We start from the raw sequence: 115,343 nt of genomic DNA, 5'->3' as shown, positions 1-115,343 counted from the left end.
AATGCCGCTTCCCATGACCATGGCTCCCCCGAATAGCCAAAAAAACTTGGATTTGCCGTTCGCGTCCGAAATTTTGGACGTAATATTCAAAGCCGAGTATGAAGCAAGTATAGCGATCGCAATTGAAAGCCCAACAATATACAAGTTATAATTGCCGTCCATCTGAGCTGTGCACACTCCTTTTGTGAGTAATCCTTAGGTCCTATGAAATTCATACGTTACCCGAGAGACAAACGTTTCTATTAATTCAAGGATGGCTTTCCCTGCATACCCAAAGTGATAATTCTTATGGTTACGGCCCGCCCGGTCCTGAGTCTTCTACCTATTATATCTTTAGTAACTATTCAATTTCTCGACAAGCTCCGTTTTGGCCGAAACTTTCGGAACCTGCATGAGTCCAAAGGACTATATATTCCACAATATCCCTGCCTTTCCTTCTAACCGATTTAAAATAATGGAACGCAGAACGGACATTTCGGCCGGAAGGATATCGTGAAAAACAAAAAAACTGCCGACTCATTCCCTCAGGTCGGCAGCTTTTATCATGTCTTCATGGAGCACTTACCTTCGTTTCTCCATTCATATACTTCTCGCCCCACTCACAGATTTGATCCAGGATGGGCTGCAGTGAAACGCCCAATTCGCTCAGCTCGTACACGACCTTCGGCGGAACTTGATTAAAGACCGTTCGCGTAATAATCCCATCCTCCTCCAGCTCCCGAAGGGTCTGGGTTAACATCTTCTGCGTAATATCCGGCATCTCTTTCTTAATTTCACTCGTACGCTTGGGCCCATAACTAAGGTGGCACAACACAACGATCTTCCACTTGCCGCCGATCACCTCCATGGTGGCTTCGGACGGAATATGGTATTGCCGGTCACGATTCATAAGATCCTCTCACCTCCCGGACGAAAAATTCATGCGACTATGAAGGGCACTTTTGGGTGCTAATAGCACCTTAAGGTACCTATAGAACAAATAAGTGCGTACTTCCTTCCAGCCATTATATGATACATAATCCCCTTATACCAGTACTGTAAGAAAACAAAGCACATTCAACACATTATAGAAGAAAGCGAAGGTGATTCATGATGAAAGTACTGACCGTTGTCACTCATCCCAGAGTGAACTCCTTTACATTTGCTGTCACGGAGCGATTTGTGCAGGGGCTTCAAGATGCCGGACATGAGACGGAGGTTCTGGATCTTCACCGCATCGGTTTCGATCCGGTTCTGTGGGAGGCGGACGAACCCGATTGGTCTGATGCTGGCAAGGTTTTTTCCGCTGAGGTTGAAAACGAGATCGCGCGAATGAAACAGCATGACGCGCTGGCCTATATTTTCCCGGTATGGTGGTACGGGGTTCCGGCTATGCTGAAGGGGTATATCGACCGTGTCTGGAATCACGGCTTCGCGTATGGCGGCGGTTCCAAGCTCCATCACAAGAAGGCGTTATGGATCGCATTGGCAGGCGCGTCGGAGGACCATTTTGCCAAGCGGAGCTATGATACAATGCTGTCCCATTCCCTCAACGTCGGCATGGCCAACTATTCCGGAATCGAAGATTCCCGAGTGGAATTCTTCTATGATACGTTAGAGGGCAGACCGGAGCACATGGAGAGCCTGCTGGAGCGGGCATACCAGTTGGGGCTGCATTATGCGGGTTCGGGAGTACATGTGAAGTAAAGATCCCATAGTGGAGCTAGAGCTTTGTTCATACAATAAAAATAAATCGGCCTCGCTCTTGAGGCCGATTTTTATTTACCGCAGCTTCGAATCGTTCGCTCTCACGTCATTGGTACGTCAATAAGGAACGGCGGAATCCAGGTTGGCCTTAACCGTTGGTCATTACTTGCTCGTAACATCCATTGCCCCAACCAAAATTTGAAACATTTTAGTCATTTTTACCGTACATATAATTAATGTAAAAATAACGGAACAGGAGGAGTGCCGTCGATGATGCCCCAAGGAATGTCTTTTGGCGGAGGTTTTGATTTTATGTTTACGCTGGTTCCCATTCTGATCGGGATTGTATTCGTGATTGTGATCGTGGGCTTCATCTCCAACGGTGCCCGCTATGTTAAGAATGCCAAATCCCCGCGTACTTCCGAGTTTGCCCGGGTGGTCTCCAAACGGATGGATGTCCGCCATCATACCAATCACCACAACAGCGATAACGGAATGATGCACGCCAATCATTCATCCCGTACGTATTATTACATCACCCTCGAATTTGATAATGGAGAACGAAACGAGTATCTTGACGTCAAGAATCTGTACGGTCTTGTCGTGGAGGGAGATACGGGCTATGCCGCCATCCAGGGCGACTGGATCGTCGCGTTTGAGCGGAATATGCAGCCGCAGTCGTAACGGGACGCGGTCACAGTAAAAATGAAGACGCATCGTATATTCGCCCGGTCCCTAAAGAACAGAAGAGCCTTAGTCCGCGATCAAACCCGAACTAAGGTTCTTCTTGTTGAATCGACTTGAAATGTTAATATTTCATCTGATCCATTACGCATTGCTGCTCGTTTCGATAGGCTCATTCACTTCGATCAGTTCAACGACGGCCTCGCTTTTCAGCGTATTGCCGATCGTGCATGCACGCTCTACGACGGATTTCAGCTTCTCCTTGTAGGCAGGCTCCAGCGTTGGCGGCAGCGAGACAAGGACGTTGAAATGCGAGAACTTATTGCTTTTATCCTCTGCTTTTACTGATGACACTTCGATATGAATGGAAGACTTATCATATTCCACGCCGTCGTAAGCCATTATTTTTTGAATCGAGATGGATACGCACAGCGCCAGGGACGCTTCCAGCAGCTCTCTCGGAGACAAGCCGCCCTCCAAATTCGGCCCGTGGTTTCCTGCAATCTGAAACCCCGCCTCATTGAATATCCGATCCTGGCCTTCTACGATTTGCAACGTTGTCATGGTCCTTCTCTCCTTTGGGTTGGGGTTGGCGAACTTATCTGTTCTAGTCAACAAGATGACAGGCGACCTTATGGCCCAGCCGCACTTCTCTTACAGCCGGTATGTCTGTTCTGCATACATCGGTTGCATAGGGACAGCGCGTGTGGAAAACACAGCCGCTCGGCGGCGATATCGGGGACGGGATTTCCCCCCGCAACACGATCCGTTCCTTTAATCGGCTGCGGTTGAAATCGGGTACGGCCGAGAACAGCGCCTTCGTATAGGGATGCAGCGGCTCATGGAACAAATCGTCCGTCAAAGCCTCTTCCATTATTTTTCCGAGATACATAATGCCGATCCGATCCGAAATATACCGAACCACGCTGATATCATGCGTTATAAATAATAGCGTTAGTTTCATTTCGCGCTGCAGGCGCTTGAGCATGTTCAGAATTTGCGACTGGATGGACACGTCCAGGGCGGAGACCGGCTCGTCGCACACGATGATTTTCGGATTCATGATCAGCGCGCGCGCCAAGCCCAGCCGCTGGCGTTGACCGCCCGAGAATTCATGGGGAAAGCGAAAGGCATGCTCCGGCTGCAAGCCGACGGTTTTCAGGATTTGGAACACGGTTTCCTGACGCTCCGCCTTGTCCCCCATTTTATGAATGATCAAGGGCTCCTCCAGCATCCGGCCGATTCGTTTCCTCGGATTGAGCGAAGAGAACGGATCTTGAAAAACAAGCTGCACATCCTTGCGGAAATTCCGCATTTCCTCCCTCGTCATGGCCGACAATTCCCGATCCCGATACAGAACCTGCCCTTGGCTCGCCGGCGTTAATCCGAGGATGGTACGTCCCGTGGTGCTTTTCCCGGAGCCTGATTCGCCGACCAGACCGTAGGTTTCTCCCTCGTTCAATTGCAGGGAAACGTCCGAGACCGCGTTGACGTATGCTTTGGCGCCCCCTAATTTGCCGAATGATCCATACACCGGAAACTGCTTGTGAAGGGAGCTTACCTTTAAAATCGAATGATCAGCTGCTTGTTCCAACGGCTGTCTCCCTCCCTTCCGGCTTGTTTAGGGCCTCATAATGCCAGCACTTCACTCGATGGTCCGTTTGGGCCGTTTGCATCGGGGGCTCGGAGGTACGGCACAGCTCGTCGGCATAAGGACACCGCGTTGAGAAGCCGCAGCCCTGCGGAATATCCGTCAGGGACGGCACCGTTCCCTCAATGACGTAAAGCTCATCTTCCCTGTCCCCTTCCAGCTTGGGGATGGATTGGATCAGCCCCTGGGTATAAGGATGCAGCGGCGTTTGGAACAGCTGTTCCGTGGGAGCTTCCTCCACGATCTGCCCCAAGTACATCACCTTCACGCCCGTGCAAATTTCCGAGACCACGCCCAGATCATGCGTAATGAACAGCACGCCCATGCCCATTTTGCGGTTCAAGTCGGCGATCAATTCCAAAATCTGCGCCTGAATCGTCACATCGAGCGCGGTTGTCGGCTCATCCGCGATCAACAGGTTCGGCTCGCAGGAGAGCGCCATGGCAATCATCGCCCGCTGCTGCATCCCCCCCGACAGCTGATGGGGATATTCGTTAACCCTGATTTCGGGCGAAGGAATGCCCGTCATCCGCAAAATTTCGATGGCTTGCTGATGGGCTTCCTTCTTGGACTTCTTCTGATGAAGGCGTATGGCTTCTCCGATTTGATTTCCAATCGTATAGACAGGGCTCAGGGAGGTTAGCGGGTCCTGAAATATCATGGATATTTGATCTCCCCGGATCGCCCGTAATTTGGAATGCGGGAGGGACAGCAGGTTCTGATTCTCGAATATGACCTCTCCCTCGTACTCGATCGCATCCGTATGATCCAGCAATCTCATGATGGATTGGGACATCACGCTTTTTCCGCTGCCGGACTCTCCGACGATACCGATGATGTCACCAGTATTCATGGAAAAGCTGACCCCGTTCACCGCTGTCACTTTTCCGCGCTCGGTATGAAAATGCGTTTTAAGATTTTTCACTTCCAATAGAGGCTCTTTATTCATGGAAACACCTCCAGCCTTATATTCATCGCTTTCTAAACTTTTGCTTCACGCGAGGGTCCAGCAAATCGCGCAGCCCGTCTCCCAGCAAATTCAAGCTGAGGACGGACAGAACGAGCGTGGCCCCGGGAAATACGACCATCCACCATGCCTTGTAAATAACAAGCTTGCTTGCCTGCAAAATGTTCCCCCAGCTGGCTTCGGGCGCAGGAATGCCCGCACCGAGAAAGCTTAAAGCCGCCTCCGAGATAATCGCTTCGGCAAATACGAATGTCGCCTGTACCAATAGAGGAGACAGTACATTCGGCACGATGTGCTGCCATATAATGCGCGTGGAGCTGGCCCCCTGGACATGCATCGCCTCGATGTAGGTTTGCTCGCGCACCACCAGTGCTGCCGAGCGGACGACTCGGGCAATATTCGGCGTGAACACGATCGTCAGCGCAATGATAACGTTCAAAGCGGATGCGCCGAGCGCGGCCATTAAGGCAATGGCAAGCAAGATTCCCGGAATCGCAATCAACCCGTCGCAAATGCGCATGAGAATATGGTCCAACGTCTTGTAATACGTCGCATAGACGCCGATCACGAGTCCCAGAGCGGAGGACAGCAGCGCAACCGCCAGTCCGACGCTAATCGATACCCTGGCCCCGTAGAGAAGCCGGGTTAACAAATCCCGTCCGAATTCGTCGGTACCCAGCCAATGCTCGGTCCCGGGCGGCGTTAAACGGTCCACAACCTTCATGTCGTACGGACCGTAGTTCGTGAAGAGCGGTCCGATCAGCGCCAGAATCACCAATACAACAAAGATGGTCGCTCCGATCAAAAGCCCGTAGTTGGACTTCAGGCGGCGATATCCTAAGGCTCGCTGTTCTTTTTTCAGCTTTTTGCTGACTTGAGCGACATATTCCTTTTCCTGAACTGTAGCCATCCCGTTACACCTCTTTTATTTGCGATCCAATCGAACGCGCGGATCCACCGCGCCGTATAGCAAGTCGATGATCAAGTTGATGGTGACGTACATCAGCGTGACGACGAGCACCACCCCTTGGATCACCGCAAAGTCCCTTCTGGCAATGGAATTCAAGATCAATTGACCCAGACCGGGAATGTTAAATATGGCCTCCACGACCACCGCTCCCGTCACCAACGTGCCGAAGGTTTGTCCAATGACGGTCAGAATGGGCAGAAACGCGCTCCGAAACGCATGTTTGAACAGCACCTTCATTTCATGCAGGCCTTTTGATCGGGCTGTCTTGATGAAATTCAAATTCAGCACTTCCAGCATGGACGAACGGGTCATCCGCGTAATCAGGGCCGCCTGTATGGTTCCAAGGGAAATGCCGGGAAGAATCAGATATTTCATATGTTCCCATAGCCCGCTGCTCAGCGGTTCATATCCAGCGACCGGCAGCCACTGCAGCTTGACGCCCACGAACAGCATAAGGAACAATCCCAGCAAGAAACTGGGCAAGGCCATGCCCAGCAAGGATATCCCCATCAACGTATAATCGGCGATGGATCCTCGCTTGTAAGCGGCGATAATCCCGAAGGGAATCGCGAGCAGGATCGCGATGACCTGTGCCAGAATGGCCAGCGATAGCGTGGGGGTAATATGCTCCGCAATGGCTTCGCTGACCGGCTGTTTCATGAAGATCGAATCCCCCAGGTCCCCCTTGAACAGGTTGGCCACCCAGCTCGTATATTGTTCGAGTATCGGACGGTCCAGTCCAAGGTCCTGATTCAGCTGCTGTATTTCCTCCTCCGACGCCTCCATGCCCAAGATGGCCGCCGCCGGATTCCCCGGCGTTATGTGGATGATCAGAAAAATAGCGATGGTGACGACGGCCAGTACGGGAATCAGCGACAAAAGTCTTTTCGTAATATAAGCCAGCACGGCAAATCCCTCATTTGTACATGGTCTATGAATCCAATTTCAAAAAAGGAAGGTGTTATCGAAGTTACTCCGGTAACTTGTAACACCCTCCTTACATGCTTACTTCGCTACTTTGGCATTCCAAACCACCGGTGCTTCGAACAGCTCGAACCCTTCAAGCTTCTTCGTTGTGGCGACGACGCCATTATAATGGCCGATCACGGTGGAGGAAGCAAATTCGTACAGGAAGCCCTGCAGCTTCTCCCATTCCTGCTTGGCGGCTTCCGGCGTGGCTGCGCCGCGAATATCGATCAGCGCCTGCTTGACGGTTTCGTTGTCGAGTCCGGCCCAATCCGGATTAACGGCCAGCAGCTGCGGCGGGGTAAGCTGATAGCCCGTGCTGGCAACAAAGATGTCCCACTTGGAACGGTCGTTCTTCGTTTCCAGGAACGTCGGGAAATCGAAGTTCTCCACTTTTACGTTCATGCCGATCTGACGAAGCTGCTCCTGAATGACCAACGTGGCCGTGTACATCTCGTTATAATCCTTGGTCGTCAGCAGCGTGATTTCTTCGCCGTTATACCCGGCTTCTTGCAGCAGCTGCTTGGCCTTCTCGGGATTGGACTGGTTGTAATACTCCGCACCGGCTTCGGTCGACCATTGGACTTGATTCGTATTCAGGTAACCCGGCGCTAAAGAGTACAAATCCGGTTTGGCAAAGCTCGCCAACATGATCTCCTCATTATTGAACGCGGCGAGAATGGCCTGGCGAATCTTCACGTCCTTTAACAATCCCTCGCTGGTATTGAAAAATGCCGTCAGGGCACCGCCAGGGAACGAGAGCAGGTTGATGTTGTTGTCGGCAGCCAGCTCATCATAGCTTTCGATCGGAATGCTGTCCGCCACATCGTACTGGCCGGTCTTCACGCCTGCAATGCGCGTGGAGTGGTCCGTCACGAAATGGAAGTACAGGTCTTTGGCGGGAGCTTCTTTTCGCCCGTCAAATCCGCTTGGCTCCGCATCCGACACCTGCTGATAATCGTCGTTTCGCACCAAATGGATGTACTGATCCTGCTTCCATTCCTGGAATTTATAAGGTCCTGTACCGATGTACTCCTTGATTCCGTCAGCCGGCGCTGCATCCACGATCTCTTTCGGCATGATCGAAGGGAACTGCGCTTGCGATGCAATAAGAATCAACACGTCCGACGTAGGCGTCTCTACGGTCAGCTTCACGGTATACGTGTCGACGGCTTCGAATTTGGCATTCGTCAGCAGCACCTTCGCCCGGGACGAAGTCACCAGCCAGCGGTTCATCGAGGCTACAACATCCTCGGACGTCATCTCTTTCCCGTTGTGGAACTTCACGCCTTGGCGAAGGGCGAACGTATACGTTAAACCATCCTCGCTTCGTTCGACCGACTCTGCCAGAGCCGGTACGGGCTCATAGTTTGCATTCAGCGTGTAGAGCTGCTCGAAGATATTGCCGGCCGTATCGAGCGCAACCGCCGATACCGTCAAGGCCGTATCCAACGTTGGCGGCTGAGCCGTAAGCGCGATGTTCAGCTCGTCTTTGTACTCTTGCTGTTCGGCTTGCTTCTCGCTTCCTTTGTCTTCAGCTGCGCCCTCTGCCGCCGGATCGGAGCCGTTGCCGCATGCCGCGATCAACAGCATCAGCACGATCGACGATAAGAGTAAACCTAACTTTCTGGCTTTCATTGTAATCCCCCCATGTAGTAGACATATGCATATAAAATGTATGCATCATGCTCTGTCAAAAACTCGTAAAACGAACGCACCCCTAAAATCTAAGTTATCTGGTAGGTTTAATAAGCTATGCACATACTAATAGATTCGCTATGCGCTGTCAATGCAATAATTGATCGCACTAGAATTAATTTCCTATTGGCGAAAATTAATAGATCTGAGTTGCAAGGACTTCGTTCCTCCCCATAGCCTTAACCGTCGCAGCCAGCCTTCCCCCGAAATATAAAAAAGCCTTGGTCCGTCTTTCGAACCAAGGCTCTTTATTAAAGTGGCAGATCGCTTTGCAAAATCTTTTCCCTGCGCCCTTTCATATACCACTGTCCCCAGGGATGAAGTTTATCGAAATTTCCGCGGCAGGCATGGAACAGCTTCATATACCGCCCCATTTCTCTCAGCTTCATGAAATAGGGGATCTCCCGAAGCCACTCCTCCTCCAGGCGATGCTCCACACGGTATCCTTCCAGGAAAGGGATCAGGAACTTACCGCTGTCCGGATCGGCCCCTTCGGTCAAACCCGAGAAGAAGGCGGCGACCGCTATATCATCCACGAACCATGAATAACGGCTCGCATCGAAATCAATCAGGCACAACGCATCCCCCTGGACAAAAAAATTGCCGTAATGAAAATCGGCATGAATCAATCCGTAAGTCTCCCTAGAAACAGGGAGCTTCGATATATACTGGCACAAGGCTTGATAACGAGAGGCAATCCCCTTTTCGGATGGCGGAAAATCGAGATGTCGAACCTTCTCTGCCTCATACGACCAATCCGGCCGGCTTGTGGAGGGGTCCTGATGGATATACGCTTGGGTGATACGATGCATGCCCCCCATGAATCGGCCCATTCGCCTGTATAAATCCTCGCCGGCTTCGTTCTCCCCAACCGGACGCCCCTTGGCTTCCTCGTAACAGACCGCCGTATATTCACGGTCCTCCATCCGGATTCGCTCCGCAAGGTTCCCGGCTGCCGAATGGAGCGGCCTCGAAACGCAAACGCCCTTACTCCCAAGATACTCCACCCACTGCACCTCGCCGGCAATCTTCGCATAGGGTTTGTGGGACTCGTCGGTCAAGCGCACATACACGATCTTCTCGTCCCTTCGATAAGAACGGACAAGGCTGTGTTCGGAAAAATGCGTCTGGAGTCTATTCCGCTCCAAGAGTCCGAACCTGCTTGCAGCCGCGGCCATAAGCTCGCTCCGACGTTCCAATTGCAGCGCCTCCCTTCAAGCCGGATGATATTGATATCAATGATGAATGATTTCTGCAAATTTATAAGCGGCTCCTGCATGCAAAGCCCGGTCCTCATGAATATTCCATTGAAATAACACCATCTAACAGCGGTCCTTGTGCGGGCCGCTTTTTCAGCCGATGTATACGCTCTTGTTGTCGTCAAAAGGGCGGGAGGATATAATACGGGTAAAATAAAATCGTTTTGCAAGAAAGAGGGCCTTATTATGAATCCCCAAACCCGAAACGCCCGAACCCAAATCATCATCGAAGCAGCCGAGCGCGTATTTACACATAAAGGCATTGAAAAAGCCACCATGCAGGATGTAGCCACCGAGGCTGCCATGGGCGTAGCTACCGTTTTTCGTTTTTTTCCCCGCAAAGAGAAACTCGTCGTTGCCGTTGCCACGAAAATGCTGGAGACCGTTCTCGAGACCTTCCGCTCCATCGCGGAACAGCCGGTTTCCTGTATGGAGAAGCTGGAGCTGCTGTTCGACCACTTCATTTCCCTGCTGGAGCAACAGACCAGCTCGAACGTGAAGCTGCTCGAGAACTTCGAGAGCTATGCGGCTCAGTTTACAGAGCCTCTTGAGGACATCGAGCTGTTTAACGCCGTCTACCGGGATATATCCCAGGTATTCTCGACCATCGTGGAGCAGGGCATCGAGGATGGATCGGTTCAAGCCGATCTTCCGATTGCCGAGACGCTGACCACCATCGTGAATACGTTCGGCATTTTTGCCAGAAAGCTGTCCCTCCAGAAAAACATTCTGGTGGTCGAGCCGGACCTCGCACCGGAGAAGCAGCTGGCGATTCTCAAGCACATTCTGCTTAATTATTTGCGGGCATAAGGGAGTTGGAGCCAAGTAAAAAGAGTGCGCAGCATCACGACTGCTCACTCTTTTCTTGTTGGTATCCCTGGCTTCTCCTACAGGCCCAGCTTCTGCCCCCGCTCCAGGCGCTGGATCTGCTGCTCGCCCGTGACCGCCAGCTCGCTGAACTGATGGATCGTCTCGCGCATCCGCGGGAGAGCCTCCTGCTTGTAAGTGCTGATGGAATCAAGCGCTGACAGCACATCCGTGAACGCTTGCTTCAAGGTATCAACGGAAATACTCGTTTCCAGCGATTGCTTATGAATCGCCGCACCTTGATCCTTCAGCATTTTGGAGGTGGCGCTGATCAGGTTGTTGGTGGTTTCGTTCAGCAGCTCGATTTTCTTCAAGACAATCTTCTGGTTGTACAGGGCACTTGCCACCGTGACCGATATTTTCAGCGCCGTTACCGTTACGTTTCTCGCCCGATCCACACCACGGATTAACTCCTTGTTGTTCCGAATGACGACTTCAATCGCCATAATTCCCTGCTGGTTTACGACCAGCATCTGCTGCAGGTCCATCACGCGCTGGCGCAGCGGGAACAGCACCTCTTCGGTAATAAACCGGATTTTATCCTCCGACTCCTGCCGTATTTTGGCCGCCTCGACCTGGGATTCGATCTCTGCATCCATGAGCATGCCCAGCTGAATTTCCTTTTGCAGCTTTTTGGTGAGCTCGCGGAGGGTTTGCTGTTCAATCTCCAGCGTGGTGTTGTCGTTCTTTAATACGGTTTTTCCTTTATCCAGAGAAATGATGATGTCCGAGATGACGGCATCCGCCTTTTGGAACTTGGCAAAATATCGGCGCAGCGGGTTAAACACCATGCCCAGCAGCCCGCTCTTCGCAAAATCCACAACGCTCGGATCCAGATCCTTCAGCTGCAGCTGCAGCTCCGTTAACCCTTTGGCCACTTGACCGCCTTCGTCCCCGGTTTTCGATAATCTCCCCACCTGAACCTGCAGGAGCGCGTTCTTCTCCGAGGAGGATCTCATCGTGCTGATGCCAAAGCTTTCAATGGATTGCAGCACCTGTCTTCGCTTCTCGAGCGATTCAATATCCAGCTCCATGATGGCCTGCACATTGTTAGCCGCCAGCTCCTTCAGCTGCGTGACTTCTTCCGGCTCAGGCTTCACCTGCTCCTCGATCGCCGTCTTGATCTCTTCGGGACGAATGACTTCCATCGTAAATGACAATATAACCCCTCCTACAAGTTTCTGATAAACCAGATTCACATCGTTATGAAAAATTGCTACATCTGCACATTCAGCAGCTGGCCGATTTTGTATACGACATCATCGGTATCGGCGTTGATGCTGGCAGCTTCATTGATGCTGGAAATGCTTTGGAGCGCCTGAATGTCGGCATTATAGCCAATCGTATACACCGGGATTTTGAAGGCTTGGATCAGTCCGCGGATATCGTCTAGGGAATGCCCGACGTTCGTCTCCCCGTCACTCAGCACAAAAATCAGGGGTTTCACGTCTGGATTTGCCGCCATCTCGTCCTGCAGCATCTTCATCGCCACGACGATGCCGTCAAAGGTTGCGGTATTCCCGCTGGCCTCTAGGCTGTTGATCGCACCGACAAACATCGACTGCTGATTCAAATCGTACTTGCCGATCGGAAGGTTGATCGTAACGTCCGTGGAATACGATACGAAACCGATGCTGTTGTCCCGGCCCAGATATTTCTGTCCCGTCAACAGCGATTCCTTGAGACGGTTTAACGGCTCGCCGTCCATGCTCCCCGATACGTCCGCCACGAACACGGCCGCTACCGGCTTGTTGCCGTCCTTCTTCTCCTTCCACAGCTTCTGGGCGGACGGCAGCAGGCTGCTGTCAACGACCTCGAGCTCGGATTGGTAATCATTAAGACCGTTGAACCCTTTTTTGTCGGCCATCTGCTGGTATTTGTCCTGCTCAACAAATTCCGCGAATTTCTTGATGATGTCCAGCTTCTCCTTCGGCAATTTCCCGAGCGCGTACAAAGGGCTGTCATGCCTTACCCCAAACGGGGTAAAGACGTAACCGCTTTTCATATCCGCCGCGTTGACAAAGGTCTGATACTCCAGGACAAAGGCATCCAGCATGCCGGACTTCGCCGCATCGCGCATCTGGATCGTGGTGGAAGCCGTGAAAGGAACGTTCGCTTGGAATTTCTCGAAGCCCTGTACCGCCTTCTCACCCAGTATGTCGTTGCTGTCGAACGTTTCAAGGGCCGTGATCAGGAAGTTGAGGCCCGTGGAGCTGGCAAAAGGATCCGTGTACCCCATCGCCAATTCATTATTCGCTATCGCATCCGTCAGCGTCTTGACGTTCAAGGAGCCGTACTTCTCCACCAGCTCGTCGTATTTGGCTTTCCGGGTGACGACGCCGGTGACGTTCCCCGTCAGGCGCTTGGATACCAGCTCGGCTTTGACGCCGTATTCCTTGACCATCTCCCCCCACAGCTCATTGGAAGGCGTAAAAGCGTCCGGCACGTACTTCCCGGATGTTATGTAATCGGTTGCGGTTCCCGAAGCGATATTGCGGATCTTCACGGATACCGGCTTGCCGTTCACTACCGGCTTGGATTTGTTGAATTCCTCTGCCACTTCGTTCAGCCATCCGTCAATGCCCGGTCCCGCCTTCTCCGGCGAGGAGAAAATCTCCACGTACAAGTCCGTCGTATTCTCGACCGAGATCGGGAACTTCGATATATCGGGCAGGGAATCCGCGACGGCCACCGGGTCGAGATCGACTTGGCCTTTGATGGGATCGGCTGTCGTGACAGTAATATCCTTGTAGATTTTGTTGATCTTTTTAGCCGCGCCTTCCGAATCGACCTCGGCTTGGCTTTTGCCCAGATTGGAGGTCAATGTGATCCCCGCGTACACTAGAACAAACACGACCACTGCAATGGCCACTAATACGACAAAGGCACTCCCCTTGCTTCGCATAATCATCTCCCTCTCTTATTGCTTGTATAATTTGGTTTGCTTGATTAACGCATCGATTTCCTTCATGCACGGCATATCCTCCACATCCCGGTAATCGGTGCTGCCGAGCAAAGAGATCTCCAGCAGCAGCTGATCAAGCTTGAGCATGATTTCCTCGTTCGCCTCCAGATAACCGGTCACGTAAGCCAAGTACTCTTGGTATAACGCCGTTTTTTTCTGCGCCACCTTGCTGGACAGCTGGGAGGCTTTCGGCTGATCCGCCATGCGGGCGAAATCGGATGCGGCGAAGACGCCAAGCTTGTTCAGTATCCCTCGGATATTGAGGTAGAACAGCTTCTCGACTTCATCGATGACACCCATGAATTTCCTGTAACTGAGCTCCGTTGGCTGAAAACGCTGACCCAGAACGCCCAGCAGCGCGTTTCTCTTCTTCTCGATTCGCTCCAATTGATCCAGGGCAAGAGCGATATCATCCTTCAGCACTTTTACGTTGCGGTAATGGTGGAGCGCCTCTATGTAATCCTCGCGGGTCTGAATCGTTTGGATCGGTTTTGCAGCCGGAGACTTGAACAACAAAACATAACTTCCATAAAAGAGTGCAAGAATACTGACGACCCATACGGTGATGACCAGTGCAGACTGGAAAGCGTTATCGCCGCCGACTTGAAAGCCGAGCAGCCCGGGCGAAACCAGGACAATATTCACGATCGCGATAACCGCCATTAGCAGGAACAGCTTCGCGGACTTCGAGCCATTCAAGAATTAACACCTCCCCTGCTCCTATAGAGCGATGACTGATTCGACCTATCTTATAAAACATCCGTAAAAACATAGGCAATTGAAGGATATAACACATACTACGTCTCAATTCGAAGTTAGATGCATTTTCCTCTCCAGGCAGCCCTGCCGATATGTAATCCATTCATTTCTTTATCGGATTTTCACTTGGATAACATGATGCGGGCATGACCGTCCCGTGTTTAAGAAAGCCATGGCGAATACGCAGAGAACCGCGGCAAAACAAAGGGGCCAAGCCGAGGCGAGCAAGTTCATAGAGGTAGGGTTACTATATCAAAATTACATAAATAATCCAATGGTTCTGCGACAAAAGACACAAAAAAAGTCCTTCAGGGCGTGCCTGAACGACTTCTAATAGGGATGGCCTGCCGACGGGACTATATACCTTCAAGCTTTGCCTCTGGGCAGCTTATCCGCATATCGGGTCCGCAACTCGCCCAAGTAATCCAGCTTGCCGAGCACCTTCTCTTTATTCAGCATGCCCATGCTCAGAATGAGCTGCTCGATCAGCAGCAATGGCGTCACCATGGAATGAAATTCGCCCATATCCCCCCGACTGACAAAAAAGGAGATCTGCGCCGGCGTTCCATACCGGAACTCCTCCCGGTCCGTGATCATGATCGCCGCATTCTGCACGCGGCTTACGCAGTCCAGGATGACCTCCGTTTCCGGGAGCATCCGAGTAAAGCTGAAGATCAGCACAACATCTTCTCTCTCCACATGCGCGAGCGATTCCAGCAGTTCATGACCGCTGCCGGCCATGATTCGCACCGACATGCCAAACCGGGATAAACGGTACGACAATAATTCGCCCAGCGAGAGGGACGGACCAGGCGCATGCACATACACGCGTCTTGCCGAGGCCATTAGACGGGCTGCCTCCTCCAGCTCGTCCGGGCGGTTCTTCTCCATCGTGTCTTGCAGATGATGCTTCGCCTGTTCCAGCATTTTCGCGGGCAGACTGGACGCGTCCAGCCGGGATATCGTTTTTTCCAGCTTTACGGCAGGCGTCGTGTCCGAGGATTCCCGCAGCTTCAGCTTGAACGCCTTGGCATTCTCGTGCCCGACGGCACGCCAAAACCGGGAAACGGTCGCGATGCTGGTGCCAAGCCTGTCGGCGATTTCCTGCTCGGTCATGAACAGCATCTCCTCGGGATTACGTTCGATAAAATCGGCGATTTTGAGCTGGCTCGGCGACAGCCCGGATGTATCGGGAAACAGATTCTTCAATGATGCTGCACTCCTTCTGCAATGAAATCATCGTAATTGGGCGTGAGTTCATCATACGCCGTGATTGTTATGTAAATTTTATTTCATGATTATATTTTTGTAAAAAACATTACAATACGTTGACATAATACTCCGTTCATTTTAATAATCGCCTCCTATACTGATAGCAAATCCCATTTCCAAGGAGGCTTCTCTCTAATGGCAAGCAATTCACGGGTCTATACCCTGACCTCTTCGCAGAAAATGATGATTCTCGTGCTGTCCATGTCGCTGTACGGCCTGTCCAACATGTTCACCGAGCTCATTCCCGCGTTTCGCCTGGGTCCGATCGAGCTTTCGGTCGAATATTTCGCGTTCATTCCCCTAACCCTCTGCATGCTGTTCCATCCTTTTTATGCTGCTGTAGGGGCTGCGCTCGGCGAAGTCATCTTCGGTGAACTGATGCTCGGGCAATTCGGCGGCCTCGGAGAGCTGGAGAAGTTTCTTACCTTCTCCTTCGCCATGTACGTCGCCGGCCGCTTGGTCAAAAATCCCCTCAGCCGCGCTCAGGTCGGCATCGCCGCCATGTCGGGCGTCATCATCCACCAGCTGTGCAGCTCTCTGGTTGATATCGGCAAGGTCTGGATCGGCGTCGAGGAATTCGAAGCCGTGCCGGGGCTTGCACAAAGCGTGGTCCTTGTCGAAGGCATCGGTTTCCTGAACGATGTGCTGTTCTCCGGCATTCTGTTCGCTCTTCTGCCTACATTATATCTGGTTCCAAGGTTGTATGGAAAAATCGAGCCGCTGCTCGGCATCAAACCCCGCCAGAAGCTTACCCAATACGAAGCCGCCGGCATCGTCTCGCCCAAGCTGGTCCTGGCCGGAATCGTTTTGGCGCTGATTGCCTTCGGGGCGGAATCCCTTTCGGAAACGGACTGGAACCTCGGGGAGTGGGACAGCGGATTTGCAGACCGGTTCGGCGTCGGCGCGATCTGGATCAGCATTGCTGCAGCCGCCATCGTTGCTATTGCGGTACTGACGTTCATGCGGGCCAGAAAAAACCGTGGCCTTCAAGAAGAGGAAATGCCGGAGAACCCGCCTTATGCCTAAGCCGTCCGTTCAAGACAACCCGGCCATCCGAATCGCAGGCGTCACCTTTGCCTATCCCGGTTCGGAGCAGCCTGTGCTGAAGGAAGCTTCCCTGCATATTCGCCGCGGCAGCTTTACGGCCATCATCGGAGGAAACGGCTGCGGCAAATCCACGCTTTGCAAGCTGTTCAACGGATTGATTCCCCACTATTATTCAGGCGATTTCACGGGTACCGTCGAAATCTGCGGGGCTTCCGCCGAGAATCGGACGGTCTCCGAGCTGTCGCGCATGGTGGGGTATGTCTATCAGGATTTTGATAACCAGCTAGTCCGCCCCACCGTCATGGATGAAGCCCATTTCGCTCCGCTCAATTACGGGCTCTCGGACTACCGGGCCATGGGCGCCAGGGCACTCGATATGTGCGGATTAACCCATCTGAAGGACCGCTATATTTGGGAGCTGAGCGGCGGGCAGAAGCATCTGCTCGCCTTGGCGGGAGCCCTCTCGCTGGAACCGGACATTCTCGTTGTGGATGAACCGGTATCCCAGCTCGATCCCCAGCACGCCAAGCAAGTATATGATGTGCTGCGCCAGTTAAATCAGGTCCATGGAAAGACCATTATCGTGATTGAGCATCATGCGGAGTTTATTGCGGACTACTGCGAGGAAGTATGCCTGATGGAGCAGGGGAAGGTACTGTGGCAGCGCCCGGTCATCGAAGCGCTGAACAGCCTTGAAGATCTGGAGCGGCTTGGCATCCAGCCGCCCCAGGTGACCAAAGCAGCGGTACAGCTGTCTGCGATTTTGCTGAATGGCGGTTTGGCTCCCGGCCGTCCGCAGGATGGACACTCGATAACGGTCGGCTCAGACTCTTATTCTATGGGGTTGTCCGGATATCAGCTGAAGCAGCCTTACCCTATTACGGCCGAAGAAGCAGAAGTCTATTTTGCAGAGCTTCTGCACAGCCACGCGGATAGCCCAGCGCTGCTTGATCATCCACCAACCGACGCTAGAGCAGACGATGCTTCCCCCGCTGACACCACCGTGAAAAACCCGGAATCCGACCAGCGCCGCATCCTGCAGGGCGATGAATCAGAACGGCAAGGGGAGCATGGTTCACTGGTGGAGTTCCACCATGCCGTACTTCGCTACCGAACGATTCACAAAACGGAGCACGAGGTTCTTCGAGGCATTGATCTTCGCCTGTATGAAGGCGAACGCATCGCACTTGTCGGCAACAACGGCGCGGGCAAATCGTCGCTTCTAAAGCTGATCGCCGGCATCGCCAAGCCTTCCGGCGGCTCCGTCACGATGATGGGCAGAAATACCAAGGATTTATCGCTGGAGCAAATATCCGCTGGCGTCGCTTACGTCTTCCAGAACCCCGAGGATATGTTCATTGAAGATAATGTGCATCAAGAGGTGGCCTACGGCTTGAAGAGCCGCCGTCACCCGGAAGCGGAGGATCGGGTTCAGCGCATGCTGACTCATTTCCGGCTTCAGCCTCTCCAGGAACGGGATGCCCGCCTCCTCAGCGGCGGTCAGCAGCGCCGCGTATCCCTGGCCATAGGGGCCGCTATGATGCCCCGGCTGATTCTGCTGGATGAGCCGACGGCCAATCTGGACATGTCTACTCGTGAAGAGCTTCTGGATACGCTGCAGGAGCTGGAGGACCATGTCCGTACCGTTGTCATCGCCACCCATGATATGCAGCTGGTTCACGAATGGGCGACCAGAGTGATCATCTTGAATCAAGGCGTTGTGGCCGGCGACGGCACCGTCTCCGAGATTTTTGCCGATTCGGAGCTTATTTCCCGGGCCGGGCTCGCACCGACCCAGATGATGGATTTATCTATAAGGCTGGGCGTCATGCCCCCGACCAGCTCGCCGGACGAATTTGCCCGGTATATGTACGGCATTCTGAGCGGAAAGGAGATTCACCGTCATGCAGGTAGTCCGCAACTGGTTTAACAAGATTTCGATTGAACGGATTCAGCTCGAGTTGATGAATACCGCCTACGGGAGCGGTCATGCCGCCCTTTCCCGGCTCGATCCCCGATGCATGCTGATCTGGTACCTGTTATTTGCCATAGCGCCCTGGTTTATTTCCAGCATGACCGTGCTGGCCGGATTGTTTCTCATGATGGTGGTCACCACCATTCTGTCCCGGGTTACGCCGTTTATTATCGTCGTACTATGCCTGGGCCTGATCGGCCAGGTCGGCTGGCTGTTTGTGGTATCCCTCTTTTTCGGCGGGGACGTCAGCTCGGCGCTTCCGCTGCTGAAACTCACCTTAAAGCTGTCGGTTGTATCGCTTGCAAGCATTACGGTGTTCTCCGGCATGGATCCCGAGAAAATCAGCGACGGCCTGCTTGCGCTCGGCATGCCTGCCGCCTTCTCGTTCAGCTTGTCGTACGGCTATCGGATACTCCCCGTATTGTTCGAAGAATTTCGCCATGTGCTGCTTTCTTACCGGCTTCGGGGAAAAGCGCCGGAACATCCCGGCTTTCTCTACTGGCGGCTCGCGGCTTATTACATGAAACTGCTGATGCTATCCTTTTTCCCTTTGATGCTGGCGACCGCCAAACGTTCCCGCACGACGGTAGAAGCGCTGGAGACCCGCGGTTTCTCCTACGGCATGAAGAATCCGGCTGCCAAGAAGCTGAAGCTGTCCCACCTGACCCTGTCGGCGCGGGATGTGGTGTTCCTGACCGGAACGGCAGCATATACCGCATTATTGTTCTGGTTCGGCTGACCTTAAAATTACTGACATCGACAAGGAGTGTTCGAATATGAAAATTGATCTCCATACCCACGCCAAATTGTCCAAAGCGTCCGATTTCTCTAAACATTATTATGAGGAGATGATCCGGGAGGCGCTGGACAACGGACTTGATGCACTCGCTTTGACCGAGCATTTTAACACGCGCCATTTTGACGAGGTGTACCGGCAGCTTGACAGCATGTTCCCCTATAACGGCGAATACTACGATGCAGGCGGATTAAAGATCTTTCCTGGGATGGAAGTGGACATCCGGGAAACCGGCCACATTCTGCTGATCGGCCGGAAGGAGTTCATTCTGGAAACCCGCCGTCGCCTGGACGGGTATACGGAGAAGGGCGCCTTCATCCCTTTCGATGATCTGATGGACTTGGCCGAAGCCTTCCCGCTGCTCAAGATCGGAGCCCATCCGTTCCGGGAGAGCACGCCGCTCCACCATCTCACGCGCAGCCAGTTGAGCCGCCTGGACGCCTTTGATCTCAATGCCAAGGATATGTACCAATACGGCAGCGAAGCCAATCAAGATCAGGTTCAACGTTTCGCCGCCGATCTCGGCAAACCTGTTACGGCGGGTAGCGATACGCATCAATGCCTCCAATTCGGAAGCGTCTATAACGAGCTGCATATGCCTTGCGAATCCGCTGCCGAGCTCAAGGATGCCATTATGCAAGGCGCTTACCAGCTTCATGTCTCGGACAGCCTGCCGATTAAGGTCAAAGCATCCGTCATGCTGAAAAAGCTCATGAAGGAGATCATCCGGCTCCAGTCCCCCTCAGCCGTCATCTAGCTAGTGAAACGTGAACTACGCCAAAGTTCAATAGCCCCCTCTATGTATCATTTACATTCATGTACGAAAAAGAAGCCTGGTCATGTATCCATGTCCAGGCTCCTTGCGTTTCCGAAAGATTGTTACATTGCGACTCGATCCCATGTCATTCCCGTCAGAACCGGCTCTCTAACCCCATTCCAGCGTTGCACGAATCGGCGGGATGGGCGGAATTACTGCAGTCGATCCAACAGATTCAGCATGGCTTGCGCGCTTTCCGCACGGGTGGTCTTGGCTTGAGGCGTAAACATGCCATTGGCATGCCCCTTCATCAAGCCAAGGGCCAAGGCTTCATTCACCTCTTGGAGTGCCCATGAAGAAATTTGCTGCTGATCTTTCAGGTCCGGTGCCTCCTCTAAAGAGGAAGCGTCTCCCTTGGTCTGGTAAGCACGATAAAGCATCACAGCCAGCTCCTCGCGGGTGATGGCCGCGTTCGGTGCGAACGTGTCCTTGCCTCTGCCGTTCACCAGCCCGTGCTGGTAAGCCGCCGCAACCGCCGAAGCATACCATGTTTCGCCGTCCACATCCGTGAAGGCCGTGTCTTGCGTGCTTTCAAGGCCCAGGGCACGAACGAGCATCGCTGCGAACTGCGCGCGTGTCAGCGGCTGTTGCGGACTGAATTTCGTATCGCCGGTGCCATTCACAATATGCTTGGCTGCCAGCTCTTTTACCGCTTGCTCCGCCCAATGGCCGGCAAGGTCGGCAAACGATTTGTCGTATTCCAGCACGGCATAGTAGCTCAATTGACTGACTTCAGCCGTCAGCTGCCCGTTTACCGGCTTTCCGCCGGCATATTTCAATGGTCCCCGTTCCGAAATGCGATAGATGCCGGCCAGCTCGCCGTGAATGGCGCTGTCGACAGGAAAAGCAATCGTTACAGGCGCTATGAAATGCTCCAGCTTATATGCCTTGCCGTCTTTCGTACGGACGTTAAGATCTAATTCGTACATCTTGCTGCCCTGCTTCAGTTTAGCCTTCCCGGCAGCAGCTGCTTTGGCTACGAGAGAGGCGGCTGTCTGCGATCCAACCTCCTTCAGCTTAAACGAAATGACCGCATCCTTAGCCTGCTCGGCCGGTACGAGCTGGCGCAGCGCTTTGAGCAGCGCGGACGGAAGCTGTACCATCACGCCGTCCTGCTTCAGCTCCAGCGGCTTCGCCCCCAGAATATCCCCTGCCGTCAGCGGCAGGAGAACTTCGATATCCTCGGCACCGAGCTGAATCGTCACTTTCTCTTGCCCGCCGCGCAGCGATTCTTCGTTAACGATCCGCTGACCCTGATTTGGCTTCGTTCCCGGATCGGTAGACGGATTGCCGCCTGCTCCTCCGCTTCCGTTTCCACTGCCGGAGTTGCTGCCGTTGCCGCCGCCTTCAGTTGGCACTGCAGCCAGAATGACGGTACCGCCATCCGACATGGCAGGGAGCGTTAGCGTCACTTTCTGATCGGCCGTTACGTTATACACGCTGCCGCCGTACAAGTCCTTCGCCTTGCTGCCCGCCTTAAACGGCACAGGCAGGACGACTTCTTTCGGTTCGTTCTTCACGTGAATCGCGGTAACGATATGCTCTCCGTTATACTGCTTGTCGAATGCGAGATAACCATCCGCATTCGAAGCCGCGATGGATGTGCGCGTTCCTTTTGAAAACACTTTCGAGTTTGCCGCTCGAATGTTCAAGAGCTTCTGGTAATGCGTGAGCAGCTTCTTCTCGCCCTCCAGCTGGTCCCATGGCATATCGCCGCGGTTCTCGCTAAATTCGCCTTTGCCCATATCCCCGGCATTCTTGCCGGAGCGCCCAAGCTCTTCGCCATAATAGATGACCGGCTGGCCTTTGGATGTAATTTGCAGCGCTGCGGCCGCCATCAGCTTTGCCTTGTCGCCATCCACGTAGTGGGACAGGAAGCCATCCTCGTCATGACTGCTTAGGAATTGCCCCATCATTCGGGTGTTATCCAGCTTCGATTCGCGGTCAGCCAGGTAGGCCTCAACCGATTCCACGCTGCCGTTCACGAATTCCTTGGCCTTTCCTTTGAAGCCGAAGTCCAGCAAGCTGTCCATCTGGCCGCTCTGAAGCGTTCCGCCATCGCTGTCAACCGTGGCTCCGAAATATTCGCCAATCATTTTGAAGCTCGGATCGAGATGGGTCAGCGCATTTTTGAACGCCTTCCATGTCGTTTCATCCACGTGCTTCACCGTATCCAAGCGGAAGTAGTCGATCGTGTCTCCGCGGTCGGTTTTGGCACGCTCCAGCCAGCTTGCCTGCCAATCGATGATCTGCTGGCGAACAACCGGATTCTCCGTTATGAAATCAGGCAGCCCCGCTAATTCGCCTTTGATCGGATCGGTATCGGCAGACAGACCGTCTGTACGAAGCATATCTTTAAACCGGTCCTTATCTTCCTGCGTGATACCGGGCGCACTGTCTCCCGGCTTCAGGCCATATCCCGTATGGTTGACTACGACGTCCACCATAATTTTGATGCCCCGGTCATGCGCCTTATCGATCAGCTCCTTAAAGGTATCCAGATCGCCCAGATGCTCATCGATCTTCGTAAAATCTTTGGCCCAATAGCCGTGATACGCATATTGCTTGCCGCCGAAGCCTGCACCCTGATTGAAATCGATGTTATCCACAATCGGCGTGATCCACAGCGTATTTACGCCCAGATCCTCGATGTAATCGAGTTTATCGATCAGTCCTCTGAAATCCCCGCCATGGTAGGCTTCCGGGTGATCCTTGTCAACATTCGCATTGTTGGAAGCATCCCCATCCATGAAACGGTCGGTCAGCACAAAATAAATGCGCGCCTCGTCCCAATCGAAATCGAGTTTGCCGCCTGCGATTCTTGGCTTCACCGTTACCGCGGCTTCGCCGGTATGCCTATTGCCGTATTGGTCGACTAGCGTGATTCCTACTTTCTTGCTGCCGGCCGTGACCGTATCCTTTACGGCAATGCTGTGCTCCAGCAGCTCTGTATCAACCTTCGCTCGGGCCGGTCCTCCCAGCTCCGTCAGGTCGACGAACGCTTCCTTGTAAGCAACGGGCTCCGAAGAGGTTACATTCAATTTTAGCACCGCATTTTCATCATAAGAGATGGAACCAGGGGTTACCTTCGCCCTGATGGTCACGGTCGGATCGCGGTAAACCACCTGCGACTTTCCGTTCACCGTGTTTTTCGGATCGGTGACTTCCTTCGTGGTTCCGTTATGATTGACGATGAACGTGTATTCGTACGTTCCGGGAGCAACGCCCTTAAGCGTATAACTGAACCATTCCTTGTCAGGAACGTAGACCATCGTTTCCGGCTTCCCGTTAATCTTCACTTTCACGTCAGAGATGCTATCCATCCGGCCGTCCCTGAACAATTGATCGTCCCGATAATGGAACGTAATGTTACCGTCTTCAAGCGTCGGCCCCGTAATGCTCGGCAAAATCTCCAGCTCATGCACCATGCTGGTCACATTCACTTTCGTGAAGGCCTCTCCTGGCTGAAGCGGAATGATCCGGTCATCCGGGATATCCTGCTTGGCCGTATCCCAATTCGTTCCTTTGCGCAGAACGAAACCGACGCCTGTTGTTTCGGGTGCCACCTCAATCTGTACGGTAGCCGCGCCATTCTCTATCTTTTCAAACTTAATCTCACCGTTCGTTACCCCCGTATTCCAAACCCACAAATTCCAATCCGCATAATCCTGATCCGGCCGAATGTAGTTAAGCTGCACATACCGTTTATTGTCCACTACATCGGCTGTAACGGTTACGGTAATCTCTTTCTGGAACCCCCGATAGGAAACGGTTATGACCGCCGTTCCTTCCGCGACTCCCTTCACCACGCCTGCGGCCGTTACCGAAGCCACCTGCGGGTTGCTGGATGCATAGGTTGCTTGTTTCGTTACGGCTCGCTTGCTGCCGTCCTCGTATTCAGCGTATACCGCGGTTTGATGCGTCTTACCGGTCTGCAGAGAGTAACTATCTTGATCTGCCGATATCGCGCGGAGTACGGCTGCCGCGGCGTCCGTCTTGATCACAACGGCCGTCAGAGGCTCAAGCGTGATCGAGCCGGAGGTTAACGTGAAGCCGGACTTCGCTTTGACGCCTGTCGTGCCGGCTTCATCGTTGTCGACCACCACCGTGCCGGAGCTCAGATCTTCGCTTAGCGTAAGCGTTCTCGACTGATTATCCGCATTAACGAACACATAATAATGGCCGGTTCCGTCCGTCGCTTTATTCTTATAAGCAATGACCAGATCCTGCGCCTTTACTTCGGGAATCTGCAGCAGCGTTACGTTCGAATTCACCATCGACTGATCGCCGAGGCGGAAAGCGTCGGACGATTTTCTTAACTCGATCAGTCCGGTCGTATATTCCCGCGTCTTGTTATTCTCCGGATATTTGGCTTCATCCGTCGCTTTCTCCCAATCGAACATGTTGATGGCGTCGGAGGAGTCGTAGGAATCATGGATGAAATAACCGAAGCGGTTTCCTGCCTCGTCCTCTAATTCATGGTATTTCTGCTCGGGAACCCCTGGGCCCAGCCATTGCTTGGTCCGCCCGTACTCCTGTCCTGCATGGAGGAACGCCGTTCCTTGCGAGGTCAAGGTGAGCAGGTTGCCCAGGCGAATGCGCTTATGGATCTCCAGATCATTCGCTGCAATCGACGGGTCCTTTTTGATGGACTGCGCAATAATGTCGTACAGCGGCAGATTGTCATGTGCTTCAATGTATTGAACCATGTCACCCGGATCGTCTTCCTTCGTGTTGCTCGGCTGCGCCTTGATATTGTTGAAAATGGTTTGGATGTCGCGCGCGCCGCCTGTAATGAATCGAGGCTCGCCTTCATTGCCGAAGCCGGACTTCAGCTCGTTGCGGAACTCATCGGAGAAAACGCCGACGTCGTCCGTTTTATCCATCCAATTCTGGTCCGCACCCTTGCCTGCCAGGGAGGGATCCGACAGATGGCCGCCGAACGTGACCCAGCCCTCGCCGATAAACAGCGCTTTCGGGTTGATGGCTGCAGCGGCATCATAAGCGTTCTGCACGGCTTCATAGGTGGCGTCGCCCATCATGTCCCAGCGCATGCCGTCGATTTTGTATTCGTCGAACCAGTATTTCACGGAGTCCACCATCAGCTTCTCGGCCATCTTGTGGTTGGTCGCCAGATTGTTGCCGAAGCCGCCGATGAAATTACCGTTGGCATCCTGGAATGCATAATAGTTCGGCACGATATCATTCAAGAAATCTGCCTTGGCCATATGGGTGTAGACCACGTCCAATACGACGCCCATGTCCGCCTCGTGAATGGCGTTGATCATCGCCTTCAATTCTTTGATGCGAAGCTCGGGATCCGTTGGATCCTCGGAGTAAGCACCGTCAGGGGAGAAATAGCTGTGCGGGTCATATCCCCAGTTGTACTCGTTGTCTTTGGCCGAATAATCCAGCTCCCTGTTCTTCATGGCCGCTTCGTCGCCGTAATACCAAGCCATCACGGGCAGCAGCTGAACATGGGTGACGCCCAGGGACTTGATGTATTCGAGCTTCTCTTTGAACGCGTCGTAGGATCCCCAAGTCGCGTTATGCAGGTCATTCTCAATCGTCGGATCCGACGTGAAATCACGGACGTGAATTTCCCAGATGATGGCGTCTTCCCGCTGCTCGTAGCCCGGAATGTCCGCAAAATCCAAGCCGGCGGGATCCGTTTGACTCAAATCGACGATCGCGGCTTTGCCGACGGTATCGCCGTCCGGTCCAACTTCGCCCTTGGTGTTCACTCTGAATTGCGCCATGGATTTGGCATAAGGATCCAGGACGGTTTTCGTCACGCCGTTGTTGGTCACTTCGTATTGATAAAAATATCCTCTAAAATCTTGGATGCCGAGGTCTCCCGGCTTCAACCGAACCGACCATACCCCTTTATCACCCTTTTGGAGAGCGGCATTGCCGATAAACTGCGTGGCATCATTCTTGCTGTACACCTTTGCGGTGACTTCGGTCGCCGTCGGTGCCCACAGCTTTAGCTCGGCTCCTCCAGCCTGATAAGTCGCCCCGAGGTCATCGCCGTCGTAAGCGTACATCTCATCCAGCATTCTCCAGCCGGTGGAGGCGGATACGGTTTTTCCGGCGTAGGTTACGCTTAGCGGTAATTGATCCAGCTGAAATGATGCCGATACTTCGATGGTCGTGTTTCCGGTAATCTTCACGTTTTGAATGGCAGCCGGATGGCCGTCCTTATTCTTAATCAGCAGCTCATTCTTCAGCGTATCCGCTTCCAAACCATCGGTCATGGTAAATCCGAGCTGGAGCTTTCCCGGAGCCAATACTTCAGCCGAGACCAACCCGGTAGGCACTTCCCCATATGGGGATGTGTAGACGGTGTTGTCGCCTTCTTGAATGAACAGATGCTGGTATCGATCCACCAGAGAGAAGCCTTTGTCGCCTCCATCTTTGCCGGCGTCTCCTTTGGCCGGATCCAGCACGAGGAAGTTAATCTTCTGGGCTCCCGGCTTCATTGGAATGTCCACATAAGCGCCATATCGGTCGGTTTGGCCTGAAGGGAACATGGTAGCCCCCGTCGGCCAGTCTTTCGAAGGCGCAGCGACATCGTCTCCCCATAACCATAAACCGTACGGATCATAGTTCTGATCCTGCCGTTGATAGTGGATACGCACGGTATCCGCCGGCAGGTCAACAGGCTCAAAGCTGTATACCGTATCGGAGCCTTCCTTGAGCCATACTTCGTTCATGTCCGGCGAGGCTAGGGTGAATTTCTTGTCGCCGCCGTCTTTATTGCCGCTGATGCGATCGACAACGACGATGCCGACTTTTTGCGCGCCGTCCTTGAGCGGAATGTCGACGAAGGCCCCGTAGGCGTCCTGCTGCCCGCCAGGGAATGGCGTTGCGCCTGCCGGCCAATTGGCGGACGGAGATGCGACGTCATCGAATATCCACAGTCCGATGCTGCCGTAATTCGCGTCAGCCCGGCTGTAATGGACGCGCAGATGGTTAGCCGGCACCGGCGTTCCCGGATCGGCGGGTACCGTGAAATGAGCGGCAACGCCGTGATTGGCCGCGTCGTAGCTGAACGTAACCTTCACGTCCTGCGGCAGCTGAAGCGCCTCCCGATTAGCGGGGTGAACCGGACTTGCCGCATCGCTGCCCAAAGCGATTTGGTACTCATGATCCCCTTCGTACACGTCGGCCGTCACCGTGTATACATGGTCATAATCGGAATCCTGCATGATTAATCTCGCATCCGCAGGCGACCAGTCGGCCGCTTCGCCGATGCCCGATTGGAAGCTGCCGATCACTCGGGGAAGCTTATCCGCCTCGATCGGAGCGTAGTATGTAGAATCCGCGATCCGGTGAGTCCCATGGTTGTAATAAAAGGTAACCTGGGAATCTTGAGCGAGCGTTATGAGGATGTTGCCATCCTTGTTTGCTCCGCTCGGATTGGAATAATGGGCGGAGCCGTAATTCTCGTCCCACTTGCCGTCGATCGCGATCTTGTATTCGTACGATCCCGCGGGCAAGCTGCCGGTGAACCTGTATTCTCCGTTCCCCATATCGTTCATGGTTGTCGCGGCGGCAGTCGGATCCCAATCCCCGCTATGGCCTAATTCGGATTGCAGAGTCCCCACCAGCGTAACCTGGCTTGGCGCGCTATTGGCATCGGCCGTGGATGGCGGAATGCCGAGCATGGAGAAAATCAGCGAAACAATCATGATGATGGACCACATTCGTTTGCTTGAAACCGTCATTCTCATGAAACAAATAGCCTCCTTCTGTTCTTGGATTAGGTACAGCTGGTACGATGTTGATGCCAATCACTGCGCAAACGCTTGCATAAACAGGTTTGAGCTTCCATCAAGTAAAGTACGACAATTACTGACAAGAGTTAGAGAATATGTTCGAAATATAGAATGAAACAAAAATAGATGAAAGCGATTACAATGGAAACGTTTGCATCATTTATTGTAGTATTGAGGCTCCTTCTCGTCAACCACATTTTGACCTGTTTTCATCATGAATTTTGCGACTCAAGCGGATTTTCTCCAGCAGCATCTAGCTCTAACAAATAAAGGGAATCCGTCGTCCAGATGACGGATTCCCCTACTAAGTTTTACATGTATGGTATGGCCGTTGCCTGTAAATAGGGCTTGGAATTGCTGAAGCTGGTCGGCCGCAAGCACAACGCTGCCTACTAATAGCGAACCGTTAACTCATAACGTCCGGACAGCAGCTCAAGTTCAAGCATGCTATGGTCCAGTCCGCAGCGGACGATGCCGTCCGGCATGCAGCGTGAAGCTGATCCTCCCCATATCTCTACACCATCGATCAGGAGACCGGTAATGGGGCGGGAGTTCGTTGATGCCAATGCAACGGTAGCTCTCATTGTGCAGGGAAGCTCAAGCCGTATCCGAATGCCGGCTTCGCTGACCCGCTCCCAGCGTACGGCGATCTTGCCTCTTACGGTGGAAACGGAAGCCTCGGCAAAGTCCAGATCCGGCGCGAAAAAGGGGCGAATTCGTGCCGTCGCGAATCCGGGAGCTCCGCTCTGAATCCCGCAGACATACTCCTGCAGCAAGCGGGCGGGATAACCGTTCCATGCATGGCAATGGGACTCGATATCATCCCAGCCTTCCCACATGGTCTCGGCTCCTTGTGCAATCATGCAGCCCCACCCCGGGTAATCCGGTTTACTCAGCAAATGGTAGGCCTGATCCTGCAATCCCTCCTCGAACAAAAGACGGAGCAGCGGGAGCGACAAGACCGTCTTGCTCTCCCACGGTTTGCCTGCCACGGCCTTCAATGCAGCCTCCCGGTCTTTTTGCGGCAGGAGCCCCGCATATAATGCCAACGCATTAACGCCTTGGTGGATGGCAGTCGATCCCGAGCTGTCATGCAGCAGCTTGCCGGAGCCATCGTACAGCTCATTCAGGACGCTGACTTGCAGCTTCTGCGCATAGGCAGCATACGCTGCACTGTCATCTGCCCGGTTCAGCAAGGCAGCGGCTTCGGACAGAATGCGCAACGCCTGCCATGCCTTGATCTGCTGCACGGTCAGATGTTCGCCTTCATGCTCAACCGTCGGGTAGGGCCAATCGCTAATATGCCATCCGCGGCCGACCGGAATCAGGCCTGTTGCCGGCGATATCAACGATAGATAACCCTCGATCATGGCCCGGAGCGGTTCATAATATCGCGAGAGCAGCTCCGTATCTCCGCTAAACTGGTAAAGCTTCCACAGCAAGGTCGCATAATGCAGGTCCCATTCCGGGATTTGTATGAAAAAGTCTGGATGCTCGTAGTTCGACGGGAACACAAAAGGGAAGGAGCCGTCTTCCAATTGGCCGTCCGCAAAGTCCTGCAGCGTCTTATCCAATACCGGATAGGCATCGAAGTTATAGAGCAGCGTCTCGGCTTGGAGATCGGTATCCGCGAGATACTGCGCCTGTTCCCGATGCGGGCAATCGACCACCTGGCCCAGCACATTGTTGCGCTGCGTCTGCAGGCAAACGTCGTACAGCTTGTTTAAGAAGTCAGACGAACACCGAAAACGCCCCGTCCGTGCCATGGCCGTACCCGCTGAGCAAATTCGCAGCTGGCCTTCCTCAATCGGTTGCGGATAGCCGGTAACCTCCACATAACGAAAGGCTTTAAAGCTGAAATCCGGCTGCCAATATTCGATCCCTCCGCGTCCATGCATCGTATACAGGTCGTAATAATGATGCGAGGTCTCGTTGCACACTTGATGAACGACCCGCCCGTCGCCATCGAGCGTTTCGGCGTACCGCAGCCGTACCGTGACGCCTGCCATACCGGGCAAGGCCAACTGCGGCCAGCCCGATATGATTTTGCCAGCGTCGAATACCTGAATGAGCCCCTCTTCCCCGTTTACGAACGACGGCGCCGCTGCCACGGATGGAATGATCGACTCCAGCTCTTCCGCCTCGGGGAGCTGCTGCCAATGGAGTGACCATTGCTGTGCGGATGGATGAGCAAGAACAACCGAACTACAGTGTTCCTCTCCAACATCGGGCTGCAGCCAGTTCGGTTCCAGAAGAGCCGCGTCATAGTCCTCTATGGCCGATAAGCGGCGGTTCTGCTGATAAGGAGACCCTATGCGATGCGGAATCTGCCTTAAGGCCTGCCATGTCAGATCCGATACAACCAGCTGCTCCGTCCCGTCCTCATGCTCCACGTGCAGCTGGAGCAGCATTCCCGGGACGCCGTTCACATAGTTCTGGCCGCTTCCGCCCAAATAATGAGCGGCAACGCCGATGCAGTTGGAACCGGTCGACAAGAGGGAGGCCACATCATAAGCCAAATAATATTTGCGGTGAGGCACCCCCGTCGGTGCGGGTGAACCATAGCCTCCAACCCGTTGTCCGTTAACGAACAATTGGAATACATGATGGGCGGATACGAATATTTTGGCCCGGGTAGCGGCTCCCCGGAGATCAAAGGATTTGCGGAAATAGGCAAAATCATTAAGCTTCATCTCCTCGGACCGCCATATCCATTCAGCACTCCAATCGCCGGGAAACAAGCCCGTATCCCAATATGCCGGTACGCTTTCGCTTTCCTTTCCTTGACGGTCCCAGACCGTAACCCGCCACCAGTAACGCGTATTGCTCTGCAGCGGACCATCATACAGGAGGCTTAAGCTTTGGCCACTCCGCCTGCCGCTGTCCCACACCAAAACTTCGTCCCTGTTAGAGAGCCCCTCCGCGGAAAGGGACACCCACACCCTCACCCTGTAAGCCGCGCACGCCTCTCCGCGCCGATCGCTCTCTAGCAGCCAGGAAAAACGGGGAGAAGACACATCCAGCCCCAATGGATTCTCCAGACCATGCACAAGCGTTTTTTGTATCGTAAGCACGTTGCTTCTCCCCTTCCAGACTGTCTATCGGGCGTTAGAATCCATCCATCATGGATTCGATTGATCATGCGGCACGTTCACCTGGGTCACCGCCGCGGTTTCATTGCCGGCTTGATCCGTGACCGTATACGTGATCGTGTAGATCCTGCCGGAGCCTGCACCCGATCTTGCCGCGCGCAAGCTGAACGAGGTATCCGTCGTGCCCAGCTCCGCACCCTGAATATCCTCCGCTTGCAGCTCCTCATTACTTGTAATGGAGGTCAGCACGACGGAACCGATATCCGAGCCCGAATCGCTGGCTTCGACGGAAGCCGTGACCTGGACCAGCCTCTGGTTAGGCGGCCACAACTTGACCGGGTCCGCCGTTACGGTCGCCACGGGCGCGGTCTGGTCGATCTTCAAGGTCAACGACTTGATGGAACCCGGTTCCCCGGCTGGACTCATCGTCCGATAGTCCAGCTCATGAATCCCATCCGTATCCATGATCATTTCGGAACCGTACGTCTGCCATTCTCCGTCATTCACGCGAAACTGAATGCCGTAGCCGTCCGGCAAGCCATTCGCTGCCCCGAGCTTGACGGTTACCGGGCTTCGGTACCAGCCGTCGTTGCCATCCGGCTGCTCCGGCGTCAAAGCGGCGGTAAGCTCTGCCGCCTCCATGCCGTCGGCCAAACCGATGCCGTCGACATGGAAATATCCTCCTTGCCAATGCACCCGGCTTGCCGGCACAAGCCCGATTTTAATTTTGGTGATCCGGTCCTTATAGGCCCAATCCCCTAAGTCAACCGCCAGGTTGCTCCACTGCTTCGGCGGAACATTCCCCTCTGCTTCCAGCACATGCTGATCGCTGTACACCTTTACCCGAACGGTATAGGATTCGGACGCAGGTCCGTTCGAAGGATTGATGCCAAAGAACAGGTAGGGTTTGCCCTCGGCATTCAGCGGCTCGTCGAACCGCTTGGCGATGCCTTTGCTGTCGCCCAGCTGCTCTCTGGTCATCACCGTGGCCTTGAGCGTTTGACTGCCGGTCCAGGTGACAGAAGCATCGGTTTCGACGCCGGATACATACTCCGCATGGGTCCAGCCCTCATCGCCGTTCTCAAAATCAAACAGCATTTCCGCACCCTCCAGCTGCTCCGGAGGAAGGACAGCCGCTGGCGCCGTATCCGGTATCTCCCGCCGAGCAAGCATGCCGGCATCGAAGGATGGCGCGATATCCTGCCAGTCGGCGATGCCAATGATCGGCTTCGCGAACTCCGTCACCTCCAGCGAACGTTCCGTATCGATATACTTAAAGACATCATACACCAGCTTGTGCTCCGCAGGGATGCTGGCGCCCCTGCTCGTATCCGGATCATGCGTCCACAATCCGAGATTCAAGCCGTACTCTTCGGCATGGTCCACATGCCGGTGCAGAATGAAGGAGTCGATGCCGTCCAGGAAGTCCGTAATGTAATAGGCATACGCATAGGCTGCCGCCTGCAGCTGCTGGCCTTCCGGCGAATTGTCGCCGCTGTGGAAGCCCTGCTCCGACAGGATAATCCGGCGCGCCTCATCGCCGTACATGAACTTCGGCTGCTTCATGTAATCAACGAGGACGTGCAGGTTTTTAAACGTGATTTTCGGCGTATCAAACTGCTCGAGGGACTGCGGCGCAACCCAAGCTCTCGGATCGAACAGATTTTCCGGATAAGGATGATAAGCGATATGCCATGGAATATCTCCCTCTGCGTCGATCTCCGCCTGAAGCGTATCGATGATCGATCGGCCGTCGAACGAGCCGATCTGCGTGGACGGCAGCTGCTGATCCCAGTTATGCGTCAGCGAAATATACACTCTGGCGTTGCTGTAAAAGCTTTTTACGACGGTATTCGTTATTCTCACGGTCCGGGCATAGTCCTGAACGAATTCCCTGACCGTTTTATCGTTGCCCATATTGTACCAGGTCTCCCCGGCGTCCACCTCATTGCCAACGATGTAATTGACCGCTCTGCCGTATTTCTCGTCCTCGCGGGAGTAGCGCTCCGCCAGGAAAGCGGTGATGGCTTTATAATACTTCGTTCCTAGCTCATCCGTCGTGTTAAATGCATAGACGATGCCTTCCGTGGCATCCGGATGGAGCAAATACCGGTTAGGCGTGGTATCGTCCATTCCCCCCTTATACATGAGGAGGATCAGGGATACCGTCACTCCGTTATCGGACAAACTCTTGATGGAATTATCCCGCTCCTCGATCCAATCCTTCTTGAAGTAGAAGGTCTCCCCTTCGTAGGAATATTCGAACGTATTGGCCGGATTGACGGTCCCGTTCATGTAGAGCGCGTTATTGTAATCCACGTTCAGCGCGGCATGGCTGATGCCGAGGTCCTCCGCATCGCCGACCATCTGCACCTGCAGCCCCTTCTTGCTCTTCGCCACTGGGAACGGATACGTATTCGGCGCAAGTATCTCGGGATTGCTCACGTATTTGGCGCGGTCCACGAGCTCCAGCGATCCGTCCGGAAGCCTGGCCGCGACCGCAAATTTGGATTGCAGGCGGGTACGTCCCTCTTCTCCTGCCAGGTCCAGCTCAAACATAAATTGTCCTTGAATCCCCTGTTCGGCAATCGGCTCTCGATTCGCCAGATCCCTTTCGGATTCATAGGGCTGCAGCTCAAATAATTGGAGCTCTCCGCCTTCATAAAGCTCCGCTTCCCCGGGCTTTAATGCGCCCTCGATCACGATCCGATCCCGGGAGGCCGCGATCTCATGCCTCGTAAGCTCCCCGGGGAAAACCTCGATCGGTGCCAGCTGTTTGAACCGGATCTGATCGATGCCGACTTCTCCCGTGCTTGCCCCTCCGTCGCTCAAGAACGTCAACCGGAACTGCTTTAGACTGCCGCTCCACTCCGGATGCAGCGACAGATTAAATTCCTGTTCAACGGACTGGCTGTTATTCGCTTCGATGTCGAACACCTCCGACTTCGTGTCGTCCCAATCGGGGCTTTCCTCCGTAATCCATTCGACCTTCACTTTGTTGAATGGCGACTCGTTCCTCCATTTGACGCTCAATGTATTGTAATGATCGATATCCTGGATGATCACCGGAGATTGCAATACGGGAGCGGCACCAGCCAGTGTCAATCGGAGCTCACCGCCGGCTGCGTCTACCTCGGCGCCTTGGGCGGTAAACCCTTCCGTTTCCCCGTCCGCGTTAAAATCCATGCCGATGGCGTTCGATCCGCTGAGATAATCGATCTGGTAATTGCCGCCCCAGAATTCGTATCCCGGATCGCCCGGCTTCAGTCCGCCGTGATCGAAGTTGAGCATGAACGCGAATTCGATCTTGGTGACGTGGTCCCGCAAGGCCCAGTCCTTAACGGACACCGCCACTTTGCTCCAGCTGTTCGGATTGATTTGGGCAATGCTCTCATAGGAATCTTCGCCGCTGAACAGGGTAACCTTGATCAGATAGTCCTCCGTCTGCCACCCGTAGCAATTGGCCGCAAACGTCAGATAGTTCACGCCCGACAAGTCGAGCGGCTGATCGAAATCCCTGGATACCGTTCTCCATTCATAAGCCTTGACTTCATCCGACCATACCTCGAGCACATGGCTCCCCTCATATGGAGAATTCGGACCGTTGGCATAACGGTCGGCGTAGGTGACTTTCTCCGCCCCCGCTCCGCTGGTCCATTTTCCCGGCTGGTTTACCGCATCGGGCTCGTTAAAATCGTCAATGACAATCGAAGGCGTGTAACCCGTCACGTTCAGCACATGGGGAGATGCCTTTAAATCCGGATCATACGTGCCCGCAAACACGATCCCGGCGGGATACGCTTGCAGGGTGAGCGCCAGCAGGACTGAATACAGCAGCAGCCTTTTAAACCCCTTCAACTTCATTACGCTTGTTCCTCCTCAAAATGGATTCTGTTGATACGATTACCGCAGTTCGACGCCATTCACCCCCTTTCCAAACCCCTATTCGCTCGTCTCCAAGCCGATCGCCTTAATCTCTGATTCTAAGCACAAGCTCCGCCCCGTCGATCGCTTTCACGGTAATTCCCTCCGGAATCGTGAGCTCGTATTTCAGTTTCCCTCCCTTCTCTCTCTTCCAGCTTGCTTCCATCATGCCAAAGCGCGTCGGTACAGCGCCTTCCGCCCAATCGAGATCACCGGCATGCGGGGCAAGATATACCTCCTGCTCGCCGAGTCTGCTTAAATCAAGGCCCAACACGGATTGCGTCAAAATATAACTCGGCGATGCGCCCCAGCCGTGGCTAAAGCTCACGGGAATATGATCAACTAAATAAGTTGGCGTATTGCCTTGATAAGCGCTCGGCACGGTACAGGCTGGCGTTGATGGATCATACGTCTCCCACCAGGTGGTCGCTCCCCGGTCCAGCATGCCGCCCCAATAGCTTCTAATGATCTCCAAAGCGCTGTCTACGCGTCCTTTGCTCATCAACGTCTCCAGAACCACATGATAGAAAAAAGCGCCTTTTAACGGCGGCAGCTTTCCGCCGTCGTACCATTCGTCGAGGAAGCGGTCCTCTTCCGCCGGGTCCATCAGGCCGGACCATATCGCCGCAAAGTTGGTCTGAGCCGTGATCTGCTTCGATAATCCGTCCGGTCCGATGCAATCCGCAAATACGATCTCGCCAGGGGGCCGCATCTGCTCCCTTATGGCAGCGCGAAGCCGGACCGCCTGGTCTTTCCACTGCCCTGCCAGCTCGCCGCGCCCAATCGCTTGCGCCAGCTCCGCCGCCAACCCGAGCGCCTTGTGATAGAAGCAGGAGACGGCCGTCACCCGGTCGCGCCGGTCGATGTAATCGGCCCAATCGATAAAGCACCACCAGCCAGGCCGGTCGGCGCCGGCAAACAGGCCATCCCGATCCTCCTGCAGCGCGAACCACGCCATCAACCGTGTGATGGCCGGCCAGATTTCTTCCAGGAAATCGTGGTCCTTCGTATACAGCCAGTGGGCATGCACGCCGAACAACCAATGCGCGCAGAAATCGGGCAGCAGGAACGAGTTTCGTTCCGGGCCGGTACCGGGTATGGAGCCGTCGTCATTCTGAATCCGCGCCCCTTGCAGGAAACATTTGCGCAGCAGCCGATCATCGCCGAACGCGTGGTAGATGACTTTGCCCATGACCACGGCATCGGCTACCCAGAGCGCCTTCTCGCGCAGCGGGCAATCCTCCAGATGGTCCTGGCTGTTCACCAGCGTCGTATACGCCCCGACCTCCCAGATCCGGTTCAGACGATCATCGCTGCAGCGAAAAAAGCCGGATTCGTCAAACGGATAATGGACGGATTCGACGCCGAAGCGCGATATCGTCAGCGCGGCCGGCGTCGCCTGTGCCGTAACCTGAAGGAAACGGAAAGCCCGGCGGCCAAAGGGCTTCAGCCGATTTCGCCCTTTGCGCAGGATGAAGGTATCGTACAATTGCAGCTCCAGCGATTCTCCGTACGACAGCTGGATCACGCCGCCCGCGGGTGCGTCCAGCTCCAGCTCGGGATACCCCACGATTTCGCTAGCAAAATCATATACAACACCCGGCAGCGAGCCGGGCATGCTGGCATCAAGCGTCCAGCCTGTTGTACCTGCTGCTAACCCGCCTGGATCTCTTTCTGTTTCCGCTGAGTCGTCTTGCAAGCCAATCGCTTCATGACGCGGAGAGGTATGCTCCAGCGAACCGAACGCTTCCGAGCTGCCCCCACGATTCCGAAGCATGCCGGACTCCCCCAGGCTGACGCCGAAATTGGCGTCAGTTCGCACGATCGCTGCCGGACTGACCCACTCCCTGTGCAGCGGAGGAATCTCCCGCGGAAGCAGTCGCGGCCATGGCGAATCCGGATCCAATGCTTTGGCGATAACCACCGCCCCGCTCCAGGAGGAATCGTCATAAGCGGATTCCGCCCATCCGTCCTCCTGCTCCGCGAGATAAATTTCGCGGAATCCGTTCCATTGATGCTGGCGCGACACCTGGGCCATCCATCTTGGCGATCGCCGGACCTTCCATTCCGCATCCGTGGCGGCCACGCAGAACACTCCGTTTCCGTGCTCGATATCAAGCTCGGCAATCAAGCCCCCCTGCCCTTGCATCTGGCCTGTCACGATATCGGTCGAACCGAAATTGTAGGCGACGATGGCCAGCACATTCCTACCCACCGACAACAGCGGGGTCACATCGATCTCGTCGTAATACTTCCACTGCTGATCGGCAGGTGAGGGGCCCCTCCCGACCACGGCCCCATTGACATAGAGCAAGTACTCCTGGTTGGCCGACACGTACAATCGGCCCGCCATCGGCGCTTCCTGCAAGTCAAAGCTCCTTCTCGCTTCCAGATATACGTTGGCCGAATCGGGCGGTAAATCCCCCCATATCCAGTTCGCTTGCCAGTGCTCTTTCATCATGCGCTCCCTGCCAGCTCAGCTTCTCCAATGCGAGCTGATTTGATCATGCGCCCATCCTCCAGCTTCCATTCCACCTTAATCAAACCCTTGGGACTTGGAATCACGCCCCGTGCAGCCGTTAGCCCCCCGATGGCATGAGGCTCGAAAGCGATGCGGGCATAACCGGGCTCAAGCGCGCGAATCCCAAGGACATACCTAGCAATCCAGACCACCGGCGTGCTCGACCAGCTGTGGCACAGGCTCATCCGGTAGGAATCATACGCGGTATACGTGGTCAAGTCATGATGGATATCGCTGCTCGGCGTCAGCCTGATCCCCTCCCAGAAGGTGGTTGCTCCCGCATCCAGCATCGTTCCCCAGACCGTAGCGATAACATCCCACGCCCGTTCGTGCATGCCGTACTCCGAGTAGCATTCCGCCAGCCAGTAGGCGGACAATGGCGTGAGCGGGTCCCTCAGCCGATAGTCGAGGAGAAATCTGCGTGCGCTATCTTCTTCCACATACCCGCTCTTAATGCCGATGACCGAGGTGAGCAGCGCGTACGATGGTCCAATGAACTGCTCCTCCTTAAGCTCTGCCTGCGGTTCATCCCAATGGAGCCGGAGCTCCGGCATGTAATCCGCCAGCTGTTTCATTTGACTCTTCGTCATGCCGTAAATCGCGTTCAGGCACGCCCACGATTCAGACGTCCCCATGGGCGACCATTCGATGAAGGAGTGTTCCTCTCTGGCATCCGGCATAAAAATCCCGCTGGACGGTTCCGCATTCGCCTTCACCCAAGCGATATGCCGCTGCAGATCCTCCCGGATTTCCCATACGAAATCGCGGTCTCCCGTCTCGAAGAAGTAATCCCATATGCTGCTGAGCCACCACAGCGTATAGGAAGGGAGATTGTTCATCCAATAGCCGTAAGGGGTCCGCCCCAGCTCCCGGAGCGACCGCTTCAATACCGAATAATCATCCCAGAGCGAGTATTCGGTTTTGGCGGCCAGGTAAATATCGTAAGCCCAATTGAGGCGGTCCCGCTTGATGCCGTCCCACAATCCGATTTGATGGCAGACCCGGCTGGTATGCACCGACACGTCATAGATTCGCTGCAGAAGGTCGTGATCCGTCTGCAATTGTCCCGCCTGATTAAGCTCAGCACCGGCTGCCTCCAACCGGAGCTCGATATGGAATTCCCCTCCATCGTCATCGCTTACGTAAATTTGCACGTACCGCATGCCCTGGGGATTCGTTGCCGACAGGCTTCCCGGCGGAATCGCCAACCACTCCGTCATGCATCCGTCATAATGCCGCAGCTCCTGCAAGGATTCAGCGCCATTCCACAGCAAACCGATCTCGGAATCGCCGTGGTTGCTCACCTGCATCCGCACATTGAGCTCATGGGGCAATTCCAGCAGCAGCTCCGGCATCCGGCTCAAATCCAGTTCTTTCTGCTGTGTCCTACGTTCCTTCCATTCCCCCTGCTTCAGAAGATGATAAAAAATATGCCGTTCATTTCGGGACTCCACTTCGCCTAGGACGATTCGCCCACCGGCCGTTCCTTTCATCTGAATTACACCATCTATGCCGCTGACCGCTTCCACTCCGGCTGCGGACATGACTCTTATGCCTTGAACAGGCTCGACCGCGATATCGCCGTATCCTCCGGCAATAAACCAAGGAGGCGCATGATCCAGGTCTCCAAAAGGCTCCTCGCCCCAAACGCATACCACCTCCGCCGGGCCGTCCCCGGTCTCCCAGGTATCATCCGTTGCCAGCCATAAGCCTTCGCTTCCGCTCAAGTAGGCGATGCATCCCACCGAACGGTCATGCAGATGCATATTGATGGGATGCATCGGCATCGGCTCCGTATTTCGGAGCTCGATTCGGATTGTATAGGCTCCAGGCTCCAAACCGCCGGGGAGCCCCTCTACCGGATAAAATGCGGATGTGTGCCTGGCATGCTCCGGGAAATGGCCGATCACGGCATCGTTCAGCCTGATCTCGGCTTCTCCCGTACAGGCGATTCTCATCTCAAGCTGCTCAACCGCGGCATGCAGAACAAAGGATTTTTCCAGTACGACATGCCGCCGGCCCTCACGTTCCCGATGCCAGATCCAGCTGGGTATCTTCTCCGCTTGTCTGTGTATATTCATCCATCTCTCTCCATTTGGTCCGTCGTTTTATATTTTTAAAGCCCCTTGCGTAACGCCCTGGATGTAATACTTCATCCCGAAGCTGAACAGCAGCACCAGCGGAATCGCCGATATGATGTACGCCGCGAATTCCACGCCCATGTTGGAGATGCCGAACTGGTTCGTGAATTGCGTAAGCCCGACGCCAATCATCTGGATGCTGTTCGATTTAATGGTCAAAAGCGGCCAGATGTAATCGTTATAGATCCCGACGGACTGCATGATCATCAAGGTCATGAGAACGGGAACGGACAGAGGCAGCACCATTCTCGTGAACACCACGAACTCTCCCGCACCGTCGATTTTGGCGGCATCAAACAGCTCGTTGGAAATGCCCGCCATGAAGCTCCTGCACAAAAACGTGCCGAAAATCTGGCCACCCGCGGCCGCGCTGATAATGATGACCCAAGGCGTATTCACCAGCCCCAGATTCGCATACAGCACGTAAGAAGGGATCAGCGTCATGACGCCCGGTATCATCATGATGGCCAGCATCAGCATGAAGAGCACCTCCTTGCCGAGAAAGTCCTTCTTGGCAAAGGTATAGCCCGCAACGGCGGACAGGGCCACGACCAGCGTGCCGCCCACCGCCGCATAGAGCACCGTATTCAAGGTATACCGCCAGATCGCCGCGAAGGCTTCCGCATAATTCGCGGTCTGCGCCGGGATCGGCATCGTCCAGATGCCTCCCAGAATCTGCGCGTTATTTTTGAAGGATGAAATCAAGGTGAAGGCGATGGGGGCGAGGGTCAACGCAACAAAAACGATAAGCAGCACATAGAGCGCCGACTGCCGAACGAGTCTTGCTTTTGCATTCATGCCGTTCCCCTCCTAATCCGTATTGGTTTTGATGAATTTCATATTGATGACCGTAATCACCATAATGATGGCAAACATGCTGACGCCAAGCGCCGACGCATATCCCAGGTCATTGAATTTCGTTGCGGCAAAATACATCTGCAGCGCCGGCACATAGGTCGAGTCGGCAGGCCCCCCGCCGGTCACGATCAGGATGGAGCCGAAGTCCTGAATGATGCCGATCAGCGCGAGCACGATCAGCAGCTTGAATTGCCCTGCCAGCAGCGGCAGGTGAATCGCCCGGATAATGCGAAAAGATTTGGCGCCGTCGATTCTCGCCGCTTCGATCACTTCTTCCGGAATGGCGATCAGCCCCGAGTACATCACCAGCAGCTGCAGGATGCCGACGAACGGGAAGCCCATCATAATGATGGCCCACAGCGCCGTATTCGGGTCTCCCAGCCAAGGATGGCTTAGCGAGCCGAGTCCGATCATGCGCAGCAGCTGGTTCACAAGGCCGATGTTCGGATCGTACATGTCCTGCCAGACCAGCAGCATGCCAACGGATGGAATGACCATGGAAATGACGAAAAACGTACGGAATACATACTGGGACCTTTTGCTTCTCAGATGATAGATCAGCTCCGCCACGATCAGCGGCGGAATGAGAGCCTTGAACAATCCGGTGACGATGAGGATGAGCAGATTGCCCACGCCTTTGGTGACGTACGGATCATTCGCCATTCGCCTGAAATTGTCCAGCCCGATAAACTCGCTTCTTGCCCCGGGATTCCAGTCGTACAAAGAATGAATCAAGCCGGAGAACGCCGGGATATACAGGAATATAATAATGAGCGTAAAGCTGGGGAGCAGCATAGCATACGCCAGTTTGCTCTTCCACAACCGGTGAAGAATGTAAGGCTTTTTGCGCCGTAACCAGAAAAATAACAGTGCCGTCAACAGAACGAATACGATCACGGCCGCTACCTGTACCACGGTTTTGACCATCGCTGCCTGTTTGCCTTGCTCCAGCACGGCCCCGACTTCATATTGGAAGACGGCTCCTTTGTCCGAGCCTGCGAAGAGCCGCGTACCGTCTTTGCTGAACCGGATTTGCTGGCCGGCTCCGGCCTCCTTCGTGCTCCACAACAATTCGCCGCCTTGATTGGCCACGTAATAATTGCCCGAGTAGTCCGCTACCCCGATAAACTCCCCGTCATGGGTGACATGCACGGAGGTCACTTTATCCTTGGTCAACAATTCGCCAAGCCTGCTGCCCTCCGCCGAATAGAGGACCGCTTTATTGCTGGACGTTCCGACCACCATCGTTCCGTTATCCGCAACGGAAGCATGAAGAATGTCGCCCTCCAGCGGCGTCTGGAATTGCAGCTCGCCGGCAGGATTGAACAAATAGGCATACTGGTTCGCAGCTCCGGCTGCCAGCCATTGCCCGTTCGGGGATACCGCGGCGCTCTTCACCGCGATGCCGATCGAAATTTCACGCAGCGTCTGTCCTTGTTCGTCCAGAACATGCACCAAACTTTCGTTATGCAGCGTCACGATAGCCAGCTTGCCGTCGGGCGTTGCCGACAGATTCTTGATCATTTTCTTAAAATCCCGCTTCCACAGCTCCTTGCCGTCAGCACTCAGCATATAAAGATGCCGGTCATCGGAAGTGACGAGCATGCGGCCGTCATTCAGGAGGGCGACACCGGTCACGACGTTGTTCGCCATGAATTCGAATCGCTGGGTGCCGTCGCGCTGAAGAAGAATGGCACTCGCATTCTGCGTACCGACCGCCACCAGCTCGCCGTCTTCCGATATGGACAAACCTTTGATCGTAAGGCCCTGCTCCATCGTCCAGATCGGCTCAGAGGCATGGATCGGCTGGGCATATAGAAATAGCAGCAGCGAAGCCAGCAGGCAGGAATATATTGTTCTCATCACCTTCGTGTTCACACTCCCTTCCATGCCAAGTGAACCCGCAGAACTCCACCGATGAAGGCGAAGTCCTGCGCCTTACAGCCATTTACAGCCTTCTAATGCTACTGTCTGACAGGCGGCTGACGCTCCGGATTCTCGATATCGGAGAGTTCTTTTTTGCGTTCCTTGAGCATGGCTTCGAATTTGGCGTCAATATCCGCCTGGTACTGCTTCAGCAGCTGATCCACATCGATTTCATCGTTGAAGTATTTGGAGATCAGGCCGATATAGCTCTGCACGGACGGCTGATAGTCATGGAGACCGCGGGCCAACACGTTGCCCGGGCTGTTCAGCCCTTCCGTATTCCCGATCGCGTCAAACGATTCGAACGTCTTCTTCATTTCTTCCGGCAGCTCGATGTCGTTAAGCAGCGGCGCGCCGTTCAAGGAGGCGTCTTTGGAATTCTGGATGGCTTCCAGGTACACTTTATATCCTTCCGGGCTGGTCAAATACATCATGAAATCCACGTTCAGGGCGGTTTGCTCCGCATTCTTCTTCACGAAGCCGTAGAAGCCGGTGTAAATGTGAATCGTTCTCGCCGGAGCCTGGACCAGCTCCCCTTCCATGGAAGGCATGTTGAAGAATCCGAAGTCGAAGGATTTCACGCCGCCGCTCTCTCCCGTTTTTTCCGCATCGGCAAAATCCTTGGGAAGCTGCCAGTAGGAGGACGGAAGCGCGACCATGGTTGCGGCCTTGCCTGTCAGGAAGAGCTTGTAGGCCTGCTCCTCGGACATGCCCATAAAACCGTCCGGAGCGTAACCGAACAAGGTTTTCAGATTTGTCATGACTTCGCGCCACGCCGGATTGCCCTCGACTTTATACGGGCCGACTTTGTTTTTGATCGCCTGGTACATCCGCAGCTCGTTCGTCGATACTTTGGAACGGGAATCGTTGTACGGGTCGCTCAGGTCGAACTTCCAGTTATCGTCGATGTTTGGCATGTACGTATAATCTTCCGGCTTTGATTTGATCAGCTCCACGTAATCGCGGAAGTACTGGTCCGGATAAATGCGCATGAGCCAGCCCGCCTGACCGCTCCACAGGGAGAGCGCGTTGCCGCCGATCGTGAACGGGATATAACCCGCCGCCTTCAGTTTGTCGTAGGTCGCGATGAGTTCATCGAACGTTTTAGGGGTATCGGTAATTCCCGCTTTCTCGAACATCTCTTTGTTGTACATCCAGAGGATTTGAACCGATTCAAAGTTAAGCGCTTGCAAAGTTTGCAGGTTAGGGTCATCCAGATTGACGCCCATGCCGTCCAGGTTGAAGCTTTCCTTCCAGATCTTTCCGGTGTAGGGGTTCTCCGTCTCCAGCCAAGGCTTGAAGTCCACGAATTTCTGGTCTTCGTTCAGGTCGCTGTTTTCATTCGTGTTCACAAAATCGGCCTCCGGCTCTCCGGCGGCAAACTGAGCCTGCAGCCATTCGCGGTAGCCCTCGGCCGGCTTGATATCCACGACGACCTTAACGCCCGGATGCTTAGCCATGTAAGCGTCGGCTACCTTGCCCCAAACCTCGGCTGAGGCACCGCGCAAGGATATTTGGATCGTGCCGCTTTTAGGTTTTTCCGTATCTTCTCCGGCTGGTTCGGCTGGTGTTTTGGTATCCGTTGGGGTAGGCTGTTCGGATGGCGACGGGCTGGCGGTATTGGGTCCGCTGCTGGTACAACCCGCTGCGATGATGATCATTAGTGAGGAAATCAAAATGAGGCTTACGATTTTTCTGAAATGGATCATGACGTTCACTCCCCTAAGCGTTTAATGAATTCGCTTACATTTATGTGAAGTCTTAGATGTCTAAATTGGACCCGCATCACTCCCTTCAAGGTTAACAGGGTGCAAAAACGTTTTTGCACCCTTCAAAAAAAAGAATCGTCCAACGAAAATATCCGTTTTCAGGTCGATTCTCTTTCAATGACGGTACACGGCAAAACGATCGTCTGAATATCGTCAAAACGAATTTCGCCGTCAATCAGCTGCATTAACAGCTTCGCTGCTTCCAGACCCATCTGCCGCATCGGCAGCTCAATCGATGTAATGGATGGCCGGGCCAACTGGGAGACAGCCGTGTTATCGAATCCGATCACCGCCAGGTCCTCCGGCACCTTGTAACCCAGCTCCTGAGCCTTCTCGACGACGCGGGAAGCGACCACGTCGCGTCCGGCGATGATGGCGGTAGGACGCTCGACTCGGTTCAACAGCTTCTCCGTTTCCGTATACCCGCTGTCTTCTTCGAAGGAACCGATCTCAACCAACCGCTCGTCGAACCCGTCGCCTAATTCCTCCATGGCCTGGCGGTAGCCGTTATACCGGTCCAGCGAGGCATCCACTTCCAGCGAGCATGGGGTGATGAGCGCAATCCGGCGATGACCCTTGCCGATCAGATATTTAACGGCTTCATAGGCGCCTTGCTCATTATCCGCATTGACGCTGTGACACACCCCGGGCATCGTCGGCCTCCCGAGCAGGACAAAAGGAAACCGGTTCTTGATCAGCTCCCCATACGGCTGGTTAATGGCCGCCCCCATCAGGATCAGTCCATCCGCCGATTGCTTGCGGTAGACGTCCAGCAGGTGATCCGCCAATTTATTCGTACTCGGCTTCTGAAAGGACAGCAGCAAATCGTAATTGTTGTCTCCCGTCGCCTCCCCAAGCCCCTTGACGACGTCGAGGAGAATGGTATTCTCCAAACCGTCCACCGTATCCTCGACCACCAGGCCGATGTTGTTCGTCTTCTTCGTGACCAATCCGCGCGCGGACTGGTTCGGCCGGTAATTCAGCTTCTCGATTGCATCGAATATCCGCTTCTTGGTCGCTTCCGCTACATGCGCGGAGCCATTGACCGCAAACGACACGGTACAAACTGCTACGCCTGCCTCACGGGCGACGTCTTTTATGGTTGCTGCCATCATGATCATCCTTATCCAAAATTATAGGAAAACATTTGATTAGATTATAAACGCGCGGTTGCAAACAATATTTGCAGAGTACAAACCACTTATGTAAACGCTATCAGATCTTAGCCGATTACGGCGCTATCGCGTTGAAGAAAGAATCATCGAATGACGCAATGATTGATGTACTCATGATACAAAACGTTTTTGCAAAAACGATTTGTATATAAAATACACCGGGTTATCGGCAGTGTCAATCCTGTTTTTTTGTTCTTTTTTTATCTATTTCGTAAATGAATAGCTCGTTCACGAACCGCTGTACGTTTGAAATAGGTCGTGATAACTCCTCTAACTTTGCAAACAAAGGATTGATTTCCAGCGGCGATTCCCATAACATTAAACATTATAATGATATAATGTTTAATGCTCGCAAAATCATGGATGCAGGGGGATTTCATATGAAATTTCGTTTCGAGGGCGCTGTTACGGATGTCATGCCAGGCATTGAGCTGCTGCTGGATGGGCTTGGCGTCGAGCTTGGGGAAAACGGCATTCCCGTTGAGGCAGCCTTGTCCGATGGCGATCTGGAGGTCGGCAGGGACCGGGACCACGCCTATATTCGTTACGGACGAAAACATCAATTTTTCCGGGGACTCGGCTTGCTGGTTCAACATAGCCGCCAAAGCGATTCGTTCCACCTTCTCGAACGCCAGCAATTTGACCAGATCGGCCCGATGTTCGACCTGTCCCGCAACGCCGTGCTGACCGTGGACAGCTTCAAGCTCATGCTGAATAAAATGGCCCTGATGGGCATGAACAGCGTGATGCTGTACATGGAGGACACCTACCAGATCGAAGGCGAGCCGTATTTCGGTTATATGCGCGGTCGCTACACGCAGGCGGAGCTGAAAGAGATGGACGATTATGCCGATCAATTCGGCATCGAGGCTTTCCCAAGCATCCAAACCTTAGCGCACCTGGAGGAGTTTCTGAAGTGGGAGCCCATCAAGCATTACCGCGATACGAAGGGGGCCCTGCTCGTCGGCAGCGAGCAGACCGATTCCCTGATCGAACGGATGATCGAGGCCGCCAGCGTTCCGTTCCGCAGCAACAAGATTCACATCGGAATGGACGAAGCGGAGGAGCTCGGACGGGGTAAATATTTGGATCACAACGGTTATGTGAGCCGTTTCGACATTATGATCGCCCATCTGGACAAAGTCCTGGCTGCCGTCCGCAAGCGCGGTCTAAAGCCGATGATGTGGAGCGACATGTTCCTGAAGCTCGCTGCCGGCGGAGGCGGCGATGCGGCGTATTACGACAAGGACACCTCGATTCCGGAGGATATGGCCCGCCGCATCCCGAAGGATGTGGATATGGTGTACTGGGACTACACCCACATGGAGCCGGCGGACTATGAGAAGCTGATCGCCAATCACCGCCCGCTGGGCTGCAACCTCGTGTTTGCCGGAGCCGTCTGGATCTTTAACACATTCGGCGTCAACTACGGGTTGTCCCTGAACGCTTCGAATGTTGCGCTTCAAGTGTGCAAGCAGGAAGGAATCCGCGAGGTATACGCCACGATGTGGGGCGACGACGGCAACGAAGGAAATCCGTTCGCAGCGCTGCTCGGTCTGCAGCTTTATGCCGAGCATGCCTACTCGGAACAGGAGCCTTCTTCGGCTCAGTTGGCGGAACGGGTGAAATTCTGTACGGGCATCGACATGGAGGCGTTCCTCCTGCTGAAGGATCTGGACGAGATTCCCGGCCAGGAGCCGAACAACGCCAAGCAGAGCAACCCGTCGAAATTTTTGCTGTACCAGGATGTGCTCCTCGGGATGTTCGACAAACAGATCGAAGGCCTGGACCTCTCGAACCACTATGCCGAGCTGGAGCAAAACCTGCGCGCGAAGCGCGATAGCGGCGCCGAGCTGGACTATCTGTTCGAGATGCCGGAGAAGCTAAGCGCCGTCCTCAAACGCAAGAGCGAAATCGGCATTCTGCTGAAGCAAGCCTATGATGCCAAGGACGTCGATACCTTAAGGCATATGGCCAAAAACGTGCTCCCTGCCATCTCCAAAGCCGTGCAAGAGCTCCGCATAGGACACCGTACGCAGTGGCATCGGATGTTCAAGCCCTTTGGCTGGGAGGTCATCGACATCCGCTATGGCGGCGTCATCACCCGCCTGGACACCGCATCGTTCCGCATTCTGGAATACGTGGAGGGACGGACGGAACGGATCGAGGAGCTGGAGCAGGAACGGCTGGTGTTCAGCACGACCAACCGCGACAACCACAAGGGCGTCGGCTGGTGCAGCCATTATTACCGCATGGCTTCGCCGAACGTGTTCTACCATGTGCTGAATCCTTTTTAAGGGTTCCGGCTGTCCTTTATCAGCTCATACCAATCACAAAAGCATAATAAAAAGCCCCGGTTTGCCGGGGCTTTTTTTGCATTTATCGCTGAGGCTTAGATGGTATGCTCTATTCACGCTCAGGAGCCGTGACGCTGCACTTCCTTATACCAGTCTCGCACATCCCGGCTAAGCCGTTCCACGATCTCGGGGTAACGGTCCGCCAGGTTGGAGCGCTCCCCGGGATCCCTGGACAGATCGGACAGATGAACCTGATCCGGAACCACGCGGTCAAAATCGAGCTTCCCGTTCAGCACCAGTTTCCAATCCCCTTCCCGGACAGCCAGCTGGCCTTGATACTCCCAGAACAATTGCTTATGCGGCGACGGCATGCGCATCTGCAGCATCTCCTTCAGGCTGCTTCCGTCCAGCGCAACGCCTTGAAGCGGTCCTGCCGCCGGATCGACGCCGGCCAGATCCAAAAAGGTCGGTGCGATGTCCATCATAGCCACCACTTCATCTCTCACTTGCCCGCCTTCCCATCCGTTCGGCCAGCTCAATATGGCAGGCTCGCGGATTCCGCCTTCGAACAGGCTTGCTTTATGCCCCCGGAAGATCCCCGCGCTTCCCCCGTAATACACATCCTCCGTCCCATCCAGCCAGTTGCGGCTCTCGGAGGACGGTCCGTTATCGCTGGAGAAGAAAATGACCGTATCCTCGTAACACCCGGCTTCCTTCAGCGCCTTTACGATCTCCCCGACGCCGTCGTCCACCGCGGCAATCATGGCGGCCATGACCTGCCGATCCCAAGGCAAATGCGCAAACCGGTCCATGTATTCCTGCGGGGCATGCATCGGATAGTGCGGCGCATTGTACGACGCAAACAAGAAGAACGGAGCCTCCTGCTCCCGCGACCGCTGAATGAAATCAACGGATCGTTCCGTGATCAGCTCGGTCATGTACCGGCCGTTCTCCCAAACCTCCGTTTCGTTTTCCCATAGGTCATGCAGGGGGTTGACGCCATGGGCTTGGCCCCAATAAAAAATGTGCGAGTAAAAATCGACGCAGCCTGCCTTGAATCCGAAAAACTCATCAAATCCATGCGCATTCGGGCTGGTTTCCTCGGACAAGCCCAAATGCCATTTTCCAAACAGCGCCGTCCTGTACCCGGCAGGCTTGAGCGCCTTGGCCAACGTCACCTCGTCGGCAGGCAGTCCATGCGAACCGCGCTTCGCCCCAAGAATCTCGCCGACTCCAGCTCGGGCCGGGTACTTGCCCGTCAATAAAGAGGCTCGTGACGGGGAGCAGACCGGGGAATTCGAATACCAATTCGTAAAACGAATGCCTTCATCAGCCAACCCGTCCAGGTGCGGGGTTTTCACGGTGTCCGAACCGTAGCATCCAAGATCTCCATACCCTAAGTCATCGCAATAAATCACGATAAAATTCGGTTGTTTCATATCTCCATTCACCTCTACTATGCTCGACTTGTTCCTCATCATCGTACCTTTTGGCGGACGAATACGGAATGCTCCATCCTTGCAATCGTTATACAATATGTTGCATCATAGCAGTAACAAAAGAATTGACCGCTATTGTCGGAAGGAGGACACATGAGTTTAACAGTGAATCAGCGGCCATCCCGAGAAGAATACTTTAACAACCCGGCTCACTTTGAGACACAACTGGGATTATGGATATTCAAATCCGGATCCCACCCCTTTTTCACCGAGAAAGTCGGTCCCCGGTCCGTCGAATTTTACAGTATACATTTCGTTGCCAGCGGCAAGGTGCGGTTCGGATGGGACGGCAGCAGCGTCTCCCTCTCGGAAGGCGACCTCTTCTGCCTCTTCCCCGGCTCGGTCTATACGTATGTCAAGGACTGCGACGAGCCGTCTACCATGATCACCTGGACGGCCTATATGGGCGAGTTGATGCCGTCCATATTGAACCATGTCGATTTATGTCCGGAACGGCCCTATCGACGAAATGCCTTCAGGGACGATGCCTTGGCTGTCATCAAGGACATTCAGCGATTGCTCCGGCAGCCCCAGCAGGACCATAGCCTCCAGCTGATGTCGCTGGGATTCCAGCTGATCCACAGCATCGATCCCAACCGGGACCAGCACCTCCCCGCTGCTTCGGCTGCTTCGGACTGGCTCGAGTCCGTCCCCGGATATATGGGGCTTCATTGCACGGAGAACCTGTCCGTGGAGGAGCTTGCCGCCTGGGCCGGCGTGCATCGCAGTCACTTCACCCGCGCGTTTACCCGCCGATACGGCATCTCTCCGTCCCGCTACATGCAGCAGTTGATCATGGAGAAAGCGACCCGCCTGTTATCCGCCGAGGGAACCAGCATCACGCAGACCGCTTTATCCCTGGGCTATTCGGATTTGTTTACGTTCTCCCGCGCCTTTACCCGGTATTTCGGAATGACGCCGAGCGCATTCGTGAAAGCGAACCTCCCATCATCGAGAACAAGCGAATAACAAGGAACCGCCATACGATAAACGATAAAGGGATCGCCGTTATCGACCCTACAGCAACGAAAAGAGGCCATCCGATGAGGGATAGCCTCTAGTCTTTTTACATTACCTATTTTTCCGTGGCTACAAACGGCAGGACAACTACTCCTCCATCAGCTCCCACAGCGTGGTGAATGCCTCACCTTCCAATTGAAAGAACACAGGCGCATTGGCATATCGCACATATTGGCCGCCTTTGAACAGTCTTAACTGGACTTCCGTCCCGTCCTGCAGCTGGATATACAGAAATTTCTGTTCGCTAGGCCCGGTCTCGTAGATCCCTTGCTCAAACAGAGGCTCGGCCGCTATCGGCTTCGCTTCATATAAAGCGTCAACGAAGGCTTGCACCTCCGCATCGGCGGAAAGCTCGCGCAGCTTGTTCTCGCCCATGTTCCAACTGTCGAAATCCTGCCATTTGACCGAAATCATGTTCCCCATCAGATTCAGCTTGCCGATGATATCCTCGCCCTTGGCCACCGTAATCCCGTTCAAATGCTCATACAATTCGGCGTAGACTTCCCCGTCGTGCTCCATGTAGGACATGATTCTAAAATCGGCGTCATATCCCTTAACCGTGAATATATCCATTTCGCCGATCGTCGAAGCAAGCTCCGTGTAGTCATCGGAGGAGCTCCATTCCGTAATCCCCGACTTCGACCGTCCGAGCTTGTCGCCCCGCAGCTGCTTGGCGATTTCCGGCGTGATTTGCGTACCGGTTTGGGTGTAGATATTGCCCTGGTATACAACCAAACCGATCATATCGGCTTTGACGTTGCTCTCGCCCGGAAGCTCAATTTTCGGAATGGTTACCGGATCGTGGCCAACCTTCGCGGTCGGCGGGGTATTCGCCCCAGTCCCTTGTTGAACCACCGGGATATCGCTGACCGCTGGCTCGTTCTCAAGATTCAATACCAGCGAAGTCACTACCACCAGCCCCAGCATAATGGCCGCGGTGACGCCGGCGACCCCCATTCGGCTCATTCTTGTCGTTTGACGCTGATTTTGTTTCATTCCTTTCATGATCCGCTCCTCCAATCCTTTATCAGGTTCTATTCGATCAATCAATGATTTGTAGTCATTCCGATTCATCAATCGTCCTCTCCTTCCAAGTCCATGCGCAGCAGCTTCCTGCCGCGCTGAAGACGCATCTTGACCGCAGACTCGTTAATCTGCAAAATCCCGGCGATTTCCTTAACGGAATAATCCTCGTAATAAAACAGATGGATGACCGACTTATACTTGAACGGCAAACTCATGACGTTATCCATCAACGTCCGTTCCGACGGTTCGACAAAATAATCGTTCATATGCTCCATCTTGGTTACCCGCTTGCGCCACAGGCTCCCTTGCATGTTCTTGCAGTGGTTCGTAATCACCCGAATGAGCCAAGCTTTCTTATGCTCCTGATCCCTGAAGTCAGGCGCTTTATATATCAATTTAATGAACGTCTCCTGAATGGCTTCTTCGACATCCTGTTTGTTCCCAAGGTACACCATCGCTATTTTAAAAAGCATATCGCCATATAATTCATAGGTTTCCGTAATATCTCCGCCCGGCCGGAGCGAATCGATCTGCATCGCCTTTAGACCTCCTTTTACCCTTAACACAGTTATGGACGCAGATCGGTCACATTTTGTTTTTAAGTTTTTCGGATTAAAAAAAGAGGGGGTCCCGATAGATAGGACTATCTCCTTTTTCTGTTAGGAGACACTCCGTGTACGAGAATCGTTCCTCCCATCGCTGTTGTCCCCAAATTTCTTGGAATGATTGTAACCAAGGGAGAAATTCGGGGACAAAGAATATGCTTTCGATGCGAGCTTTCCGTTGGAAAGCTTTCAGGCGACCGCTGGCGCTTGTCCGAAATCGTTTCGTCCCCTCCGCTACCATGAGAAAAACTTCATTTCGACATATGAAGAGAACCGCTTCTTTCGTAAATGGGTGTGCGACCCATTTACGAAAGAAGCGGTGCAAGGATCGCATCCTTAGCACCGCCATTTCTATTTTCCACTTTGTTGATCAAAGGAGTGTTCTTTAGCAGTTTTGCTGTTGGACGCCCCCTTCCCGTTTATAACCAAGAGGCTAACCCAAAATGCATCCAGCCGCTAAAGAACCTGTTTATTTTACGTACGTCAAATCCTGCATCAAACGATGGAGCACAGCGGCGCTTTCGCCGCGGGTGGCATTCGATTTAGGATTGAAGCGCTGCTTCGGATCTCCATTCAGAATATCAAGTGCCGCCAATTCATACACCGCCACCTGAGACCAAGCACCGATCGAGGACGCATCGGCAAAATGAGCTTTTGCCGCGTCGACGGGGTTGTATCCGGCATACTCCAGCGCGTTGTAGGCCATCGCGGCCATCTCTTCGCGCGTGATCGTCCGATTCGGCTTAAAGGTGCCGTCCGTGTAGCCGTTAATGATATCGGCATCGACTGCTGCCTGGATCGCTCCCGCGTACCAGTCGGATGAAGCAACGTCCTGGAAGCTGCCTGACGCAGCGTCTGCAGAAAGTCCCAGTGCCCGGACGACAAGCGCTGCGAACTCGGCCCGAGTGACTGGAGCGTTCGGAACAAAGGTCTGCTCCGTGCGCCCGGTTACGATCATTTTGGCCGCAAGCGATTCAACCTCACCCTTCGACCAATGCGACGCGATGTCCTGGAACGTTACCGGGTTCTGCAACACCAGGTATGTGCTGTTGGTTCGGCTATAGATATCGATACGTTGGCCGTTTACCTTAAATGGTACTGGCGTGTATTCGCCGTTTCCATCCACTCGGACAACCGCGATGTCCGTCAACGCATGCGATTTGTCGACATTCAGGGACCGCTTCACATACGTTTGGAACGAATCCAGCGTGATAGTCTTGCCATTGTCGGACTTAACCGTCACGGTGTAGCTCACGGCTTGCAGCGCATGATATCCTTTGGAGGCCGCTGATTTAAGGGCATCCTCATCGATAGCAAGCTGAATGACCAATTGAAGGCTGTTCATGTCCGAGCCGGCTTGGGCCGCCAGCGCTTGAAGATCGATCTCCTTCTTCGGAAGCTCATAGCTTCCGTAAGGCGTCGCTACCACCAGCACCTTCGCGCTTGTTTGATCAAGCCACGCTCGCAGCGCTTCATTCTCGATGGTAACGGATGAAGAAGAGATGGGCTGCGTGCTTGTTACCTCTACGGTAACTTTTCCGCCAACAGGCTGTTTCAGGGCTTCCTTCATGGCCGCTCCGGTCACGCTGCCTGCCGCTGCGCCGTTCTCCACCATAACCGGAACCTTGACCTTGCCCGGTTCTGCCGGCGTCGTGGTGCCAGGGTTCGATGGGTTTACGGGAGGCGTCGTCGGTCCTGGAGTTCCAGGCGTGCCCGGATTCCCAGGGTTGCCCGGCCCAGGCTCTCCAGGTCCTCCAGGAAGCGGCGCTCCCTTCAAGTCCGTAATCCGTCCTTCGACGTAGGAGGTCTTGGTCGTGATGGTGCCTACCTTTTTCACATAGTTCGAGAATACCTCATAGTCAGGCTTATAAAGCAGGTTCACGCGCCCTTCCAGATAGGCCTTCTCGAGCGAAGCATAGAAATCGCCGCCCTTAGCGGTAAATGCGTTCGTCGCTACTTCATACGATTTATTCATGTCGATCGGCTCATATCCGTTCTTGCCTTTCACCTCGATGCGCAGGACGCGCGATCCAACCGGCTTGGTCGAATCATAATAGAACTTCATGCCCGCGATATGCGGGAAGCGCCCGTCCTGAGCAGGGGTTTTAGAGACCCCGTTCTCCATGGCTTCTTTGATCTCGGCGCCCGTTAGCGTGATCGTGACGAGATCATTGTTAAACGGAAGCACCGTCATGACGTCACCCATCGTGATTTTGCCTGCTTCAATGGATTCGCGGATGCCGCCGCCGTTCTGCAGGGCGATGACCGCATTCGTGCCGGCGGCTTGCGCCGCATCCAGCATGCCATCGGCAATCAGATTGCCGAGATTCGTTTCCTTCGTGCGGACATCGGCGCGGACGCCGTTCAGCTTCACTTCTGTCGTGCCCACCTCCGTTTGTTTCAATGCCTCCACGCCCGGCTTATATTTGGTGTTCAGAATTTGCAAGGCTTCGGGATCCGGCTGAATGACATACTGCTCATTGCTATCTTTCTCGTCAACGGAAATGAGGCTGCTGTTCCACTCCTGCAGAACCCCCTCGTCGTCAAATACGACCTCCAACTGACCTAAGAATTGACCTTTTTCACCTGTCTGCACAATCAGCTTCGGTTCGCTGTCCGAACGGTCCACGACCGCCTGATCCAGCTTGGTATGACTGTGACCGCCCACGATGATGTCGATGCCCTCGACCTCCTTCGCAAGGTTGACATCCACGTCATAACCGAGGTGCGACAGTACGACGATTTTGTTGATACCTTCATTCTTCAGCATCGCTACGGTGTCTTTTGCCTTTTGCACCGCATTCTCAAAGGTTACGTCTCCAGGCGAAGCGATGTTCGCCGTGTCTTCGGTTGTCAGTCCGATGAGGCCAACCTGCTCCCCGTCTACCTCCATGATGATGGCCGGGTAGATGGTTGCATCCTTGGCATCCCGGGTCACTTCATTCTTGAATTTCTGGGTCAATAAAGCATCGGCCGAAAAATTCACGTTCGAAGACACAAATGGGAATTCCGCATGCTCGATGAAATCGTTCAGCACCTCGGATCCTTTATCGAACTCATGGTTACCGAAGGTCATGGCATCATATTGAACCAAATTCATGAACTCCAGATCGGCAAGTCCCAAATATTGATTAAAATACAGCGTGCCTGAGAATACGTCTCCCGCATCCACGAGCAGAGGATTGACCGCATTCGCTTTGGCTTCCTTGATTGCCGTAACCCGGCGCGCAATATTATCCGGCGAGCTTACGGTGTCCAGATTGGCATGCGTGTCATTGGTATGCAAAATCGTCAGCGGGAAGCCGTTCGCGGCTTCTTCCTTCAGGTCGATCTGGGCGACGACGGGATCATGATCCGATACGCGGCCCTTGGAGGCCGGGAAATCGGCGTTCAGATGCACGATATCGACTTGCGTAGAACGGGTCAGGTTCTTGCTGACCAGAATATGATCCAGCACCTGCGAGTTTCCGTCATACGTGTACGTGTACTGCTCCTTGAGCGGAAGCGTCTCGATCAGGTTGTCTAATTCGTTGCCCTTCAAAATGTTTGTCGTCTCGGTAAATTGGAAATCATTCAAATCCCCCAGCACGACGACGTTCGCGTCAGGATTAGCAGACACCACGTCTTTCACGAATCCGTTCACGACCGCTGCGATCTGATGGCGCTGGGTTTCGCTGGAGAGAACCGGCGGCTGGGTGTTGCCGAATGGTCCTTGGTCTCCGGATTTCGAGTTAAAATGATTCGCGATGACAATCACTTTTTCCCCTTGGAATTCGAACTGCGCAGCCAGAGGCTTGCGCGATGCATTGAATGCCGCATTCTGCGGATCGATCCGCCCCGGATTCAGGGTTAACTGATCCGTCGCCGCATCATACGCCACGGATTCCGTCGGGGATCCCTTCTTGCCCTGAACGCTGTCCGTTAACTGGACGCGATCCGCGTTGTAGAGGAACCCGACCCGAATGTTGGCTCCCGGCGCTCCCCCGTCGTTATTATTCACCGGCTCAATGTCGGTAAAGCTATAGGTTGGTCCGCCGGCTGCCTTGATGGCGTTAATCAAGGTCTGGTAGCTTTGATCGGCCGCGGTGGTTCCGTTGTTCTGCTCTCCGTTATTATCCTGTACTTCGACAAGACCGATAATATCCGGAGACTTGATGTTGTTAACGATCGATTCCGCCAGCTTGTTGATTTTGGCGGAGCTTACGCCCGGGTAGAAATTTTCAATATTATACGTCGCTACTCTGAGCTGTTCGGCATTCACGTCAATAGTAGATACCTCTTGCTTAAAAGAGCTGCTGTCGATTGGAGGCAGGCTGTCTTTGGCAGGGATCACCTTGAAGTTCCCGCCGTTATACCCAATCACGCCGATCACATCATCGGCAAACGTATCGCCCGTGCTCACTTCTTGACCCGGATTGCCGTAAGCAATCAAGAGACGCTGCGGGTTGAAATTACCGTTCTCTTTTAGAACCAGCCCGCCCGCTGGCGTTATGACATCGGCGACATCATTTTCGACCCGGGTCGCAATGTTGTAGGTGCCGCCGCTTGTCCAATACGGACTAATGATCGTTGGCTGCGGAAGTCTGACCAACATGCCCTCCAGCGACTCGTAGAAGTCGATGGCGTCTTCGTCCGGATCGAACGTTGTCATGCCGTCGTTATCGATAATGGCAGCCGGAATCGGGCGTCCGCCTTTCCCTAAGGTAACCGGTTCAGGCAGCTGTTGAGCCTGATCCAGCTTCTTGAACGATTGCATCTCGATTTGGGTCGATGTCAGGTTGCTGGAGCTTCCCTCGTTATACTCGGCCACTTTACCGATTACGCTCACCAAATCTCCGATTTGAGGCCGGTTTGGATCCGTGGAATACACAAAAATGGCGTCCGAGGTATCCGGATTGGAATCCGGCTTCGGATCCTGGATGTAGAATCCCTTGATATTGCCGTTAGAGAACGTATAACCGTACTGGGTTACAACGCCTTCAATATCGGTTACCGTCTGTCCAGTATACGGCGAAGCATGGTCCTCGCCTTGGATATCCGCGATGCGCGGCTGCTGAGTGGCCTTGTAAGCAAATTCGTATACCTTGCTCACATCCGCACCTGAGACAACAATTGCCTTGATGGTCGTATCACGGTCAATCTGTATCGGTGCGCTGTACAGCGTGCTTGCTGTCGTCGGTACCGATCCATCGAGCGTATAATAGATGCTTGCCCCTTGCGTAGGGCTGGACAGCGTTACCGTTCCCCCGGTAATAATCGGTCCGGCACCGGGACTTGCGATTACGGAGAACATCTCTTCGATTAAGGCATCCTCGCCTAAAGGGATCAGTTCATAGACGTTTCCGAACTGCTTCACCACGCCCGTGATGCGGCTGAAGGTCTTCACCGTCTTCAGCTTGGACAAGCCCGAATAAATGATGAATTCATGCCCGCCTTGCTCGGCTGTGTATTCTCCAGGTCTATTCTCGGACTTGATGGTGACATCATTCAGGGAGACTAGTCTTGCCTCATAATTCTCCCCTGCAGCTGCAGATAGATCAGCTCCGGTAATTGGGAGAGCCTGCGGAACTCCGACCTGGTTCCCCGTTACGTCGTGCGGCAGCAAGGCGTGCGGTTTGATCTCCTGAAGATTGTTGTAAATCTCCATTACGCCGGCCACGCTCACCCGATCGCCAACACTGGCATTAAGCGGGTAATCATAGAGCACGATACCTGCCGTGTCATCTTGAATGTAGGTTTCTCTGCCTTCGATATGCGTAATGATGCCTTCCGTCCATACATGCTCGCCTTTTGCCTTGCTGCGGGCATCAGCGACGGACGATTGCCTTAAAATATCATATTGGAACGAGGAGACCGGCCCATCCGGCTGGCCATCCTGGGCTGCATAGGCATCCACCCGCGTAGGCTCGTTAAGGATGATCGGGCCGTTGACGATCTGGAAGCCGGACCCGTTTCCGCCGGACAAATACACATCCGCATAAACGGAAGCGCCTACCGTAGGCGGATTCAGCGTAATCTCCGTTCCGGCTGGCCAAGCATTAGGCTCCGGATTGGCCGTTACCGCTCCCAGGCCCGAGCCGGGCGTGACTGGCGTAGCTGGACTCGAGCTGTTTCGAGGATCCGGCGTCGTAACCGCAAAATCCGCTGCATTGTTATCCGTGTCTCGGCCGCGATCATTTTGACCAAAGGTCAATTCCTTGCGAATCGCAGCCGTGCTGTTGGAGAGAGCTGCGGTTGGGCTCTTTTCAGATAGCGTTGCATTTCCATAGCCAATAAGATCGATGCGGTCGCCAGCGGCGTTCACCAGATCCACCTTGCCGTTGGAGCCGCCCATACTCAATTTTCCTTGAACGTCAGGTGTCGGCAAAAATGATCCTATGGTGCCGCCACTCTGTTGGATTAATAAGTACGAATAAGGCTTTATGATACCGCTTAAAGAGGTTGTGTTACTCGAACTGAAATCACCTGCTGCGCTTGCATAACGCACCTTCCAGCCTGTCAGGTCGACCGGGCTGCTGGTCGGATTGAACAATTCGATAAAATCATGCGTATAAACGGCCCCGCTATTCCCGCCGCCACCGTACACCTGGCTAATCACAACCTGGTCATGCCGGGGAGAAGCCTCTGCCACCTTCACAGGGCTGAACGGAACGATGATACTCAGAAGCATCACGAAAACCAAAAGCATGCTTAACGGCCTTTGGCACCTATGTAATCGAATGCGCATTCAGGTGTTCACTCCTCTATTCTATTAAATTTTCTTACCTTATTTACTATATATACCAGATATGTTTTGGGAGTTCTAATCTAAAGTATGCTAGATGTAAAAAAACCTCCGATAGACCTAAACCCAAAGCTGGATAGGCATATCAGAGGTTCTATTTGTCTTACATCGACTTGCGCAAAGCGTTACCGTTTACCTGAATCGAACGGCTCCCCTACCGCTTTCGGCGCATTCGAGGATTTGGAGAAAATCACAAGCGCGATCAGCGTGACGATATAAGGGAAAATCTTGAGAATGACCGGCGGGATCACCGCCAAGGACGGAATGACCTGCGATACGTTGGCTACCGTCGTGGCAAATCCGAAGAACAAGGTCGCCAACAGGATGCCGAGCGGCTTCCATTGTCCGAAAATGAGGGATGCCAGAGCCAGGAACCCGAGTCCCGCAACGTTCCCCGTAAATTCGCCGGAATACGTCAACAGAATGACAGCCCCACCGAGTCCGGAAAAGGCACCAGAGATCATGACGCCGACATACCGCATGGACTGCACCTTAATACCGGCTGCTTCAGCCGCATGCGGATGCTCACCGCAGGAGCGGAGGCGCAGACCGAAGGGTGTTCTGTATAGCGCCAGTGCACTGAGCAATAACACTAACAGAACGAGCCAAGTCGTTGCATAGGTTTTGGTGAAGAATAAATCCCCAATAATCGGTATTTTAGACAGCACAGGCACATCGAACGGCGCAAAACCATTCGTGATGCTGATCTTGCCGCTGCCCGTAATGTTACGGGCAAGGAAAATCGTCAGGGCGCCCGCGATCATATTAATCGCCGTACCGCTTATGATCTGATTGGCACTGAGGTTAATGCTGGCAAAGGCATGCAGTAGCGAGAATAGCGCGCTCGCTGCCGCCGCCGCCAGCAGGCCGACCCATAGTACCCATGAATGGCCAGGCCATTGGGCCTGCATTTTGAAAATGACAAAGGCGCCGATGAAAGAACCGACAATCATTAACCCGTCAAGGCCGATATTGACGACCCCGCTTCGTTCACTGAACAGCGCGCCCAGGGCGGTAATCAAAAGCGGGATCGTGTAAGCGATGGCATACGGAAAAATCTGTTCAATCGTTGTCCACATATGTCCTTACTCCCCCTGCTTTTTATTTGCCGCGCGACGCAGCTTGAATTTACGGTACAAACGCTCGATCAAGATGCTGGTTGCCGCAAAATAGATAATGATGGCGATAATCGAATCGGCGATTTCCGGCGGAATCTCCGTCATGGCATTCATAAACCCTCTGCCCGAGTAGAGAATCCCGAAGAACAGGGCCGACACCAAAACACCGATAGGTGCGTTGATTCCAAGCAGGGCTACGGCAATGCCGTCAAATCCCTGGCTCGGCAGAATGCCGATCTGCATGCTGGAGGCATTCCCCGCATACTGTGCAACACCCGCGAGGCCCGCGAGGCCGCCGGAGATGAACATGGACAGCACGATGCTGCGTTTAACAGCGATCCCCGCATATTCGGAAGCGTGCCGGTTGAATCCGACCGCTTTCAATTCATATCCGAGCGTTGTTTTGTTAATAAGGAAAGCGACGACCAGAACGGCGATCACCGCGATAAAAAAGCCCAGATTGACATAAGAACCTTGGAACATATCGGTGAGCCACTGCTGATGCAGCATGGCTTCGGGCGGAAGCTGGCGCGATTCCGTCTCCAGGCTCGCCCCTTTGAAGTAACCCGGAATGACATAATAAACGGTCCAGTAGGCCGTCCAGTTCATCATGATCGTGGATACGACCTCATGCACGTTATATTTGGCCTTCAAGAAACCGGGAACCACCGCCCATAGTGCGCCGCCGATGAAACCGACCAGCACCATGACCAACAGGAGCAGAGCCCGCGGCAGATCCAGCGAAAGGCCGACAGCCGTTGCACAGAAACCACCGAACAGCATTTGGCCCGCAGCACCGATATTGAACAGCCCGGTACGGAAGGCAAAAGCCACGGACAAGCCGGTCAAAATAAGCGGAGTCGCCGTCGCCAGCGTATTTCCGATCCGCTCCGGATTTTTAAGCCCGCCTTGGAGGAGATACTTATATCCTTCTATCGGATTATGCCCGGTCAGCGCCATAAGCAATGCCCCCGCGATGAGTCCGAACAGGACGGCAAGCAACGATTTTACGCTGTTATTCATGTGGCGCCTCCTCTTTTTGATACCCGGCCATCATCAGTCCGAGCTCTCTTTCGTTCGTTTCGGAGGTTTTAACGATACCTACCAGTTCACCGTTATTGATAACGGCAATGCGGTCCGACAAGTTCAGCACTTCATCAAGCTCCAGGGAAACCAGCAGAACGGCTTTCCCCTTGTCCCGCTGTTCGATCAGACGACGGTGAATATATTCAATCGAGCCTACGTCAAGGCCCCGGGTCGGCTGAACGGCAATAAGCAGATCCGGATCGCGCTCTACCTCGCGGCCGATGATTGCTTTTTGCTGGTTACCGCCGGACATCGAACGCACGATCGACCGGCCGCCCGTTCCGGAACGCACATCAAAGCTCTGAATGATATGCTCCGCATGCTTGCGGATCGCTGCCGGCTGCAGCAGCCCGTTCCTGGAATACGGTGGGCGGTTATACACCTCAAGGATCAGATTCTCTTCAATCGTATAATCCAACACGAGGCCCCTCTTCTGGCGGTCCTCCGGAATGTGGCCGATTCCGCTCTCGTTCCGCTGACGGACGGATAGTCCGTTAAGCGTCTTACCATTCAGGCTCACCGTCCCGCTCTCCGCTTGACGCAAGCCGGTAATGGCTTCCACCAGTTCCGTTTGGCCGTTGCCGTCGACGCCTGCAATGCCCACGATCTCGCCGGCATGCAGATCCAGACTGAAGCCTTTGAGCGCATCGACTTTTTTACTGTTCTTCACGGTAAGCGACTGGATCTGAAGAACGGTCTTGCCCGGACGGCTCTCCTGTTTGTCCACTTTAAAGGAAACGCTGCGGCCTACCATCATTTCGGCCATCGCTTCGCGGCTCGTATCGGCCACGTCAACGGTGCCGATCGTTTTCCCCCGGCGGATGACGGTACAGCGGTCCGCAACCGCTTTAATTTCTTTCAATTTATGCGTGATCAGAATGATCGATTTGCCTTCATTGACCAGGTTCTTCATAATGCCCTGCAAATCTTCGATTTCCTGAGGGGTCAGCACCGCCGTGGGCTCGTCAAATATGAGCACTTCCGCATCGCGGTACAGCATTTTGAGAATTTCCACGCGCTGCTGCATCCCTACCGAGATATCCTCAATTTTGGCATAGGGGTCAACGTTGAGACCGTATCGTTTGGACAGCTCCTCGACCCGCTTGGCTGCGGATCTCACGTCTAACCCAAAGTAATACTTTCGCGTCTCGCTGCCGAGAATAATATTCTCGGTTACGGTAAACGGCTCCACCAATTTGAAATGCTGATGCACCATCCCGATTCCGAGTTTGTTCGCGACGTTCGGATTCGAAATCCTCACGTCCTTGCCGTTGACTTTGATCACGCCACGGTCAGGCTGGTACATGCCAAACAGGATGCTCATCAGGGTCGACTTGCCCGCGCCGTTCTCGCCGAGCAGCGCGTGAATCTCGCCTTTCTTCAGTTGAATCGTGATATCGTCGTTGGCCACGATTCCCGGAAATTCCTTGCGGATGCCCACCATCTCGACAACATAGTCCATGGTTTTGGGTCCTCTCCTTCTTTTTTGTTGGATATCTTCCTGTTCATCATTAACCGATAAAAAAACGCGGATCGACTCACTTCCAAACAGCCAGAACGCAGTTCCATAGAGATTATTCTATATTCAATTTCAGGATGCAATCGCTTGCGCCGGTGATACGGTCTGATACCTAAAATAGCCCCACAAAGTGGAGCCTATGCTTCGATGCTTGTTCCAGATACTTTGCAGGGCCCCAAAACATATAAATGCGATTACAGAATTGCTTACGCTTCGCTGAAATAACTTATAAATTCTGATACCTTAAAAAAAGACGGAGGGAATCCGTCTTTTTTCATGCGGTATCGCTGCTTTTCAAGTAAGCCTATCCACGCTCCATAGTAACCTTGGTGTCTTGAATTATTTAATCAATTCGCCTTGCTCTGCGGCTACTTTAATTTCGCCGGCTTTGATCTTGCCAAACACTTCATCTACTTGCTTCAGAACGTCCTCGCTCAAGTTCGGGTTATTCTCAGGAAGTCCGACGCCGTCATTTGTGGCATCCAGCGTAAGCGTTTGTCCGCCCGGGAATTTGCCTTCGGTTTCGGCTTTGATCATATCGTAAGCCGCATGGTCGATTTTCTTGACAGCGGAAGTCAGGACAACGGACTTGTCGCCTTCGTATACGCCGTCTTGGTATTGGTCAACGTCGACGCCGACGATCCAAACCTCGGATCCGTTCTGCACGCGAGTCTTCGCCTCGTTAATCGCGCCGACGCCAACGCCGCCAGCAGCCGCGAAGATCACGTTTACGCCGCGGTCATACATCTGGGCCGCCAATTGGCTGCCTGCCGCAACGTCGTCAAAAGATCCTTGGTATACCACGTTTTCTTTGTTGATGACGAGTTTCGTGCCAAGATTCTCATTAGCATAAGCTACACCCTGTTGGAAGCCCCAGTTGAACTTCTGTACAGGCGGAATTTCCATGCCGCCGATAAAGCCTGCTTGACCATCCTTCACATGAAGCGCTGTTGCAACGCCAGCCAGGAAGCCGGACTCTTGCTCAGCGAAGAAGATGGATACGGTATTTTCTTTAACGACCGGTGTTGCGCCTTCTTCTCCAGATTGAGGCGTTCCGTCGATAATTACGAATTTAGCGTCTTTATACTTGTCCTGTGCCTTGAACACGGCTGTTTCGAATTTGAAGCCTGGCGTTACGATAAATTTAAATCCGGCATCGTACAGGTTACCGATCTCTTTCGAATAGTCGGCTTCTGTGGTTCCGGCCGGCTTCAGGTATTTATACTCCATTTTGAAGTCCTCGTTCGCCTTCACGATACCTTCGTATGTGCCTTGGTTAAACGACTTGTCATCGATCGTTCCCGCGTCCGTAACCATCCCTACCTTGAAGTTTGCCTTAGGTGCGTCGCCGCCTGCGCCGCCGCTTGGCTCTGACGCCGGTTTGTCGCCGCAGCCTGCCAGCATCGTGACAGATAACGCCAAACTGATTAAAGATATGACCCCTTTTTTCATTAAGGATAACCCTCCTAGGTATATATGCCCGAATACTAGATTCGCGCTATTTACAATATATTAATAAAAGTGACCCTTTTCAACATAAATTTGGGTGAATCTGTCAAACTGCATCTGTGCCGCGGTGAAACGTTTAAGACATGTTTTATTCCAATTCTAGTAGAGATAGGAAGACGTAATTTTCGTATCGTTGATTTAACGGTTTTTATAGATAACACGGGGGTTACAGGCGGTGTGATACGAAGCGTGGGCAAGGGTTCAGACCCTTTGATTTGGTAAAAAATAATTGCGCTTTACGAAAAGAAAGCACCTTGGCCAAGGTGCTTATAAACATGCTGTTCATTCGATGAATGGCTGTGAATGATTATTCACTTGCGGCGGATTTTCATCATGCGGTTATATGTAATGAATGCGGCAATAATCATCGCGATAAAACCTAAATCGCTCGCCGACTTCGGCGACATGCCAAACACGCCCGCCAAACTCGTGACCAAGTTATTCGTAAGCAGCGCCACCGCAATCAGCATGACCGGACGCCACACGCTATACCTTTTCATCCTCGCAACACCCCCAGGCCAGATTCACAGCTTTATAAGAACCCCAGATGACTAAAATTGCTTAATCTATTAGATGCATTATACCATGAATAAGTATGCGTTTACATTAATCTCGATTTCAGGCAGTATGAATTTTTCAGTAGCCCGCAATTACTTCATTATATGAGTCGTGTTCATAAACATCGGGATGCATCAGATATTTATCATACGATCATCAAGACCGATTCGAAAGCAAAAGCCATAGGTCACAGCGTGGAAATCACGCTGCGTCCATGGCTTTTTTACGAAACATAAATTAATTATCATGCATTATGCCGTGACAAAATTTATCAAGGTATGCCCTCATCCTAAATCAAAATCATAGAAATCAGGCCGCATGCCATCGGAATCTGAGCTCGCGCTGGAATAACTCATCAGTCCTTTTTATTGTACTCGAATGAAATCTTAACAGGAGCCGGCATTCCCTCCATAGACAGATAGGCCTCGCAGGTTCCCTTTAAATTCCCGGTAAGCTTGATCGTGAATTGGAAACTTCCCGTTTCCGTACTGGTCGTCTGGCCTTCGTACCGAACTTTCCCTTTCGAATCGAGTATTTTCAAATTCACTTGGGACTGACTGCCGTTCACGACCAGACCGTCGATCGTCAATTTCTTCGCAGCGGCATCCACCACGGCTCTTGCGCTGTCGATTGTAGTGCCACCCCCCGCATGGCCGTCAATGCCAAGAACTTCGATTTCATCAAGGAAGACCCAGACGTTGACCGGGAATTCGACTTTGACATAGCGGGCGTATACTTTATCGGCTCCCGCTTTCCCCGGCACGCCGTCTGTTATTCCGCTCCAACCCACGAACTCGGCCGAGGCAGCATCCTGTGCCGGTGGCGGAGAAACGGTCGCCAGCGTGCTCCAGGATTGGCCGTCAGATGAAACGGAAAAAGTGACGTTCGGAGGAAAATAGATGCCAGGTCCTTTATCCTGAAGAAAATGGGCTCTGATTGCCCCGATCGATTTGTTGCCACCCAAATCAAATGTGATGGTGCGGCTTCGTTCGTCAGGGTAGTCGCTTCCCGCATGGGCCTGCCACTGCTCGGTGCGGTAATCCGTCCCGCCGAATCGGCCGTCCGTAAGTTCGTTCCCGGAATCGGGATAGTTGCTGTTAGGCTGCTGTGAAATTGTATAGCTTTGGCCAAGAACCAGATTGCTGAGTCCCCCTCCGTCAGACCAGGTATGAATGAGAACTTGGGCGTAGGAATCAAGCACCGTTGCGGCCGGGACCGAAATCAACCCTTGCGCTTGGACGGCCGGGTCGTGAATGTGCGCGAGAAAATCCTGCATATACGTCACGGCTTCCTTCGGCTTGTTATCGTCCAAAAGAAGCTTGATGGTCTGCAATCGATACGTCAAATCATTACCAAAAGCCGGCTTGATTTCGTTCGATGCGACATAACGCTGTACAACCTCCGCCATCGTCTCCGGCGCCGGGCTGCTATCGATGGCGTACGTTCCGTTCAAATACTGGTACAGCCAGTCATACATTAAACGCAAACTTGGATCCTTGCTTACCCCTAAGTTGTATACTGCATTATTGCCTTGATAGTGAGCTCTGAAGCCATTTTGCATCAGACCGGATCTGACGCCGCTGTCCAAGTATTCGACAAAACGCTGACGAAGTACGGGATCTGTCAGCATTCCGTCATCAAATTCAACTTCGTTCCCCATTCCGTATCGCTTTGCAGTATCCGTAGCATCATCCAGACGGTCGGAATCCATTCCGCCAAAGAAATAGTTAGGCTGAAGCGCCGCGGCATCGAACCCTACGTCTTTCCACATAAACATTTTGTAAGCATAGGAGTGTGGAATCCAGAAAACCTTCATGTTCATGGCATGCACTTTATCCGACACCATGCGAGCTATGTCCGGTCCCGATTCGGATATGTCGATTTGTTCCGGCATCCAGTACATGCCGACAAGCTCAAGATTCGAGTAGTTGGCAGCCTGCCATCTTTGCCGGGTCTGGTCCAGCCACCACTGCACCGCTTTTCCTCTGTTTTCAGACGCTTTTTCTTTGCCTACGACGGAGTCGTTGAAATTTAAGGAACCGCTACCGTCAATGTCGCCAAAATTGGTTAAGGATTCCCCTGGATTCGGAATCATTAACACAACCTTGACTTGATGATCGGGCTGTTTCAGCTTGGCCCCAACTTCCTTGGCAGCCTCATTCAACTGCTGCATATCGCCCGTGGCTGCAAAGGTTTTATCCAAATACCATTTCCAATCGTCCAGGTTCGTTTGTCCCTGACCGAAATCACGGCCGGCAGGCGAAGCAATCCCGAGATATAGAACGCCGTCATAAAGCCAATCGACCGGCTCGCCGTCTTTATTTACATAACTGATATTAGGGATAATCCGTTCCTTTTTCCAATCACCCAAACCATTCGCATATTGTCCGTTATACAGCAAATTCAGATTCCGGATCCCGGCCGTAGCTTCCCCCGGCTCCAAAAAACGAGGCTGCTCGGCAGGAACCTTTACCGCCCCTTCAATCTTGCCGTCCATACCCATAATTTCGATTTCATCAATGTATTCCCACTGTGTAGGATGCATATAAAAGGTCACCTTCACATAACGGGCATAAGCCAGCTTGCCATCCGTATTCCCGCCTTTGATTCCATCCCGGCTGCCATCCCATTCAAAGGTCTCCTGTCTGGGCGGTCCTTCTCCCCACAGAAGCTGCGTAGCGTTATGGGAAAGCAGCCCCCAATTTTCCTTATCGTCGGAGACATACATCGATACCGACAGCGGCACGAGAATCGAATTCGTAGGAAAATCTTGAAAGAAATTAGCCGTGATCTTTCCAATTGACTTCTCCTCACCGAGATCGAACACAACTTCGCGAGCCTTTCCGCGCAGATGTCCTACCCATCCCGGGTCGTTCATATCCAATGCGCCGTATTTTCCGTCCGTAAGCTTGTATCCGTCATCGGGATGCGAAGCTTCCGGAGCTTCAGACCATTCATACGGAAGGCCTGCCGCGAGATTGCGGAATTGCGTCTCCTGCACTGCCAAAGATGCTGCCGCTTGATTTTCACCTTTTGCTTGTGGTGCCTGTTCCGCTGCCTGTTCACCAGCATCCGTCAGTAGATCTAGTTCGACCTGTGGATGACCTGTATCCTTTCCTGCTTCCATCTGGTCTGCACCTGCCGCCTGCAGGACGGTCACATCCGGAACAAGCGATTTCGCCTGAACCGCAGAGAGCGGAGTCAGTAGTAATACCGCTGCCATTAATCCGGATAACCATTTTTTATTGAAATTCATCAAGGCCAGCTCCTTTTCTTTATTCTCGAGTACAGAAATATCAAAAACTTTAAACCCTTATTTCTGTTCCGGGTGAACGCTAGATTGTAATCCCCCCTTTCACGAAATCCGCCATAAGCAAGCAGCAAAGCGTATAAGATCGGCTTCCTCCGGAAGAGGAAGCCGTCACCGCCGCATCCAGTGCCGCCACCGGCACGAAGTTTCCAGTGGGCAACGGCAGTAGTACAGCGCAGCCAAACACTCCGCACTTCGGGCGATTCATAGGCATGGATAAGCAAACTTCGGTTTATCAGTGTTCAGGTGATTCTGGTCTACTTCGCCTTTGCCGCCAGGAACTCATCAATCTGCTTTTGCAGTTCCTGCTGAATTTTTTTGAGGGCGGGGCCGGCTTCCGCTTCAAATTTTTTCAATGTCTCGTCCGGATCGATAACCCCGTTGAACAGCGCCGTGTAGTATTGCCCATCGACTGTATTGTACTGGCTGACCTCGTTTTGCACCGGGGTACTGTCAAATTCGAAGCCGGCCAAAATATCGGTCGTGAACATGTCGGCATCCTTAAGCACAGCGTTCAACTCCTCATTCTCGCCCTTCACATCACTCCGCTCATCGACGGGATTCCACAGCCAAACATAGCCGAAAGCAGAGTAGCCGGATGTATCCAGGGTTTTCATTTTGTCGTCGCCTACCGCTTCCCAATGCTTCCCTTCGATTCCGTAAGAAAGCAGGTCGTAGTTTTCCTTCTCATTCGCCCAGTTCAGGAACATAATCGCCCGCTCCTTATTCTTGCTTACCTTCGGAACGGCCAGAAAGTTCCACTGTTTGAAGTCGGTGATGTTCGCACCCTTCTCCGGATTAAAGAAGGTGACCGTCTCCAGCTCGCTGTCCGGCACATTGTTCTTTAACGTGTTCTTGAGGGAATCGCCGATGCCGAACGCGCCGTTTGTGACGATTGCCACTTTGCCTGCCGAGATCGGCTGATGAAAATCTTTTGTCGTCAAAATGTCCTTAAAAATCAGACCGTCAGTAAACCATTTGCGCGTGTTCGCCAGCCACGTTCCGATCGGCTCCCGATCCTCCAGCAAATTGTAAACTTTGCCGTCATTGTTCTTGTAATAGAGCATCAGGCTGTTGCCCAGGGCGTGGGTAGGTCTAACATGGGTTTCGTAATCGTTCAGCGCATGGTGAGCGACAAATGAATAAGTGCCGGAGCCTGCGGTCATCGGGATGATGCCTTTCTCCTGCTCTTTCACCTTGTAGGCGAAAGCGATCAAATCTTCATAGGTTTTAATCGGCGGTACGCCGAGCTTCTCGCGAATATCTTTGCGCACCATGTAGGAATTGCCGGACATGTAGCTGACGCCGAGCGGAACGGCCATAATTTTGCCGCCGTATTTGTTGTAGTCCCACATTTGCTGCGGCCGTTTCTCGAGCACCGTTTGGCCGTACTGGGCCAACAGGTCGTCCAATGGCTCATAGAATCCGTTTGCAATCATCTGATTGATGTGCAGCCATGGCGCATCGAAGATGAGATCGATGTTTTCACCGGAAGCAAGCGTTACCTGTGTCTTTTGCGCCAGATCGGACCAAGGTACGAAGACGACGTCGAGTTTGACGTTGATCGTATCCTTCATTCGCTTTTCTGCTTCGGCGATGACCAAATCCATATCCGACGGCCGATCACCGGGAATCATGATTTTCAGGGTCACCTCTTCAAGTTTGGCGTCACCGCCGGCGCTGTCTCCGGTTTGACCCGACGGTCCGGGCGTCTTCCCTTCCCCTTCGTTCTTGCCCGAACAACCTGCAATCGCGACAAGCGCGATCAATAACACAAGCGCGATGGACAATAATCTTTTCATGGTTCCTTCCCCCTGAATCAATAATAGAGAAAACAGACGGATGAGCCGGTTCATAAACAACAGCGGTTGAAAGCTCGAACCGGTCAAACGCCTTCACGTTTGCCGCTCTACCCTTTTACCGAACCAAGCGTCAAACCTTTAATAAAGAAGCGCTGTATGAACGGATAGACGAACACGATCGGGCCGATGGTAACGCAGACGATCGCCAGCTGCATGCCATAGGTCGGCACGACGACGTTGTACTGCGTCTGGCTCCCGCTTACATAAGCCATAACATTCAAATTGGACATAAGCTGGCGGATCATCATCTGCAACGGCAGCATTTTGTGATTGTCGATAAACAGCAATGACAAGTACCAGTCGTTCCAATATTGCAGCGCGTAAAACAGGCTCACCGTGGCGATAACAGGCAGCGAAATCGGCCAGATGATGCGAAAGAAAATATAGAGATCATTGGCGCCGTCCACAGTCGCAGCTTCATTCAATTCATACGGCAGCGTCCGGTAGTAAGAGACAAGAATGAAGGCATAGAACGGATTAAGCAGATAGGGCAAAATGAGTGCCCACACCGAGTCTTTCAGCTGCAGCCAGTTGGCGATCAGCATGTAAAAGCCGACCAGTCCTGCGCCGAACAGCATCGTCAGGAAGGTTAGAAACGATAAAATATGGCGGTACTTCACTTTCCGGTGGCTCAGCGTGTACGCATAGGCGGCTGTCAAGAGTACGCCCAATGCCGTGCCGGCGATCGTCACGATCATCGTAATGCCGTAGCTTAGAAACACCTGCTTGCCGGAAAGCAAAAATTTGTACGCATGGAGGCTGAATTTGCTCGGCAGCAACTGGTACCCCGCCGTCTGCAGAAGCGATTCATCGGCGAACGAGTTGATGAACACAATCCAGAACGGAATGAAGCAAAACAGCGCAAAAGCACCCAGCACTCCGTACATCAAAACAAGAAACAACCGTTCTCTCACTTCGATCACACCTTAACTGGTTGGGACTGAAGCAAAGGGCCGGTTCGGAGCTGGAGAAACGCAAGTGGTCGCCTTTGTTCCCGAATCGTATCCGCTTAACGAGCTTATACGATCATAACGATTCGGGGACAACAGCGATCGGAAGCCCGAATCCGGCCTCATGCCAACTCGCCCAACCTTCCTTTTAGAATAGTCTTGAATCCGCGTCCACCTTGCGCGCGATCGCATTGAAGATCAGAATCGTGACAAGCCCCATGCAGGACTGGTACACGACAACGGCAGCGGACATGCTGAAATTCCCCAGCTGCCTCAGCGCACGAAACGCATACGTATCGATGACATCTGTCGTCGGAAAGAGTATGCCGTTATCTCCGATGATCGCGTAAATCATGCCGAAATCGCCGTAGAAAATACGGCCTATGCCAAGCAGCGCCAATATCATCACGGTCGGCCGCATCAACGGCAGCGTTATGTAGAGCATCTGCTGCATCCGGCTCGCGCCTTCTATTCGGGCGCTCTCGTAATATTCCGAGGAGATGCCCGTAATGACGGCCAAAAAAATAATGGAATTATAGCCGGCAATCTTCCAGGCGCTAATGACGGTTAAAATATACGGCCATACGCCAGGCGTCAAATACCAGTCCACTCCTTCGTAGCCAAGGGCGGCAAGCGCGCGGTTAATGAGCCCCTCGGATGTGCTGAATAGCGTCAACGTCATCATGCTGACGACAAGCCAAGAAATGAAATACGGTAAAAAAATAAACGATTGCGTGATTCGCTTGAACAGCCTGTTACGGATTTCGTTCAGAAAAATAGCCAGCACGACCGCGCTGCCGAGGCCGGTTACGAGAAACAGTACATTCAGGAAAACGGTATTCAGCGTCACCCGCAGCCAGTCTTTCCCATTGAAGAAAAACTCGAAGTTTTTAAATCCGACCCATTCGCTCCCCCATATTCCATCGGATAGCCGGTAATCCTGGAAGGCGAGCAGATGCCCGGCCATGGGCATATAAGCAAATACGACCAGAAACGCAATGCCGGGCAGCGCCAGCAAGTACAAATACCGGTTCCGCGACAGCTCGCGCACAAACGACCCGCCGAACCTTCTACGTCGCTCCAAAGAGCGTCCCTCCTTTCTTGTGCGGCTTGCAGAATTTGAACGGAGCCATCGTAGCATTCACGGCTGCTGCTTGCCTAGTTCTCATTGGCCGGATTCGGTTCTCGCGCGGCCGATTCGCGAGCGTTCGGCCGGTTGTTATTGGTCTGGCCGGTTCTCGATCGCCCGCTGGCCTTTCTAATTCGCAGAGTTCCCGACTATCTGCCGCGTCCGCTCCATCCGCTCGTCCGCCTTGCTGTCGCGGTATTGACTCGGCGTCATGCCGGTCGCTTTTTTAAATGCGGTGAAAAAGTGGCTTTTGGTCTGAAAACCGGACTGCTCTGCAATTTCGGTGATCTGCATGCTGGTCTGCTCCAGCAGCTCCTTAACCTTCCCGAGCCGCTCGTTCAAGATGAAATTCGATAGAGGCATGCCATAATGTTCGTGAAACAGCTGCCGGACGTATTTGGCCGACAAAGCGATATGGTCAGCGATATCGTCTACCGACAGCATCGGGTCATGGGTATGGTAGCGGACGTACTCGATGATTTCCCCAATCAGCTTTTCCTTGCGATTGAATCCCTTTTGGTCGCTAAGCTGCCGGATCATCCGCCCGGTCTCTTCCTTCAGCCATTCGCGAACCTCGGTAAGCGTGGCGAACTGCCTCAAGTGGCGCTCAATCCCTTCAACACTCTGGATAGACATCACTTTGCTGAACGACTTGACGATCGCAAACAGAAGCAGCTTCAGTTGGAATTGGCACTCGGTATATTTCATCGTCTGCAGGCGCGTGAACACCTCATCCAGCATGGCCAGCACCTTCTCCTCTTTGCCGCTTCGAATCGTCTGGATCAAGCTCTCATGCACAGCGGAGTCGATCGGCGCCTGTAAATCGGCATATCGTTCAAAGTCTTGTTCGACGTAGATTTTGTCATCACCGCTGACAAACTTGAATAATGTCAGTTCGTTCATGTCGTCGTATACTTTCCGCAAATCGTCATGTACGCGCCGCGCCTCGCTTTCTGCGATCGTCACGTCCAGCTTTACGTAACGGCTGACTTGACGGCTAAACTCCTTGAGCTCTTGGGTCAACTCGGGATCAGGGAGGGAACTGGCCGTGCCAACCAGCACGACCAGATGGTCGGTCCCAAAATCGACCACCTCGATCGGCCGTTCTGATGTGCCAAGCAGCTCCTCTGCGATATTGCCGATTGCATACTTGAGCAGCTTGCGAGAGAAGAAATCATACCGCTCGGATATCTCGTAATAGGAATCGATCTTGATAACAGCCAACCGAAGCCACTCATAGTCAAGCAGGCACGATTCGCGGACAATCGCCGCTCTGGCGCCGTCGGTCAGCCTGCCCTGCAGCAGCCATTGCCGCAAATATTCGGTCTTGATCAGCGGATAATGATCGCGAAGCATAACGACGCCCTGCTCGATGACGCCGTAATCGTTCTCCCCCTTCACGCCCAGCTTCCGCTGCAGTTGATCCGCCAGTCGTCGGAAAGGCCCGACAAAACGGCGCGAATTCCAATAGGCGATCAGAAGCAGCGCCACGAGCAGCAGGAGCGAGCAGACGATGATGACGGTTTTGAACGCCCCCGCCTTTTCGCGGAATTGCTTCATTTCAGTAACAGATATAATGGTCCACTCCGGCGATCCCATCCGCGCATAGTTGACGAACGCTTTCCCTTCGGCGCTGTTCATTTCGAAGGCTCCCTGGTTCTGCCCTGTCTGGATGTTATCGATGGTCTCCTCGAGCCGCTCATCCCATTCGCCCAGAATCAATCTTCCTCGATCATCCACGATCGAAAGCAGTGTATCCGCCCTTCCGTCGCCTGAGATCAAATGCTTCTGCAGCTCCTTTTTGTCGAACAGGACGACAAGATACCCGTCGCGGTTTTTCTGCTCAGGAGTCGAAGGAAGCTGAAGAGCCAAATACGAATTATTTCCTATCCTGTGATCAAAATAGCGGAGGAATGTCCCGGGAGTGCGCTCGATCCGCTGCAGCATCGTCTGATCGGCAAATTCCTCGAATGAAAGCAATCCAACCTTGGCGTCGATCACCTCGCGTTTGCGGATACTGAATAAGTAAGCGGTTTCAATATAAGGCTCATGAGATAAATATTTAGATAACACCCCCATCGTGCTGGCATTTTGCAGCAGATTGTCGGCTGAAGCATACATCCAGTTTTGAACGGAATGGTCTTCATACATGGTCAGGCTGTACCATTTCAGCTTGGCCAGGATGTACTCGACCCGCTCCGCCATTTCTTCGATGCGGTCCTGGTTGAACGTCCCCATCTGCGAGTATGCGAAATGAGAAAACCGGTTGGCCAGAAACAACGAGAACGGTATGATGGTCATTGCAAAAAAGATGCCGCTTATCACGAATATGCGCCAGGATGTCGATCTGAACATAGTATCCCCCTGTCCCCCTTCGTCTTCGGGAGTTCTCTTATGACCGATATGTCCTATCATAATGTACCCCTTTTCCATTTGCCTAGTTCTCATTTGTCCGTCAAGTTCTATTTCTCCGGATTCGCGCTGCAGCAACTTCCTTCCTGCCCTCGGAGGCTGTTCTTCATTCCAGTTGTGAGCCACTTCCTGCGGAAAGGTAGATACATAACTCAGCTACGGCGTTCATAGCAAAAAAGCCCCTCACTTTATGAGTGAGGGGGGCGTGAGTTGAATTTACTTTTATATAGAAGAAATAACGCAGTTCGCATCGTTTTAACCGTGACATCAAAACTCAAAACCCTTTATGTCCATCCAAGGTTGTGCATTTATTCGTGCTGCTGGCTTTCATTCAACCCAGCTTCTGTCCGCAATTCGGACAGAAGTTCGCGCCTTCGTTCTTCGCGCCGCAGTTCGGGCAGAAATTGGGCTTCTTGTTTCCTTCGGAAGAGGACGAGGATGCCGGGGCGGATGGCTCCTTCGCGGCCGGAGACTGCTGGCTTTGATTCTGATTGTTTTGGCCCTGGTTCTGATTCATATTCTTCATCATTTCATTGGCCATGTTCATCCCCATCATCATGCCTGCCATATCCGAAGCCGCACCGCCGCCTTTCACCTTGCCGGACGCGATCCCGTCCGTCATGCTGACCTGCTGGTACTTTTGCAGATTGCCGATCATTTCATGGGAGGCCGTCTTCGTGATCATGTCCTGAATTTCCTTCGGATAATTGAAGCTCATCACCTGGAAACCGGTAATCGTCATCCCGTTGTCCATCACTTCCATGTCGAGGTCTTCCCGAATCCCCCTGGCGATGTCGGAAGCGTTCGCCTGCAGATTGAACATGTCCTTGCCTTCGCGGCTGATCCACTTCATCAACAATTGATCGAGTACCGAACTGATCCGGATTTTCACGTCCTCCACAAGGTAGCTCTCTTTGATCCCGGCAATCCTGTCGATCAGCGTCACGTAATCGTTCACTTTAAAATTAAATGTCCCGTTGGCACGGATCGGCATGCCGCCCGGCAGCTGCGGCGTCGGGATCAGAACCGGGTTCTGCGTCCCCCATCGGACGGTGAACTCCTTGGTGTTCACGAACAGCACTTCCACGCGCATGCCGCTGTTAAAGCCGAATTTAAATCCTTTTAAGGTAGAAAGAAACGGGATGATATCCGAATCGATGTTATATACGCCTTCATCCTCGAAAATCCCTTCGATTTTGCCGTTATTGATGAAGATCGCATCCTGACCGGAGCGAATGACCAGCTTACTTCCTTTTTTAATCTCCCGGTTGCGCCATTTCCAGAAAATCATGTCATCCCTAAACTCTTCCCATTCCACTACGTTGGAGAATTGATTCTTGAAAAATCCCATTGATGCTTCCATCCCTTCCCATTAAAATTTCCCGCTGCTGCTGCTGTGCGAATGGCCGCCGCCGGTGACGCCGCCTCCGCCTCCGCCGCCCGAGCCGCTGCTCGTGTTGCGCTCTATTTTCCGCTTTGTTACGGTCGTTCTGATATATCGGTCCTGCTGATTCAAGATCCCCGATGTGCTGGCATCCTCATAGGTTCGGCTGTTGACCGTCACCCGCCCGCCGGAGCGGTAAGCCATGATGCCCACGGCGACCACGCCGATGGCAGCGGCAGCTCCCAGTTGAAACCAGAGATTAAATATAATGTTATCCGGGTTCACGTCCGGCTCAAAGCCCATGTACCGATGAGCGGTTTTGATGTATTTTTCAAAAGCCTGCTTGTAATTGCCGTTCGATAAATCAGGCGTAATCTTGTTGCGTATTTTGGTCAGTCTCCCGGAATCGAGATACTTCTCAGCCTTATAATAACCTTCCAAATGCACATCGTGGGTATCCATCACTAGGGTTAAAATAACAGTATTACCGTGCGGCTTGTCATACCCAGGTGCGTATTCATCGTAAAAGTTTTCCGTCCAAGTCTCATAGTCATCATTCTCAACACGGTTAACTGTTAGGATCATAAAGTCCGTTTCGCGTTCGGCACCGTACTCATTCGCCATCGCACTCAGCTCTTGGCGTTCTTCCGGACTGAGCAAATTCGCCTCGTCAAAGATCAAAGTCTTATCATCCGCAGCTTTGACGATCCCGGAGGGCGCTATCAAATATACCGTTAGTAAAAATAAGACCGTCCATAACGCATATCGTCTTCTCACAGGAACCCTCCTCCCATTGCCCAGGAGATCAGCTTCAAGGATAGCAAGGAGACGCCCGAAATGCCCGCGAACCACCCGGCCACCTTCGCTTTGCTGATCGGCGGCTTGCCGACCACCTTGCCCGTCTGGCCGTTCATCGCAAACGTGTACTCCGATTTGTTGTAATCATAGTGCACCATCCATACCGGAAGAAGAACGTAATCCGCCTGTTTCTTGGTGGTATCGATCCGTTTGTTGGTATAACTCACGGTCGTGTATCCTGAGACCGCCGACGAAATATACGAATCAATGAAGGAGCTGATCTTTTCCTTAGCGCGCGGAAGAAGCTGCTCGTCGTCATGGCTGTATTTTTCCGCTATGTACCCGGCCAGATAAGGGGTCTTGAATTCCTTCAGCTGCTGATAGGGAAAAGGCTCCAGCTTATCCATCAGCTCATCGTTCATTTTCTCGGAAGCATCGATCGGCACCTTCACATAATTCAAGCGAATCTTCCGGTAGATGTCGAAATGCTCGGTCTCCGTGTACTGGTAATCTCCTTGCGTGTAAGTTCTCACCTTGGTGCCCTGACCATGAACCTCAACCCGATTATGCAGCTCATACAGCCAGAAGGGAACGTAGATCCCGGTGATGCCCTTGATCCGGTCCGCTGTCATAAATCCGCTTGGCGTCAACAGGCCGTTCCGGCACCATTTCTTGAACGCCTTCATCGCCTCTTCCTTCGTAATCGAAAAAGGGATGACCTTCACCGGTGCCAGCTCGCCGCTCAACCGGTCGCTGAGCACGACGGCCGATCCGCAGAAGCTGCAGGTCGTGGCGCTGGTCTCCGGCTCGGTCACGATCACGGCTCCACAGCTGTTGCAATGGTACTCCTTTACCTCATCTTCCGCGAACACCTGCTTCTTCAGCGGGTCGGGGATTTCCTCGATGTTGTCTTTTCTTCCGCAGCTGGGGCAAGACAACATTCCCGTATCGCCGTCAAAAACCATGCCGCTGCCGCAGTTCGGACATTTGTATTCAATTACCGGCATTTGCTCACCTCGATAACAATGAAATGGTTACTCCTTCTTGTTCAGCTTTTCTTTGATCGCTTCCAGTTCATCCTTGGCATTAGGAGGTGAAGTCGGGGCAGCTCCGTCCTTGCCCATGCTCTTCTCCAATTCCGCGATCAAATCGTCCAGGTCATCTTCCTTCGCTCCTGCGCGCAGCTCAGCCAGGGCCTCCGCTTCATCCAAAGCACGGCTCGCTTTCTCCTCCATGGTATGGAATGCCGCATTGGCACCGCCCAAGGAGGATCGGCCGGAATTCAGCTCCTGCTGGGATTTGGCAGCCGCCATCTTCCCTTTCAGCTCGGCATAGCGATCTTCCAGCTGGCTCATATCCGACACCAGCTTATCCTGCAATTGCTTCATTCTGACGGCGTTTGCGGCAGCCGATTCGTGGGCTGCCTGCAGGTCGCTCAGCTTCTCGGCCTGCGCCGCTTTTCGCTCCAGGAACTTCAGGGCATCGCCTTCATTTCCCGCTTCCACGGCCTTCTCCGCATATCGCTGCAGCTTCTGAATCTCGGCGCTGCACTCATCCAGTGCCCGCTTCGCTCTCCGCTCATCCGAAAGCACGGAAGCGGTCTCCGCTTTCACCTTACCCAGATCGCCGTTCAAGCTCCGCATATAGGTATCGATCGTTTTCTCCGGATCTTCCGTCCGTTCCAATAACGAATTCACATTCACCCTCATAATATCCTTAAACCTCGATAAGATTCCCATCATGTGCGTCCCCCTCGAAAAGTTTACATTTAACTTATAATACCCTATATACTCCCGATAGGTTTCATTTGCCGAAATTCATTGGCATATATGTAAATTTATGACTAAGAAAACACAAAAAAATAACCCCCGACCTTATGGATCGGAGGGCATATATATTAGATATCATCCCGGATCTGGATGCGTTTCTTACCAGGGTCGGGCTTTTTTGGTATTTCAAGCTTAAGGACTCCATCCTTCAGGGAAGCGTCGATTTGGTCCTCGGCTATGTTCTGAACGTAAAATCTGCGCACATACTGGCCGTAACGGCGCTCCTTGCGGACGATGTGCTGGTTCGTATCCTCCACGCTCTGATCTTCCTTGCGCACGGCTTTGATCGTTAAGTAAGGGTCAGCGTAGCTGATTTCGATGTCTTCCTTGCGAAAACCGGGCAGTTCCGCCTCAACCAGATAAGCGTGCTCCGTCTCCTTGACGTCCGTCTTAAACGACATCATCGAACCCTTGAACGGCGCAAACACATCATCAGGAAAAGCGTCGTTAAAGGCATCATGAAATGACTTCATCAGTTGTCCGAAGGCATCCTCTCTGCGCTTGCCGAATGGCATCAATTCAAACATCATGAATTCCCCTTTCTTTGACCTTGTTTGACCTTACGCTTTTATTATATGCCCGGAACGTTTAAATGCCAAAACCGATGATGCAGGAATTCGCGCTAAAATAGCTCGTTATCGGCCGTTTTCACAAAAGAATTTGTTCGGATCTTAAAATCTGACCTTTTTTGACCTTCGATGTGATTGGTTTAAAAGTTCTACCGATTACTGGGAGCCTGAAATAAAAAAGAGTGCCCTTAGGGCACCCTCTTCTCTTATATATTCATATGGAGATCGATACTGATCGAAGAGCTTGAAGCTCTGTCTCTGTATAAGCACAATACTGCTCTGTTTTATTGCTTTTGCATAATTCGATCGATTTCACTTTTCAACAAAAGGTATCGATGCACGCTTCTCATGATCGGAACCTTAGTCAGCTTATTCTGATCGACATAGATCTTCATTTGATCTTTGGACAGACCTAACAAATGACCTGCCTCAGACACGGTTAATACCTCCTTGTTACTTGTAGCATTAAACGTTTTTTTCACCTTTAGATTCCAATCTTCGAATGCCTGCATGAAATCTCAACCTTTCTTGTACGCAACGAACGAGGACAGAATGGTTTTGGGACCGTGAGAACTGCCCTACGACTTCGTGTCCTTGCGCTGATTCTTGCGGTAAAGCTTGATTTGCTGATCCGACGAAACGAGAATCGGCAGGATTTTATTGCTGCTGACCATGGGCGACGCGCACTGTGAACAAACGGGAACTTCCTTGAACGAGAAGTTGTCTCGAATCCAACCGTTACACCCTTCCTTCGTACAAGACCAGATCGTGGTCATCTCTTCCGGCAGATTTTCCAGCGGCTTATTCCAAGAATATGACAATGAAATCCCCCTCAGCTACATTTTTTAACGCTTTCGTGCCTCAACTAGCCAAGCCCACCCTTTATAAGAAAAACGTCTATCGACGTACTCTTAAAGAAGACGGACCGCGTTTAGCGGTAGTTATCCTTGCGATATCAAGCAGCAGATCCTCTGAAATTCATACTTTCTGATATCTTAAAAAAAATCCCCAAACGATACGTTTGGGGATCCTTTCACGAGTCTACAGTTTTACAACGTTCTCGGCTTGCTGTCCGCGGTTGCCTTGGACTACGTTAAATTCAACGCGCTGTCCTTCGTCAAGCGACTTGAAGCCGTCACCAGTGATTGCACTGAAGTGTACGAATACGTCTTCGCCGCCTTCAACCTCGATGAAACCAAAGCCTTTTTCTGCGTTAAACCATTTCACTGTTCCTGTTTGCATAGAAACACCTCCTAAATTTATATGATTTTCTCATTTTTGGTTAAAAAACAAAAAATTCACATATTGCACAAGGTTCCTAATCAAAATAATAACCCTCTGCAATATGTGAATCTCAGGTCAAAATCCCAATAAACTTATTATACCTCAATGGATGTGGAATAGCAAACGACGAATGTTTTCCATTACATTGATGGATAACCTAGCAAGAGCCCGCTCTCCGTGAGCGGGCTCTTGCTGCCTTAGAAATAGAAGCATGGAACGTATTTACGACGAAAGCTGCTTCATGCAAATCACCATGAGCTATTACAGGTGCGGTTTGCATAGCTTGGCTATATGAATCCCGGTACAACCTAGATCTAAACCCCTTTAAATTCAATCCACTCGATCTGCAAGCCCGGCTTGACGAAATCCAGCTTCATCTCGTAATAACCCGCTTCCAGTTCCACTTTGACAAGCTTCTGCCGAATCCATCTGCCGTCGGTACCATTCGTTTGAATCGTGGTTACCGGCTGATCGTTCAGCGTGACGTTGCAGGCGCTTTGGGCCAGTTCCGATTCCGGCGACATGATGCGCACAATGATCCGGTACTCACCGGATTCCTCTACCTTCATATATGTTGATCCCGCTGCAGCCGGCTTCACTTGCGTGCTCTCCGATAAGGCTTGCGCTGGTACCGGCTCGAGGGAAGGATCGGCTTTAAATGAACCCACGGCTTCCTCGATCACCTGCTTTCTCGAGAAGACCGGCGCATGCATCAGGAATTGGCAGATGTTCATGGCGCTGCGCTGCAGCTCTCCGCGGGTCAGCGTGCCATTTTCCAAGGATGCCAGCGTATTGTCTTCCCAGGCATTGATTTCCGCTCCGTAGTTCATGACCACCATGTACAAATCGTTTTGGGCACGGACCATCCAGTTCGTATTTTTCCGATCGGCCGGGCCTCCGTTCACCACGTCGTTCATAATGGCCCACCAATCCGTCATGACGATGCCCTGGAATCCCCACTCTCCGCGCAGAATCGTGGTGTTCAGATCATAATTGGAAGCCGCCCAGTGTCCATTGATCGGGTTATACGAGGTCATGATGGAGTTGGCCCCGCCCTGCTTCACCGCGATTTCAAAGCCTCTCAGATAAATTTCCCGAAGGGCCCGTTCGGATACGACGGCGTCGACTTTGCTCCGATGCTTCTCCTGGTTATTGCAAGCAAAATGCTTCAGCGTGGCGTTGGAGCCGCCCTTCATAATCCCGCGCGTGCATGCCGCGGCAAAGGCGCCGGAGATGAGCGGATCTTCCGAGAAATACTCGAAATTGCGACCGTTCAGCGGGCTGCGCCGAATGTTCAGGCCGGGACCCAGCAACGCATCGATGTTGTAGCTGAGCAGCTCCCGGCCTTCCATCACATAGAGCTCTTCGACCAGCTCCGTATTCCACGTTGCTGCAAGCAGGGTGCCAATCGCCACCTGCGTTGCCTGCTGCCCGCTGTCCATCCGAATACCGGACGGTCCGTCCGCGGTGCAAGCCACCGGAATTCCGTAGTCGAGCAGGCGGTCGCTCACGCCGCCAAAAGCCGATGCCGTCCCCGCCGTAACCAGCGGACTGCTCATGCCTTCTCCTCTGACGATGACCGCCAGATCCTGATCGCTAAGCTGGGCGATGAAAGCCTCCATGCTGACTTTCCCCTCATGGACGTCCCTTAAGGTATAGCCTCGATTGCCCGTTTGCTCCAAGGTCGGCGGCAGGTTTTGGCGAATGCGCTCTTCCATGGCAATCGTGCGCTTCGGCACCTCCGCAAAAGTAAGCTCGTACGAGCCGTCCTCCCTACGAACGCCCGGCTTCATTCGCGTGAAGCTCTCCGTTGGCGCCATGGCTTCCCGGAGCTGCTCGACAACCTGCAGAGTTTCTACAACATAACCTTCTTGACCATCCAAGCCGATAGGCTGCACATTTCTCACGCTGGTTCCCGCGTACAGACGGTACGTTCCGGCCTCCAATACATAGGCTGAACGGTGGCCCGTCACGCCTGCATCGTCATAGGAGGCCATGGCATGAACCGGGAACTGGAGCGTTAGCTGCTGCGATTCCCCCGGCTGTAGCTCCTGCGTCTTCCCGAAAGCGGCCAAAACTTTGGCAGGCTGGCCCAGCCATCCTTGCGGTGCTTCGTAATAAACTTGCACAACCTCTTTACCTGCATAGGCGGTCCCGATATTGGTCACCTTCACGCCGATCTCAACGGTTGGCGCTCCCTCTCTGACCGCGAGTTTGGCTTCTCGCGGCTCGATTCGGAACTGCGTATAGGACAATCCAAACCCGAATTCATACTGGACGGCTGCGGGTCGAAACGTTTCGAAAAAACGGTAGCCCACATAAATATCCTCTTGATACAGGTTCTTAAGCTCATTGCCATAATTGCGGGTCGATGGATAATCCTCGATCGAATAAGCAATCGTATCCGTCAGTTTGCCGCTGGGCGTCACCTCGCCCGCCAATACGTCCGCAATGGCGTTGCCGCCCTCCATGCCGCCGTGCCAAGCATAAATGACTGAAGAAATCGGATACACATAACCTTCATCGAGCATCCAGCTCATATCGATAATGTTGGACACATTCAGCACCACAACGGTTTGCTCAAAGTGTGCGGTCACCTGCTGCAGCATGGCTTTTTCTTCGGACGTTAGCTGGTAGCTGCCCGGCTCATTGGCGTTGTCCTGATCTTCTCCGGCCGTCCGTCCGATGACAACGATCGCCTTGTCGGATGCGCGTCTTGCCGCGGAGACCAGCTCATCGGTCAAAGGCATTTCCTTCTGATGCCACGGCTCAGCCGCCCAGCCGCCTCCGCCATTATCGAAAGGATTCTGCTCGATCCACTGCTCATAAACGGCAGCCAATTCTTCATTGACGGCGATGCCCTTCTGATCCCGAAGACCGCCCAGCAGATTCGTTGTATGGGAAACATGAACGCTGCCTCCCGACCCCGTACCGCTGCGGTAATAATGAACCTGCGTTCTGCCAAAAACGGAAACGGTTTCGTTCGGCTGCAGGGGCAGAGCCTGTCCTTCATTCTTTAACAGTACGGCACCTTCGGCGGCGACTTTTCGGCTGAACTCCGCAAAGCCCTCCAAAGGAGCTCCCACTCTCTGTGTACTCAATATGTTCCCTCCCGTTTGTTTTCTCCAAATCACCAAGCCATATGAAGAAAGATAGTAAATGCCTGACGGATTCCAACATTAGGTATTAGGCATCTATGTACTATCATAGTAACAAATTCTGAATCGGAAAACAGTGCGATGTTCGCAGGATGCGATGAAGTTGGCTATAATAATGTAAACATCTATATTCCGTCAACACGGGATATGCGATTGGATGATTTTGAATGAAGGCAGGATCAGTTATGCGTATACGTGTCCATATAATCGCACCTTATGAAGCGATGGTTCCTATCATACAAGAGTGCATTCCCCTGTTTCCCCAGTTAGACATACAATACGCCGTCGGCGACTTGCAAAAAGGGGCCGAGCTGGCAGCTTCGGCTCAAAACAACGGAGCCGAGGTGATTATCAGCCGCGGCGGAACGGCCCAGCTGATTAAAGCCGCGGTATCGATTCCCGTCATTGATGTCCACCTGTCCGGATACGACATGATCCGTTCCTTGACGCTGGCGAGCCAGTTTAACGGAAAAACCGCCATTGTCGGCTTTTCCAATATTACATCGGGCGCCCAATCGATTATTGATTTAATGGATCTGCCTTTAAAAGTGTATACCATACACAGCTCCGAAGATGTTGCACGGTTATTGCTGGAGCTGAAAGCTGCCGGATACCGCCAGGTAGTCGGGGATGTCATCACCGTCCATACGGCCGAGGCCTACGGGTTAAAGGGCCTCCTCATCCATTCCGGCAAAGAATCCATCATGCGAGCCCTGGACGATGCCCAGCTCATCTACCGCTACCTGAGCAACAACTATACCGTCTCAGCAATCCTGAACGAGCTGGTTGCCAAAGAACACCCCAATCTCGTGATCTTTAACGATCAGAATGAAATCGTATACGAGCAATTGACCGATTTTGAGCACAGCCCTTTGACGGATAATCATATCTATCTGATCAATACTAATGTGGAATTCCACAAAGCCCAAGTGCAGAATGTTTTTACGATGGACGATTACCAGCTTTCCGTCACAGCCTATGAAACCTCATTGGACAACAAAAGCTATAAAGTATACTCCTTGGAAAAAGGGCGGCCCTATGAATTTGCGCAGTCAGGCATCAAAGCCTATGCTGAACCATTAGCAGAGCCGATGATTGCCGAATCCGCTGCGATGCGCACCACGTTGGCAAGCATCCAAGCTCTGTATCAACATCATGAGCCCATCCATCTGCTTGGCCGGGAAGATACGGGCAAGTCCTTCGTCGTGAAGTATATTCATCAATTGTACTCGGACGGCGGTTTGCTGCTCCAGATCGATCTAACCCAAGTTTCCCCGGATCAGTTAGGAACCCTTCCGCTATCCAAAGCCAGGACCGTGGAATTCATCCATGTGGAAGAATGCATACAGGATCCGAATTTGATAGCATTTGTGGAGACCTGCCTAAATAGGCGGATTGGCGTATTCATACTTAGCGATCGGGCGCTTGACCAACAGAGAACCCCCAACATGAAGCTGAATACGATCCTCATGCCTTCGCTGTCGGACCGTTTGGAGGATCTGCCTTCGCTTATTCAGCTCTTTTTAAGCCGATACCATCAAAAATACGGGACGGCGGCGGTAAAAATAAGGGAAGACGCCTTGCAGCTTATACGGCAGAATGCTGAGCACATGACGATCGGCCAATTAAAGCAGCTCATTAAACAGGCTGCAATGAACGAAACGGACTATGTGATTTCAGCCGATATACTTGCTCGCTTGCTCGACCATCAGCCTCCGGCCTCAACCCCTATTCCGTTGAAAGGGACTCTTAAAGAGATCGAGAAAGACATTATTCAATACGTACTTCACGAGGAAAAGAATAACCAATCTAGAGCAGCCGAACGGTTAGGGATTAATCGGGCCACGCTTTGGCGTAAACTTAAAGAATAAATTTAAGTTTACGCTTTTTTTTCGTTTTGATTGTTGCATTTTTAAACAATTTACTAGATCCGTTCTATTTACAGAAATTATATGTTGCTAAAATAAACAATTTGAACTAGTATAATTACTGCAAGCGCTTCAATAAAACGATTACACAAGGAGCTAACATTATGAAAATTAAAGCGACATTAGATCGTATCCCTGGCGGTATGATGGTTGTTCCCCTCCTCATCGGAGCGTGCATCAATACATTCGCACCTAACGCTTTGCGGATCGGCGGGTTTACGGAAGCCTTATTCGTGAACAGCTCGAGTACGCTCATCGCCCTTTTCTTATTGATTGCCGGCACGCAGATCACGTTCAAAACGGCGGGTTCGTCGGTGGGAAAAGGCGTCACGCTGCTTGTGTTTAAGTGGACGATCGGCGCGATATTAGGTTTGGTCGCCATCCTGTTTGCGGATTCCAACGGATTATTCCTGGGCCTTGCCCCTCTGGCCATTATCGCGGCCATGACGAATTCAAACGGCGGACTGTATATCGCGTTAGCCGGACAATACGGAAAAGAGGATGACAAAGCAGCCTATCCTTTCCTGGCATTAAGCGACGGACCGTTCTTGACGATGGTCGCGCTCTCGATCTTCGGTGCCATGGGCTTTGCCAACGGCATGTTCTCACCGATGTCTTTCGTTGCCGTACTGCTTCCGCTGCTCGTCGGCGTCGTGATCGGGAACCTGGACCGGAATATGGCAGAATGGCTGCATAAAGGCAGTGACAAGCTGGTTCCGTTCTTTGCCTTCTCGCTCGGTATGGGCATCAATTTCTCATCCATCATTCAAGGCGGACTAAGCGGTATTCTGCTTGGCGTGCTGACGGTCCTGCTCACAGGGGGCATTGGTTTTCTGCTGTTCAAGGCGATCGGCTGGAATCCGATTGTCGGTGCTTCCGAGGGCTCCACGGCGGGTAATGCGGTAGGCACGCCGGCTGCGATCGTCGCCGCGAATGCATCCTTCGCCCCGATTGCCGAAATCGCGACCGTACAAATCGCCGCGAGCGTCGTGACGACCGCCATACTGCTGCCTGTCTTTATTGGTTTCCTGTCCAAGAGACTGGAGAAATCAGGCGGCGTCGAAAAATACAACAACCCTGCAGCATAGAGGTTATCCCTAACCCCTCGATTGCATCGTTTTTCTCAAGGAGGAGGTAAACTGCATGAAATTAGCCATCATTGCAGACGATTTGACTGGCGCCAATGACAGCGGGGTCCAACTCGCTCGTCATGGCCTTAAAACCAGCGTTCTGTTCGATATGGACCAAGACAACATTCGTCATTACGATGCCGTTGTTTTCGATACGGACAGCCGTTCCATAACACCCGAAGAAGCTTATCAGCGAGTAAGCCGAGCCGCTCGATTTTTAACGGATGCCGGGTTTGATACGATATTCAAAAAAATGGACTCCACCATGCGCGGCAATATCGGGACCGAAATTGATGCGCTGTATGATGTGGTGAAGCCGGACTTTATGATGATCGCTCCGGGCTATCCCAAGAACAATCGAACCATTCTTAACGCTACCCATTACTTGAATGGAGTACCGTTAGCCGAAACCGAGATTGCCCATGATCCCAAAACGCCTGTCACCCACTCCTATCTTCCCGACTTGCTGAAGCTGCAAACCAAGTATGCCGTCGGCGAGATCTCAGTCCGTGATCTGGAGGCTGGAGCAGGCCGCATTGAAGGCAAATTAAAAGAGTTTCAACAACATAACATACCGTATGTGCTGATCGATTCCACGGAAGAAGCCCATCTGGAGTTCATCCTGCACATCACCGGGCAGCTTCCATACACGTTCGCATGGGCCGGCTCTGCAGGCATCGCCAATTATCTGCCCGCCCATTACCATATTTCGTCCAAACCGAGGGAGCTTGCTATCGCGCAGAATCAGGGACCCATTCTTACCGTGGTCGGCAGCGTGAACAAGAACTCCCGTGCCCAGCTGAAGCTTTTGCTTGAGCATACCGACGTGGTTCCCGTGCAATTCGTGTCTTATAAGGCTGTGTCCGATTCAGCGGAGCGCACGGAAGAAATGGATCGCGTCTATCAAGAAGTCAAGCTGCACGCGCTGGAAGGCAAAGATATCGTGATCTATTCGACGGCGGAGCCTTCCGATATCGAACGGGCCCGTGCCACAGGCGAAGCCCACGGGCTCAATCACACCGAGGTCAGCAATGAGATTGTCCGCGCCATGGGAGAAATCTGTGCCCGGCTGCTGGAGCACGGTTATTTCAAGGGTGTATCCATGACAGGCGGAGACACGGCCAAACAAATCTGCATGCAATGGAGCATTAGCGGCTTCGAATTGCTGGACGAGCTGGAAATCGGCGTGCCGATCTCGAAATTTATAGGGATCGACGATTTGTATGTGGTCACCAAGGCAGGCGGATTCGGCAAGCCGGACGTATTTATCCATGCGATTCAAACGATAAAAGGAGGTAATCCAGCATGAAACCGACGGTTGGAATTACGATGGGCGATGCGGCAGGCATCGGACCCGAAATCATTATGAAGGCCTTATCCCATCAGGAGATGTACGATAACTGCAACCCGCTCGTGATCGGCGACGCCAAAATATTAGAACGCGTGCTGCCGATTATCGGCTCAAGCCTGAAGGTGAACGCCATTCAAGAGCCCGCCGAGGCAAAATACGAGTTCGGCACCGTGGACGTTATCGATCTGGACCTCGTGCCGGCCGACCTTGCATTCGGCGAAGTATCGGCCGTCGCGGGAGATGCTGCTTTTCAGTTTCTGGCCAGAGCCATCGATTTGGCGAAGCAGCGGAAGATCCATTCCATCTGCACGGCTCCGCTGAACAAGGAAGCTCTGCACCAAGGCGGACATATGTACCCGGGTCACACCGAAATTTTGGCTGATCTCACGGATACCAAGGACTTCTCGATGATGCTGACGACCCCGAACCTGCGGGTCATTCACCTGACGACGCATATGGGATTGATCGAGGCCATTCAGAGCATCAATCCGGAAAGAACGTATACCGTCGTCAAACTGGCCCACGATACCTTGAAAAAGGCCGGTTTCGACAATCCAAGAGTCGCGGTCTGCGGAATCAACCCGCATGCGGGCGAGAACGGATTGTTCGGCAACGGCGAAGAAGAAGAAAAGCTGCTCCCGGGCATCAAGCGCGCCCAGCAGGAAGGCATTAATGTAGTCGGCCCCCTCCCTGCGGATACGTTATTCTTCAGAGCCGGCCGAGGCGATTTCGATATCGTCGTGGCCTGCTACCATGACCAGGGACATGCCCCGATCAAGGTCATGGGCATCGAAGAGGGCGTGAACATAACGGTCGGACTAAAAGGCGGTATCATCCGCACCTCGGTCGACCACGGCACAGCCTTCGATATTGCAGGGAAGAACATCGCCGATGACAAGAGCATGCTCGCCGCGATTCGTTCTGCCATTGAGCTTGCCCCGAAGGATCAAATATAATCGTGTGGCGATCGAAGATGTCATATGTAGAAGACCCGGCCTTCCGCCGGGTCTTTTTTTCTTTGCCTGGAGAGAATAAGGCTAGCCCCTCGTTCAAGCCAAAGCTGTAGTTACGAATAGCTGCATGACCGCCAGCACATAATAAACATCACAATCGATTCCAGCAAATAAGGAGGACCTTTCCATTGAGCACGAACCAACCGGACAAAAATCTGATTAACACGGTGGAACAACTGGCAGAGACACCCGTGAACAGCCATGAGGCCCAGCAACAGCAGCAAGCCCGCAATGATCGCCGGAAACAGGCTCTGCATGACAGCGACGGCAAATTCAAAGAGAATGAGTCCAAGAACTATCACTAGGGCAGTAACCTCGTAAAAAAGCGACCGATTACGGTCGCTTTTCTAATGGTATAACGGATACAAGACTGTATCGATGAAGCCCTTGCCTATTCGTTCGTCATTAACCTAAGAATGCAATAGAACGCTTTACTTTTCTTGCAAATGCAATGGGATCATCGACGGACTCCCAGTGAACATACATCAAACGGGGATTTTCAAACAACCAGTGATTGTGGACGGCCGTTACTTTAATCCCGTTCTTACGAAGATTCGACAGCAATCGATTCACTTGGCCTTGGAAGAGAGCCGTTTCTCCCAAACAAAGCGCGCGACCGGAACTGTCCAGCGATTCAAACGAGAAGAGTTGGTAACGGATCAAAGGAGAAGTGGTACGTCTACCTAAGATAGATGCGTTTACTCTCCTATTTCTGGAGACAAAGCAAACCGGGCCTTTTGTAATTTCATGCTCCGTTCCGCCTAAAATACTTGAGAATTGGTTACAAAGTCTTCTAAAGCGAGGACTTGCTTGCACTTCCGCCATACGAAATCATCCTCTCATGAAATAATAGAAATATGAGCGATATGACTCAACCGCATTAACCCAAGAACGCAATGGATTCTTTTGTTTTTCTGGCAAACGCAACCGGATTGTCAATCGATTCCCAATGCATATACATTAAACGAGGCTGTTCTTTTAGCCAGTGATTATGGAGCGCCGTTACTTTAATCCCCCGTTTGCGGAGATTCGACATCAATCGATTCACCTGGTTTTGATGCACGGCAGTCTCACCCAAACAAAGCGCGCGGCCCGACTGGTCAAGCGATTCAAACGAAAACATTTGCATTTGAACCAAAGGGGAACGCGTTCTTCTTCCCAAAATCGTCTCTCTTAAGTTCGTCATCCGCGTGACAAAACAAACCGGACCTTCTTCAATTTCCGATTCGCCGCCTAGGATTCTTCCAAATTGGTCGCAAAGCCTTTTGAATTGCGGGCTCACTCTAACCTGTTCAGCCATGATAAGTCCTCCTTTAATCGTATTCTTGGTATCATATGATCGAAGGAGAAAATAGTATTGGACCAATAACTTATTTATAAGAATAAAAAGTTATTAATCTATCTGCATCTATATCCAGCTCTAAAACTTAAAGGCGACAGCCTTATGATGCTGTCGTCTTCAAATTTTGTATGTATGTCGTTTCGCAGGACCAAAACGTTTATCCAACGGAAAAAGACCACCTTAAAAAAGGTGGTCTTTAAAGTATGCTTGGAGGCGAACCGTGACTATTTACAGCCACATTTCGCTGACGCCCCTATTCCTTCCAATCTTCAATTCCGGTCTCAAGCTGCTCAAACCCATGCGGAATCGAAGCTTCCATGATGTCTGAATAATGGTCGTGGTTTTCCGGAACATCGGTCCACTTCGGTCCAACCTTGATATCCCAAGGTTTACGATCCAGCAGTTGGTTCAGGATTCGAACAACCTCTAATCTCGTAATCGGCTGATTCGGATGGAAGGTCTCCTCCGTGAAATCGAACAGCACACCTTGCTCCTGAGCCGTTGCAATGGCTTTTTCAGCCCAGTGTCCCGCTACGTCCGTGTAGGTGCTCTCCTGGACAGCGTCCCATTTATTCAAATTCATGAGAATCTGTGCAAATTCCGCCCGCGTGATCTGTTTCTTCGGTTTGAACGTATTGTCGCCGAAACCGACCATCCATTTATTATTGGTTGCGGTCGAAATCGCGTTCGTTGCCCAATGTTTCGCACTCACATCCGAATACGATACTTTCTTCGAGCTCACTGCGGATGTATACAAACGAGATAGGATCGCAGTCATTTCGGACCGGACAATGCCACGATCGGCTTGGAACGTCCCGTCGGGATATCCGACCATGTATGCGCGATGATCGCCTGCGGCCTTCACTTTCGGCTCCTGGGAGAAGCTGAATTTCACGATCGTGTCGCCGACGTGGATGACTCCGTCCTTAATATAGCTGTCAGCGCCAAATCGCTCTTCACGCTTATCGGTACGGCTGTCAAAAACAACGTATCCGTTCTTCTCGCCCAAGAAGTAGTAATCGCCATTGGCGTAAACCATCCAGCCATATTGACCGCTGTCTGAGCTCATTTGCGGGTTATGGTTCTTGTTGGGTGCAAAATCAGGAAGCTCCGGCAGTTGAACAAGCGTTCCCGGCACTCTGCCTTTGGAACGATTCAGCTCCGTATCCGCCCAATACAATTGCATCTTCACGCCTGATACAGGCTGTTCCGTCACCTTATCGAGAATCGTGCCATATGGATCGACTAGATCAACCGATAACTTGGCATTTCCATTGCTATCGACGCTCAGCTTGCCGGCAGGACCAGCCAGCTTCTCCCCGTTAGGCGCGATCACGTTCAGCGACAACGTATATTCGCCAGGTGCAACTTTCGGAAGCGTAAAGCTGCCGTCCTGATTCATGACGATATTCGGCACATTCAGCTCTTGCCCGGATGCCGATTTTATTTTCCCTGATACTTTCAGGCTGTCTCCGACGAGCTTCGTGATTTTGTCCTGGACGACTTTGCCCCCGTTGGCTTGATCGGAAACAACAACGTCCGTTTTCATAGTAGGTGCAGGCTGCTGTACAACGTTTGTATTCCCTGCAGGCGGATCTTCTGCCGGTACCGCAGGCGCGTTTGGCTTGATGCTAATTACATTGGACAGACCTGCATGTGGACCCGATTCGACGTTTAACCGGAAATAGTAGGTTTCACGGCTCGATAAACCGGCTACGGTTGCACTCGTTGAACCGGCATCCAAGGTCTCCACTGGGGTGACCGGCGTGAACGTGGTGCCGTCCGTAGATTTTTCAATAACGATGCTCGTTGCCCCCGTTAAAGCAGGGAAATTCAATGTCACTTGTCCGACGCCCGCAACCGCCGACAACGTGGTGATCGGTTCCGATGGCGAGGCCTGTACCACATTGGACAAGCCTGCGTATGGACCCGATTTGACGTCCAATCGGTAATGATAGGTCTCGCCGTTCGTCAATCCGGTTACGGTTGCACTCGTAGAAGCAGCATCTAATGTCTCCAACGGGCTAACCACAGTAAACGCAGTGCCGTCCGTAGATTGTTCAATTACAATGCTCGTTGCCCCTGTTAATGGCGGGAAAGTCAATGTCACTTGCCCATTGCCTGCATCTGCCGATAACGTGGTTAACGATTTCGACGGCGAGGCTTGGACTACGTTGGATACGCCGTCATATAGTCCGGATTCGACGTTCAGTCGGAAATAGTAGGTTTCACCGTTCGTTAATCCGGTTACGGTTGCAATTGTTGAAGCCGCATCCAGCGTCTCCAATGGTCTTACCTGCGTAAAGTTGGTACCGTCGGTAGACTGTTCAACCACGATGTTTGTTGCACCTGTTAAAGCAGGGAATTTCAATGTCGCTTGCTCATTGCCCGCAACAGCGCTCAATGTGCTTAAAGGAGCCGGATCTGCGGCAAGAACATAGACGGTAAACGTCTTCTCGCTTGTCAGCCCGTCTTTGGTGATGGTTGCCGTCAAGGTCACGTAAGTTCCCGACTGGTTCGTAACCGGTCTCGTCACGGTTCCATCAGGTGCAATGACCGACGGCTGGTCGGAGGACCAGACGGTGGTGACGTCATCGTCTTGCTTCAATGTAAGATTGTTTTTCACCGAATTTTTCGTGTCGGTAAAATGGTACTCGATATCGGTTTTGTCCTCTGCCGTTTCAATGGCTTGAATGGCTTCTTTATAATCGGAAACAAGTTGATCCGCGATCCGGTTCGCAATTTCCTGAATGATGTCGTCGGTTGATTTGTCGGAATCGACATGCAGTCCGCCTTCGTTCAGGCCGCGGATAAAATCATCGTTGGTGTCCGTATAAGTCGACTCCGTAACGCCGATATACTGTGTGCCTTTGTTATTGAACGTTTCCGTCAGCTTAGATTGATTCGATCCCTGATCCAAATCCCCGCGAGGGTCATCGTTAATGTTCACGACATAGCGCAGCGGCGACGTCCCCCACAGGATATTATCGACCGCTACATCCAACGGCTTGCTCGAAGTTGAATATAATTTCATATTGTCGAATGAAAAAATCGAAATGATCTCGCAAGCATGGCTTATATGGCTGACAATGGGACCAAATTCATTGCCGTACACGTCCGGTAGAGCTAATTTTCTTATGATTTGGTCGCCATTATCCCACATATTCAAAGTCGTGTCCGTTGCGACAATCTTAATGCTGTGATGAGTCGATGTTCCCTTTGGGAAGTTTCCAATTTGGGTAACGCCTGATACGGAACTCAACGCTCTTCCCGTCTCATTGTGCAGCGCAGCAGCATCTACGCCATCGATCTTATATACATTGATGGCACCCTGAACATATAAAATCGCATACCCGCTTAATTTACCGTCGCTCTCGACCTGGGTATTAAATAGAAAACCTCCGCCTTCCATGCTGTGGTAATCCACTTTGGATTCATCCATGTCGAAGGTAATGATCTTCTTGCCTGAAGGGCTTCCCTGCGTCAGCATGAAATCCTTATACGCAGGCGAGGTATAACCATAGAAGGTTAACGTGTTGCCCCCGTTGGAAGCTTGAACGTGATTGTAATCGGCAGTTTCAACCGCCGGGGGAATCGCATAGCCAAATTGATTTATATACCAGCTGTCATATCCGGCATGCACATATGTCGTATCCGTTACCGTTGTCCGGTCTGCGCTCGCGTCCATGATGGACACATATTTAGGATTTACGCCTTGTGCGCTCAACCGGGCTTTAATTGCATCATTCAACTGGCTCTCAAAATCACTGGAATCATAGATGCTCGTTCCGGCATTATAGTAAACCTCTGCTACCGGCGAGAGCGCATATGCCATTGGCATATTCGTAACAATCAACAGCGTTGCCACGATCATTGAAATTATCTTTTTCTTCAACTATTTCACCCATCCTGTAAGTTAGTAACCGTATGACATCCAACAACGACCCTTGACCCCTTGTCCCATTCATAAATAAATTTGTGCGGATAACTCCCTCCAACAAAATCAGATTGTAAAAATTGTTAATTTCAACATATCAGAAGCATCTCTCAAAAATCTCTCAAATTTCGACTATTATCGACAGGTAGATTTTTGAGAGATCCATGCCATATGATAGAGTCCATAGGGATGTGACTATATGAAGAAATGGATGGGTTATCTGGGTGCAATATGCGCCTTAATCGCCATTCTCTATATGATTTTTAGCGACCGGGACACAGGTGCCGTCCATATCAAAGCCGTAGACGGCGTGCTTGATTTGCGAGAGCTTAAGGATCCGCCGTTTGTATCGCTAGCCGGCGATTGGAAATTCACCGCCGAATCTTTTGTCGAACCGGTCGACTTTTCAAGCGAAACCGATTATCTTTCAGTACCCGGTCCCTGGGCATCGGATGTCGAGTGGGGATCCTACCAGTTAATCGTATACCTGCCGGACCACTGGACCGATGAGATCGGTCTCCGTGTTCGGAATATATGGTCTGCCCATACCATCTATATTGATGGCGTACCCCTATCGAAAATAGGAACCGTGGCAGCAACCAAGCAAGCGACAACCCCGGACAATCCTGCCTATGAAGCGTATTTTAAACCGGGGGACAGGCAGCTGCTGATTACCATTCATGCCTCCAATTTCTATAATACGAGAGGCGGCATCGTCCTGCCGATCGATTTCGGCGACGCCGAGCAGATGAAGGAAGACGTGCAGCGGGATCTATCCTTGGAATGGACGGCTACCTTATGTTTGCTGCTGTTCAGCATGTTCCATATCACGATCTACATGCTGCGAACGAAGGACGAGGCCTTCTTATACAGCGGTCTGCACTTTCTGCTATTGGCATGGGTCATCGTGCTGCGAGGAGAGCGGCTGTTCATTCGGGAGTTTCCGTCATTTCCCTTTGAACTCTATTTTCGCCTGCAGGACAGCTTGACCTTCTTGGCCTCCACCTTGCTGATTGTCTTTATCGTCAAAATGATTCCTTCCATCATGAGCCGAAAGACGATGTATCTGCTGTTTCTGCCGATCCTGGCCTACGCGTTCTTTAATGCGGTTCTCCCGGCCAGAACCATGTCGATTACGCAGTATCCGCTCTTTTATTACAACGATGGATTAATCTTAGGCATTATTATTCGCATCTTCTATCTGACGATGAAGAAGCGAATCAACATCCGTAAGAATGAAGCCGTCATCCTCATGTCGATGCTTCTGTTTCTAGCCGTATTCGCGATAAGCGCTTCATCGGACAGCTTGTTCTTCACCGGGCGCAACTATATGAACCGAATCGGGCTGGTCGGGTTTGTCATGACGATGAATGTTTTTCTGGGCATACGCCTGATGAACCGGGCCGAGGAATCGGAGCAGCTGAGCACCAGGCTGCAGAAGGCTAACGATGCGAAGGATGCCTTCTTGAAGGTCACGACGCAGGACCTGCAGAGGCCTCTGCACGATGCCGTTCATCTGGTGGGGTCCATCAACCGGGAGCCCCATCGCGAGAAGCAAGGCGAGCAGTTGTACTTGGCTGAACAGCTGATGGGGAACATGGTGTATTTATTGAGGGATCTGCATGATTTCACCCGCATCCGGTTTGATGATTACGCGATCCAGCTCAAGTCCACCAATATTCGGATGGTCATGCTCCATGTCATTCAGCTGATGCAGTTTACCTTCACGAAGAAGAAGATCGCAATCAATGAACAGATTCCGAAGCAGCTTTACGTATGGGCGGATGAGCAGCGCCTGACGCAGGTATTCATCCGGATCATGACCGAGATCTCCCACGACACCGCAGATGATCAGCTGACCATTGAAGCCGTACAGGTGGGCACGGAAGTCCTGCTTCGAGTGAGGTCAACCGGCGAATCCATGGCAGTGAATCGGGAACGCCCGCATTCTTCGGGGCTTATGATGACGGAGGAACTCATCCAACAGATGAACGGAAGCATCGCATATGAACGCCTGCAACGCGGCATTCGCTTTACGGTCACCCTGGCTTTCAGCGAATGTAAAGAGCCGGTTAACGCAGCGGAGCATGAATACGATCTACAGTCTGCGGCGCACGCAGAAGATCGGACGTTAGGAACGCTCCTGATTGTGGATGATGACGTGATGCATGCGGAAGTCATGAGGGATATGTTGGGGGATGCTTACAAGGTACGAATCGCTTATACAGCTCAAGAAGCGCTTGACTACTACAGGAATCATCCGGAAATCGCGATGATGATCATGGATGACATCATTCCAGGCGACATGGATAGTCTGGAATTGCTTCGGCAAATCCGTACACAGGCATCCTTAATGGACCTGCCGATCTTGATGATGATTTCTTCCGAATATCCCAGACATGTTGAAATGATTTTTGCAGCCGGCGCCAATGATTATTTGCTGAAGCCTTTTTCCAAAGAGACCTTGATGGCCCGCTTGAACGCTGCGGAACAAACGAAGCAGTCGATGCTGAAGGCGATTGAGTATGAAATGGCATTTCTGCAGACCCAAATTAAACCGCATTTTCTATACAACGCGCTTAGCAACATCATTGCCTTTTGCTATACGGATGGGGAGCGTGCAGCCTATCTTCTAACGATGCTCAGTTCTTTCCTGCGTTATATCTTTGAGACGAGCCGGGATGGACAATTCTCCACCCTGCAGAAGGAGCTGGAAATTATCGAGGCCTATGTCGAGGTGGAAAAAGCCAGATTCGGCGAACGGTTAACCTTTGCTTATGACATCGATCCGTCCATTGCCGCGGAGCATGTTCGGATTCCTAGCCTGCTCCTGCAGCCTTTAGTCGAGAATGCAATACGCCACGGCCTATTCGACAAGGAAGGTCCGGGACATGTCCAGGTCACCATTTCCTTGCACGCATCCTGCTTGAAGATCCGCGTCGCCGATGATGGCGTAGGCATGTCGGCCGCGCAGTGCGCTCAGTTGATGGGGGGAACGGCCGCCAATGCCGGAATCGGGTTCACGAATGTACGTCGGCGCGTACATGATCTTACCCAAGGAAGCCTGGAGCTTCACTCGTCGCCGGGCAACGGAACAACCATTCAAATATCGATTCCCGTGAAGGAGGGACAAGGGTAATGTGGAAGATCATTATCGTGGAGGATGAGAAACCGATTCTGGGCCTGCATGCCAGATTACTCGAAACGCATGGCCCGTTTCAGGTTGTAGGCTGCTACGAATCGCCGTTCGATGCGCTGCAGGAGATACCGAAGCTGGATCTGGACGCACTCGTGCTCGACATTGAAATGCCGAGAATGACGGGGCTTCAGCTGGCTCAGAACTTGGTGGAGAACGGGATCGACGTGCCTGTGATCTTCACGACCGCTCACCAGCAATATGCCGTGCAAGCCTTTCGCGTGCAGGCCCTGGATTATCTCTTGAAACCGATGACCATCAATATGGTGAAGCAGCTGGATGAACGCCTTCAGAAGTATTACGGCCAGAGACCAAAGCAGGCCCAGAAGAAGGAACTCGACGTCCAGTTATATGGAGAAGCTTCCGTTATGCAAGGCGAGGAGCTTGTAAAATGGCCTACCCGCATCACCGAGGAGCTGTTTTACTATTTGCTGCTGCATGAGAATAAATTGTGCCCGAAGTGGAGAATCCTCGATGATCTCTGGACGAACGTGGAGGAAAAACGAGCGCTTTCCAATCTGTATAATACGATTTACCGAATGCGTCAGCTGTTTATGGAGCTCGATATTCCTATCGTCATCGAACGAGTGAATGATGGTTATATCATGAATGCGAACAACAGCATCATCATGAAGCCGAAAGAAAGGCCGGATGCCCTTCTATTAGAATCGAAAGGATATCTGTGGGCCTACGCTTTCGAATCGGGCCGTTAGAAAAGCAAAAGTTCATCCTTAATAGTAAACGAAAACCACATCCTCATGCGGATGTGGTTTTTTTGTCTAGATACTATCGCTTGCGGAATGCAGAGGTTTCGCTAATGCCCTCTCCTTCCGCTTACAAGTTCGGAATCTGCCAATTCACTTCCTGAAGCCCCATACTGCGTAGAAATTCGTTAGCGCGAGAAAACGGCTTGCTGCCAAAAAAGCCTCGATGCGCAGACAACGGACTCGGATGCGGCGAACGAATCAGTTTATGCTGCCGGTTCGTAATGAGCTCCGCCTTCTTCTGGGCGTGGCTTCCCCATAACAGGAACACGACAGGTTCCTTTTTCCGGTTGATCGCCTCAATAACCTTATCCGTAAAGCTTTCCCATCCCCTGTTTTTATGAGAATTCGCTTCATGGGCCCTTACGGTGAGCACCGTATTTAGAAGCAGTACCCCCTGCTTCGCCCATGTTATCAGATGGCCGTTATTGGGAATGAAGCAGCCCAGATCATCCTGAAGCTCCTTGTACATATTTTGCAAGGAAGGAGGCGTGCTGACGCCCTCTTTGACAGAGAAGCTTAGGCCGTGGGCCTGTCCCGGTCCATGATAAGGATCCTGGCCCAAAATGACCACCTTGGTGTCGGCCAGCGGTGTATAGTGCAGCGCGTTAAAAATATCGTATTTATCGGGAAAAATGGTCTTCGTCCGATATTCGTCAATAAGAAATTCCCGCAGCTGTAAGTAGTATGGCTTCGTAAACTCCTGCTCTAAATATGTCGCCCAGTCATTCTTCAATATCGCCATTTCGGGTTCTTTCCTCCTGCCATGGTCATAAAAATAAGATATAACTAGATTATATCATACGGATTATTTTCGGTATTTTCCTGACACCTATCCCTCACGAAGACGCAAAAAAAGCGACCGATTGCACGAGTCGCTTTTTCACCATTGATTCCCTAATCAAGTCATGATGACCGGCTCAATCTTGCCGTTGCCGATCCGCATCCGATCCATGCATAACTGGCGGTGTCCCGGCTCGGTGTCCCCAATGATTCGGCGGTGGTATACGATAAGCCATTCATCCCTCTCCTGCAAATGCAAGTAGCCATGGTGGCCGGGTCCTTCGGCAATCGGCTCCTGACGCTCCAGAATCGTGCCTTCATTCTTGAATGGACCGAGCGGACTGTCGCTTACGCCATAGGCTACGCGATAGGTTCCATTCGTCCATCCGCCCATGGACCACATCAGATAATAAAGTCCGTCCTTCTTAATCATACAAGGACCTTCCACGTATCCCTCCGGCGTAATGGAACGGAAAATTTCATTGCCTTCGTCGGCCAATGGAACGAATCCCGTCATCTCTTCGTTCATCCGCGCAACGTTGCAATGCCCCCATCCGCCATAATACAGATAGATCGTTCCATCTTCGTCCTTGAATAGATGCGCATCGATCGGCTGTGCCTGATGAATGAACTTATCCACGAGCGGCTTCCCCAAGTAGCCTCTGTACGGCCCCTCCGGACGGTCCGCAACGGCAATTTCCAAGCCGCCGATTTCCTCGTTCGATTGGATGTCGTTCGATGCAAACACGAGATAATATTTCCCTTGGTGTTCGATATGGGTCGGTGCCCAAACCGCCCTCCATATCCATGGAAAATCCGCCATTTCGATAATGCCTTCGTGTTTCTCCCAATGGATCAGATCGTCGGAACTGAATGCGTCCAGATTCATCTGCATCGTATATTCCGTGAAGGACCGCGTTGCATAAATCCAGTGCTTCCCCTCATACGTTCTGGCTTCGGGATCTGCATACCAGCCGGGTATGATCGGATTGTTGATGTTCAATGGTAGACACTCCTTTCCTGTGCTGGGCATGTCGAGTTCGAGCGAGAGGGCATCGCCCGCCGACCAATGGCGCTCGATTGAGCGATAGCCTCGTTCTACCATTGCTTCTACAACGGATAGCCAATCTCCTCCCGCGTGCAATCCTTGTAACTCGTTGAACTACCCTCCGAATCGTTCTCAATAACCCCGGGAATATTCCGGGCTTTCTTTGAGATGGACGATATCGTGGCCGGTTGGATTTTGGAAGGCACGAAGCCCGAAGGTCGGCGCAACGGCAAAGATATGGTCAAAGATATCCGCTTGAATCGATTCATACACACCCCAGTTGGTATCATTGCTGAACGCGTAGATTTCCAAGGGCAGTCCATTATCTCCCGGCGCTAACTGCCTGACAATCAGCGTCATATCCTTATGGATTTTCGGATGTTTCCGCAGGTATTGATGGATATACTCCCTGAACACGCCCACATTCGTAAGCTGTCTGCCGTTCACGTTGCTTTCCGTATTGATCTGATGCTCGATGTTGTATGCGTTAATTTCGTGTAATCGGGTCGTGACATAATCGGTAAGGTAGTGAATCTTCTGAAATTCCTCAATCATCTCCTTGGTGCAAAAGCAGATGCTGCTCGTATCGACATAGAAGCTTCGCTTAATTCTTCGGCCGCCGGATACCTGCATGCCTCTCCAGTTCTTGAACGAGTCCGAGATGAGGGCATAGCTGGGAATCATCGTGATCGTTTTATCGAAATTCATCACTTTTACCGTATTCAACGTAATGTCGATGACGTCGCCGTCCGCATTGTATTTCGGCATTTCAATCCAATCGCCGACACGCACCATATCATTGGATGATAATTGAACGCCTGCAACCAAGCCCAATATGGAGTCCTTGAAAACCAGCATCAGAACGGCCGATAGAGCACCAAGCCCACTGAGAATGATCAAAGGATTCTGTCCGATGAGGTTCGAGATCACCACAATGCCGCCGATGATGAACAGAACGATTTTCACCACCTGAATGTATCCCTTAATCGGCCTAATCTTGGAAACTTCAAATGAACGATAAATGTCATCAAAAGCATTAAGCAGCGCATTCAACACCGTGATGGTGACGATAATCATGTACGTCATGGCCGCTTTTTCAATCAGAATTTGGTACGCCGGAAAGATGGACGCCGAAAAATAAATAATGATTGCCGGCACAAGATGCGACAGCTTGTGGAACACTTTTTTCTCCACGATGATATTGTCCCATGTGTACCGATTGTTGTTGACGATATGAATAATCGTCTTCAGCACGATTTTTTTGGTAATAAAATTAGCCAGTATGGAGATCACCGCGATAAAAACGACCATGATCATATTCGAGAGATATCCAATGGTTTGTTCGCTCATGCCATATCCGTCTAGTTGATTTTTGATAAAGTCCATTGTTTCCTCCTGACGCAGTTTAAGATTAGCCTATTATTATAGAGGAGATTCTAGTACTGCGCAAAGTTCAGAATCAGACATCGCTGGGTTGATTTGGAAGATGCTTGGTGTAAGACGGTCTGTTTGAAAAACAAAAAAGAGCACCGAAAGGGTGCTCTCTTGGTCTGAGTCGATCAGATATATTTCATTTCCTTTCCGTTACGGCTGATCAACCCCCGCAGGCGCTTCATGACAGACTGAACTTCGGTATCGGTCAACAAATAATACGTATTCACCATCCAGGTTTCTCTGTTTTTTAAATGAAAAATCAGCTTAGGAAATTTCGGAAGCAGCCACTCCCGAATGGAAGGGCCGCTATAACTGATACTTGCAATCTCCTCCCACGCTACGGTCCGCTTTCCATCCGAAATGGAATTTTGATCGTAGGTTAGGAGCTGCGTGTCTGATCTCAGCGCCTTTGGCAAGCTGACAAACAGATAACCTCCAAAAAACGGAATCCCTATTATGGCTGATGTGATACAAAAAAACTTGCGAATAAAGGAAGTATCCATAAAAAAGGCCGCGTACAGCAGAAACAGGCAAGCCAGCACAAACAGTAAACTGCCAAGTGCTTTGCCCCATGCCACAGATTTCCGATAAGATATCGCGTTCATGATTTAGCGCCTTTCTAAAATTATTTGAACAGTCCTTTAATCCAGCTAACTCCACTTTCGACTGCTTTAGCTGTGCCGTGGTGATACCTCTATTGTATCAAAGAGCAGTTTTTTTTGTTTTGCTAGATGAAAAAGAGGCCTTGTCTCAGTCATTTACGATGACTTTTGAGACAGCCCCTTTTAGTAAGTATGATGGCGAAGCGTGGCCTCGAAACCACAGTTCGCCGGATCGCATTTTGATTGAATTGAACATATGAAACTTACGGAGAGAGTATCCGTTTTTGACCGGTAAGCTCCTGAATCGGCTTAATGTTTTGAGTGAATTCCAGCGTGCCTAAATAGTTTCCTTCTTCATCCCTTACGGCAAAATAACGAATGTAGACAAATTTATCTTTAACCGGGATCCAGAAATCTTCTGTATCTTTGACACCTGCTTTGAAATCAGCAAGCAGCTGATTGACGACGTGAACGCTTTGCGGAGGATGGCAGTTCTGAACACTTCGGCCGATCACCGCTTTGGTACGAACGAAGATTCGTTCTTTGCCCTGTGAAAAATATCGAACGATATCATGTTCATCGATAAAGGTTAGGTCGACCGGTAAATGATTTAAGATGGATTCCATCTGTTTGACCGATAAAATGCCTGTACTCATTCGGATATATCCCTCTTGCAGCGGAGAAGACCCCAATCCCTGACCTGCCCCAGGTTCAGCTGCTCTTTCAGGAATCCATGGTTGATCCGGTGCAACCAAGCAATAACCGACTTCTTCGCTTTGGGCAGCAATTTGAAGCCATTCATCTTCCGTCAACTTCTCCAGAGCCATAGGCAGTAAAATATGTTCCTCTTTATAGATCATTTCTGTTACTTCGTTTAAGACGCGTTTGGCAAGGTCCACTACGCTCTGCGTATTGCCCTCATCATGAGCGAGTTTGGATTTCACTTCTTTTATTCCCATTCGGATACCGTCATCTACCGCCCACATCACCTTGGTCGGTCCATAAATTCCGTATTTCTCGAGAAATGGAAAGAGCAAATTTTCTTTGCGGCTGTAGTGTTTGTCTACGTCATAGAGGAGACTGAAATCCTCCAGCAATTTGAGGCGATTTGCTTCCCCTTGATCCTTCAGAAATTGATCCAGATGCAGCGCGATTTTGAAATTTGCCAGTCGATCGATTTCTTGGTTCTCCCTCTTAAACGTAAACACAGGATGTCCAGGCTGCTCTTCGGGTTTATGAGTTCTGTGAATGTCTTGGATGGAACCTTTGAATACGGCAGCATGCACGCTGCACAGTCGCTGTACTTCGGTTACCGGTATTCCTTCCTCCTGCATCAGCACTTGTTCCAGCTCCGAAATTTCATCAACCGATATTTCGCCCACAGCTTGATTGAATTTTGACTTCACTTCTTCCACGCTTTTTCCATGGTGCAGCTCTTTCATGATTTCCTTGAGCAAATGTATACGGGCCGTTCGATGAGCAGAAAGTCCTTCCTCACGGTTATTAATGAATTCACTCATGTTCATCACCTCTGTTTTGTTTCAATATATAAAGATGAATTTCTATTCTGTTTACATCTCTAAACTAGCATCCTCATGCTCCATGACTTGTGATTAAAAGCACAAAGGGAATGAAAATTCATTGAACAAAGAAAGGACCCGTCTTCTTCGAAAAATTTTTGTCCGCTTGACGATATGGCCCGCACGACTGACGCGAAGCCCGCTCAGCCATAAATATGTAGCAACCCTTGTTTCCGAATTGTATTGAGCTGGCACACAAAAAAGCGACCGGTCACGGTCGCTTTTTAATTGAATGTATGTAGGGTAATCAAACCCCTATATTGAAAAATCCGGAACACAGGTGATGGCGATTACATAGATTTTCTAGACACTTCATACTTCTGAATCAGCAAAAATACGGCGCCGCCCCAGGTTTAATACCGGAGCGGCTAGCCCGCGTCTTTTCACACAATCGCCCCTTGGGCGTGCAGCATCTCCCTGAGCTGCGATGCATCGACTTCCGCCGCGGTGATTCCCGCCTTGCAGGCCAGGGCCGCCGCCGTGCCCGCCGCTTCTCCCGTAGCCATGCAGCTTGGCGTCAAGCGCGTGGTCGCCAGTGCTTCATGCGTGGTGGAAATGCAGCGCCCTGCCGCGAGCAGATTTGCTGGCCCTCGGGCCACCAGGCAGCGGTAAGGAATGCTGTAGGAACCGTCATTCTCGATGGTAGCCTCCATGATCCCTTTGCCTGACGGATCATGCAAGTCAACCGGATAACCGCTCCTCGCAATGCCGTCTTCAAAATGTCGTCCCGTCACCACGTCCTCCATCGTTAACCGATACAGACCGTCGATTCGGCGCGATTCCCTAATTCCGATCTGGGGAGCAACCGAGGAAATGGAGGCCTCGGCAAATCCGGGCACCCGCGACTTCAAAAATTCCGCCATCATCAGCACCTGCTTGCGCCCTTCCTCCTCCGCCAAAGTGAGTTCCTCGACATCGGTAGCGCTTAAGCCTTGTACCCGCGTACAGTTAATCAGCACCTCATCCTTCTCCGGTCCGATAAACAACAGAACCTGATCGCGGTTGATCGGGACCTCCGCAGCCTTCCACTCCTTATAAAAGCCGGAAACCCCCGTGAGCGGAATAAGCTCCTTCTCTAGCTCGGCAAACGGCGTCTTGTGATAAAAGTTGTCGGGATCAGCAAGCATCGCCTTCCGAATCGCCTCCACGTCAACACCCCGCATCCGGAATTTCATCGTCATCGGCTGCGACAGCCCGTCGCTTTCCCGCCCCTGAAGCGTCGGCGCTCCCGCCAGATAAGCGACGTCCGCATCGCCGGACGCATCGACGAACATCTTCCCGTCCACCTTGATTCGCCCCGATTTTCCAGTAAGGGTCACGGACTGGATGTATTCGCCTTCACGTCCCACTTCGTCAACGAAGCTGTGCGAGACGAGCTTTACCCCCGCTTCGCGCAGCATATCGACGGCAAGCACCTTATATATCTCTGGATGGTACGGCGTCAGCGTATGCACGAAACCGACGGTATCGCGAAGATGGCCGGGCGAGCCCCCGCGCTCCATCAAGCGCTCCACAATTTCCTGTGCAATGCCGCCGATGACCCGTTCCCCTTGCTGAGTATGAAACGTCATCCAAGGATAAACTCCGGCAGCCGTAGACATCCCGCCGACAAATCCGTACCGCTCAATCAAGATGACGCTTGCCCCCTGCCTGCCGGCGGCAATGGCGGCGGCAATGCCTGCCGGCCCTGCACCTATAACTACCACGTCCGCCTCCATGATCCGTGTCCTGCTGTCCATCTCTTTTCACTCCTCCTTTTAAGCGTTATTTACCCTATTCCTTGAGACCCGTCATGGATACCCCTTCGACAAACTGCTTCTGCGCAAAGAAAAACACAATGAGCAGTGGTAATGTCGCCATAACCGAAGCGCTCATCAGCAGATGCCACGATGTTCCCGACTCATCGGTAAACAGCGATAATCCCAGCGGCAAGGTCATCAGCTTACGGTCATTAATAAAGATGAGCGGATCAAAAAAATCGTTCCAGCTCGTCAAAAACGTGAAAATGATCAGCGTGGCGATCGCGGGTTTTGCTAACGGCAACATGATTGTGGAATAAATCCGCAGCCGCGAGCAGCCGTCGATCATCGCTGCCTCCTCCAGCTCCTTCGGAATCCCCAGAAAAAATTGCCGCATCACAAACACCCCGAACACACCGCCCGCGCCGAATATAGGCAAAATAATCAGCGGTAAATGCGTATTGATCCAACCCAGCTCACGCATAAACAGAAACATCGGAATGGCAATGACCTCGTTCGGAATCATCATCGTGCTCAGCAGCAGCAGAAACACCAGGCTTCTCCCCCAAAAAGGAATTCGTGCGAACGAATACCCCGCCATGGAAGAGAAAAGCACGGTGCCCACGGTAACCAGAAGGGCGATATATACGCTGTTGCCATAAAATAGATGGAACGGGATCGTCTCCAGCACTTCCGCATAATTCGCCCATCGTATCGGCGACGGAATCAGCTGCGGCGGAAAAACAAACACATCGGCCGGCTGTTTGAGCGAAGTAGAGACCATCCACACGAACGGGGTCATCATGACCACCGAAACGGCAAGCAGCAGCAGATAATGGAACAGGTTCCCGCCTGCCGGGTTGCCCCTTTTAGCAAATAGACTAGCTTTCATTCAGAACCCACCTTTTTCTCATCTGCCATTGTGCCAGCGTAAGCAGCAGGGTGATGACAAACAGCACATAAGCCAGCGCAGAAGCATATCCGAACTCGAACAGCTTAAAGGCTCGTTCCCAAATGTTGTAGACGAGCACCTTGGTGCTTCCGGAAGGCCCCCCTTGTGTCATCACGTAAATTTGTCCGAACACCTTCAGCGAACCGATAATGGTCATCATCAGGGTCAAAAAAATCGTCGGCGTGATCATGGGTACGGTAATTCGGAAAAAAATCCGCATTCTCCCTGCGCCATCGATCCTGGCCGCCTCGTAGAGCTGCGCCGGAACCTGCTGCAGCGCCGCAATGAACAACACCATATTCAAACCGACATTTTTCAGGAGACTGGTCACGATAACAACGGGCATGGCAAGCCGGGTATCGTACAGCCAGGCCGGGCCGGTAATGCCGATCATACGCAGCAGCTGGTTAATGAACCCGGAATCCGTGGCAAACATATACTTCCAAACAATCGACCAGACCACCAGCGAGGTCATAACCGGAATAAAGATCAATGTCCGGAAAAAGCCGGCTCCGCGAATATTTTTTGATAACGGGATTGCAAGCAGCAATGCCAAAATAATGTTCAGCGGAACAAGTCCGGCGGCAAAATAAAGCGTATTGCCCAGCACGCGCCAAAATTCTGCATCCCCCGCAATCGTGCGGTAGTTCTCGAATCCGATGAGCTTGGCCTCACCCAGCAGCGGCCAATCGGTAAAACTCATATAAAGCGCCATCATGAGCGGGACAAGCAGCAGCAGAACGAACCCCAGCACCATCGGCAGCACGAACAGCCAACCCGCCAAATGGTCACCGCGGTTTAAAGGCCTGGTCTTCCTTGCCTTCCTTCGGAATGGACGGCCGGGCCCTTCAGATTTTATCGTTTCAAGTGTGGTCATGTCGCTTTCCTCCTTGTGGGGCACCTCTACAGACGATCGATTGCATTCCGTAAAGCGGCAACCTCCCTAAGGATGCCTTCCGCTTCATTGCCCGTGACCACCGCTCCGACCAACAGCACCTTGACGCCGCTATCGGCCAAGGCCGGGATATCCTCCGGGCCGATTTTACGCTGCGTTGGCACAATGACCGGCAAACCGCCGTGTGCCGCCAGCCAGCGGTAATGAAGCAGATCGGCAAGGGTAAGCCTGGTACCATATTCATGGCCGGGAACGATGGAAGCCTCAAGCGCGCTGATGCCGAAGGTCCGGCCTCCTTCCACGACGCCCCGGTCGAACTCGCTATCGATCGCAAACGTTCTTGCCAATCCCGGGGCCTGCAGCAGAGAAGCAGGATGATGAAAGGCATAAATCGAGTAGAAATCGACGCCAAGCTCAGGGAGCCGGTTGATTTCCTCCGCGTTTACCTCTTCCACCGAGCCTCCGGGCACAATTCCAAGGGGGCCGTCAAAGCGGGAGCGAATGTCCTTGAAAATGTCGGCATAGCTGTCCAGCGTGCCGAAGCGATTGCCGCTGGCCCGGTGCCCTACGTTGATATGGACTTTCAAACCGTCGGCGCCCGAAGCCAAGGCTGCCTCTGCAAGCTTGATGTCATTGGCCGGGAGGCTGACGAACAGCTGCAGCCCCGGCGCTTCGTTTAATGCTTTATCCAAACGATTCATGCCCGTTCCTCCTAACGTAACTGCCTCTATTTGCTCAGCAGAGCATCCACCTTGCTTTTTACCTCATCCTGAATTTTCTGCGGTTCGCCCCGCCCGGCAAATAACTCGTCAAAGCCTGTCAAAATCTCCGTGTCGATGTTTTGCCAGCGGATATGTCCCGGCTGCACAACCGCTTTAGGCATTTCGTCGATGACCGCCTGCTTGATGTGCCCGGCATCCGGATTGCCCTCCACGCTCAGGAACTCATCCGAGTTCAGCACCGATTGGCGCGGCGGCACAAAGAAGGCCGAAGTTTTCTGTACACCCTCTTTGCCGGCAAGGAATTTCAACAGTTCCTTGGCTTCCTCCGGATGTTTTCCCTCTTTAAATAGCACGTAACCCGCCTGACCCATCATCGGAACGCTGCCTTTCGAGCCCGATGGCATTGGCGCAATGCTCCATTTGAAATTTTGGATCTCCCTGGCTTTGGATACAAAGCTATAGTTGTCGAAAATCATGCCGATTTGCCCGGATTCAAAATTAACCTGCTCTCCCGCCTTCGGGTGCGAGCCTTCCGTAAACATCATGCGCTTCAGCATGTCCAAGGTTTCAACCCCGTATTGATCATTCCAAGTGTATTCCGTCATCTCTGGATTAAAAGGTCCGCTCCCGTTTGACCAAGAATACGAAGCGAGAATAATCCATGTCTTCCAGTCGCGGAAAAAGTTAGCCCCGTAAACGTTCGGTGAAGCAGCGCTCGTCTTGATCGTTTTTGCAGCTTCTTCGAACGTTTCCCACGTCCATTCACCTTTTTCCGCAAGCTCGTTCGGCGTACTTAAGCCCGCTTGCTTGAACAAATCTTCGTTGTAGAACACCACGCTGGGCGGAGTGGAAAACGGCAGTCCGTATAGCTTGTCGTCCTGGCGAAACAGTTCAAGCGTCGAAGGTATAATGTCATCGATGTCAAAAGCGTCATCCTGAACGATATCCGTGACATCGGCCAGAATGTCGTTGGCCATAAATTGCGGTACCATCCGCTCCGATACCCAGGCAATGTCGGGCAGCTCCTGGCCTGCCGCCAGTACGGACATTTTTTGCTGATAGTCCGCAAACGGGATCGTGTCAATTTGCACCTCAATATTCGGATGCTCCTGCGTGAAAGCGTCAGTCAGCCCTTTGTACAGCTCAAGCTGCGCCGGATTTCCCCATGTCGCGAATTTGAGCAGTACCTTCTCGCCACTGGCTTCGCCTGGCGTATTCTTCGGCTGTTCTTTTCCGGCGCAGCCCATGAGCCCCACACCAAGTGTTAATGCCAATAAACCGGTCAACCATTTTTTCATATACCGCTTCCCCCTCTGCATTGTTCAAGTTAAGGTTGTGATGAGGTTAATTATATTTACATATGGTCATATAAAAAATCACTAAACGTTCAGAAAAGGTACGATTTTTTTAGGTTATTTCCGTTTTAGTCCATAAAAAAGAACTACATAACATAATTTGTTATGTAGTATTACACACTGTATTGCTCCCGATAGGTTCCCGGCGTCATTCCGGTATGCTGTTTAAATACCAGCATAAAATGCTTCGGACTTTGATATCCCGATAAACGGGCGATATCGTAAACCTTCAGGTTCGTCGTCTCCAGCAGCCTGCAGGCTCGCCGGATGCGCGTTTCGGCGATATAATCGGACAAATTGCCGCCCCCTTCCTGCTTAAAGAGCTGGCTTAGATAGGAAGGATTTAAATGCACCATCTCCGCTAACGTCTGCAAACGCAAATCACCGTCGGGGTTTTCAGCGATATACGCCTTCAGCTTCCGGATCATCCTGCGCCCCTCGCTGGACGGCGGCCCCCCGTCCGCCTCGCTATACGGCTCAGCCCCGCCCGCATTTCGATTTGAAGAATTCAAGGTTAGCCGAATCTTGTCCAATGCAACCGTAAAATCCTTACGGTCTATGGGCTTCAGCAGGTAATCGGCGATCCCGAATTGCAGCGCTTTTTTGGCGTATACAAAATCTCCATAGCCGCTGATAATGACAATCGGCATCTCATGGCCCGCGGTCCGCAGCTTTTCGACCATCTGAAGCCCGTCCATCTCCCGCATTCGAATATCCGTAATGAGCACATCCACCACATTGCGTTCCAGATAAGCCAGCGCTTCCTTTCCATGAGCGGCTTCGTATACGACCTCAACATCAGGAGCCACACGGCCGATCAAATCGCGGATGCCTTTACGGATAATATCCTCGTCCTCCACTAACATGAGCTTGATCATGGATGACCTCCTACCTTTCTTGTTTCGCGAACGGCAGCGTCACGGTAAAAGCCGCACCTTGTCCCACGCTTCCATCGATTTCGAAGTCGCAGTCCCGGCCGTAAATCAAACGCAACCGCTGATTAATATTTTTTAGCGCCACTCCATGACCGCGTAATGGCATTGCCGGAGTTTTTACTGCCACATCATCACCGGCCTCTTCCAATGAAGCTTGCAGAGCCGCCAATTCATCCTCCGACAAGCCCCGCCCGTCATCCCGAATGGTCAACAGCACCTCATCCTCAAATCGCGCCACCGTAACGTATACCGTGCCCCCTTGCTCGCGGTCTCCAATCCCGTGCATAATCGCATTTTCAATGAGCGGCTGGAGCAGCAGCTTCGGAACCAGGCAATCGTCCAACCCTTCTTCGATATCGAACATAGCCTGCAGCCTGGAACCGTGGCGCATTTTTTGAATGCGAATATACGACTCCGCCGTCTCAAGCTCCTCGCCAAGCCGGATGAGGCTTCGGTCCTGCTCCACTGCGCTGCGGATCAGTCGTCCCAAAGCCGTGGCCATTTCCGAGACGTCCTCATTATTGCGCTGCCGGGCAAGCATGCTGATCGACTCCAGCGTATTATATATAAAATGGGGTTGGATCTGGCTCTGCAGTGCGGCTAGCTCCGCCTCTCTTTCCCTCATGCCGAGCACGTATACTTCATGGACGAGCCGGTCAATTTCCTCTACCATCCGGTTGAAGCCGGAACCAAGCCGACCGATTTCATCCTCAGTTACCGGCACGCTCTGCTTGAAATCGCCGAGCTCCACAAGTCGCATTTTTCGTACCAGCGTCCCGAGAGGTTGGGTCAGCCGATAAGAGAAGTAGATGGCTAAGGCCCCGGCCAAAACGAGACATATCAGGCCGGCTAGAAGCGTAAAGTTGCGAAGTTCCTTGGTCTCCACAAGCAGGGATGCCACCGGAATATAGCTCACAATATTGATATCGGAATATCGGGAATAGTTGGAGACAACCAAATACTTGCTGCCCTCCATATGCAGAATCTCGCTGGCCGTTTCCGAACGCCCTGAAAGCCCGAGGATCCGGTCCGATAGCAGCTTGGAGGCTTCCGTTTCCCCATCTGCGGTCGCCGTGTAGAAAAGCTCTTCCCGGCTATTCTGCACGACGATGCCGCCGTTCTCTTCCAGCCTGACATTATCGACAAGCTGCTTGAACAAGGTCTGCTTCAAATCGATTTTGACTAACCCGAGCGTCCGGTTGGTATTGGGCTCACGGATCAGCCGGGCTACGGAAAAATAGCTTTGATTGCCGTCCAGATAGTAAGAAGGCCGATGAGGCGGAAGCAGCACCCAAGCCCCTCTCGCTTCCACCACGCCGGGGTACCAGGGCTGCCGCTCCACGTCTGTATAGGCAGCGATCGCGCTAGGAGCCAGGCTTGAGAAGGTGTAACCGCTTCCGGCGAAAATCTGGATACTGTCAATCTCTGGCCTGTCGAAGGTCATGCTGGCGATATAAAGCTGCATTTTGGAGCGTTCTTCCACCGTAGGCTGCTGATGTAGACTATCCTCCTCCCTGTACTTGCGCAAGATGGACAATACCCCCGAATCGTACAAAGGCATCAACGTCAATCTCTGCATCTCCATCAGGGTCCTGTCCAAATTCCGGTTGATCTGGTCCACCAATTGAGCGGTATAATCGGAGGTTCTTCGTTCAACGGAGTTGGAGAAACCCACGTAGGTAGCCACGCCCTGCAGGCTGAGCGGAATCGAAATGAGCAGCAGGAAGATCAGCAAAATTTTAGCACGAAGACTCCAGGACTTAAGCGGTTTGAACCTGAAAGACACGCTGGCCACCCCCTTCCGCCAGTCCCGTTTATTTTCACTTCATTGTACAGGAACATGGTGGGGATGACTACGGGATACGAAATCGAATTCCGAAGTTGGCTAAAGTTAGACTGTGAAACCGATTTCATAATTGTATAATTGTTATAACGATTGAATGTGCTGATAAAGAGTGAATCTTTATGAATAGGATGGTTGGGATGGATTTTACGGGAGATGTGGTTAATCATAAATATCAGTTTCCCGACTTAGCAGCTACCATTCAGATGCATGGTGTCCCAATAACCAAATCAACAGATAAAATATAAAAAGCGACCGAATCACGGTCGCTTTTTATATTCGTATGAGAGACGCGCGGGAGCACAAACCCCGCCCTGCTCTACTCCAACTCCATATAAAAGAGATTCGTCGTATGATCTTTTGTAATCGTATGCGCTCCTGGAGCAAGTGGCACACTGACCATACCATTCGTCATTGGATAACTCGTTCCATCAATCTTGATCTTGGTTCCGTCTGCCGAATTAAACACTAATGTTAATGTAGCGGTTTCCGTAGAGGTAAAGGTAATGCGGGTTGAACTCTCGATTTTCAAACATTGGGTTAGCGTTAAGCCGTTATACACCGCGGTTCCCTTGGTTGTGGAGAGATTCCCTACAATATGAAAGAAATCGCTTGCTAATCCGGACGTTGTAAAGTTGTGAACATGTTCTCCGGTGGACGGCTCTGGTTCTGGTTCCGGCTCCGCCCCGGTTGAATTCCCGCCTACGGATACAAGCCCGCTGGTGTAGCTGCTTATTTTAGCCATAAGAGCTGTATTGAGTGTATAGGATGTGTCGTCTACGGCATCATTGAATTCCCAAGTGAAGTCCCCGTTATTCAGGCGTCCGGCTTGTGCGGTAACGATCTGTTCCACATCGCTCACGTTATCGATGTCGGCGCTATTTACTCCCGTATCGACGGTTGTATCGAAGTTATTATAAGCCGTTCCTCCCACGAATGCTTTGTATGAGCTTGGTACGGTTTCATTTCTTGATGAAGCCAAGTATGCATCGAATGAGGTTGCATTTACCGGAGCTGTTCCGGTATTGGAATTTGCATAAATCAGGCTGTCCGCATCTACGATCCTATTGTTATAGGCCTTAATCACGCCTCCGTCTTCGCCTGAAAAGGTCCCTTCCCCTAAAGCATCCGTACCTTGCAAGGAACTCAACATCGGGTATTTGGCATGTCTAAAGTAATTGGATTCCACGAAGGCCGAAGCTCCCGTTGTCACACCCACCCCATATTTTGAGACTCCGTCATAGAAGTTATTGTAGATGTGAACCGATGCCAATCGGATTCGCGGATGGCGGGAGTCCGAGTGATCAAACCAGTTATGGTGGAAGGTGACAAAGAATTCCTCCGATTCGCTCAAACCGACCAAAGCCGCTTTTCCCGAATCCCAGTAGTGATTGTAAGAGATGGTAATATAGGTCGACCCTTTTTTCAGGTCCGTTGAACCATCGCCCTTGGCCTGGTCGGCATCTCCTCCTGCGGTTCCATAAAACAGATCGTTATTATGCACCCACACGTTGACGTTTCCTGTATCCATGGAAATTCCATCATCAGGGAACAACATGAGCCCGAGGTTTCTTACTTCCACATTCCCTACGTATCTAAGGAGCAATCCCCACCCGTAAGCATAAGCGTCGTCTCCGATCCCTTCGATCGTCATATTCATTTCCGAGTAATTGTTTTTGCCTTTTACTTGAAGGTAGCCGCTGCTATTCAGCTGTCCGCTCATGTCGTCATCGGTAACTTTTCCAATAAACCGGATCGCAAGAGGGGTTGTATCATAGCCTTTTTGTCTTAGCGTCAAAATCTCGCCGATCCCCACGCCCGTTTGAACCCCGCCTGAGCTATTGATTTTCACATCAAGGGTTACGGTTCGTGCCGTCTCGGAGGTCACATAAATAACTTGTGCACCATCTTTAAGCGTACCGTCATCATTGTAGGCACCCGAGCCAGTCCCGTATGGCGAGTCTGAGGAAAAAGCAAATCCGGATCGATCATGCAGCGCTACGGATAGGTTATTCGAAACGACACTTACCGTTGAACCGTCCGACAGCCTGGCTTCAACCTTCATCACATAATTTCCTGCTGCAAGTCCAACGGCATCTGCTCTCCAATAGGAAGGGTATTGCCGGATCAGCTCATTATCCAGTTGTTGAAAGCCGGAATCCGGCGCATTGGCGTGTTTCACGTAGACATTGTATCCCTCCGCATTACTCACGGGTGACCATTCTATATACGTCGTTTCATTCCAGCCCCCGCCGCCGATAATCGAAAGACCGGCAGCATGGACCGTTGTCTTATTCACCCATCCTCCCGCTATGAGAGATAGCGCCAGAGAAAACAACAACACCATGCCGGTTACCTTTGCAACGCTGTTCTTCATTTCATCTCCTCCTTTTTTTTATTCACTTGTGCTTTTGTAATCGCTTGCAATAAATTGGAGCTTTCTTATCAGCCTCCTCTCTTTATGGACCCTGTCTGTCAAACAATGTCCTTGTTTAAAATCAACAATTTTTGGAATTCCATCCACAGCTTATCAGCTTCGAAAACAGTTCCGAAACAATCATTTTGTTATAACCTGCGCATTCCGCGATATTCTGAGTTAATGATTATAGGTCAGGGAAATGACACTTACTCTGGACAACCTCCATGCCGGGCTGGTCGTGAACGGCTGAAAGCTGCAGATACAAGGCGTAGATCGGGCTATATTTCAGGCTTGTCCGGAGGCAAACGAAAAAAGCGACCGGTTAAGGCCAACTTCCCGGTTGTATGGCTTCTGCTGACTTCTCTCAGCGAGCTGTACTCTGTCTTTCGGGATCCTATATCCTACTCCACGTCTGTGATATCTCCCCGGGTAAGAGTGGTAACCTTCCCCTCATCCATCTGCCACATCTAGCATGATGGAATTCGGGCAGTACTGGACTTTTCTTTGCATTGCAAGCTCGTCCGTCCCATCACGCCCTCTATGTGGATTTCTGTTCGTCAGACGGAGGATTTGCCTCCGGCCTCCTTCAGATTCGGCCTAACGGCCGACACCCTTGCTTTTTTGGCTAACAGTTCCTACTGCCAAGCCTGTAGCGGACTTTCACCGCCAAGCTCTCGCCCATGCCGGGCGCACAATGAAAAAGCCACCAACCGGAACACGGGCTGATGACTTGCGCATGATTTTATGAAGAGCCGTGGCTTGGCAGGATATACGGCATGCCGCATTAAAGCTTTTCCGTTATGTAACGGCGTAAGCTTTTTGTATTACTGTTATTCAGTTCGGCAGCAATTAGCCGCGTATAGATTCCATCATGATGATACCGCCATCCAGCACTATTAAAGTCCATCGATTTTGCGTTATTTGAGGACACTGGGTCCGCTATTTCCTTGTTTATACCGATCTCGCAGCAATATGCGGACAAGAGATCCGTTATTCCGGGATTTTTCGCGGATTAATCCGTGATTATGATACAATAGCGGATCCTCTGTCCGCGTGAACTCCAGAATAGGCCGATTCCCGTAAAATAACGGATCCTCTGTCCT

78 protein-coding genes (1 of these 78 cut by a window edge) are annotated in these 115,343 nt (G+C 52.3%); 16 read left to right on the top strand and 62 right to left on the bottom strand.

Going from position 1 to position 115,343, the window contains the following annotated elements; translation table 11 throughout:
• Positions 1-162 carry the 5' portion of a bifunctional diguanylate cyclase/phosphodiesterase gene (locus M1D70_RS01895; RefSeq protein ID WP_456288978.1) on the bottom strand. 1,857 nt of this gene lie to the left of the window's left edge, so 162 of the gene's 2,019 nt are visible here — the first part of the coding sequence; the start codon lies at positions 160-162; its stop codon lies off the left edge, out of view.
• 388 nt (positions 163-550) lie between these two features.
• A complete protein-coding gene (locus M1D70_RS01890; protein ID WP_009593955.1) occupies positions 551-889 on the bottom strand; it encodes a winged helix-turn-helix transcriptional regulator in 339 nt (112 codons plus the stop codon).
• A 203-nt stretch (positions 890-1,092) separates the two neighbouring features.
• Here M1D70_RS01890 and M1D70_RS01885 point away from each other — a divergent pair, with 203 nt between their 5' ends.
• Complete coding sequence (locus tag M1D70_RS01885; protein WP_036664794.1) at positions 1,093-1,686, top strand: NAD(P)H oxidoreductase; 594 nt, start codon at positions 1,093-1,095, stop codon at positions 1,684-1,686.
• A 270-nt stretch (positions 1,687-1,956) separates the two neighbouring features.
• Positions 1,957-2,370, top strand: coding sequence for a DUF2500 domain-containing protein (locus M1D70_RS01880; protein WP_456288977.1), 414 nt, complete (start codon positions 1,957-1,959; stop codon positions 2,368-2,370).
• Positions 2,371-2,514: 144 nt separating this feature from the next.
• Here M1D70_RS01880 and M1D70_RS01875 read toward each other — a convergent pair whose 3' ends face one another.
• The 7 genes from M1D70_RS01875 to M1D70_RS01845 form a co-directional block, all read right to left on the bottom strand.
• Positions 2,515-2,934, bottom strand: a complete 420-nt coding sequence (locus M1D70_RS01875; RefSeq protein ID WP_456288976.1) for an OsmC family protein — start codon at positions 2,932-2,934, stop codon at positions 2,515-2,517.
• A 43-nt stretch (positions 2,935-2,977) separates the two neighbouring features.
• The gene (locus M1D70_RS01870) at positions 2,978-3,964 is read right to left on the bottom strand and encodes an ABC transporter ATP-binding protein (protein ID WP_456288975.1); all 987 of its coding nucleotides are present in this window, start codon (positions 3,962-3,964) and stop codon (positions 2,978-2,980) included.
• Positions 3,948-4,970: an ABC transporter ATP-binding protein gene (locus M1D70_RS01865; RefSeq protein WP_456288974.1), complete on the bottom strand. Its 1,023-nt coding sequence runs from the start codon at positions 4,968-4,970 to the stop codon at positions 3,948-3,950. The genes M1D70_RS01870 and M1D70_RS01865 overlap by 17 nt, the downstream gene beginning before the upstream one ends.
• Positions 4,971-4,992: 22 nt before the next feature.
• Complete coding sequence (locus tag M1D70_RS01860) at positions 4,993-5,898, bottom strand: ABC transporter permease (RefSeq protein ID WP_456288973.1); 906 nt, start codon at positions 5,896-5,898, stop codon at positions 4,993-4,995.
• 15 nt (positions 5,899-5,913) lie between these two features.
• Positions 5,914-6,864 carry an ABC transporter permease gene (locus M1D70_RS01855; RefSeq protein WP_009593921.1) on the bottom strand — a complete coding sequence of 317 codons (951 nt, stop codon included), beginning with the start codon at positions 6,862-6,864 and terminating at the stop codon, positions 5,914-5,916.
• A 99-nt stretch (positions 6,865-6,963) separates the two neighbouring features.
• Positions 6,964-8,562 (bottom strand): ABC transporter substrate-binding protein, encoded by a 1,599-nt coding sequence (locus tag M1D70_RS01850; protein ID WP_433938090.1) that lies wholly within the window; start codon positions 8,560-8,562, stop codon positions 6,964-6,966.
• Between the two features lie 311 nt (positions 8,563-8,873).
• On the bottom strand, positions 8,874-9,821 hold the full coding sequence (locus M1D70_RS01845; protein WP_456288972.1) for a phosphotransferase enzyme family protein: 948 nt from the start codon (positions 9,819-9,821) through the stop codon (positions 8,874-8,876).
• Between the two features lie 246 nt (positions 9,822-10,067).
• Between M1D70_RS01845 and M1D70_RS01840 the strand changes: the two genes are divergently transcribed.
• Positions 10,068-10,691, top strand: coding sequence for a TetR/AcrR family transcriptional regulator (locus M1D70_RS01840; protein ID WP_456288971.1), 624 nt, complete (start codon positions 10,068-10,070; stop codon positions 10,689-10,691).
• 77 nt (positions 10,692-10,768) lie between these two features.
• On the opposite strand, the gene M1D70_RS01835 is transcribed toward M1D70_RS01840, so the two are convergent.
• From M1D70_RS01835 to M1D70_RS01820, 4 genes are all read right to left on the bottom strand, one after another.
• Complete coding sequence (locus tag M1D70_RS01835) at positions 10,769-11,908, bottom strand: toxic anion resistance protein (RefSeq protein WP_456288970.1); 1,140 nt, start codon at positions 11,906-11,908, stop codon at positions 10,769-10,771.
• A 56-nt stretch (positions 11,909-11,964) separates the two neighbouring features.
• On the bottom strand, positions 11,965-13,653 hold the full coding sequence (locus M1D70_RS01830; RefSeq protein ID WP_090910250.1) for a vWA domain-containing protein: 1,689 nt from the start codon (positions 13,651-13,653) through the stop codon (positions 11,965-11,967).
• Between the two features lie 15 nt (positions 13,654-13,668).
• Entirely contained in the window at positions 13,669-14,412 is a 744-nt protein-coding gene (locus M1D70_RS01825; protein WP_456288969.1) for a hypothetical protein, read from the bottom strand.
• A 426-nt stretch (positions 14,413-14,838) separates the two neighbouring features.
• On the bottom strand, positions 14,839-15,681 hold the full coding sequence (locus M1D70_RS01820; RefSeq protein ID WP_009593940.1) for a MurR/RpiR family transcriptional regulator: 843 nt from the start codon (positions 15,679-15,681) through the stop codon (positions 14,839-14,841).
• A 198-nt stretch (positions 15,682-15,879) separates the two neighbouring features.
• Between M1D70_RS01820 and M1D70_RS01815 the strand changes: the two genes are divergently transcribed.
• The 4 genes from M1D70_RS01815 to M1D70_RS01800 are packed head-to-tail and all read left to right on the top strand — an operon-like array spanning position 15,880 to position 20,319.
• Positions 15,880-16,770, top strand: coding sequence for a cell division protein FtsQ (locus M1D70_RS01815; protein ID WP_456288968.1), 891 nt, complete (start codon positions 15,880-15,882; stop codon positions 16,768-16,770).
• Positions 16,763-18,721, top strand: a complete 1,959-nt coding sequence (locus tag M1D70_RS01810) for an ABC transporter ATP-binding protein (RefSeq protein WP_456288967.1) — start codon at positions 16,763-16,765, stop codon at positions 18,719-18,721. Before M1D70_RS01815 ends, M1D70_RS01810 begins: the two co-directional genes overlap by 8 nt.
• The gene (locus M1D70_RS01805) at positions 18,696-19,505 is read left to right on the top strand and encodes an energy-coupling factor transporter transmembrane component T family protein (protein WP_456288966.1); all 810 of its coding nucleotides are present in this window, start codon (positions 18,696-18,698) and stop codon (positions 19,503-19,505) included. Before M1D70_RS01810 ends, M1D70_RS01805 begins: the two co-directional genes overlap by 26 nt.
• A gap of 37 nt (positions 19,506-19,542) precedes the next feature.
• Positions 19,543-20,319, top strand: a complete 777-nt coding sequence (locus tag M1D70_RS01800; protein WP_456288965.1) for a PHP domain-containing protein — start codon at positions 19,543-19,545, stop codon at positions 20,317-20,319.
• 212 nt (positions 20,320-20,531) lie between these two features.
• On the opposite strand, the gene M1D70_RS01795 is transcribed toward M1D70_RS01800, so the two are convergent.
• From M1D70_RS01795 to M1D70_RS01755, 9 genes are all read right to left on the bottom strand, one after another.
• Complete coding sequence (locus M1D70_RS01795) at positions 20,532-28,115, bottom strand: pullulanase (protein ID WP_456288964.1); 7,584 nt, start codon at positions 28,113-28,115, stop codon at positions 20,532-20,534.
• Positions 28,116-28,552: 437 nt separating this feature from the next.
• Positions 28,553-31,234, bottom strand: coding sequence for a family 78 glycoside hydrolase catalytic domain (locus M1D70_RS01790; protein WP_456288963.1), 2,682 nt, complete (start codon positions 31,232-31,234; stop codon positions 28,553-28,555).
• 48 nt (positions 31,235-31,282) lie between these two features.
• Positions 31,283-35,116, bottom strand: coding sequence for a DUF5722 domain-containing protein (locus M1D70_RS01785; RefSeq protein ID WP_456288962.1), 3,834 nt, complete (start codon positions 35,114-35,116; stop codon positions 31,283-31,285).
• Positions 35,117-35,222: 106 nt separating this feature from the next.
• Complete coding sequence (locus tag M1D70_RS01780) at positions 35,223-37,634, bottom strand: alpha-L-rhamnosidase-related protein (RefSeq protein ID WP_456288961.1); 2,412 nt, start codon at positions 37,632-37,634, stop codon at positions 35,223-35,225.
• Complete coding sequence (locus tag M1D70_RS01775; protein WP_456288960.1) at positions 37,634-39,778, bottom strand: alpha-L-rhamnosidase C-terminal domain-containing protein; 2,145 nt, start codon at positions 39,776-39,778, stop codon at positions 37,634-37,636. The genes M1D70_RS01780 and M1D70_RS01775 overlap by 1 nt, the downstream gene beginning before the upstream one ends.
• A gap of 27 nt (positions 39,779-39,805) precedes the next feature.
• Positions 39,806-40,636, bottom strand: a complete 831-nt coding sequence (locus M1D70_RS01770) for a carbohydrate ABC transporter permease (protein WP_456288959.1) — start codon at positions 40,634-40,636, stop codon at positions 39,806-39,808.
• Between the two features lie 12 nt (positions 40,637-40,648).
• A complete protein-coding gene (locus tag M1D70_RS01765; RefSeq protein ID WP_456288958.1) occupies positions 40,649-42,559 on the bottom strand; it encodes an ABC transporter permease subunit in 1,911 nt (636 codons plus the stop codon).
• Between the two features lie 101 nt (positions 42,560-42,660).
• The gene (locus M1D70_RS01760) at positions 42,661-44,331 is read right to left on the bottom strand and encodes an ABC transporter substrate-binding protein (protein WP_456288957.1); all 1,671 of its coding nucleotides are present in this window, start codon (positions 44,329-44,331) and stop codon (positions 42,661-42,663) included.
• Between the two features lie 158 nt (positions 44,332-44,489).
• The gene (locus tag M1D70_RS01755; protein ID WP_009593909.1) at positions 44,490-45,503 is read right to left on the bottom strand and encodes a LacI family DNA-binding transcriptional regulator; all 1,014 of its coding nucleotides are present in this window, start codon (positions 45,501-45,503) and stop codon (positions 44,490-44,492) included.
• 443 nt (positions 45,504-45,946) lie between these two features.
• On the opposite strand from M1D70_RS01755, the gene M1D70_RS01750 reads away from it, so the two are divergent.
• Entirely contained in the window at positions 45,947-47,863 is a 1,917-nt protein-coding gene (locus M1D70_RS01750) for a family 20 glycosylhydrolase (RefSeq protein ID WP_456288956.1), read from the top strand.
• A gap of 119 nt (positions 47,864-47,982) precedes the next feature.
• Here M1D70_RS01750 and M1D70_RS01745 read toward each other — a convergent pair whose 3' ends face one another.
• Positions 47,983-49,302 carry a sulfatase-like hydrolase/transferase gene (locus M1D70_RS01745; RefSeq protein ID WP_036673052.1) on the bottom strand — a complete coding sequence of 440 codons (1,320 nt, stop codon included), beginning with the start codon at positions 49,300-49,302 and terminating at the stop codon, positions 47,983-47,985.
• Between the two features lie 153 nt (positions 49,303-49,455).
• Here M1D70_RS01745 and M1D70_RS01740 point away from each other — a divergent pair, with 153 nt between their 5' ends.
• Entirely contained in the window at positions 49,456-50,331 is an 876-nt protein-coding gene (locus M1D70_RS01740; RefSeq protein ID WP_009593948.1) for an AraC family transcriptional regulator, read from the top strand.
• A 138-nt stretch (positions 50,332-50,469) separates the two neighbouring features.
• Here the strand turns inward: M1D70_RS01740 and M1D70_RS01735 are convergent, their stop codons facing one another.
• From M1D70_RS01735 to M1D70_RS01625, 23 genes are all read right to left on the bottom strand, one after another.
• On the bottom strand, positions 50,470-51,387 hold the full coding sequence (locus M1D70_RS01735; RefSeq protein ID WP_456288955.1) for a hypothetical protein: 918 nt from the start codon (positions 51,385-51,387) through the stop codon (positions 50,470-50,472).
• A 68-nt stretch (positions 51,388-51,455) separates the two neighbouring features.
• The gene (locus M1D70_RS01730; protein WP_009593946.1) at positions 51,456-51,944 is read right to left on the bottom strand and encodes an RNA polymerase sigma factor; all 489 of its coding nucleotides are present in this window, start codon (positions 51,942-51,944) and stop codon (positions 51,456-51,458) included.
• 538 nt (positions 51,945-52,482) lie between these two features.
• The gene (locus M1D70_RS01725; protein WP_456288954.1) at positions 52,483-58,683 is read right to left on the bottom strand and encodes a 5'-nucleotidase C-terminal domain-containing protein; all 6,201 of its coding nucleotides are present in this window, start codon (positions 58,681-58,683) and stop codon (positions 52,483-52,485) included.
• A 239-nt stretch (positions 58,684-58,922) separates the two neighbouring features.
• Positions 58,923-59,876, bottom strand: a complete 954-nt coding sequence (locus tag M1D70_RS01720; RefSeq protein ID WP_433938070.1) for an ABC transporter permease subunit — start codon at positions 59,874-59,876, stop codon at positions 58,923-58,925.
• Positions 59,877-59,882: 6 nt separating this feature from the next.
• Positions 59,883-60,938, bottom strand: a complete 1,056-nt coding sequence (locus M1D70_RS01715; RefSeq protein WP_012818559.1) for an ABC transporter permease — start codon at positions 60,936-60,938, stop codon at positions 59,883-59,885.
• Positions 60,931-62,463 (bottom strand): ABC transporter ATP-binding protein, encoded by a 1,533-nt coding sequence (locus M1D70_RS01710; RefSeq protein WP_456288953.1) that lies wholly within the window; start codon positions 62,461-62,463, stop codon positions 60,931-60,933. The genes M1D70_RS01715 and M1D70_RS01710 overlap by 8 nt, the downstream gene beginning before the upstream one ends.
• A gap of 396 nt (positions 62,464-62,859) precedes the next feature.
• The gene (locus M1D70_RS01705; protein WP_375121316.1) at positions 62,860-63,972 is read right to left on the bottom strand and encodes a BMP family lipoprotein; all 1,113 of its coding nucleotides are present in this window, start codon (positions 63,970-63,972) and stop codon (positions 62,860-62,862) included.
• Between the two features lie 368 nt (positions 63,973-64,340).
• Positions 64,341-64,529, bottom strand: coding sequence for a hypothetical protein (locus M1D70_RS01700; RefSeq protein ID WP_145040239.1), 189 nt, complete (start codon positions 64,527-64,529; stop codon positions 64,341-64,343).
• Between the two features lie 413 nt (positions 64,530-64,942).
• Complete coding sequence (locus M1D70_RS01695) at positions 64,943-67,843, bottom strand: DUF4855 domain-containing protein (RefSeq protein ID WP_456288952.1); 2,901 nt, start codon at positions 67,841-67,843, stop codon at positions 64,943-64,945.
• A gap of 79 nt (positions 67,844-67,922) precedes the next feature.
• Entirely contained in the window at positions 67,923-68,111 is a 189-nt protein-coding gene (locus tag M1D70_RS01690) for a hypothetical protein (protein ID WP_139084044.1), read from the bottom strand.
• 43 nt (positions 68,112-68,154) lie between these two features.
• On the bottom strand, positions 68,155-69,699 hold the full coding sequence (locus tag M1D70_RS01685) for an extracellular solute-binding protein (protein WP_456288950.1): 1,545 nt from the start codon (positions 69,697-69,699) through the stop codon (positions 68,155-68,157).
• A 107-nt stretch (positions 69,700-69,806) separates the two neighbouring features.
• A complete protein-coding gene (locus M1D70_RS01680; RefSeq protein ID WP_456288949.1) occupies positions 69,807-70,673 on the bottom strand; it encodes a carbohydrate ABC transporter permease in 867 nt (288 codons plus the stop codon).
• Between the two features lie 184 nt (positions 70,674-70,857).
• Complete coding sequence (locus M1D70_RS01675) at positions 70,858-71,793, bottom strand: ABC transporter permease (RefSeq protein ID WP_456288948.1); 936 nt, start codon at positions 71,791-71,793, stop codon at positions 70,858-70,860.
• 174 nt (positions 71,794-71,967) lie between these two features.
• Positions 71,968-74,193 (bottom strand): AraC family transcriptional regulator, encoded by a 2,226-nt coding sequence (locus M1D70_RS01670; protein WP_456288947.1) that lies wholly within the window; start codon positions 74,191-74,193, stop codon positions 71,968-71,970.
• Between the two features lie 388 nt (positions 74,194-74,581).
• Positions 74,582-75,601 carry an SPFH domain-containing protein gene (locus tag M1D70_RS01665; RefSeq protein WP_009593938.1) on the bottom strand — a complete coding sequence of 340 codons (1,020 nt, stop codon included), beginning with the start codon at positions 75,599-75,601 and terminating at the stop codon, positions 74,582-74,584.
• A 21-nt stretch (positions 75,602-75,622) separates the two neighbouring features.
• A complete protein-coding gene (locus tag M1D70_RS01660; protein ID WP_009593930.1) occupies positions 75,623-76,411 on the bottom strand; it encodes a TPM domain-containing protein in 789 nt (262 codons plus the stop codon).
• Positions 76,408-77,439 carry a TFIIB-type zinc ribbon-containing protein gene (locus M1D70_RS01655; protein ID WP_009593950.1) on the bottom strand — a complete coding sequence of 344 codons (1,032 nt, stop codon included), beginning with the start codon at positions 77,437-77,439 and terminating at the stop codon, positions 76,408-76,410. The genes M1D70_RS01660 and M1D70_RS01655 overlap by 4 nt, the downstream gene beginning before the upstream one ends.
• A gap of 27 nt (positions 77,440-77,466) precedes the next feature.
• Positions 77,467-78,171: a PspA/IM30 family protein gene (locus tag M1D70_RS01650; protein ID WP_456290380.1), complete on the bottom strand. Its 705-nt coding sequence runs from the start codon at positions 78,169-78,171 to the stop codon at positions 77,467-77,469.
• 158 nt (positions 78,172-78,329) lie between these two features.
• A complete protein-coding gene (locus M1D70_RS01645) occupies positions 78,330-78,788 on the bottom strand; it encodes an Hsp20/alpha crystallin family protein (protein WP_456288946.1) in 459 nt (152 codons plus the stop codon).
• 326 nt (positions 78,789-79,114) lie between these two features.
• Complete coding sequence (locus tag M1D70_RS01640; protein WP_009593947.1) at positions 79,115-79,342, bottom strand: MerR family transcriptional regulator; 228 nt, start codon at positions 79,340-79,342, stop codon at positions 79,115-79,117.
• A 66-nt stretch (positions 79,343-79,408) separates the two neighbouring features.
• Positions 79,409-79,651 carry a cold-shock protein gene (locus tag M1D70_RS01635; RefSeq protein ID WP_009593899.1) on the bottom strand — a complete coding sequence of 81 codons (243 nt, stop codon included), beginning with the start codon at positions 79,649-79,651 and terminating at the stop codon, positions 79,409-79,411.
• Positions 79,652-79,871: 220 nt separating this feature from the next.
• Positions 79,872-80,072 (bottom strand): cold-shock protein, encoded by a 201-nt coding sequence (locus M1D70_RS01630; RefSeq protein WP_006207692.1) that lies wholly within the window; start codon positions 80,070-80,072, stop codon positions 79,872-79,874.
• Between the two features lie 356 nt (positions 80,073-80,428).
• The gene (locus tag M1D70_RS01625) at positions 80,429-83,215 is read right to left on the bottom strand and encodes a glycoside hydrolase family 3 C-terminal domain-containing protein (protein WP_456288945.1); all 2,787 of its coding nucleotides are present in this window, start codon (positions 83,213-83,215) and stop codon (positions 80,429-80,431) included.
• Between the two features lie 242 nt (positions 83,216-83,457).
• Here M1D70_RS01625 and M1D70_RS01620 point away from each other — a divergent pair, with 242 nt between their 5' ends.
• The 5 genes from M1D70_RS01620 (at position 83,458) to M1D70_RS01600 (ending at position 88,999) form a co-directional block, all read left to right on the top strand.
• A complete protein-coding gene (locus M1D70_RS01620) occupies positions 83,458-85,143 on the top strand; it encodes a PrpR N-terminal domain-containing protein (protein ID WP_456288944.1) in 1,686 nt (561 codons plus the stop codon).
• Positions 85,144-85,304: 161 nt separating this feature from the next.
• A complete protein-coding gene (locus M1D70_RS01615; RefSeq protein ID WP_456288943.1) occupies positions 85,305-86,288 on the top strand; it encodes a 2-keto-3-deoxygluconate permease in 984 nt (327 codons plus the stop codon).
• A gap of 55 nt (positions 86,289-86,343) precedes the next feature.
• A complete protein-coding gene (locus M1D70_RS01610; protein ID WP_456288942.1) occupies positions 86,344-87,639 on the top strand; it encodes a four-carbon acid sugar kinase family protein in 1,296 nt (431 codons plus the stop codon).
• Positions 87,636-88,637, top strand: a complete 1,002-nt coding sequence (gene pdxA, locus M1D70_RS01605; protein WP_304148630.1) for a 4-hydroxythreonine-4-phosphate dehydrogenase PdxA — start codon at positions 87,636-87,638, stop codon at positions 88,635-88,637. The genes M1D70_RS01610 and pdxA overlap by 4 nt, the downstream gene beginning before the upstream one ends.
• Before the next feature lie 185 nt (positions 88,638-88,822).
• The gene (locus M1D70_RS01600; protein WP_009592414.1) at positions 88,823-88,999 is read left to right on the top strand and encodes a hypothetical protein; all 177 of its coding nucleotides are present in this window, start codon (positions 88,823-88,825) and stop codon (positions 88,997-88,999) included.
• Between the two features lie 100 nt (positions 89,000-89,099).
• Here the strand turns inward: M1D70_RS01600 and M1D70_RS01595 are convergent, their stop codons facing one another.
• The 3 genes from M1D70_RS01595 to M1D70_RS01585 form a co-directional block, all read right to left on the bottom strand.
• Positions 89,100-89,519 (bottom strand): DUF1259 domain-containing protein, encoded by a 420-nt coding sequence (locus M1D70_RS01595; RefSeq protein WP_009592415.1) that lies wholly within the window; start codon positions 89,517-89,519, stop codon positions 89,100-89,102.
• A 55-nt stretch (positions 89,520-89,574) separates the two neighbouring features.
• Positions 89,575-89,994 (bottom strand): DUF1259 domain-containing protein, encoded by a 420-nt coding sequence (locus M1D70_RS01590; protein ID WP_009592413.1) that lies wholly within the window; start codon positions 89,992-89,994, stop codon positions 89,575-89,577.
• Between the two features lie 295 nt (positions 89,995-90,289).
• Entirely contained in the window at positions 90,290-93,910 is a 3,621-nt protein-coding gene (locus M1D70_RS01585; protein ID WP_456288941.1) for an S-layer homology domain-containing protein, read from the bottom strand.
• Between the two features lie 262 nt (positions 93,911-94,172).
• Here M1D70_RS01585 and M1D70_RS01580 point away from each other — a divergent pair, with 262 nt between their 5' ends.
• Together M1D70_RS01580 and M1D70_RS01575 are read left to right on the top strand one after the other, a co-directional pair.
• A complete protein-coding gene (locus M1D70_RS01580; RefSeq protein ID WP_456288940.1) occupies positions 94,173-97,112 on the top strand; it encodes a histidine kinase in 2,940 nt (979 codons plus the stop codon).
• On the top strand, positions 97,112-97,882 hold the full coding sequence (locus M1D70_RS01575; RefSeq protein ID WP_456288939.1) for a response regulator: 771 nt from the start codon (positions 97,112-97,114) through the stop codon (positions 97,880-97,882). The genes M1D70_RS01580 and M1D70_RS01575 overlap by 1 nt, the downstream gene beginning before the upstream one ends.
• Positions 97,883-98,003: 121 nt before the next feature.
• Here the strand turns inward: M1D70_RS01575 and M1D70_RS01570 are convergent, their stop codons facing one another.
• The 13 genes from M1D70_RS01570 to M1D70_RS01510 form a co-directional block, all read right to left on the bottom strand.
• Positions 98,004-98,678 (bottom strand): uracil-DNA glycosylase, encoded by a 675-nt coding sequence (locus tag M1D70_RS01570; RefSeq protein ID WP_456288938.1) that lies wholly within the window; start codon positions 98,676-98,678, stop codon positions 98,004-98,006.
• 156 nt (positions 98,679-98,834) lie between these two features.
• Positions 98,835-99,719, bottom strand: coding sequence for a glycoside hydrolase family 43 protein (locus tag M1D70_RS01565; protein ID WP_456288937.1), 885 nt, complete (start codon positions 99,717-99,719; stop codon positions 98,835-98,837).
• 177 nt (positions 99,720-99,896) lie between these two features.
• Positions 99,897-101,150, bottom strand: a complete 1,254-nt coding sequence (locus M1D70_RS01560) for a mechanosensitive ion channel family protein (protein ID WP_456288936.1) — start codon at positions 101,148-101,150, stop codon at positions 99,897-99,899.
• Between the two features lie 173 nt (positions 101,151-101,323).
• Positions 101,324-101,803, bottom strand: coding sequence for a DUF5381 family protein (locus tag M1D70_RS01555; protein WP_456288935.1), 480 nt, complete (start codon positions 101,801-101,803; stop codon positions 101,324-101,326).
• Between the two features lie 260 nt (positions 101,804-102,063).
• On the bottom strand, positions 102,064-103,320 hold the full coding sequence (locus M1D70_RS01550) for a DUF438 domain-containing protein (RefSeq protein WP_009593388.1): 1,257 nt from the start codon (positions 103,318-103,320) through the stop codon (positions 102,064-102,066).
• A gap of 443 nt (positions 103,321-103,763) precedes the next feature.
• Complete coding sequence (locus M1D70_RS01545; RefSeq protein ID WP_456288934.1) at positions 103,764-105,119, bottom strand: FAD-dependent oxidoreductase; 1,356 nt, start codon at positions 105,117-105,119, stop codon at positions 103,764-103,766.
• 34 nt (positions 105,120-105,153) lie between these two features.
• Positions 105,154-106,011, bottom strand: coding sequence for a carbohydrate ABC transporter permease (locus M1D70_RS01540; RefSeq protein ID WP_009593372.1), 858 nt, complete (start codon positions 106,009-106,011; stop codon positions 105,154-105,156).
• A complete protein-coding gene (locus M1D70_RS01535) occupies positions 106,001-106,948 on the bottom strand; it encodes a carbohydrate ABC transporter permease (RefSeq protein ID WP_113059059.1) in 948 nt (315 codons plus the stop codon). The genes M1D70_RS01540 and M1D70_RS01535 overlap by 11 nt, the downstream gene beginning before the upstream one ends.
• A gap of 26 nt (positions 106,949-106,974) precedes the next feature.
• Positions 106,975-107,667: a hypothetical protein gene (locus M1D70_RS01530; RefSeq protein WP_009593376.1), complete on the bottom strand. Its 693-nt coding sequence runs from the start codon at positions 107,665-107,667 to the stop codon at positions 106,975-106,977.
• 26 nt (positions 107,668-107,693) lie between these two features.
• Positions 107,694-108,986, bottom strand: coding sequence for an ABC transporter substrate-binding protein (locus M1D70_RS01525; protein WP_456288933.1), 1,293 nt, complete (start codon positions 108,984-108,986; stop codon positions 107,694-107,696).
• A 170-nt stretch (positions 108,987-109,156) separates the two neighbouring features.
• Positions 109,157-109,921: a response regulator transcription factor gene (locus tag M1D70_RS01520; protein ID WP_456288932.1), complete on the bottom strand. Its 765-nt coding sequence runs from the start codon at positions 109,919-109,921 to the stop codon at positions 109,157-109,159.
• A 10-nt stretch (positions 109,922-109,931) separates the two neighbouring features.
• The gene (locus M1D70_RS01515; protein WP_009593365.1) at positions 109,932-111,764 is read right to left on the bottom strand and encodes a cache domain-containing sensor histidine kinase; all 1,833 of its coding nucleotides are present in this window, start codon (positions 111,762-111,764) and stop codon (positions 109,932-109,934) included.
• Between the two features lie 376 nt (positions 111,765-112,140).
• On the bottom strand, positions 112,141-114,198 hold the full coding sequence (locus M1D70_RS01510; protein WP_456288931.1) for a pectate lyase family protein: 2,058 nt from the start codon (positions 114,196-114,198) through the stop codon (positions 112,141-112,143).
• Between the last annotated feature and the right edge of the window lie 1,145 nt (positions 114,199-115,343).

This window comes from Paenibacillus sp. AK002 (genome assembly GCF_053903045.1).
Note: the sequence above shows the minus strand (reverse complement) of the source record. Positions and strands in the feature narration are given on the sequence as shown.

Coding starts and splice junctions, on each gene's coding strand:
- M1D70_RS01840 (WP_456288971.1), top strand. CDS start 10,068: ATGAATCCCCAAACCCGAAACGCCCGAACCCAAATCATCATCGAAGCA.
- M1D70_RS01650 (WP_456290380.1), bottom strand. CDS start 78,171: ATGGGAATCTTATCGAGGTTTAAGGATATTATGAGGGTGAATGTGAAT.
- M1D70_RS01580 (WP_456288940.1), top strand. CDS start 94,173: ATGAAGAAATGGATGGGTTATCTGGGTGCAATATGCGCCTTAATCGCC.
- M1D70_RS01890 (WP_009593955.1), bottom strand. CDS start 889: ATGAATCGTGACCGGCAATACCATATTCCGTCCGAAGCCACCATGGAG.
- M1D70_RS01620 (WP_456288944.1), top strand. CDS start 83,458: ATGCGTATACGTGTCCATATAATCGCACCTTATGAAGCGATGGTTCCT.
- M1D70_RS01805 (WP_456288966.1), top strand. CDS start 18,696: ATGCAGGTAGTCCGCAACTGGTTTAACAAGATTTCGATTGAACGGATT.
- M1D70_RS01740 (WP_009593948.1), top strand. CDS start 49,456: ATGAGTTTAACAGTGAATCAGCGGCCATCCCGAGAAGAATACTTTAAC.
- M1D70_RS01725 (WP_456288954.1), bottom strand. CDS start 58,683: ATGCTTCTGAGTATCATCGTTCCGTTCAGCCCTGTGAAGGTGGCAGAG.
- M1D70_RS01610 (WP_456288942.1), top strand. CDS start 86,344: ATGAAATTAGCCATCATTGCAGACGATTTGACTGGCGCCAATGACAGC.
- M1D70_RS01750 (WP_456288956.1), top strand. CDS start 45,947: ATGAAATTTCGTTTCGAGGGCGCTGTTACGGATGTCATGCCAGGCATT.
- M1D70_RS01530 (WP_009593376.1), bottom strand. CDS start 107,667: ATGAATCGTTTGGATAAAGCATTAAACGAAGCGCCGGGGCTGCAGCTG.
- M1D70_RS01875 (WP_456288976.1), bottom strand. CDS start 2,934: ATGACAACGTTGCAAATCGTAGAAGGCCAGGATCGGATATTCAATGAG.
- M1D70_RS01690 (WP_139084044.1), bottom strand. CDS start 68,111: ATGCCTATGAATCGCCCGAAGTGCGGAGTGTTTGGCTGCGCTGTACTA.
- M1D70_RS01550 (WP_009593388.1), bottom strand. CDS start 103,320: ATGAGTGAATTCATTAATAACCGTGAGGAAGGACTTTCTGCTCATCGA.
- M1D70_RS01645 (WP_456288946.1), bottom strand. CDS start 78,788: ATGTTTGAATTGATGCCATTCGGCAAGCGCAGAGAGGATGCCTTCGGA.
- M1D70_RS01745 (WP_036673052.1), bottom strand. CDS start 49,302: ATGAAACAACCGAATTTTATCGTGATTTATTGCGATGACTTAGGGTAT.
- pdxA (WP_304148630.1), top strand. CDS start 87,636: ATGAAACCGACGGTTGGAATTACGATGGGCGATGCGGCAGGCATCGGA.
- M1D70_RS01800 (WP_456288965.1), top strand. CDS start 19,543: ATGAAAATTGATCTCCATACCCACGCCAAATTGTCCAAAGCGTCCGAT.
- M1D70_RS01865 (WP_456288974.1), bottom strand. CDS start 4,970: ATGAATAAAGAGCCTCTATTGGAAGTGAAAAATCTTAAAACGCATTTT.
- M1D70_RS01785 (WP_456288962.1), bottom strand. CDS start 35,116: ATGAAGTTGAAGGGGTTTAAAAGGCTGCTGCTGTATTCAGTCCTGCTG.
- M1D70_RS01630 (WP_006207692.1), bottom strand. CDS start 80,072: ATGCAAACAGGAACAGTGAAATGGTTTAACGCAGAAAAAGGCTTTGGT.
- M1D70_RS01830 (WP_090910250.1), bottom strand. CDS start 13,653: ATGCGAAGCAAGGGGAGTGCCTTTGTCGTATTAGTGGCCATTGCAGTG.
- M1D70_RS01735 (WP_456288955.1), bottom strand. CDS start 51,387: ATGAAAGGAATGAAACAAAATCAGCGTCAAACGACAAGAATGAGCCGA.
- M1D70_RS01700 (WP_145040239.1), bottom strand. CDS start 64,529: ATGAAAAGGTATAGCGTGTGGCGTCCGGTCATGCTGATTGCGGTGGCG.
- M1D70_RS01575 (WP_456288939.1), top strand. CDS start 97,112: ATGTGGAAGATCATTATCGTGGAGGATGAGAAACCGATTCTGGGCCTG.
- M1D70_RS01755 (WP_009593909.1), bottom strand. CDS start 45,503: ATGGCAGCAACCATAAAAGACGTCGCCCGTGAGGCAGGCGTAGCAGTT.
- M1D70_RS01770 (WP_456288959.1), bottom strand. CDS start 40,636: ATGAATGCAAAAGCAAGACTCGTTCGGCAGTCGGCGCTCTATGTGCTG.
- M1D70_RS01795 (WP_456288964.1), bottom strand. CDS start 28,115: ATGAGAATGACGGTTTCAAGCAAACGAATGTGGTCCATCATCATGATT.
- M1D70_RS01665 (WP_009593938.1), bottom strand. CDS start 75,601: ATGGGATTTTTCAAGAATCAATTCTCCAACGTAGTGGAATGGGAAGAG.
- M1D70_RS01730 (WP_009593946.1), bottom strand. CDS start 51,944: ATGCAGATCGATTCGCTCCGGCCGGGCGGAGATATTACGGAAACCTAT.
- M1D70_RS01590 (WP_009592413.1), bottom strand. CDS start 89,994: ATGGCTGAACAGGTTAGAGTGAGCCCGCAATTCAAAAGGCTTTGCGAC.
- M1D70_RS01775 (WP_456288960.1), bottom strand. CDS start 39,778: ATGAATATACACAGACAAGCGGAGAAGATACCCAGCTGGATCTGGCAT.
- M1D70_RS01560 (WP_456288936.1), bottom strand. CDS start 101,150: ATGGACTTTATCAAAAATCAACTAGACGGATATGGCATGAGCGAACAA.
- M1D70_RS01520 (WP_456288932.1), bottom strand. CDS start 109,921: ATGATCAAGCTCATGTTAGTGGAGGACGAGGATATTATCCGTAAAGGC.
- M1D70_RS01540 (WP_009593372.1), bottom strand. CDS start 106,011: ATGAAAGCTAGTCTATTTGCTAAAAGGGGCAACCCGGCAGGCGGGAAC.
- M1D70_RS01850 (WP_433938090.1), bottom strand. CDS start 8,562: ATGAAAGCCAGAAAGTTAGGTTTACTCTTATCGTCGATCGTGCTGATG.
- M1D70_RS01595 (WP_009592415.1), bottom strand. CDS start 89,519: ATGGCGGAAGTGCAAGCAAGTCCTCGCTTTAGAAGACTTTGTAACCAA.
- M1D70_RS01815 (WP_456288968.1), top strand. CDS start 15,880: ATGGCAAGCAATTCACGGGTCTATACCCTGACCTCTTCGCAGAAAATG.
- M1D70_RS01880 (WP_456288977.1), top strand. CDS start 1,957: ATGATGCCCCAAGGAATGTCTTTTGGCGGAGGTTTTGATTTTATGTTT.
- M1D70_RS01555 (WP_456288935.1), bottom strand. CDS start 101,803: ATGAACGCGATATCTTATCGGAAATCTGTGGCATGGGGCAAAGCACTT.
- M1D70_RS01570 (WP_456288938.1), bottom strand. CDS start 98,678: ATGGCGATATTGAAGAATGACTGGGCGACATATTTAGAGCAGGAGTTT.
- M1D70_RS01715 (WP_012818559.1), bottom strand. CDS start 60,938: ATGAATAACAGCGTAAAATCGTTGCTTGCCGTCCTGTTCGGACTCATC.
- M1D70_RS01810 (WP_456288967.1), top strand. CDS start 16,763: ATGCCTAAGCCGTCCGTTCAAGACAACCCGGCCATCCGAATCGCAGGC.
- M1D70_RS01885 (WP_036664794.1), top strand. CDS start 1,093: ATGAAAGTACTGACCGTTGTCACTCATCCCAGAGTGAACTCCTTTACA.
- M1D70_RS01685 (WP_456288950.1), bottom strand. CDS start 69,699: ATGAAAAGATTATTGTCCATCGCGCTTGTGTTATTGATCGCGCTTGTC.
- M1D70_RS01535 (WP_113059059.1), bottom strand. CDS start 106,948: ATGACCACACTTGAAACGATAAAATCTGAAGGGCCCGGCCGTCCATTC.
- M1D70_RS01670 (WP_456288947.1), bottom strand. CDS start 74,193: ATGTTCAGATCGACATCCTGGCGCATATTCGTGATAAGCGGCATCTTT.
- M1D70_RS01615 (WP_456288943.1), top strand. CDS start 85,305: ATGAAAATTAAAGCGACATTAGATCGTATCCCTGGCGGTATGATGGTT.
- M1D70_RS01640 (WP_009593947.1), bottom strand. CDS start 79,342: ATGCAGGCATTCGAAGATTGGAATCTAAAGGTGAAAAAAACGTTTAAT.
- M1D70_RS01720 (WP_433938070.1), bottom strand. CDS start 59,876: ATGTGGACAACGATTGAACAGATTTTTCCGTATGCCATCGCTTACACG.
- M1D70_RS01705 (WP_375121316.1), bottom strand. CDS start 63,972: ATGAAAAAAGGGGTCATATCTTTAATCAGTTTGGCGTTATCTGTCACG.
- M1D70_RS01780 (WP_456288961.1), bottom strand. CDS start 37,634: ATGAAAGAGCACTGGCAAGCGAACTGGATATGGGGGGATTTACCGCCC.
- M1D70_RS01510 (WP_456288931.1), bottom strand. CDS start 114,198: ATGAAGAACAGCGTTGCAAAGGTAACCGGCATGGTGTTGTTGTTTTCT.
- M1D70_RS01760 (WP_456288957.1), bottom strand. CDS start 44,331: ATGATCCATTTCAGAAAAATCGTAAGCCTCATTTTGATTTCCTCACTA.
- M1D70_RS01525 (WP_456288933.1), bottom strand. CDS start 108,986: ATGAAAAAATGGTTGACCGGTTTATTGGCATTAACACTTGGTGTGGGG.
- M1D70_RS01710 (WP_456288953.1), bottom strand. CDS start 62,463: ATGGACTATGTTGTCGAGATGGTGGGCATCCGCAAGGAATTTCCGGGA.
- M1D70_RS01695 (WP_456288952.1), bottom strand. CDS start 67,843: ATGAATTTCAATAAAAAATGGTTATCCGGATTAATGGCAGCGGTATTA.
- M1D70_RS01765 (WP_456288958.1), bottom strand. CDS start 42,559: ATGAGAACAATATATTCCTGCCTGCTGGCTTCGCTGCTGCTATTTCTA.
- M1D70_RS01545 (WP_456288934.1), bottom strand. CDS start 105,119: ATGGACAGCAGGACACGGATCATGGAGGCGGACGTGGTAGTTATAGGT.
- M1D70_RS01860 (WP_456288973.1), bottom strand. CDS start 5,898: ATGGCTACAGTTCAGGAAAAGGAATATGTCGCTCAAGTCAGCAAAAAG.
- M1D70_RS01655 (WP_009593950.1), bottom strand. CDS start 77,439: ATGCCGGTAATTGAATACAAATGTCCGAACTGCGGCAGCGGCATGGTT.
- M1D70_RS01585 (WP_456288941.1), bottom strand. CDS start 93,910: ATGATCGTGGCAACGCTGTTGATTGTTACGAATATGCCAATGGCATAT.